This is a genomic window from Pseudomonas tumuqii (assembly GCF_013184545.1).
Lineage (GTDB): Bacteria > Pseudomonadota > Gammaproteobacteria > Pseudomonadales > Pseudomonadaceae > Aquipseudomonas > Aquipseudomonas tumuqii.
In genome coordinates, this window is sequence record NZ_JAAOJA010000007.1 from 109,102 (window position 1) to 224,444 (window position 115,343).

At 59.0% G+C, this 115,343-nt stretch carries 96 protein-coding genes and 4 pseudogenes (1 of these 100 running past the window's edge); 73 read left to right on the forward strand and 27 right to left on the reverse strand.

Going from position 1 to position 115,343, the window contains the following annotated elements; genetic code table 11:
- Positions 1-238: 238 nt before the first annotated feature.
- On the reverse strand, positions 239-2,329 hold the full coding sequence (locus G9C89_RS14530; RefSeq protein ID WP_172149176.1) for a S9 family peptidase: 2,091 nt from the start codon (positions 2,327-2,329) through the stop codon (positions 239-241).
- A 152-nt stretch (positions 2,330-2,481) separates the two neighbouring features.
- Here G9C89_RS14530 and G9C89_RS14535 point away from each other — a divergent pair, with 152 nt between their 5' ends.
- The 3 genes from G9C89_RS14535 (at position 2,482) to G9C89_RS14545 (ending at position 4,813) form a co-directional block, all read left to right on the forward strand.
- On the forward strand, positions 2,482-2,967 hold the full coding sequence (locus G9C89_RS14535) for an MFS transporter (RefSeq protein ID WP_172149178.1): 486 nt from the start codon (positions 2,482-2,484) through the stop codon (positions 2,965-2,967).
- A gap of 420 nt (positions 2,968-3,387) precedes the next feature.
- Complete coding sequence (locus tag G9C89_RS14540) at positions 3,388-4,164, forward strand: class II glutamine amidotransferase (RefSeq protein WP_172149180.1); 777 nt, start codon at positions 3,388-3,390, stop codon at positions 4,162-4,164.
- 124 nt (positions 4,165-4,288) lie between these two features.
- A complete protein-coding gene (locus G9C89_RS14545) occupies positions 4,289-4,813 on the forward strand; it encodes a DUF2937 family protein (protein ID WP_172149181.1) in 525 nt (174 codons plus the stop codon).
- 257 nt (positions 4,814-5,070) lie between these two features.
- Here G9C89_RS14545 and G9C89_RS14550 read toward each other — a convergent pair whose 3' ends face one another.
- Together G9C89_RS14550 and G9C89_RS14555 are read right to left on the reverse strand one after the other, a co-directional pair.
- On the reverse strand, positions 5,071-6,249 hold the full coding sequence (locus G9C89_RS14550; protein WP_172149183.1) for a vWA domain-containing protein: 1,179 nt from the start codon (positions 6,247-6,249) through the stop codon (positions 5,071-5,073).
- A gap of 119 nt (positions 6,250-6,368) precedes the next feature.
- A complete protein-coding gene (locus G9C89_RS14555; RefSeq protein WP_172149185.1) occupies positions 6,369-7,214 on the reverse strand; it encodes an AAA family ATPase in 846 nt (281 codons plus the stop codon).
- Between the two features lie 250 nt (positions 7,215-7,464).
- Between G9C89_RS14555 and cysK the strand changes: the two genes are divergently transcribed.
- The 33 genes from cysK to G9C89_RS14720 all read left to right on the forward strand — a co-directional run bounded on the left by cysK (position 7,465) and on the right by G9C89_RS14720 (position 44,901).
- On the forward strand, positions 7,465-8,439 hold the full coding sequence (gene cysK / locus G9C89_RS14560; protein WP_172149187.1) for a cysteine synthase A: 975 nt from the start codon (positions 7,465-7,467) through the stop codon (positions 8,437-8,439).
- 424 nt (positions 8,440-8,863) lie between these two features.
- On the forward strand, positions 8,864-9,046 hold the full coding sequence (locus tag G9C89_RS14565) for a type II toxin-antitoxin system HicA family toxin (RefSeq protein WP_172149189.1): 183 nt from the start codon (positions 8,864-8,866) through the stop codon (positions 9,044-9,046).
- A gap of 58 nt (positions 9,047-9,104) precedes the next feature.
- Complete coding sequence (locus G9C89_RS14570; RefSeq protein ID WP_172149191.1) at positions 9,105-9,506, forward strand: type II toxin-antitoxin system HicB family antitoxin; 402 nt, start codon at positions 9,105-9,107, stop codon at positions 9,504-9,506.
- 337 nt (positions 9,507-9,843) lie between these two features.
- Positions 9,844-10,128, forward strand: coding sequence for an integration host factor subunit beta (gene ihfB / locus G9C89_RS14575; RefSeq protein WP_172149193.1), 285 nt, complete (start codon positions 9,844-9,846; stop codon positions 10,126-10,128).
- A 562-nt stretch (positions 10,129-10,690) separates the two neighbouring features.
- A complete protein-coding gene (locus G9C89_RS14580) occupies positions 10,691-11,752 on the forward strand; it encodes an LPS O-antigen chain length determinant protein WzzB (protein ID WP_172149195.1) in 1,062 nt (353 codons plus the stop codon).
- A gap of 557 nt (positions 11,753-12,309) precedes the next feature.
- On the forward strand, positions 12,310-13,632 hold the full coding sequence (locus G9C89_RS14585; protein ID WP_315852819.1) for a Wzz/FepE/Etk N-terminal domain-containing protein: 1,323 nt from the start codon (positions 12,310-12,312) through the stop codon (positions 13,630-13,632).
- A 211-nt stretch (positions 13,633-13,843) separates the two neighbouring features.
- A complete protein-coding gene (locus G9C89_RS14590; RefSeq protein ID WP_172149197.1) occupies positions 13,844-15,436 on the forward strand; it encodes an MBL fold metallo-hydrolase in 1,593 nt (530 codons plus the stop codon).
- 313 nt (positions 15,437-15,749) lie between these two features.
- Positions 15,750-16,271 carry a transcription/translation regulatory transformer protein RfaH gene (gene rfaH, locus G9C89_RS14595; protein WP_172149199.1) on the forward strand — a complete coding sequence of 174 codons (522 nt, stop codon included), beginning with the start codon at positions 15,750-15,752 and terminating at the stop codon, positions 16,269-16,271.
- A gap of 371 nt (positions 16,272-16,642) precedes the next feature.
- Complete coding sequence (wecB, locus tag G9C89_RS14600; protein ID WP_172149201.1) at positions 16,643-17,770, forward strand: non-hydrolyzing UDP-N-acetylglucosamine 2-epimerase; 1,128 nt, start codon at positions 16,643-16,645, stop codon at positions 17,768-17,770.
- Between the two features lie 88 nt (positions 17,771-17,858).
- On the forward strand, positions 17,859-19,130 hold the full coding sequence (wecC, locus tag G9C89_RS14605) for a UDP-N-acetyl-D-mannosamine dehydrogenase (protein WP_172149203.1): 1,272 nt from the start codon (positions 17,859-17,861) through the stop codon (positions 19,128-19,130).
- An 84-nt stretch (positions 19,131-19,214) separates the two neighbouring features.
- Entirely contained in the window at positions 19,215-20,213 is a 999-nt protein-coding gene (gene pseB / locus G9C89_RS14610; protein ID WP_172149213.1) for a UDP-N-acetylglucosamine 4,6-dehydratase (inverting), read from the forward strand.
- Positions 20,214-20,216: 3 nt separating this feature from the next.
- Positions 20,217-21,377 (forward strand): UDP-4-amino-4,6-dideoxy-N-acetyl-beta-L-altrosamine transaminase, encoded by a 1,161-nt coding sequence (gene pseC, locus G9C89_RS14615; protein ID WP_172149223.1) that lies wholly within the window; start codon positions 20,217-20,219, stop codon positions 21,375-21,377.
- Positions 21,374-22,231, forward strand: a complete 858-nt coding sequence (locus tag G9C89_RS14620; protein WP_178115559.1) for an aldo/keto reductase — start codon at positions 21,374-21,376, stop codon at positions 22,229-22,231. Before pseC ends, G9C89_RS14620 begins: the two co-directional genes overlap by 4 nt.
- A gap of 4 nt (positions 22,232-22,235) precedes the next feature.
- On the forward strand, positions 22,236-23,141 hold the full coding sequence (locus tag G9C89_RS14625; RefSeq protein WP_172149225.1) for a Gfo/Idh/MocA family oxidoreductase: 906 nt from the start codon (positions 22,236-22,238) through the stop codon (positions 23,139-23,141).
- Positions 23,138-23,893, forward strand: coding sequence for an SDR family oxidoreductase (locus tag G9C89_RS14630; protein WP_172149227.1), 756 nt, complete (start codon positions 23,138-23,140; stop codon positions 23,891-23,893). The genes G9C89_RS14625 and G9C89_RS14630 overlap by 4 nt, the downstream gene beginning before the upstream one ends.
- Entirely contained in the window at positions 23,887-24,591 is a 705-nt protein-coding gene (locus tag G9C89_RS14635; protein WP_172149449.1) for an acylneuraminate cytidylyltransferase family protein, read from the forward strand. The genes G9C89_RS14630 and G9C89_RS14635 overlap by 7 nt, the downstream gene beginning before the upstream one ends.
- 3 nt (positions 24,592-24,594) lie before the next feature.
- Entirely contained in the window at positions 24,595-25,719 is a 1,125-nt protein-coding gene (gene pseG / locus G9C89_RS14640; RefSeq protein WP_172149229.1) for a UDP-2,4-diacetamido-2,4,6-trideoxy-beta-L-altropyranose hydrolase, read from the forward strand.
- Positions 25,720-25,724: 5 nt separating this feature from the next.
- Positions 25,725-26,237, forward strand: coding sequence for a UDP-4-amino-4,6-dideoxy-N-acetyl-beta-L-altrosamine N-acetyltransferase (gene pseH / locus G9C89_RS14645; protein ID WP_315852822.1), 513 nt, complete (start codon positions 25,725-25,727; stop codon positions 26,235-26,237).
- Between the two features lie 11 nt (positions 26,238-26,248).
- Positions 26,249-27,310, forward strand: a complete 1,062-nt coding sequence (gene pseI / locus G9C89_RS14650; RefSeq protein ID WP_172149231.1) for a pseudaminic acid synthase — start codon at positions 26,249-26,251, stop codon at positions 27,308-27,310.
- 50 nt (positions 27,311-27,360) lie between these two features.
- Positions 27,361-28,554 (forward strand): acyltransferase family protein, encoded by a 1,194-nt coding sequence (locus tag G9C89_RS14655; protein WP_172149233.1) that lies wholly within the window; start codon positions 27,361-27,363, stop codon positions 28,552-28,554.
- Between the two features lie 130 nt (positions 28,555-28,684).
- The gene (locus G9C89_RS14660; protein WP_172149235.1) at positions 28,685-30,034 is read left to right on the forward strand and encodes a capsular polysaccharide export protein, LipB/KpsS family; all 1,350 of its coding nucleotides are present in this window, start codon (positions 28,685-28,687) and stop codon (positions 30,032-30,034) included.
- On the forward strand, positions 30,031-31,290 hold the full coding sequence (locus G9C89_RS14665; protein WP_172149237.1) for a lipopolysaccharide biosynthesis protein: 1,260 nt from the start codon (positions 30,031-30,033) through the stop codon (positions 31,288-31,290). Before G9C89_RS14660 ends, G9C89_RS14665 begins: the two co-directional genes overlap by 4 nt.
- Before the next feature lie 38 nt (positions 31,291-31,328).
- Complete coding sequence (locus G9C89_RS14670; RefSeq protein WP_172149239.1) at positions 31,329-32,639, forward strand: O-antigen polymerase; 1,311 nt, start codon at positions 31,329-31,331, stop codon at positions 32,637-32,639.
- Between the two features lie 24 nt (positions 32,640-32,663).
- Positions 32,664-33,761 carry a Gfo/Idh/MocA family protein gene (locus tag G9C89_RS14675; protein ID WP_172149241.1) on the forward strand — a complete coding sequence of 366 codons (1,098 nt, stop codon included), beginning with the start codon at positions 32,664-32,666 and terminating at the stop codon, positions 33,759-33,761.
- Positions 33,758-35,902 (forward strand): bi-domain-containing oxidoreductase, encoded by a 2,145-nt coding sequence (locus G9C89_RS14680; protein ID WP_172149243.1) that lies wholly within the window; start codon positions 33,758-33,760, stop codon positions 35,900-35,902. The genes G9C89_RS14675 and G9C89_RS14680 overlap by 4 nt, the downstream gene beginning before the upstream one ends.
- 7 nt (positions 35,903-35,909) lie before the next feature.
- Complete coding sequence (locus tag G9C89_RS14685; protein ID WP_172149245.1) at positions 35,910-37,571, forward strand: heparinase II/III family protein; 1,662 nt, start codon at positions 35,910-35,912, stop codon at positions 37,569-37,571.
- On the forward strand, positions 37,568-38,746 hold the full coding sequence (locus G9C89_RS14690; RefSeq protein WP_172149247.1) for a glycosyltransferase family 4 protein: 1,179 nt from the start codon (positions 37,568-37,570) through the stop codon (positions 38,744-38,746). The genes G9C89_RS14685 and G9C89_RS14690 overlap by 4 nt, the downstream gene beginning before the upstream one ends.
- Positions 38,747-38,748: 2 nt before the next feature.
- Positions 38,749-39,708, forward strand: a complete 960-nt coding sequence (locus tag G9C89_RS14695; protein ID WP_172149249.1) for a UDP-glucose 4-epimerase family protein — start codon at positions 38,749-38,751, stop codon at positions 39,706-39,708.
- The gene (locus G9C89_RS14700; protein ID WP_172149251.1) at positions 39,705-40,739 is read left to right on the forward strand and encodes an MraY family glycosyltransferase; all 1,035 of its coding nucleotides are present in this window, start codon (positions 39,705-39,707) and stop codon (positions 40,737-40,739) included. Before G9C89_RS14695 ends, G9C89_RS14700 begins: the two co-directional genes overlap by 4 nt.
- Positions 40,736-41,332: a PglD-related sugar-binding protein gene (locus G9C89_RS25415; protein WP_172149253.1), complete on the forward strand. Its 597-nt coding sequence runs from the start codon at positions 40,736-40,738 to the stop codon at positions 41,330-41,332. The genes G9C89_RS14700 and G9C89_RS25415 overlap by 4 nt, the downstream gene beginning before the upstream one ends.
- A 463-nt stretch (positions 41,333-41,795) precedes the next feature.
- Positions 41,796-43,724, forward strand: coding sequence for a polysaccharide biosynthesis protein (locus tag G9C89_RS14710; protein ID WP_256674205.1), 1,929 nt, complete (start codon positions 41,796-41,798; stop codon positions 43,722-43,724).
- Between the two features lie 437 nt (positions 43,725-44,161).
- Positions 44,162-44,581, forward strand: a complete 420-nt coding sequence (locus G9C89_RS14715) for a nucleotidyltransferase substrate binding protein (RefSeq protein WP_172149257.1) — start codon at positions 44,162-44,164, stop codon at positions 44,579-44,581.
- Complete coding sequence (locus G9C89_RS14720; RefSeq protein WP_172149259.1) at positions 44,578-44,901, forward strand: nucleotidyltransferase domain-containing protein; 324 nt, start codon at positions 44,578-44,580, stop codon at positions 44,899-44,901. The genes G9C89_RS14715 and G9C89_RS14720 overlap by 4 nt, the downstream gene beginning before the upstream one ends.
- Before the next feature lie 443 nt (positions 44,902-45,344).
- Here the strand turns inward: G9C89_RS14720 and G9C89_RS14725 are convergent, their stop codons facing one another.
- From G9C89_RS14725 to G9C89_RS14765, 9 genes are all read right to left on the reverse strand, one after another.
- On the reverse strand, positions 45,345-46,988 hold the full coding sequence (locus tag G9C89_RS14725) for a BatD family protein (RefSeq protein ID WP_172149261.1): 1,644 nt from the start codon (positions 46,986-46,988) through the stop codon (positions 45,345-45,347).
- Entirely contained in the window at positions 46,985-48,733 is a 1,749-nt protein-coding gene (locus tag G9C89_RS14730) for a VWA domain-containing protein (protein WP_172149263.1), read from the reverse strand. Before G9C89_RS14730 ends, G9C89_RS14725 begins: the two co-directional genes overlap by 4 nt.
- The gene (locus G9C89_RS14735; RefSeq protein ID WP_172149265.1) at positions 48,730-49,761 is read right to left on the reverse strand and encodes a vWA domain-containing protein; all 1,032 of its coding nucleotides are present in this window, start codon (positions 49,759-49,761) and stop codon (positions 48,730-48,732) included. Before G9C89_RS14735 ends, G9C89_RS14730 begins: the two co-directional genes overlap by 4 nt.
- The gene (locus tag G9C89_RS14740) at positions 49,754-50,248 is read right to left on the reverse strand and encodes a DUF4381 domain-containing protein (protein WP_172149267.1); all 495 of its coding nucleotides are present in this window, start codon (positions 50,246-50,248) and stop codon (positions 49,754-49,756) included. Before G9C89_RS14740 ends, G9C89_RS14735 begins: the two co-directional genes overlap by 8 nt.
- On the reverse strand, positions 50,245-51,183 hold the full coding sequence (locus G9C89_RS14745) for a DUF58 domain-containing protein (protein WP_172149269.1): 939 nt from the start codon (positions 51,181-51,183) through the stop codon (positions 50,245-50,247). The genes G9C89_RS14740 and G9C89_RS14745 overlap by 4 nt, the downstream gene beginning before the upstream one ends.
- Before the next feature lie 86 nt (positions 51,184-51,269).
- Entirely contained in the window at positions 51,270-52,229 is a 960-nt protein-coding gene (locus tag G9C89_RS14750; RefSeq protein WP_172149271.1) for an AAA family ATPase, read from the reverse strand.
- Positions 52,230-52,368: 139 nt separating this feature from the next.
- Positions 52,369-53,310, reverse strand: a complete 942-nt coding sequence (locus G9C89_RS14755) for a 5-oxoprolinase subunit C family protein (protein ID WP_172149273.1) — start codon at positions 53,308-53,310, stop codon at positions 52,369-52,371.
- Positions 53,307-54,020, reverse strand: coding sequence for a 5-oxoprolinase subunit PxpB (gene pxpB / locus G9C89_RS14760; protein WP_172149282.1), 714 nt, complete (start codon positions 54,018-54,020; stop codon positions 53,307-53,309). Before pxpB ends, G9C89_RS14755 begins: the two co-directional genes overlap by 4 nt.
- Positions 54,017-54,769 (reverse strand): 5-oxoprolinase subunit PxpA, encoded by a 753-nt coding sequence (locus G9C89_RS14765; RefSeq protein WP_172149284.1) that lies wholly within the window; start codon positions 54,767-54,769, stop codon positions 54,017-54,019. The genes pxpB and G9C89_RS14765 overlap by 4 nt, the downstream gene beginning before the upstream one ends.
- A gap of 442 nt (positions 54,770-55,211) precedes the next feature.
- Here G9C89_RS14765 and G9C89_RS14770 point away from each other — a divergent pair, with 442 nt between their 5' ends.
- Positions 55,212-56,219 (forward strand): TRAP transporter substrate-binding protein, encoded by a 1,008-nt coding sequence (locus G9C89_RS14770; RefSeq protein WP_256674194.1) that lies wholly within the window; start codon positions 55,212-55,214, stop codon positions 56,217-56,219.
- A gap of 282 nt (positions 56,220-56,501) precedes the next feature.
- On the opposite strand, the gene G9C89_RS14775 is transcribed toward G9C89_RS14770, so the two are convergent.
- A complete protein-coding gene (locus G9C89_RS14775; RefSeq protein WP_172149286.1) occupies positions 56,502-58,385 on the reverse strand; it encodes a methyl-accepting chemotaxis protein in 1,884 nt (627 codons plus the stop codon).
- Between the two features lie 144 nt (positions 58,386-58,529).
- Positions 58,530-59,747, reverse strand: a complete 1,218-nt coding sequence (locus G9C89_RS14780; RefSeq protein WP_172149288.1) for an OprD family porin — start codon at positions 59,745-59,747, stop codon at positions 58,530-58,532.
- A 270-nt stretch (positions 59,748-60,017) separates the two neighbouring features.
- Here G9C89_RS14780 and G9C89_RS14785 point away from each other — a divergent pair, with 270 nt between their 5' ends.
- The 5 genes from G9C89_RS14785 (at position 60,018) to G9C89_RS14805 (ending at position 69,604) form a co-directional block, all read left to right on the forward strand.
- Positions 60,018-60,962, forward strand: coding sequence for a LysR family transcriptional regulator (locus G9C89_RS14785; protein ID WP_172149290.1), 945 nt, complete (start codon positions 60,018-60,020; stop codon positions 60,960-60,962).
- Between the two features lie 380 nt (positions 60,963-61,342).
- On the forward strand, positions 61,343-62,326 hold the full coding sequence (locus G9C89_RS14790; RefSeq protein ID WP_178115561.1) for a TRAP transporter substrate-binding protein: 984 nt from the start codon (positions 61,343-61,345) through the stop codon (positions 62,324-62,326).
- Positions 62,327-62,390: 64 nt separating this feature from the next.
- Complete coding sequence (locus tag G9C89_RS14795) at positions 62,391-62,897, forward strand: TRAP transporter small permease (protein ID WP_172149292.1); 507 nt, start codon at positions 62,391-62,393, stop codon at positions 62,895-62,897.
- Positions 62,898-62,954: 57 nt separating this feature from the next.
- Positions 62,955-64,259 (forward strand): TRAP transporter large permease, encoded by a 1,305-nt coding sequence (locus G9C89_RS14800; RefSeq protein ID WP_172149294.1) that lies wholly within the window; start codon positions 62,955-62,957, stop codon positions 64,257-64,259.
- 482 nt (positions 64,260-64,741) lie between these two features.
- On the forward strand, positions 64,742-69,604 hold the full coding sequence (locus G9C89_RS14805) for an NAD-glutamate dehydrogenase (RefSeq protein ID WP_172149296.1): 4,863 nt from the start codon (positions 64,742-64,744) through the stop codon (positions 69,602-69,604).
- 131 nt (positions 69,605-69,735) lie between these two features.
- On the opposite strand, the gene G9C89_RS14810 is transcribed toward G9C89_RS14805, so the two are convergent.
- The 3 genes and pseudogenes from G9C89_RS14810 to G9C89_RS14820 form a co-directional block, all read right to left on the reverse strand.
- Positions 69,736-71,325 (reverse strand): ABC-F family ATPase, encoded by a 1,590-nt coding sequence (locus G9C89_RS14810; protein ID WP_172149298.1) that lies wholly within the window; start codon positions 71,323-71,325, stop codon positions 69,736-69,738.
- A gap of 20 nt (positions 71,326-71,345) precedes the next feature.
- Positions 71,346-71,830 (reverse strand): annotated as a pseudogene (locus tag G9C89_RS14815) (site-specific integrase); the annotation flags it as partial.
- Positions 71,831-71,854: 24 nt separating this feature from the next.
- Positions 71,855-72,751 (reverse strand): LysR substrate-binding domain-containing protein, encoded by an 897-nt coding sequence (locus G9C89_RS14820; protein WP_172149300.1) that lies wholly within the window; start codon positions 72,749-72,751, stop codon positions 71,855-71,857.
- Positions 72,752-73,067: 316 nt separating this feature from the next.
- Between G9C89_RS14820 and G9C89_RS14825 the strand changes: the two genes are divergently transcribed.
- The 27 genes and pseudogenes from G9C89_RS14825 to G9C89_RS14955 all read left to right on the forward strand — a co-directional run bounded on the left by G9C89_RS14825 (position 73,068) and on the right by G9C89_RS14955 (position 103,198).
- Positions 73,068-74,723, forward strand: a complete 1,656-nt coding sequence (locus G9C89_RS14825; RefSeq protein ID WP_172149302.1) for a DUF1302 domain-containing protein — start codon at positions 73,068-73,070, stop codon at positions 74,721-74,723.
- A 31-nt stretch (positions 74,724-74,754) separates the two neighbouring features.
- Positions 74,755-76,110, forward strand: a complete 1,356-nt coding sequence (locus tag G9C89_RS14830) for a DUF1329 domain-containing protein (RefSeq protein WP_172149304.1) — start codon at positions 74,755-74,757, stop codon at positions 76,108-76,110.
- Positions 76,111-76,244: 134 nt separating this feature from the next.
- Positions 76,245-77,363: a WD40/YVTN/BNR-like repeat-containing protein gene (locus G9C89_RS14835; protein ID WP_172149306.1), complete on the forward strand. Its 1,119-nt coding sequence runs from the start codon at positions 76,245-76,247 to the stop codon at positions 77,361-77,363.
- Entirely contained in the window at positions 77,360-79,762 is a 2,403-nt protein-coding gene (locus tag G9C89_RS14840) for an efflux RND transporter permease subunit (protein WP_172149308.1), read from the forward strand. The genes G9C89_RS14835 and G9C89_RS14840 overlap by 4 nt, the downstream gene beginning before the upstream one ends.
- A gap of 692 nt (positions 79,763-80,454) precedes the next feature.
- Positions 80,455-81,330: pseudogene (locus G9C89_RS25535) on the forward strand (methyl-accepting chemotaxis protein); the annotation flags it as partial.
- A gap of 122 nt (positions 81,331-81,452) precedes the next feature.
- Complete coding sequence (locus G9C89_RS14850) at positions 81,453-83,150, forward strand: sigma-54-dependent Fis family transcriptional regulator (RefSeq protein WP_172149457.1); 1,698 nt, start codon at positions 81,453-81,455, stop codon at positions 83,148-83,150.
- A 435-nt stretch (positions 83,151-83,585) separates the two neighbouring features.
- Positions 83,586-84,515 (forward strand): catechol 2,3-dioxygenase, encoded by a 930-nt coding sequence (locus G9C89_RS14855; protein ID WP_172149312.1) that lies wholly within the window; start codon positions 83,586-83,588, stop codon positions 84,513-84,515.
- Between the two features lie 10 nt (positions 84,516-84,525).
- Positions 84,526-84,816 (forward strand): phenol hydroxylase subunit, encoded by a 291-nt coding sequence (locus G9C89_RS14860; protein ID WP_172149314.1) that lies wholly within the window; start codon positions 84,526-84,528, stop codon positions 84,814-84,816.
- Positions 84,817-84,863: 47 nt separating this feature from the next.
- A complete protein-coding gene (locus G9C89_RS14865; protein ID WP_172149316.1) occupies positions 84,864-85,856 on the forward strand; it encodes an aromatic/alkene monooxygenase hydroxylase subunit beta in 993 nt (330 codons plus the stop codon).
- A gap of 9 nt (positions 85,857-85,865) precedes the next feature.
- Positions 85,866-86,135, forward strand: coding sequence for an MmoB/DmpM family protein (locus tag G9C89_RS14870; RefSeq protein ID WP_172149318.1), 270 nt, complete (start codon positions 85,866-85,868; stop codon positions 86,133-86,135).
- 15 nt (positions 86,136-86,150) lie between these two features.
- Complete coding sequence (locus tag G9C89_RS14875) at positions 86,151-87,671, forward strand: YHS domain-containing protein (RefSeq protein ID WP_172149320.1); 1,521 nt, start codon at positions 86,151-86,153, stop codon at positions 87,669-87,671.
- Between the two features lie 64 nt (positions 87,672-87,735).
- Complete coding sequence (locus tag G9C89_RS14880) at positions 87,736-88,092, forward strand: phenol hydroxylase subunit P4 (RefSeq protein WP_172149322.1); 357 nt, start codon at positions 87,736-87,738, stop codon at positions 88,090-88,092.
- Between the two features lie 10 nt (positions 88,093-88,102).
- On the forward strand, positions 88,103-89,164 hold the full coding sequence (locus tag G9C89_RS14885; protein WP_172149324.1) for an NADH:ubiquinone reductase (Na(+)-transporting) subunit F: 1,062 nt from the start codon (positions 88,103-88,105) through the stop codon (positions 89,162-89,164).
- Positions 89,165-89,375: 211 nt separating this feature from the next.
- Positions 89,376-90,836, forward strand: coding sequence for a 2-hydroxymuconic semialdehyde dehydrogenase (locus G9C89_RS14890; RefSeq protein WP_172149326.1), 1,461 nt, complete (start codon positions 89,376-89,378; stop codon positions 90,834-90,836).
- A gap of 7 nt (positions 90,837-90,843) precedes the next feature.
- Positions 90,844-91,641, forward strand: coding sequence for a 2-oxopent-4-enoate hydratase (gene dmpE / locus G9C89_RS14895; protein ID WP_172149328.1), 798 nt, complete (start codon positions 90,844-90,846; stop codon positions 91,639-91,641).
- The gene (gene dmpH, locus G9C89_RS14900) at positions 91,638-92,441 is read left to right on the forward strand and encodes a 2-oxo-3-hexenedioate decarboxylase (protein WP_172149330.1); all 804 of its coding nucleotides are present in this window, start codon (positions 91,638-91,640) and stop codon (positions 92,439-92,441) included. Before dmpE ends, dmpH begins: the two co-directional genes overlap by 4 nt.
- 23 nt (positions 92,442-92,464) lie before the next feature.
- Complete coding sequence (locus tag G9C89_RS14905) at positions 92,465-92,677, forward strand: tautomerase family protein (RefSeq protein ID WP_172149331.1); 213 nt, start codon at positions 92,465-92,467, stop codon at positions 92,675-92,677.
- On the forward strand, positions 92,674-93,588 hold the full coding sequence (locus G9C89_RS14910; protein WP_172149332.1) for an acetaldehyde dehydrogenase (acetylating): 915 nt from the start codon (positions 92,674-92,676) through the stop codon (positions 93,586-93,588). The genes G9C89_RS14905 and G9C89_RS14910 overlap by 4 nt, the downstream gene beginning before the upstream one ends.
- Positions 93,588-94,643: a 4-hydroxy-2-oxovalerate aldolase gene (dmpG, locus tag G9C89_RS14915; RefSeq protein WP_172149333.1), complete on the forward strand. Its 1,056-nt coding sequence runs from the start codon at positions 93,588-93,590 to the stop codon at positions 94,641-94,643. Before G9C89_RS14910 ends, dmpG begins: the two co-directional genes overlap by 1 nt.
- A gap of 53 nt (positions 94,644-94,696) precedes the next feature.
- Positions 94,697-95,452, forward strand: coding sequence for an SDR family NAD(P)-dependent oxidoreductase (locus tag G9C89_RS14920; protein WP_172149334.1), 756 nt, complete (start codon positions 94,697-94,699; stop codon positions 95,450-95,452).
- A gap of 58 nt (positions 95,453-95,510) precedes the next feature.
- Positions 95,511-95,939, forward strand: coding sequence for a tautomerase family protein (locus tag G9C89_RS14925; protein WP_172149335.1), 429 nt, complete (start codon positions 95,511-95,513; stop codon positions 95,937-95,939).
- On the forward strand, positions 95,936-96,394 hold the full coding sequence (locus tag G9C89_RS14930; protein ID WP_172149336.1) for a GlcG/HbpS family heme-binding protein: 459 nt from the start codon (positions 95,936-95,938) through the stop codon (positions 96,392-96,394). Before G9C89_RS14925 ends, G9C89_RS14930 begins: the two co-directional genes overlap by 4 nt.
- Positions 96,395-96,403: 9 nt before the next feature.
- Complete coding sequence (locus G9C89_RS14935) at positions 96,404-96,760, forward strand: 2Fe-2S iron-sulfur cluster-binding protein (RefSeq protein ID WP_172149337.1); 357 nt, start codon at positions 96,404-96,406, stop codon at positions 96,758-96,760.
- 719 nt (positions 96,761-97,479) lie between these two features.
- Positions 97,480-98,109: a translesion DNA synthesis-associated protein ImuA gene (gene imuA / locus G9C89_RS14940; protein ID WP_172149338.1), complete on the forward strand. Its 630-nt coding sequence runs from the start codon at positions 97,480-97,482 to the stop codon at positions 98,107-98,109.
- Positions 98,084-98,701, forward strand: coding sequence for a translesion DNA synthesis-associated protein ImuA (imuA, locus tag G9C89_RS14945; protein ID WP_172149339.1), 618 nt, complete (start codon positions 98,084-98,086; stop codon positions 98,699-98,701). Before imuA (G9C89_RS14940) ends, imuA (G9C89_RS14945) begins: the two co-directional genes overlap by 26 nt.
- Before the next feature lie 7 nt (positions 98,702-98,708).
- A complete protein-coding gene (locus G9C89_RS14950; protein WP_172149340.1) occupies positions 98,709-100,124 on the forward strand; it encodes a Y-family DNA polymerase in 1,416 nt (471 codons plus the stop codon).
- Positions 100,121-103,198: an error-prone DNA polymerase gene (locus G9C89_RS14955; protein ID WP_172149342.1), complete on the forward strand. Its 3,078-nt coding sequence runs from the start codon at positions 100,121-100,123 to the stop codon at positions 103,196-103,198. Before G9C89_RS14950 ends, G9C89_RS14955 begins: the two co-directional genes overlap by 4 nt.
- Positions 103,199-103,323: 125 nt before the next feature.
- Here G9C89_RS14955 and G9C89_RS14960 read toward each other — a convergent pair.
- A pseudogene (locus G9C89_RS14960) lies at positions 103,324-103,506 on the reverse strand (toxin-antitoxin system HicB family antitoxin); the annotation flags it as partial.
- A gap of 172 nt (positions 103,507-103,678) precedes the next feature.
- Here G9C89_RS14960 and G9C89_RS14965 point away from each other — a divergent pair.
- Positions 103,679-104,083 carry a TraR/DksA family transcriptional regulator gene (locus G9C89_RS14965; RefSeq protein WP_172149344.1) on the forward strand — a complete coding sequence of 135 codons (405 nt, stop codon included), beginning with the start codon at positions 103,679-103,681 and terminating at the stop codon, positions 104,081-104,083.
- Between the two features lie 60 nt (positions 104,084-104,143).
- Here the strand turns inward: G9C89_RS14965 and G9C89_RS14970 are convergent, their stop codons facing one another.
- From G9C89_RS14970 to G9C89_RS15010, 9 genes and pseudogenes are all read right to left on the reverse strand, one after another.
- Positions 104,144-104,467: an HU family DNA-binding protein gene (locus tag G9C89_RS14970; protein WP_315852823.1), complete on the reverse strand. Its 324-nt coding sequence runs from the start codon at positions 104,465-104,467 to the stop codon at positions 104,144-104,146.
- On the reverse strand, positions 104,464-104,745 hold the full coding sequence (locus G9C89_RS14975; RefSeq protein ID WP_256674197.1) for a hypothetical protein: 282 nt from the start codon (positions 104,743-104,745) through the stop codon (positions 104,464-104,466). Before G9C89_RS14975 ends, G9C89_RS14970 begins: the two co-directional genes overlap by 4 nt.
- Positions 104,746-104,853: 108 nt before the next feature.
- Positions 104,854-105,201, reverse strand: a pseudogene (locus tag G9C89_RS14980) (conjugative transfer ATPase); the annotation flags it as partial.
- Between the two features lie 67 nt (positions 105,202-105,268).
- Positions 105,269-105,610, reverse strand: a complete 342-nt coding sequence (gene tatB, locus G9C89_RS14985; RefSeq protein ID WP_172149346.1) for a Sec-independent protein translocase protein TatB — start codon at positions 105,608-105,610, stop codon at positions 105,269-105,271.
- Positions 105,611-105,621: 11 nt separating this feature from the next.
- Positions 105,622-105,852: a twin-arginine translocase TatA/TatE family subunit gene (tatA, locus tag G9C89_RS14990; protein WP_172149348.1), complete on the reverse strand. Its 231-nt coding sequence runs from the start codon at positions 105,850-105,852 to the stop codon at positions 105,622-105,624.
- Between the two features lie 155 nt (positions 105,853-106,007).
- Entirely contained in the window at positions 106,008-106,712 is a 705-nt protein-coding gene (locus G9C89_RS14995; protein WP_172149350.1) for a cupin domain-containing protein, read from the reverse strand.
- Between the two features lie 60 nt (positions 106,713-106,772).
- The gene (locus G9C89_RS15000; RefSeq protein ID WP_172149352.1) at positions 106,773-107,630 is read right to left on the reverse strand and encodes a GNAT family N-acetyltransferase; all 858 of its coding nucleotides are present in this window, start codon (positions 107,628-107,630) and stop codon (positions 106,773-106,775) included.
- 466 nt (positions 107,631-108,096) lie between these two features.
- Entirely contained in the window at positions 108,097-109,437 is a 1,341-nt protein-coding gene (locus G9C89_RS15005) for an OprD family porin (RefSeq protein WP_172149354.1), read from the reverse strand.
- 925 nt (positions 109,438-110,362) lie between these two features.
- On the reverse strand, positions 110,363-111,688 hold the full coding sequence (locus G9C89_RS15010; protein ID WP_172149356.1) for an NAD(P)/FAD-dependent oxidoreductase: 1,326 nt from the start codon (positions 111,686-111,688) through the stop codon (positions 110,363-110,365).
- A gap of 776 nt (positions 111,689-112,464) precedes the next feature.
- Between G9C89_RS15010 and G9C89_RS15015 the strand changes: the two genes are divergently transcribed.
- The 3 genes from G9C89_RS15015 to G9C89_RS15025 all read left to right on the forward strand — a co-directional run.
- Positions 112,465-113,454 carry an ornithine cyclodeaminase family protein gene (locus G9C89_RS15015; protein ID WP_172149357.1) on the forward strand — a complete coding sequence of 330 codons (990 nt, stop codon included), beginning with the start codon at positions 112,465-112,467 and terminating at the stop codon, positions 113,452-113,454.
- 38 nt (positions 113,455-113,492) lie between these two features.
- Complete coding sequence (locus G9C89_RS15020; RefSeq protein WP_172149359.1) at positions 113,493-114,464, forward strand: threonine/serine dehydratase; 972 nt, start codon at positions 113,493-113,495, stop codon at positions 114,462-114,464.
- Between the two features lie 769 nt (positions 114,465-115,233).
- Positions 115,234-115,343, forward strand: the start of a protein-coding gene (locus G9C89_RS15025) for a haloacid dehalogenase type II (protein ID WP_172149361.1). The gene runs 595 nt beyond the window's last position; the window shows 110 of its 705 coding nt (coding positions 1-110); it begins with the start codon at positions 115,234-115,236; its stop codon lies off the right edge, out of view.

Here is a 115,343-nt window from a genome sequence, read left to right on the forward strand (position 1 = left end):
CGCCCAGGGGGCGGTCGTCCTCACGCTGGAGTGTGGAGACGATCATGAAATTCGCTGCCAGCACCAACGCCTTCCCGGATTGCGCTGACGCTTATGTGGGCTACTCCATTGAATGAGCGGCGATGCGTACGACTATCGATGGGTATCGCTGCGCTCAACGCCATCCTACGGGGCAGCGATATCGGGCTCTTGTAGGATGTGGTTGAGCGCAGCGATACCCATCAAGCCGCTGTGCCGGTTACCCCAGCTGGAACACCTTGAGCAGGAAGGCGTACTCCAGCGCCACATCCCTGAGCGCCTGGTAGCGTCCGCTCATGCCGCCGTGGCCGGCATCGAGGTCGGTCTTGAGCAGCAGCAGGTTGCTGTCGGTCTTGTGCGCGCGCAGCTTGGCCACCCATTTGGCCGCCTCCCAATATTGCACGCGGCTGTCGTTGTAGCCGGCCACGGCGAGGATCGCCGGGTAGGCCTGGGGTTTGACGTTCTCGTAGGGGGCGTAGCTTTTGATCCGCTCGAACACCTCGGGAGCGTGTGGGTCGCCCCATTCGTCGTACTCGGTGACGGTCAGCGGCAGGTCGGGGTTCTGCATGGTGTTGAGCACGTCGACGAAGGGCACCTCGGCGATGGCCGCGGCAAACAGCTCCGGGCGCTGGTTGAGCACCGCGCCGATCAGCAGGCCGCCGGCGCTACCGCCGCTGATGGCGAGCTGGGCCGGGCTGGTGTAGCCGCTGGCGATCAGGTGCTCGGCGCAGGCGATGAAGTCGCTGAAGCTGTTGTGCTTGTGTTCCAGCTTGCCGGCGCGGTACCAGGCCTCGCCCAGCTCGCCGCCGCCGCGCACATGGGCGATGGCGAAGACGAACCCGCGCTCGAGCAGGCTCAGGCGCGCATGGGAGAACCAGGGGTCGAGGCTTTCGCCGTAGGCGCCGTAGCCGTAGAGGTAGAGCGGGGCGGGTTTGTTGACCCTCACCCCCGGTCCCTCTCCCAGAGGGAGAGGGGAGGCAATGAGCATCTCACGCTTGGCCACCAGGCTGATGGGCACCTGGGTGCCGTCCGGCGCGGTGGCCCAGAGGCGCTGGCTGACATAATCGTCGGCGTCGAACGGGCCCAGCACCGGGGTTTCCTTGAGCACCTGCTGGGCGCCGTCGGCGAGGCTCAGTTGGCGGATCTGCGCCGGGCGGTTGAGCGCCTCGTAGCGCAGGCGAATCACCGGGCTGGCGAACTCCAGGGTATCCTGCACGTACAGGCTGTAGGCCGCATCCGGCAGCTTCACCCGATAGGCTTGCTGGCCCCGGGCGTGCACCTCGATGATCGGCAGGCCGCCCTCGCGCAAGCTGAGGGTCAGCGCGCTGTCGTTCAGGCTCACGCCTTCGAGCATCACCTGCGGGTCATGGCTGCGCAGTTCGCTCCAGCGCTCGCGGGTCGGCGTCTGCGCGGCGGCGCTGCCTTCCTTGACGCAGTAGAGGGCGAAGTTGATCCCGCTCTGGTTGCTGCGGATCAGCCAGGCCCAGTCGCCCTCGACCTTGCCGTGGTCGACGTAATACTCATGGCCTTCCTCGCGCGGCGCCAGGCAGCTGAACGCGGCCTCCGGCGTGTCGGCATCCAGCACCCAGGCTTCGCTGGTGGTCTTGCTGTTGAGCAGCAGCACCAGCTGGCGCTCGGAACTGGCGCGGTAGCAGTTGAGGAAGAAGCGCCCGTCGGTTTCATGGAACACCAGCTCGGCCGCATCGCTGCCGAGGCGATGGCGATACAGCTTGTGCGGGCGATGGCAGTCGTCCAGCTCGCCGAAAAACAGGGTCTGGCTGTCGTTGGCCCAGGTCATGCTGCCGTCGCAGTCGGCGAACGGCAGCTGGCTGATCGCGCCGGTGCTCAGCTCCTTGACGAACAGCTGGTAAACCTCGTCGCCGCTGGTGTCCAGGCTGTAGGCCAGGCGCTGGTGATCCTGGCTGACGCTGAAGGTGCCGAGCGAGAGAAAACCGCCGTCCGCCAGGGCGTTGGGGTCGAGCAGCAATTGCTCGGCGCCTTCATCGACATCGAGCGAAGCGTCGACCGGGCGCGGGCAGCGATAGTAACGCGGGTATTCGTCGCCGGCGGTGGTGCGCTGGTAATAGAGCCAGGGGCCCCAGGGCGAAGGCAGCGACAGGTCGGTCTCGCGGATGCGCCCCTTGATCTCCTGGAACAGCGCCTCGCGCAGCTCGCGTTGCTCTGCCAGCTCGGCCTCCAGGTAGGTATTTTCCGCCTTGAGATACTCGAGCACGTCCTCGGCGTCGCGCTTCTCCAGCCAGCGGTAAGGGTCGGCAGCGTTCTCGGTGCGGGCGATGGGGGCGAGGGGCATCTGGTAACTCCAATTCTGTACGGTCGGCAGTCGGACCACGGAAAAGCCGTTATCATAAGCCGCACTGCGTCAGCAGGCCGTTGAAAAATGCAGCCTTCATTCGCTGCGCTTATCAACGGCCCAGCCCCGTCATGTTCAGAGATCCGCGCTTTATGACCGAGAACGACTATTTATTTGCCTGGGGCGTCTATGCCGTCGCTGCCCTGGGTTGCCTGCTGGTGTGGTTCCGCATGACCCGCTGGATGTGGCGTTACCTGCGCGAACCCCTGCGCTTGCTGGCGGCGGTGCTGCTGTTCAGCCCGACCGCCGTCGACCCGGGCAAAGAAGAGGTGCTCGCCCCGGCGATTGCCATCACCGCGCTGGATCTGCTGTTGGATGTGGGCTCCAGCGTCTGGCGCGCAGTGGCCGATCTGGCCATGTACGGCCTGTTCGCATTTGCCCTGTATGTGCTGTTCGTGGCCATTCGTTGGCCCCTGGAGCGCTGGTGGAAGGGGCTGCGTGGCCCGCAACCGCAACCGGATGACGAGAACGCGCCGACCCTGCGCGAGATCATGCAACGCGAGAACGACGAACCTGCCGATGGCCGTTATGGGCAGGCGACTGGTGCTCGCCGCTTGCGCGTCGAACCGCGGCTTTGAGCAGATTCCTCGTAGCTGAATGACCAGACGTCCCCCCTATAGATTACGGATTTCGGGGATCAAGATCGTGGATGAGCGTAGCGATACCCCTCAAGCGAGTTATGCCTGTACTCGGTGGCATGGTCACTATCGCTGATGGGTTACGGCGCGTTTGCTCTTGTTGCAACAGGCCTATTTGCGTGCGCCTAACCCATCCTACGGACTATAGGGCTACGGGTTTCGGGGGGCACAGTAGGATGGTGTTGAGCGTAGCGATACCCATCGGGGCGCCAGCAGGTACAGCGCTATGATGGGTTCCGCCATGCAGAACATGCGGTCCTGCCGCACATCACCTGGGTGGCTAACCTGTCCTACGGGCCTGGAGTCGTTCTCGCGACGGCGCTCGATATTGTCACAACCCCTGAGTCGAGAGTTTTAACCATGTGTGAATTGCTCGGCATGAGCGCCAATGTGCCCACCGACATCGTCTTCAGCTTTACCGGGTTGATGCGTCGCGGCGGCGGCACCGGGCCGCATCGCGACGGTTGGGGTATCGGCTTCTATGAAGGGCGCGGCCTGCGCCTGTTCCAGGAACCGCGCGCCAGCAGCGAGTCGGAAGTGGCGCAACTGGTGCAGCGTTACCCGATCAAGAGCGAAGTGGTGATCGGCCATATCCGCCAGGCCAACGTTGGCAAGGTCTGCCTGGCCAATACTCATCCGTTCGTGCGCGAGTTGTGGGGGCGTAACTGGTGTTTCGCGCACAACGGCCAGTTGGCGGATTTTTCCCCGGCGCCGAGTTTCTATCGGCCGGTTGGCGACACCGACAGCGAGGCGGCTTTTTGCGCTCTGCTCAACGATCTGCGCCAGGCCTTCCCGGAGCCGGTGGCGGTCGAGCTGTTCTTGCCCAGCCTGGTGGCTGCCTGTGCGGCCTATCGCAAATACGGCGTGTTCAACTGCCTGCTCAGCGATGGCGACTGGTTATTCAGCTTCTGTTCGACCAAGCTGGCGCACATCACCCGGCGCGCGCCCTTTGGCCCGGCACAGTTGAAAGACGCCGATGTGCGGGTGGATTTCCAGGCAGAGACTACGCCCGACGATGTGGTGACGGTGCTGGCCACCGAGCCCTTGACCGATAACGAGCGCTGGAACCTGTATCGCCCGGGCGAATGGCGTCTGTGGCGGGGCGGCGAGTGCGTGGCTGAGGGCCTGACCGACTGAGCGGGCGGATAACTTGAAATCAGAGCTTGTGAAAATATCGAGCGCCGTCGCGAGACCGCCTCCGGGCGTTCGGAGGTGGCCGCAGTAGGTGAGAGTTTTTTCACAATCTTTCAGGGGAGGGGCGATGTTCAGAAGCTATCTACGCTTGGCGCTGTTTGCCTTGGGCCTGTTGGTCGGCGTGCAGGTGCCGGGGTTTATCGAGGATTACAGCAAACGTGTCGAAGCGCACCGGCTGGAGTCCGAGCAGGGCCTGGCGGGTTTCCGCGAGACTGCCGCGCGCTTTTTCAACGGTGACCTGCAGGCGTTGGTGACCCACTATCAGGCCAGTAACGACCCGGTGATGCGCAGCGATGCACAGAGCGTGGGCTATCTGGTCGATCGCGCGAGTTTCCTCGAGTTGGAATGGCAGGCCATGCAAGGGCCCTGGTACGGCCAGGTCTGGCATCTGGCGACGGCCGCCGATCGCGAACTGATCGACGAAACCTACAGCGCCTACCGTTACCAGGTGCTGCTGGCGCCGCAAGCCATCGCCTGGGGCCTGGTATGCGCCTTGCTGTTGGCCTGGCTGGTGGAAAGCCTGTTGCTGCTGATCGGCATGCTGCTCGGCGTTGGCCGCAGCCAGAAGGTGCAGCAGCGGCACTGGCGTTAGGCGCCAATGCCCCGGCGCAACTCGCAATCCATTCGCCGCAGGCAATGCACCGTGGGTTTGGCGGTGCGACGCAAAAGCTGGCGGCCGGGTGATCTGTGATGGGTATCGCTGCGCTCAACGCCATCCTACGGGATCACCGCTCAATCAGCGCGATCGGGGCTTTTGTAGGATGTGGTTGAGCGCAGCGATACCCATCGGCGGTCGGCCAATCAATGCCGTAACCCCATCCCGCGGGGCTGCATCTTGAACCGCCCGAGTTACTTGGACAGGAACTTCATGCCATCTTCCAACCCCTGCAGCGTCAGCGGGTACATCTTGTCTTCCAGCAGTTCGCGCATGAGGTTGGTCGAGGCGGTGTAGCCCCAGGCGTCCTTGGGGTAGGGGTTGATCCAGATGAGCTTCTTGTACTTCTCCATGAAGCGCTTGATCCACACATAGCCCGGCTCCTCGTTCCAGTGCTCGACGCTGCCGCCGGCCTGGGTGATCTCGTAGGGCGCCATGGCCGCGTCGCCGACGAACACCACCTTGTAGTCGGCGCCGTACTTGTTCAGCAGATCCTGGGTGGAGAAGCGCTCGGAGCTGCGCCGCAGGTTGTTCTTCCACACCGATTCGTACACGCAGTTATGGAAGTAGAAATACTCCATGTGCTTGAACTCGGTCTTGCAGGCGGAGAACAGCTCCTCGCAGACCTTGACGTGGGCGTCCATCGAGCCGCCGATGTCGAACAGGATCAGCAGCTTGACCGTGTTGCGCCGCTCCGGGCGCATCTGGATATTCAGCAGGCCGCCGTCCTTGGCGGTGTGGTCGATGGTGCCGTCCAGGTCCAGCTCGTCCTGGGCGCCCTGGCGGGCGAACTTGCGCAGGCGGCGCAGGGCGATCTTGATGTTGCGCGTGCCCAGCTCGACCTGATCGTCGAGGTTCTTGTACTCGCGCTGATCCCAGACCTTGACCGCCTTGCCCTGGCGCTGGCCGGCATCGCCGACACGAATGCCTTCCGGGTTGAAACCGCCGGAGCCGAATGGGCTGGTGCCGCCGGTGCCGATCCACTTGTTGCCGCCGGCGTGGCGTTCCTTCTGTTCTTCCAGGCGTTTCTTGAATTCCTCGATCAGCTTGTCGAGGCCGCCGAGGGACTCGATCTTGGCGCGCTCCTCGTCGGTCAGCGAACGCTCGAATTCCTTGCGCAGCCACTCATCGGGGATCAAGGCCTCGATATGCTGGTTGAGGTTTTCAAGGCCCTTGAAATAGGCGCCGAAGGCGCGGTCGAACTTGTCGAAATGCCGTTCGTCCTTGACCAGGATCGCCCGGGCGAGATAGTAGAACTCGTCCATGTCGGCGAACACCACGTTGTGCTTCAACGCGTTGATCAGGTCGAGCAACTCGCGTACCGACACCGGCACCTTGGCCGCACGCATTTCATTGAACAGGTTGAGCAGCATGGCGGATGCCTCCCGGTTACCCGTAGGGTGGATGACGCTCTTTTCATCCACCTGGCCTATACGGCGTAGGTGGTGGGCAAGGTGGAAAACGCTTCGCGGTTTTCCACCCTACGGAGCGGTCAGCGCGAAGCGCGACGGCTCATGAAAGCCAGACGCTCCAGCAACTGCACGTCCTGCTCGTTCTTCACCAGCGCACCTGCCAATGGCGGAATGGCCTTGGTTGGGTCGCGCTCGCGCAGCACCGCTTCGCCGATATTGTCGGCCATCAGCAGCTTGAGCCAGTCGACCAGTTCGCTGGTCGAGGGCTTCTTCTTCAGACCCGGCACCTTGCGCACGTCGAAGAACACGTCCAGCGCCTCGGCGACCAGATCCTTCTTGATGTCCGGGTAGTGCACGTCGACGATCTTCTGCAGGGTCACGCGATCCGGGAAGGCGATGTAGTGGAAGAAGCAGCGGCGCAGGAAGGCGTCCGGCAGTTCCTTCTCGTTGTTCGAGGTGATGATGATGATCGGGCGCTTTTTCGCCTTGATCGTCTCGTCGGTCTCATAAACGTAGAACTCCATCTTGTCGAGTTCTTGCAGCAGGTCGTTGGGGAATTCGATGTCGGCCTTGTCGATCTCGTCGATCAGCAGGATCACTCGCTCATCTGACTCGAAGGCTTCCCACAGCTTGCCCTTCTTGATGTAGTTGCGAACGTCATTGACCTTGTCGGAATCCAGCTGCGAATCACGCAGGCGGCTGACCGCGTCGTACTCGTACAGGCCCTGATGGGCCTTGGTGGTGGACTTGATGTGCCAGGTGATCAACTTGGCGCCGAAGGACTCGGCCAGTTGCTCGGCGAGCATGGTCTTGCCGGTGCCCGGTTCGCCCTTGACCAGCAGCGGACGCTCCAGGGTAATCGCGGCGTTGACCGCCAGCTTGAGGTCGTCGGTGGCGACGTACGACTGGGTGCCTTCGAACTTCATCGGTAAATCCTCGAACGGTAACGTACCGGGTAATACCCGCGGGTTCAGTATTTGAAAAGCCGACTATACCGCGCAGCCCCGGCGACTGTGAACGCAGACGCGCCATTCAGTCACTGAATGGCGGGTCACGTTTTGCACGTCACCGGAGTCGACTGGTGACGCAAACCGGTTTTCGCCGCGCTGGACGGCCGCGCCTGGGCATCTTAGGCTTCATGGCCTTCTTCCGGCCGCAAAGCACAAGGACACCGCCATGAGCCGCATCTTCGCAGACAACGCACAAACCATCGGCAACACCCCGCTGGTCAAGATCAACCGCCTCGGTCCGGCGGGCGTCACCATCCTGGCCAAGATCGAAGGGCGTAATCCGGCCTATTCGGTGAAGTGCCGGATCGGCGCCAGCATGGTCTGGGATGCGGAGGAGCGCGGCCTACTCAAGCCCGGCATGACCATCGTCGAACCGACCTCGGGCAATACCGGCATCGGCCTGGCCTTCGTCGCGGCGGCGCGCGGCTACCAATTGCTGCTGACCATGCCGGCGTCGATGAGCCTGGAGAGGCGCAAGGTGCTCAAGGCCCTGGGTGCCGAACTGGTGCTGACCGAACCGGCCAAGGGCATGAAAGGCGCCATCGAGCGCGCCACGGAGATTGCCGCCGCCAATCCCGCCAAGTACTTCATGCCGCAACAGTTCAACAACCCGGCCAACCCGGCGATCCACGAAACGACCACCGGCCCGGAAATCTGGAACGACACCGCTGGTGCAATCGATGTGCTGGTCTCCGGCGTTGGCACCGGCGGCACCATCACCGGCGTGTCGCGCTACATCAAACAAGCCCGGGGCAAGCAGATTCTCTCGGTGGCGGTCGAGCCGATCAGCTCGCCGGTGATCAGCCAGACCATCGCCGGCGAAGAGGTCAAACCCAGCCCGCACAAGATCCAGGGCATCGGCGCCGGCTTCGTGCCGAACAACCTCGACCTGGCCATGGTCGACCGCGTCGAACTGGTCAGCGACGAAGACTCCAAGGCCGTGGCGCTGCGTCTGATGCGTGAAGAAGGCATCCTCTGCGGCATCTCCTGCGGCGCCGCCATGGCCGCGGCCTTGCGCATCGCCGCCGAACCGGCCATGCAAGGCAAAACCATCGTGGTTATCCTGCCCGACTCCGGCGAACGCTACCTGAGCAGCATGCTGTTCAGCGACATGTTCAGCGAACAGGAGCTGGTGCAGTAAACCCCCGCCGGGCAAGCAGCCCAAATAAGCGCCAGCGCAATCCGGGAAGGCGTTGGTGCGGGCATCGGACTTGTCGGATTTGCCGTAGATCGCGGTGATGGGTATCGCTGCGCTCATCCTACGCGGCCCGCACCATCCTACGGGGGGGCGATGTCGGGCTCTTGTAGGATGTGGTTGAGCGTAGCGATACCCATCGATAGTCATGCGCATCGCCGGTCATTCAATGGAGCAGCCCAAATAGCGGTTGGGAGGAAGTGCATTCCTTCCCATTTTTTTGCCTGCGTGAAATTTCCGTTGACCGTACCGGTCTGTTGTGTATCGTGTGTATAGATTATTGGCTCACGGCTCACGGCTCACGGCTCACGGCTCACGGCTTACGCTCGCGTGCAGGGTATGCACCATGGACAGGCGGCAGGGAGGCGGGATGCGCAGTCGGGAGGTGATTGAGTTAATCGAGGCGGCAGGGTGGTATGAGGTGGCAGTGAAGGGAAGCCATCACCAGTTCAAGCACCCGACCAAGCCGGGGAGAGTGACGGTTCCGCATCCCAAGTCAGAAATACCAAAGGGAACGTTGCACAACATACTGAAGACCGCCGGCCTCAAGTGACGCCAGTACGAAACACCGAACCGACCGTGAGCGGTTCAACTTTTCGGAGAGAGCACCAATGAAATTTCCAGTCGTACTCCACAAAGATACCGATTCGGATTTCGGGGTGACCGTGCCCGATGTGCCGGGCTGCTTTTCGGCCGGCGCCACCGTTTCGCAAGCACTGGAAAACGCACAAGAAGCCCTGGCGCTGCATTTTGAAGGGTTGGTGGCGGACGGTGCGGAACTTCCCCAGGCACAAGAAATAGACGTTCATCTGGTTAATCCCGACTATGCCGGCGGTGTGTGGGCGGTGGTTGATTTCGACGTGACGCCATACCTGGGCAAGTCTGTGAGGTTCAATGCCTCCTTACCGGAAAACCTGCTGCATCGTATCGATGAGCGGGTGCAGAAGGATCGCCGCTACGCCTCGCGTTCGGGATTTCTGGCCACTGCTGCGTTGCGAGAGCTGGGCACCTGAAAAAGGGCGGCTCCATTGAGGCAACAGCAAAGCCTCGCGGCTAAAACGCAAAGCTATGTCCCAATTGGTTGTTGCAATGGCTAACGGGCCAAAACACAGCCCTTGTAGGAACCAGGGGGACGCCCAGTCCTTGCTGGCGATCCAGCTAACAGCGAAAAGCATCGCCAGCAAGCTGGCTCCTATGAAGAGCTTCGGCGCCATGCAACACAAAACTGGGACATAGCCAAACGGATCGTCCCCGCCCCTCTATATAGATTTTCGGGCTGTTCAAATGCTGGGCAGCGTGCTAAAACCATTCTATCGAGTGATCTAGCCGCTTGAAAAAGAAGGGAAAAACATGACCAAGTCGGAGTTGATCGAAAGGATCGTCACCCACCAGGGGCAGCTCTCAAACAAAGATGTCGAGCTGGCCATCAAAACCATGCTGGAACAGATGTCCCAGGCTTTGGCTACGGGTGACCGCATTGAAATCCGCGGCTTCGGCAGTTTTTCTCTGCACTACCGCGCGCCACGTGTTGGGCGCAATCCGAAAACAGGTGATTCGGTTCGCCTCGATGGCAAATTTGTACCGCATTTCAAGCCGGGCAAAGAGCTGCGCGATCGGGTCAATGAAGACGAGTGAGGCTGCGCCTGTTTTGCCATAGGGCATTTCTTCGTATTCAGAGGTTGTGAAAAAGCGCAGCAGCATTCTGCTAGAAGCGCAACGACAACCCGCCAGCTTTTGCGCCTCGCCGCCGAACCAGTGGTGCACTGCCTTCGGCGAATGACACCCTACGGATTACTAATTACCCCAGATTATGCATTCGACGCCGTTCTGTAGGCTTGCTCGCGCCCTGCGCGCAGCCCCTATTAGCAGAACCAGGCGAGGGCAGGGCTATACCAATGGACGGGAATCCCAAGTATTTAAAATGGGAATCGCCAAGTGAGGAATGGCAAAATGCCCACGCTATTCAGCTAGCGGGTTAATTAAGTTATTCGTATTGAGAGCTTTTCCGTTTAAAGCCTGTTGGTCAGCGAAGGCATTTCAGGGGAGCAGTCGCAACCCTCGATTGGGTCAAGCGACCGGTCGGTAGGGGCTTGTATTGCATGACGTTGCTGGCAGAATGCACCCCTTGCGAAGCCCTCTGCTATGCGAGTGGCATTACGTTTGAGCAATCGAATTTTTGACAAAAGATGGATCTACAGTGACCGAACAAACATACCCGCGCCAAGCCAATAGTGATGATGAAATTGATCTTGTTGAACTGTTCTACGGCCTGTGGACGCAAAAATGGCTGATAGTCCTGATTACCTTGGTGTTCGCGGTGGGTGCAGCTTCGTATGCCTTTTTCAGCAAGCCGGTTTATGAGGCGCGTGCCGCTGTGCTGCCGCCTTCTCTCAGCGACATTGCCGGCTTCAGCCTGGGCCGAACAGGTGGGGATGGCTTGAAGCCATTTTCGGTTAGCGATGTATATGCGGTATTTACCCGCAACCTGCAGTCCGAGAAGTCCCGCCGTCATTTTTTCAGGGAAGTCTACTTGCCGTCCCTGGGTGATGCGCAGCGCTCCGGCTCTCAGGATGGTCTTTATAAAGCGTTTAGTGAAAAATTCAGCGTCAAGGCGCCGGATAAAAACCAGCCCGACCGCTATTCCATCGTTGTCGAACACTACAGTCCCGAACTGGCGTCAACCTGGGCGAAGCAATATATCGATCAGGTGGCTGAGCGGTCACTGAATGAAATGCTGCAGAACTCGGAGCGCGAACTTGCGGTACAGGCTCGCAATATCGAGCAGCAAATCAAGTCCGAGCGTGCTAGTGCCAAAGCTCGCCGAGATGACCGCACCAGGCAATTGCAAGAGGCATTGACGGTTGCCGAGGCAATAGGCCTGGATAATCCTCCCGTCATAACGGGGCGAGTTTCAAATGACAGCGAGCTTTCCTCCTTTATGGATGGCAGCTTGATGTACATGCGTGGTGCCAAGGCTCTGCGCGCTGAAATGCAAGTGCTGCTGGCGCGTACATCCGATGATCCGTTCATCCCAGAGCTGCGTAACCTGGAAGCGCGATATCAGTTATTCGCGGGTGTGAGTGTTGATCCGGGCAACGTCGCGGTCTTCCGGCAAGACGGGGATATCGAAGTTCCGGATCAGCCCATAAAGCCGAAAAAAACCCTGATCGTGGCATTGGGTGTGGTGCTGGGCGGCATGCTCGGCGTATTTGTCGCGTTGATTCGCCTGATGCTGAGAAAGCGCGCCGCCAAGACTTGATGCATTGTGGTTGCCGGGAGATCGCAGGTGCTTGCGAACAAAGGTTAAGGCACATGGCAAAGTGCAAAACCAGTCATGTGGTTCGGATGCGCTCTGGGAATTAATTTGCCTGACCACCATATTCCCCGGACTGCATTGAGCTACGCAAAGGTGGTCGCGCATACGATTGCTGAATGAACGCTGCCCTCCCAGATTATGCCAAGGCTTATCCGGGATCTGTGGGGTTGCGGGCATTGCATATCCACAGACCCCGTAGCACGCAGTGGTGCCGTCAATTGTCAGGCCAACGGCGCCACCATGACCTTCAGTCAATACCTGCGTTTTACGTGGACAGCAACGCGCAGTGCTGAGCCCCAATCTGTCCGTCCGTGGCAGCAAAATCGTGGTCAAGACTTGTAATGTCGTTTAGTGGTGGCACAATGCCGCGCAATTACTGCTGGCAGGATTGGCGCAAACCCTGATGCCCCCAATCAATGGCTGAGACGGACAACAGCCCAAGGATCGTTGTCCGCCTGTTGGCGCATTAGTGATGCCCTTTTAGAAGATGGATCTTGATCGTGAATGCAATTACCTCCGCGATGCCGCAATTCTCCAGTGATGAAATCGACCTGGCTGCGCTATTTCGTGCGCTCTGGAAGCAAAAGCTACTGATTGTCTCTGTCACGCTGCTGGTCGGCCTGCTGGCGGCGGCATATGCCTTCCTCGCCACGCCTGAATACCAGGTGCAAAGCGTGCTGCGTCCGGCGTTGATCAAAGACCTCGATGCGCTTAACCGTAGCGGCGTTTACGAGCTCACGCCAAGCCAGGCCATGCAGCGTGTCGGCGCCACCTTGGAGTCTTACGAAAGTCGCCTTGAGTTCTTTCGCGCCAACCAGGGCTTGTTCGAAAGCCTGCGTCGGCCCAGTCGCAGCCTCGAGCAAACCTTCGAAAGCTTCAACCAGCAAGCCTTCAAGATGTTCCAACCCGACCCGAAGAAGACCGATAACCTGAGCGCCTACGTCGGCATTCAATTGACTTACCCTGAGGGTGTGGATGGCGTCGCCTTGGTCAATGGCCTGGTCGAGTACAGTCTTCAGCGTGAGCGTGAGCGCATCGCCGCTGACTTGGCCGTGGTCATTCAGAACCGCCTGAACCAGCTCGAATTGCAGACAGCTGCTGCGCGTGCCAGATATGAGGCGACTAAAGAATCGAGAATTGCCGCGTTGCTCGAGGCCGACAGCCTCAAGCGCGCACAGTTGCAAGATGAGCTCAAAGCCTTGCGCCAACAACTCAAGACCCATCGTGACAACCGTATTGTCCAGCTGGACGAAGCCGCACGGATTGCCATGGCCCTTGGCATTGCCAAACCGACCACGCCATCGGCTCTGGGCGAGGGTGATCGGGTTGTGCAGGGCAGCGTGATCCGCACCGAGGTGAACAGCCAGCAGATACCGCTCTATTTCATGGGCAGCGAAGCGCTCGAGGCCGAACGCAATGCCTTGCTGCAACGCCGTTCCGATGACTTCACCGAGCCGCGCGTCGCGCAGATCGCCAAGGAATTGCAGTTGTTGGCGAACAATCGTCAGATCGAAGTGCTCAATAAGCGGGAAAATGAAGACCTGTTTCTCAAGGACTTGGCCATCTGGCGTGAAGAGGCTGCACATTTGCGCAACCTCAACGTCGATGTTTCAACCCTGAAGCTGGTCACCGTCGATCAGTTGGCGATGCAGCCCCTCAAGCCGATCAAGCCGAAAAAGGCCCTGATACTGGCCTTGGGGTTGGTGCTCGGCGGAATGCTCGGTTTGTTCGTCGCCCTGATACGCAATATGCTGCGGCGTAAACCTGAGACTTTTGCCCTGGTGCACGCTGCTCGAGAGCGAGAGCCTGCATACAACTTGTAGGAGCCAGGGGGACGCCTAGTCGAGGGCGCCCAGATGGGGACACCTAGTCCTTGCAGTTGTCCGGCATTCCGGCGATCTGTGTGCAAGGGCTGATGACATCCTGACGGTAGGGTGCGCCGTGCGCACCAAGGTTTCAGACACAAGCAATGGACCGCAGCCGGCAACGCTCTAACCGCCGGCCATCGTTAACGGACTAACACGGATCGACCCCATGGACTACCCCGACATCCTCCACCACGGCGCCAAAGACGGCGTGACCGGCTCCTGCCATCAACTGCTGATGGACGCCAAGCACAGCCTGTTGATCGACTGCGGCCTGTTCCAGGGCGCGGAAACCTCGGCTGAAGGCAAGTCCGCTGCCGACCGCCTGGCCATCGAATTCCCTCTGGACACGATCAAGGCCCTGGTCGCCACCCATGTGCATATCGATCACGTCGGGCGCATTCCCTATCTACTGGCCGCCGGTTTCAAGGGGCCTATTCTCTGCAGCGAGCCTTCGGCCAAGCTGCTGCCCATCGTGCTCGAAGACGCTTTCAAGCTCGGCTTCAGTCGCGATCAGAAGCAGGTCGAGCGTTACATCAAGCTGATCGAGCAGCGCATCATCGCCTTGCCCTACAAAACCTGGTTCAGCCTGCACGAAAGCGCGAGCCTGATCTGCCGCATCCGCCTGCAGCGCGCCGGGCATATCCTCGGCTCGGCCTATGTAGAGATCGATCTGCATTACCCCGAGACCGGCGAGAAGAAACGTATCGTCTTCTCCGGCGACCTCGGCGCGCCGCATGCGCCGCTGTTGCCAGCCCCCAAGCCGCCGTATCGCGCCGACCTCCTGGTGATCGAGAGCACCTACGGCGACCGCCTGCACGAAGACCGTCGCACCCGCCGCCAGCGTCTGGAAAGCGTCATCGAACAAGCCCTGGCCAACAACGGCACCGTACTGATCCCAGCCTTCAGCATCGGCCGCACCCAGGAGCTGCTCTACGAGCTGGAAGACATCATCCACAGCAAAAAACTCGATGCCCTTAACAAGGGGCAAGGAAACAGAGCCGCTGTTAATCCCCCTCTCCCCTCAGGGGAGACGACTGCATGGATGCAGGAGGTAGGGCGAAGCAGGATGCCCGAGCCGAGGGCCGGGGTGAGGGGAGAGGCCAAGGGCAAAGCCAATATTAGCGACCAGGTAGAGATCGACTGGCCCAAATTACCCATCATTCTCGACTCCCCCCTGGCCAGCCGTTTCACCCAGGTCTACCGCGAACTGAAACCCTTCTGGGACAACGAGGCCCTGCAGCGTGTCAAGCAGGGGCGCAACCCGCTGGGCTTCGAGCAACTGCTAACCGTCGACAGCCACCAAACCCATCTGGCCATGGTGCGCCACCTGGCAGCAACCGCTCGTCCGGCCATCGTCATCGCCGGGAACGGAATGTGCAGCAGTGGTCGAATTGTCAATTATCTGAAAGCCATGCTCCACGATCCTCGACATGACGTACTCTTCATCGGTTACCAAGCACAAGGCACGCCCGGCCGAGCGATCCAGATGTATGGTGAGCGCGGTGGTTACGTCGATTTAGACGGAGAGCGCTACAAGATTGGCGCCAAAATCAATACCATAGGCGGCTATTCAGCCCATGCGGATCAGAAAGGCCTGCTGGGTTTCGTCACCCGCATGCGCGACTGGCCCAGCCAAGTGCGCATCGTCCATGGTGAAACCAGCGCCAAACACGAACTCGGCGAACGCCTCAAGGCGCTCTACAAGCAGGCCCAACGCAACCTGGAGCTATCAATCCCCAGCGGCACAAGCGATACCTAACTGTAGGAGCCAGCTTGCTGGCGATATTCGTTATCTCCACAGGGATGTGGAAAATGCAGTAAGCCGTGAAGAATACGGCTCTTTGTAGGAGCCAGCTCGCTGGCGATCCAGCATTCTGGTGATCCAGCAGGCCGCCACCTAACCGGCACCTGGCGACAAATATAAATGTGGCCTCAACAGCCAAAAAACCTTCCTATCCATCCTAACGGCTGGCCAGGTCGGAACAGATCCTGCACCCGGCCCAACCAAGCCAGGTGCAAACAGGAGTGAACTGTCGGTCTGTAGATGCTGCGCCGATTTGCTTGATACCCATATGAATGTAAGTGCCACAACTACCCCCTGCATCGCAGGTACGGCCCCGGCCTGGTACCTCGTGCATTGCAAGTCCCGCCAGGATGAGCGCGCAGAAGAAAACCTGCTGCGCCAGGGCTATGCCTGCTATCGGCCGCAGCACAGCTGCGAGCGGATAGTGCGTGGCCGTCGACAAATCATCGTCGAATCGCTGTTCCCAGGTTATCTATTCATTAAGCTGGCCGCAGATGCCAACTGGGCACCCCTGCGCTCGACTCGTGGGGTCATTCGCATCGTGGGTTTCGGCGGCATACCGCTGCGACTCGACGACAGCTTGGTCGAACACCTGCAACAACGCACGACAGCACCCGTTAAACCGGCCCTCGAAGCAGGGGATAGCGTGCGCATTACCGAAGGTGGCTTTGCCGAGCTGGACGCCATCTTCGTGGCCATGGATGGCGAGCAGCGGGTGATACTGCTGCTCAATATGCTCAACCGCCAGCACCAGATCAGCATGCCGCTGGTAAGCATCGTCAAGAACTGATTAAGTCTCGGCACTGGCCGAGATCAAGGCAACACCCTGGCGACGCCAGTAAAATTTGAAGATTGCGACGTTCTCAGGAAACCAACGGTAAATCCTGGGGCGGTAGCGTGTCTGAGATGCAAGCCGCATACAGGCATGTGCTGCACCGCTCTTGTAGGAGGGCCGCCCCGGCGCGATGCCTTTGGTTTTTGAGCGGACTGCGTGCGCCATTCGCTCTGATGTTTGTTCGGTCCACGCGGACTAGGAAATGCCGCAAGCCCTCTAATGCGTAAGATAAATCCATCGTTGTAGGCGACCAACCTCAGGGCAATGCTTGCGCTCCCCAGGGTTCCCTAAACGTCCCGATCAAAATTGGCTGTATTGGTAATTTAATGTCTTTAAAAACCCTTTGCGTGTTCGGCACGCGCCCCGAAGCCATCAAGATGGCTCCGCTCGCTCTGGCGCTTACCGCCGATGAGCGCTTCGAGGCTCAGGTGTGCGTTACCGGTCAGCACAGGCAGATGCTCGACCAGGTGCTCGATCTGTTTGAGTTGAAGCCCGACTATGACCTGAACATCATGAAGCCAGGGCAAGATCTCTCCGATGTAACTACTGCCATCCTGCAAGGGATGAAGGCGGTTTTCAGTGAGTTTCGGCCGGATATCGTCTTGGTACATGGAGATACGGCTACGACCTTCGCTACGACATTGGCGGCCTATTACCACCAGATCCCGGTTGCTCACGTTGAAGCAGGGCTGCGTACGGGTAATCTCTATTCCCCTTGGCCGGAGGAGGCTAACCGCAAGCTGACCGGCGCTTTGGCTGCTCTACATTTTGCCCCTACGAATACCTCTCGCCAGAACTTGTTGAATGAAGGCGTGGATATGGCTGCAATTCACGTTACCGGTAATACGGTGATCGACGCTCTATTGGAGATAGTTGCAAAGCTGGACACCACCGAAAGCCTGCAGCGCCAATTCAAAGAGCAGTTCGCCTTCTTGCCAGGCGACAAGCGGATAATCCTTGTTACGGGCCATCGTCGTGAGAGTTTTGGCGATGGCTTCGAGCGCATCTGCCAAGCCTTGGTTGATACGGCCAAAGCCTTTCCTGATGTAGAAATCGTTTACCCCGTGCACCTCAACCCCAATGTGCGCGAGCCGGTTAATCGGCTGCTGGCAGGTGTCGACAACATCCACCTGATCGAGCCGCTCGACTACCTGCCCTTTGTCTACCTGATGAATCGTGCCTATCTGATCCTTACCGATTCGGGCGGTATTCAGGAAGAGGCACCGTCTCTCGGTAAGCCCGTGCTGGTCATGCGTGACACCACCGAGCGGCCGGAAGCAGTCGAAGCAGGTACCGTCAAACTGGTAGGCACCGAAGTAGACGCAATCAGCAGCAATATACATACCTTGTTAACGGATACTCACGCTTACCAACGCATGAGCTTTGCCCATAATCCTTATGGTGATGGCAAGGCCTGCGCACGCATCATCGAGACGTTAATCAACATTCGTTAGCATTAGATTATTAAATTCCCAGTTTTTTAAAAGAATGGGCCGGGTAAGGGCGGGTTTCTTTACCCGCTATCAGATCATAGGAAGAAGCATGCCATTTGAAACCATTTCCGTCGTTGGCCTGGGCTATATCGGTTTGCCTACTGCGGCAGTATTTGCGTCTCGCAAGAAGAAAGTGATTGGCGTCGATGTCAATCAGCGGGCGGTGGATACCATCAACCGCGGTGAAATCCATATTGTCGAACCAGATCTGGACATGGTGGTGCATGCTGCCGTTACCGAAGGTTATTTGCGTGCGACAACCAAGGCAGAACCGGCAGATGCGTTTCTGATTGCAGTGCCGACCCCGTTCAAGGGCGATCACGAACCGGATCTCTCCTATATCGAGTCAGCGAGTAAGGCTATTGCGCCAGTCCTGAAGAAAGGCGACCTGGTCATCCTCGAATCTACCTCTCCGGTGGGGGCCACAGAGCAGATGGCTGTCTGGTTGGCTGAGGCGCGTCCGGATTTGACCTTTCCGCAGTCCCATGGAGAAGCTTCCGACATTCGCGTTGCTCACTGTCCGGAGCGAGTCCTTCCTGGCCACGTGCTACGCGAACTGGTACAGAACGACCGAGTGATAGGAGGCATGACAGCCAAATGCTCCGAGGCGGCGGTAAAGCTCTACAAAACCATCGTGGAAGGCGAGTGCGTAATTACCAATGCGCGGACTGCGGAAATGTGCAAACTCACTGAAAACAGCTTTCGTGATGTGAATATTGCTTTTGCCAATGAACTATCGATTATTTGTGACAAGCTGGATATCAATGCTTGGGAGTTGATTCGTCTGGCTAACCGGCACCCACGCGTCAATATATTGCAGCCCGGGCCTGGCGTTGGCGGGCACTGTATCGCTGTGGATCCTTGGTTTATTGTTAGCAGCACTCCAGAAGAAGCAAAGCTTATTCGCGTAGCGCGCGACGTTAACGACGGCAAACCGCTCTGGGTTAATGACAAGGTGAAGTTGGCAGTGGCTGAGTTCTTGCAGGAAAATCCAGAGAAGACAGCTTTGGATGTGACCATTGCTTGTTTTGGTTTGGCTTTTAAACCTGATATAGATGATCTGCGTGAAAGCCCTGCCTTAGCGATTGCCGAGAATATTGCCGCCACCCACCCCGGTTGTGTACTGGCGGTTGAGCCAAACATTGAAGAACTACCGGTTAAGCTAGCAGGTAAAAAACTGGTTCTGAAAAGTCTTGATCAAGCACTGGCCGAATCTGACGTGTTGGTGTTGTTGGTAGACCATAAGGTATTTAAGGATATTCCTGTGGCTGCGCTTCGAGGCCGTAAAATCGTTGATACTAGAGGGGTTTGGATAGCTTAATTAGCTACCCGCTCGTAGGTGCCGAGATTTAAACCTACCCTATAGAATTCATTTTTAAAGTTTAACTTAAGCGGAATTGACCAAATGCTCACTAACCAAACTATTCTCGTCACCGGTGGTACTGGCTCCTTCGGTAATACTTTCGTTCCGATGACTCTGGCCAAATACAATCCGAAAAAAATCATCATTTTCTCGCGTGACGAGATGAAACAGTGGGATATGGCCAAGAAATTCGAAGGCGACCCACGTGTGCGTTTCTTCATAGGCGATGTTCGCGATAAAGACCGCCTGTATCGTGCTCTGGATGGTGTCGACTATGTCGTGCATGCCGCCGCGACCAAGATTGTCCCAACTGCCGAGTACAACCCCTTCGAGTGTGTTAAGACCAACATCAACGGTGCCATGAACCTGATCGATGTCTGTATCGATAAAGGAGTCAAGCGTGTGGTGGCATTGTCTACCGACAAGGCCAGCAGCCCGATCAACCTGTACGGTGCAACCAAGCTGGCTTCCGACAAGTTGTTCGTCGCCGGCAATTCTTATGCCGGTGGGCATGACACTCGTTTTGCGGTGGTGCGTTACGGCAACGTCATGGGGTCGCGCGGTTCGGTAATCCCATTTTTCATGTCGATTAAAAATAAGGGCGTATTGCCTATCACCGATGATCGTATGACCCGTTTTATGATTTCCCTCGAAGAGGGTGTCGAACTAGTTTGGCACGCTTTCAAGGACATGGAAGGTGGTGAGATCTACGTGAAAAAGATCCCTTCCATGAAGGTGACCGACCTCGCTCGGGTGGTTGCTCCAGAAGCGAAGCAGGAAATAGTCGGCATCCGCCCCGGCGAGAAGCTGCATGAGCAGATGATCAGCATCGAAGACGCCTACTACACCTACGAATATCCTGAGCATTTCAAAATACTGCCGACCATCAATAATTGGGCAACCTGCGAAAAGCGGATCAAGAACGGTAAGAAGGTGCCAGAAGGTTTCATGTACTCCAGCGACAACAATGCGGAGTGGATGAGTGATCTGGATCTACAGGCCTGGATCGACAAGAATCGCGAAAAGATTGGGAGCATCTGATCCATGATCCCCTACGGTCGCCAGGACATTACCCAAGCGGATATCGATGCAGTTGTGGGGGTGTTGCAATCCGATTTCCTGACTCAAGGCCCGATGGTGCCGCGTTTCGAGCAAAGCGTGGCGCGACACGTCGGTGCCGAGCATGCGCTGGCGGTCAACAGTGCCACCTCTGCATTGCATATCGCCTGCCTGGCACTGGGCCTTGGTCCTGGTGATCTGCTCTGGACCAGCCCGATTACTTTCGTTGCTTCGGCCAACTGCGGCCTGTACTGCGGCGCGCAGATCGACTTCGTGGATATCGACCCGCGTACCTACAACCTTTGCCCTCAGGCGCTCGAACGCAAGCTTGAGCAGGCTGAGCGCGAAGGGCGCTTGCCCAAAGTGGTGGTGCCGGTACATCTATGCGGGCAACCCTGCGACATGCAGGCTGTCCATGCACTGGCGCAGCGCTTCGGCTTCAAGGTTATTGAGGATGCCTCCCACGCCATCGGCGGCAAATACCAAGGTGACTTCATCGGTAACTGCCGCTATAGCGATATCACCGTGTTCAGCTTCCACCCAGTAAAGATCATCACTACCGCCGAAGGCGGCATGGCGTTGACCAACAATGTCGAACTGGCTAACAAAATGGCCCTGCTACGCAGCCACGGAATTACCCGTGACCCAACACTGATGACTCACGAATCGGATGGTCCTTGGTATTACCAGCAGGTCGATCTCGGCTTTAACTACCGCATGACCGAATTGCAGGCAGCCTTGGGTGTAAGCCAAATGGAACGCCTGGATGAATACGTCGCTCGTCGCCATCAGCTTGCCCGACGTTACGATGAATTATTGGCTGAGTTGCCAATTACGCGTCCTTGGCAACACCCGGATAGCTATTCGGGATTGCACCTTTATGTGATTCGTCTGCAGCTCTCCAGGGTTCAGAAGACCCATCGCCAAGTGTTTGAAATGCTGCGCGAGCAAGGGGTCGGCGTAAATCTGCACTACATTCCGGTGCATACCCAGCCGTTCTACCAGCGTATGGGGTTTAAGGCGGGAGACTTTCCATATGCAGAAACTTACTACAGCGAAGCTATCAGTTTACCGATGTTCCAAAGAATGACTTATGAGCAGCAAGATCAGGTCGTTGCAGCTCTTTATAAGGTGTTATCGGCATGAAGCTAGCGCTTGGAACCGCGCAGTTTGGGCTCAACTATGGCATTTCTAACAGCAGCGGAAAAATAAGCACGGAAAAAGCAGTCGATCTGCTTTCATATGCCAAGTGTAATGGTATTGATACGTTAGATACTGCTATAGCCTATGGCGACAGCGAGCAGGCATTGGGCAGTATCGGGGTTGACGGTTGGCAAGTAATTACAAAGCTACCAGCGCTTCCGGAGAGTGAAACGGATGTTGAATCCTGGGTCGAACGGCAACTACAAGGCTCATTGAGTCGGCTGGGTGTCAGTAACGTGTATGGGCTGCTGTTACATCGTCCTCAGCAGCTTCTGGAGCGTTCCGGGCCTGCCTTGATACATGCTCTTGAACGATTGAAACAGCAGGGGTTAGTAAAAAAAGTTGGCGTCTCTATATACCAGCCAGATGAGCTTGGTAGTCTTTGCGATATTATGGAACTTGATTTGGTTCAGGCCCCGTTGAATGTTCTTGATCGTCGATTGATAGATTCGGGTTGGCTTGCGAAGCTGAAAGCCCAGAATATAGAAGTTCATGTGCGCTCGGTATTTATGCAGGGATTATTGCTAATGCCGGCGGCTCTGCGTCCAGAAAAATTCATGCGCTGGCAAAAACTTTGGGCTGAGTGGGATAGCTGGTTGGCATCGAATAAGCTCGATCCTGTTGCTGCGTGTCTAGGTTTTGTGCAGTCAGAACCATGTGTCGACAAGCTAATAGTCGGCGTTGAGAACGCCGCGCAACTCGAGAATATAATAAAGGCCTCAGCCATAAAATCACCAAGGGTGCCGGCAAGTATTAGTTCGCTGGATATAAATTTACTGAATCCTGCAAGGTGGTAGTTAGATGGCGCTAAGGCTTGGTGTTATAGGGATGTCAAAAGGCAATGGCCACCCCTATTCGTGGTCGGCGATATTCAATGGTTATGACAAAGAAAAGATGCAAGATTGTGGGTTTCCAGTAATTCCACAATATTTAGACCAGCAAGAATGGCCGCAGGCCAAGATCAAAGATGCTTGCGTCACTCATATATGGACGCAGGATTATGGGCTGTCGAGCCACATCGCAAGTGCCGCTTTGATCGAAAATATTGTGCAGCGACCGGAGGAGATGATCGGCGTCGTGGATGCTGTGCTTCTGGCCCGCGATGATGCCGAACAGCATCTGAAATTTGCAGCACCTTTTATTGAAGCGGGTATACCTATTTATATAGACAAACCTGTAGCTTTGTCGGTTGCTGCATTTGAAGAGTTATATCGACTTGAAAAATTTTCGGGGCAAATATTTACCTGCTCCGCACTCCGTTACAGTGATGAGTTAAAATTGACACTGTCAGACCAGCAAGACATCGGTGAGCTACGTGAAATCCACGCGGTTACACCCAAAAGCTGGAACAAGTATGCCGTGCATATTATCGAGCCTGTTCTAGCGATGCTATCTAGCGCAGATAAGATAATCCACTTAGAAAGAAGTGCTGCCAATGCGCAGGGTGGGGCGCTGACCGTACTCTGGGACAGTGGCGTGGTCACGCGATTTTTTGCTGTCGGCGAATCTGCGGTAGCTCCAATATCCATCCGGGTTATCGGCAGCAAGGGCTGGAAAGACCTTGTATTCACAAATTCATTTAGTGCATTTAAGGCCGCATTGCAGGATTTTGTTGATGGCGTGCGCGTTAAGTCAGTCAACTCGTTGCCAGAATTCAACAGAAAGGTTGTTGGCATAATAGAAGCAGGGCAGGGGGGCGCACAGTGAGTACAGTCCTGATTACGGGTGGCACAGGGAAGTTTGGTTCCGTATTGGTTGATTATTTTTGTCAGAAGGGAATGCAGGTTGTTTTTACATCCACCTCAGCAGAAAAAATCGCCAAACTGGTAGGCGCGTACTCCGGAAATAATCGGTCGATAACCGGTGTTCAGGTGGATTTCAGTGTCGAGAGTAGTGTGTCGTGCGTCATGCAACAGTTGGCCGAAAAAAATATTTCAGTCGATTTTTTGGTAAATAACGCCCGAAGTTTAACGTCACTTGTCATTGAGCCTGACGGCAGCGTGTCAAGAGAGAACTTCCTGGCTGAATACCTGCTGGATGTGGTTGTGCCCTATGAATTGACTATGGCTCTTGCCAAGCTCGAAGGTGGCGGCTTGAAAAGCGTCGTTAATATCGGCTCTCAATATGGAATGGTTGCTGCAAACCCTTCCCTGTATACCGATCATGCCCGGCAATCGCCCATACAGTATGGCGTCGCCAAAGCGGCTCTGGCACACCTGACCAAAGAGTTAGCTGTACGTCTGGCTGAGCAGAAAATCCGCGTCAACTGTGTGGCTTATGGTGGGGTTGAAGGGCGTGTAGATGAAGCCTTCAAGGCACGTTATGCCAGCTTGGTGCCTAGTCAACGAATGCTTCGTGAAGAGGAGATTCCCGGGCCTATCGAGTTTTTACTTAGTGATGCCAGCTCAGCAATGACCGGCCAAGTGATCTGCGCAGATGGCGGGTGGACGATATGGTAGGCAAATGCATAGCCATAATTCCAGCGCGTGGCGGTTCGAAGCGTATCCCACGCAAGAATATAGTCGACTTCTTTGGCAAGCCCATGATCGCTTGGACCATCGAGGCTGCCCAGAAAAGCGGCTATTTCGAGCGCATTCTGGTGTCGACTGATGATGAGGAAATCGCCCAGGTAGCCAGGGATCATGGAGCCTGCGTGCCGTTCTTAAGAACGGAATGTGCCGATGATCATAGCCCGGTTAGTCAGGCAACGTTAGCGTCGCTTAAACAGGCTGAGGAGTTTTGGGGAACCAATTTTGACACAGTTGTGCAATTGATGCCGAATTGCCCGATACGTACTGCAGCGGATATTAAGCAGGCCATCGGAGCATTTCACGGAAAACAGGCAACATTTCAAATCAGTTGCTTCAAGTTTGGCTGGATGAACCCCTGGTGGGCTTTGCGTCTCAATGAGCAAGGTCAGGGTGAGAAGCTTTTTTCAGAGGCAGTTTCTGCCAGATCTCAAGATCTACCAGAGCTTTATTGCCCTACTGGAGCTATCTGGTTAGCGCAGGCTGCTGCTTTGAAAAAGACAGGAACTTTTTATGGTGCTGGCCATGTATTTGATCCAATGCACTGGACTTCAGCTGTGGATATAGATGACTACGAGGATATGGAAATGGCAAAAGCAGTATGGATAATGCGCAATCAGAAAGCATGACTAATGACTAGCGTTGTTTTCCGTACCGACGCCTCGTTGCAAATAGGGACAGGCCATGTCATGCGCTGCTTGACCTTGGCCGATGCCCTTAAAGCCGAAGGCGTAGAATGCCATTTTATCTGCCGTGAACATCCGGGCAATCTGCTGGATTACATAAAAGGTAAGGGCTATAGCGCTTATGCCATTTCTGTCATGCATGCAGAGAGAGCTGAGTCGCGAGGCGCGAGTACCTTACCGTCAACCGAGCTAGCTCAATTGGCCCATGCCCACTGGCTAGGCGCTTCACAACAGCAGGATGCTGATGAGTGCGCACTGATTCTGAGTGAATTGCAGCCCGACTGGTTGATAGTCGACCACTATGCGTTGGATGCTTGTTGGGAAAGTGTGCTGCAGCCGCACTATCAAAAACTGATGGTTATTGACGACCTGGCTGATCGCCCCCACACATGCGATTTGTTAGTGGATCAGACCTTTGGCCGTAAGGCAGATGACTACCTACCGAAGGTACCAGCCGGATGCAGGGTACTCTGTGGTTCGCAATACGCTTTGTTGCGCCCTGAGTTTGCCGCACTACGCCAGTACAGCCTCAAGCGTCGAGAAACCCCGCAGATGTACAGTTTGCTCGTCAACATGGGAGGTGTTGATAGGAACAACGCGACAGGCAAAGTACTGCAGGCGCTTAGGCACTGTGACCTGCCAGTGAGCTGCAGTATCACCGTAGTCATGGGTACTAGCGCCCCATGGCTGAGTGAGGTGCGATTGCAGGCCGAGCAAATGCCGTGGCCTACCGATATTCGGGTTGGCGTTAGCAATATGGCTCAGTTAATGGCGGACAGTGACTTGGCGATTGGGGCCGCCGGTTCGACTTCTTGGGAGCGCTGTTGTCTAGGGCTGCCTACGGTAATGATCGTTCTCGCGGATAATCAGCGGCAAGTCGCCCAGGGCCTCGAACGGGTTGGCGCTGCACTGGCAATAGATCAGCAACAGATTGCTGAATATCTCCCCACTCTGTTGGCCCCGCTGGTGTCATTATCAATCCCCCGGTTAGCCATGGGGCAGGTCGCTGCTGGAATAACTGATGGGTGTGGCGTGACAGCGGTTATTCAACATTTGGAGCCTCTGAAGTGACTTTGATGGCATCGAATCAGCAACGGGTTCGCCCAATGACAAGTGATGATCTGGAACTGGTGCTGACGTGGCGCAACCACAAAGAGGTCCGTCGCTGCATGTATACCCAGCATGAAATCAGTCTCGCTGAGCACTCAGCCTGGTTTGAGCGGGTATCCCAAGATCCCAGTCGTCATCTACTAATTTTTGAAGGTAATGCAGTCCCACTTGGCTTTATCAATATTAATCAGATAGCTCTTGGTGGCATAGCCGACTGGGGTTTTTACACGGATCCGGCTGCCCCGAAAGGCACTGGGGGGAAGCTCGGCCAAGCGGCCTTGAAATACGCTTTCATCCATGCCGGGCTACATAAAATTTGCGGTCAGGCATTAATTTACAATGAGCGCTCAATAAAATTTCACCTGCGTTTAGGCTTTCAGCAGGAAGGAATTCAGCGCGACCAGCACTTCGATGGCCAGAAATATCACAATGTTGTGTGCTTTGGCCTGCTGGCCTCCGAATGGCAAACGAATATTTAAGAGATCTGACTATGTCCATTTTACCCGCTATTAATATTGCCGGCCGTCGTATTGCTACGGATGTACCGCCTTATATCATTGCCGAGCTTTCTGCCAATCATAATGGCAAGTTGGAAACAGCATTGAAAATCATCGAAGAAGCCAAAAAAGCTGGTGCCGATGCGATTAAGCTGCAGACTTATACCGCTGATACCATCACGCTTGATTGTGATTCCGAAGAGTTTCAAATACATGGTGGTTTGTGGGGGGGCAAAACGCTCTATCAGCTTTACCAAGAAGCTCATATGCCTTGGGATTGGCATAAACCACTGTTCGAACATGCGCGCAAGATGGAGATTACCATCTTCAGTTCGCCATTCGACAATAGTGCTGTCGATTTGTTGGAGGATTTAAATGCGCCTGCTTATAAAATCGCATCATTCGAAGCGGTTGATTTGCCTCTCATCAAATATGTGGCCAGCACAGGCAAGCCGATGATTATTTCTACCGGCATGGCAGATGCCGAAGAAATTCAAGAAGCCATTGACGCTGCACTCGTCGGCGGTTGTAAAGAATTAGCCATATTGCATTGTGTAAGTGGCTATCCTGCGCCTGCAGAAGATTACAATCTGCGCATCATATCCGACATGGCGCAGCGTTTTGGTTTAGTCACCGGTCTGTCCGACCATACGCTGGACAATACTACGGCCATTACCAGCGTGGCATTGGGGGCTTCTATTATTGAGAAGCACTTTACCCTTGATCGTAGTGGCGGAGGTCCTGACGATAGCTTCTCTCTGGAGCCTAAGGAGCTAGCGGAGCTATGCAAGAACAGTAGTGTTGCGTGGAGCGCATTAGGGAAAGTCGATTACGGAAGAAAGTCGAGCGAGCAAGGCAATGCTAAATTCAGAAGGTCACTATACTTTGTAAAAGCGTTGAAGAAAGGCGAGATAATTACTGCCGATTCAATAAGGAGTGTTCGGCCGGGATTCGGTTTAGCCCCGAAGTATCTAGGAAATTTAATTGGTTGTTCTGTTACGTCAGACGTTAAAGCCAATACCGCGGTGAGTGCTGAATTAGTAGCTATGCCATAATTGGGTGCGTGAATCTCAACGAATTACCATGGCAATGAGCCGGAATAAATATGTTAAAGCCAGATGAGTCGCTGTTGCTGGATTTTTTAAGAGGGGCTAGTGCTTTTCTTGTCTTGGTTGCACATGTCCAGCAAATTTTGATAAATCCTACCTGGATGCCGTTTTCGTTGAGTGAAAGAAATGATATTTTTCCATTCGTATATTCGCAAATTGGTGCCCTTAGTGTAATGATTTTCTTTGTGTTGAGTGGGTTTTTAATAACATATTCAATTGATGAGAATTTAAAGAAAAATAGATATAAGGAATTTAATGCTACTAAGTATTTTAAAAGTCGGCTGAGAAGGTTGTTTCCGCCATTGCTTTTTAGCCAAGGACTGGTTCTGGTGGCTTTTGGATTGCTTTATTTTTTTGATGCAAATAATTCTACATTTTTTGCAACGGGAAAAGAATTATATTTAGCGCGAAGTGAATTGGAATTTAATATTGTTGATTACCTCGGAAGTTTCTTTTTTTTAAATACTATTATTGATGATGTTAATAGCCCTATTGTAAATGGCCCATTGTGGTCCGTCGCACAGGAATTTTGGTTTTATGTGATTGCTGGATTGCTTGTATTATCTTTCTATAATAGGAATGTCTTAGTTGTTCTTGCGATTGTACTGGTGTTTCTTGTATCTCAAGGGAATGTGTTTTTTTTATATGGTTTTGGAGTGTGGCTGTTTGGTTGTTTGGCGGCTGTTCTTCATATGAATAAATTCCACGAGCGCAAGACTGTGGTCGTCATGGTCATGTGTTTCATTACATTTTTTATGTGGGGCGTATTAGTCTATTTGAATGAGAACTCATTTATTAGGGGGCGTCATAAATTCGTCTTTGGAGTCGCCTTTTCATTTATTTTGTTGTTGCTGCTAAATAATAGATATCTGATGAGAGGAGCGACACGTTCGTGGTTGGTCAAGAAGATCGCTGGGCAGGCGGGTTTTTCTTACACGCTCTATTTGATTCACTTCCCATTACTACTATTAATATGGGTGTTCACAAACAAGTACGTTCAAGGCGATGTTCTATTGGTGTCCTCTCTTGCTTCTGTAACTGTTGTTCTTGTGATGTGGGTTTCCGCAAAAGCTTCAGGCTTGATTGAGGGGTATGCGAAGAGGAAGGCTCAGCAACGATATTTACCTCCAATATTGCTCGACACCTTTTCAGCTTCGGAAAATTCTAATGGTGTAGATGCCAAGTTGTGAGGACGGCATGTGTTGTAAACATAATTTTTGGGTGACCTAGTAGGCGGGTGCCTATACTTGATATCTTTTGGTTTGGTGCGAAGCTTCTTGTACCGCTGTTATTTTTGTCCGAGAATTTTATTGGATATCTATGAAAATTTTATGCTATGTGCGTCCATGGAATTATAAGCAGTTTAAATGTTTGGCTGGAAATATTGCCCCTAATGCATCGTTAGCTTTTTGCAGCGAACACCCTGTGGTCGATTTTTCTGGGCTCTCTGCTATTTATTATTTTTATTTAAGTAATAATTCTTTAGTTTCTGATTTTTCAGGTACAGAGCAAGACGATTTCATTGCTCGTTGCCGACTGTTGCGAGCGTTAGATAAACCTGAGGCTATCAGGCATCTGGCGGCTATGGGGCAAGCGATACAAGAGTTATTAGCGAAAGAGCAACCAAGTGTTGTTTTGTCGCTAATGGTAGATTCTTATCTAATGGATTTACTGCGCTACTACTGTGATCGCCTAGGAGTAAAATTCATAGGCCTAGTACCTACATTTGTCAATGGGTATTTTCGTGTCACTGCTAGGGGGGAAGCTACTTTCAACCCTAGTGCTGATGCCTGTGATACTCACGGAGTAAAACAAGTACTCTTGGATCCGTTGTATGCGCCAGAATTTAACGCCAGCTCGCTTTCCAGTCCACTGCGAGGAATATTGCGGCGCTGGGCGGCAAATATTGCACGCGTGCCATACTTTTATATAAAACGCCACTTGCTGAAAGATCCGTACAATTATCATTATTGGGCTGCCCAAGTAGTTTCCCGGCAGTTGGTCAACTATTTTCCGCCATCCGATCCGGGGAATAATGCTTGGTTGGAGACTCTACAGAATATAGATAAACCGATTCTGTACATTCCATTGCAGATGGTGCCTGAGGCTACCGTTGATTACTGGTGTAATGATGTTGAGGTGATTGATTATTACACGCAACTGGAGCGCTTTATTACTAAGTACCATAGTGCTTTTCAGATCGTGATAAAAGAGCATCCTTCTGTTATGGCTTCTAGGCCTCTTGGCTTCTATCGGCGTCTAGCTGCAGATAAGCGAGTCACTGTGGTACCAACCTATACAGCATCTAATGAAGTTTTGGCTGTGGCGGACGCTGTCTTGGTTTGGACGGGTAGTGTTGGTTTTGAAGCTGCTCTAAGAGGGAAGTCCGTCATTTGCTTGGGCAATCCTTATTATCTTTATGGTTCTCGTTTCTTAAAAATTAATCCCGCTACTGACAGCAATGTGATTTATGCCCATATTCAGCAAGTAAAATCTCGGCCCGTAACGTCAGTGGAGCAGGACGAGTTAATAGAGCATCTAGCGGCCCAGTTATTTCCAGGACATTTCAAGAATAATGGTACATGGTCAGAGCATTCGGAAAAAGATCTGACTGATTGCAAAGCTATGGCGAAGTCGCTCAGTGTTCTATTTGAGTGTGGCTTGGTATGATTAGACGGTTAGATATAGGTGTCGTCGCAAAAGTATTATCAGATGTCCTGAGGGGGTATACGGGGCAGCGGTTATTAACTGCTTGTTTAGTGTTTGCTAGCGCGTTACTCGCTGCTTGGGTTCTGGGGCCTGCTCTTTATGGGCAGGTATTTCTCGTGATGTTTATAGCTAAGCTGCTATTGCTCGGGAATTTAGGCAGTATCAGCGGTTATATGCATAGCTTTTATGATGCGAAAAAGACTCCCCTTAGTAGTGACGCTTTTGTGCTGAGCTATGGTTTGCATTTACTATCGTTTTCCGCTGTAGCCATTGCACTCGGTTTTTTTATAGACAAGGTTTATTTTTTAGGGGCAATATGTTTTTCCTTGTTGCTGCCGTTTTTTTTGGTGGAGCCGGTATTACGTGTTAAGCGAATGTTCTATATTTCCTTGTTGCCAGATTGGGCGTTGAATCTATCTCTATTGATGGGGCTATTTTATTATTACCTTTATGGTTCGCCGGATAGTGATTTTGAAGGGTTTATTAGTCCTTTTTTGTTTGCATTAGGATTTTTTAGCTTTTCTTTTTTACTTTGGATAAATTGGCGCTGGGGCTTAGTGCGTCGCCTTGCTTTGGCTCGCCCGATGTTCAGCTATGTTGATTTGGTAAAAATTGGCCTTCCTCTGTTTGCAGGTACTGCAGCCTTTAGTTTATTTTTATTCGTTGATCGTTTCTTTCTTGAGCGTTACCACTCGGCTGAGTCGTTGGGTATTTATATGCTGGCCTTCCAACTGGCTACGGGCGCTACGCTAATTTTAACATCTCTGAATTTTACCGCAGGTGTTGACTATGGCGAGTTGATTAAGAAAAACAAACCTTTCGGGGTCTTTGTTGCACGGCGTTCGCGGCAGGCTTTATTCGTATCTGCAGTTAGTATGTTATTGCTATTGATAGGCGTTTTTGTTTTGCAGCAATACTTTTTCCAGGAGTATCATGGTTTAACCCTTTCGACCTTGTTTTTAGGAGTTGGCTTGTGTGGCTTTTATACAGCAGGTAGTATCACGCCTGTGGCATTTTACTTGAATAAGCAGAAAGTTCTGATGGTGGCTATGTTCGTTGTCGTGATTTTTGCCGTTTCGGGGAATCTTTATGTGGTGAGTAGTGGGTTGGATTATATTTGGATTTCTGCGCTCAGTGGGTTTTGGCTGTCATGTTATTCTTTTTTTGCCATACAGTATGTTTTTCGTTTAGATAATTCGCGTGTTATCTCATTATGATTGACGATTTTCTTAGTTGCTAAAAGTTGGTGGAAGTAATGATTCTAATAAGACAGTTTTATCCAATTTTCCTTTTGTTTCTTTCATGGCTATCAGTGGTGGCTGTGAGAAATACTTTTTTTTTGGAGTTTGAGCCAATAAGTGCTGATGCGAAGTTTTATCTATTTTTGTTTTTCGTTGTAGCGGTTTTTGGTTATCTTTTGGGTAGTGTCGGAGTGCTTTTCCCGGGAAAAAATGAGGGGGGTGCTTATGGTGCTCGTAGTGTTAATGTGAAAGCCAATTGGCTGATTTTTTTTACGTTAATATCAATTTTTTTTGCTCTTGTTAAGTTTTATTATTCAGTGGGGTTTTCAGGGTTTTCGCTGAATATGATTGCAGAGTACCGTATGCTGCGTGCGCGTGATGGAGATGATACTAAGGGTGGGAGTATATTCGGTGTTATTAGTACCATTACCTCCGCTTTTATTGTTGTAGTATATATTTATGGAATTTATTTTAAGCGATACTTGTCGAGGCGTAAGGCGGCTGCAATAAAGTTGGTGTTTTTCTTTGGGCTTGCTATTTCGTTTCTTGGTGGAGGAAGATTCTCCGCTGCGATATCTGTGCTTTTTGTTTTTTTATTTAGTTTATGTCATTACGTTTGCTTGCGAAAGGGTGGTATGGTTTCAGGGCAGCTCTCTCGAACAGCCCCAAAGTGGGGTAGGAAAATAGTTTACGTTATTCCTCTTCTAGTTTTATTTTCTTATATGTTTGTCGCGCGCTTTACTGTTGATGGTAGAGGCGATGAGTTAGTCTTGAGTTACCTCAATTCGGGGCTCCCTGGTGTTGCTGTTCCGGATGATGTTTGGCTGTATTTGAGTGATTCGTCTTTTCTTCTGTTTCCTTACTTTATTCTTGCGATGTTCTTTTATTATATTGGGCATTCTTTCTACCAGTTCGATATTTTGCTGCAATATGGCATTCCCGAGAGTGCACCCTACGCACTGGCATATCAGTTGTACCCGTTTGCGTTGTTTTTTAATAAGCTTGGGTCGGAAATTATTCCCATTGAATCTATTTTGAATGAGCTCCCCAATGCAGGCACTTATTTTTCTTTGGCGGGAGCGTTCTATCTCGATTTTGGTTATTGGGGGGCTTTTATTGCGGTTTTTCTTGTGTTTTTCGCCGGAGCTCTTTCGTGGGGGTGGATGCTGAGGCGCGGTGGTTTTCTATCGCTGTATTTTTCAAGTATGTTTATGGTGCTTTTGATTTTCTCGCCAATTGTCGGTGTCATTGGCACTGCTATATATCCGTCCTTGATTGCGGTTTCTTTGTTTTTGTGGGTTTTCGTTCCGGCTAGATCTCGGTAGTTTTTATATTTATATGGTGAACGCATGGATCTTTTTAGAAAGCTTTTCCGATTCTGTTTGATATATGGCCCTGGTCGGGCTTTTGTTAAGGCTGTCGGGCGCACGAGGTGGACGCTGCGGCTTAAGCTAGTGCTGTCCCCTTTTAAGCGCTCTGATAAATTTATCGCCGTTGTGGGCTGTGGTCAGTTTGCATTTTCTACGATTGCTTTTTTTCTAACAAAAAGGCACGGCGAGTGTATCAAGGTTGCTCTTGATATCGATGAGAAGGCAGTTAATACATTTTCGGCCTGCTATGGCGCTGATGTTGTACTGACGAATCCAGCTAGTAAATTTTTATTGCCCGACGTGAAACTGGTTTATGTTGCCTCTAATCACGCCAGCCATACTGATTATGCGCTGCGTTGCTTGGATGCGGGGATTGATGTTTATATAGAGAAGCCGATCTGCGTATCTAGGGAACAGTACGAGGCGCTAAGAGTCGCTATTTTGAAAGCGCAGTCAAAAGTCTATTTTGGTTATAATCGTCCGTTTTCCGCTGCTGTCAAGGAGTTAAAGAAGCACATTAAGCCCACTGCTTTTACGCTTAATTGTGTGGTTATGGGGCATTTGATCCCGGAGGATCATTGGTATAGAGAGCCCGCCGAAGGTACGCGTGTGTGCGGTAACTTAGGCCATTGGATAGACCTCTCATGGCACTTGCTGAATTGCGCTGGCGGGGTGAGGTTTCTTGATATTCTGATTGCCTATTCTAATATTGAAACGCCTGACGATAACATATCGGTAGTTTTGACCTCGGATCGAGGCGATTTGATTACGCTAACCCTCACTGCAAGAGAAGAACCCTTTGAGGGGATCAGCGAAACTATTATTTTCCAGCAGGATGGTTTGTTTGTAAAGGTTGATGATTTTAGGCGGGCCAGCTTCCAACTAGGCCATAAGAAATTTAACCGCCGCTATTGGCCTAAAGATGTTGGTCATCAAAAGGCTGTTAGTCAACCTTTTGATGGTGACACGCGTAATGTGAGCGAAGTACTTTGCTCTACGGAGCTTATGCTGGAAATAATGGAAATGGTGAGGGCCAATAAGGCAAGCTCGCGCTTCGATATAGATGGAAAATTATGAAGCAGATTCTACAAGATTTGGCTAAAGGCGAAACGCTATTAAAAGGCGCTCCTGCGCCCTTTGTAACGCGTGATGCGCTGGTTATCTCCAGCACAGTGACGTTGGTATCTGCCGGTACCGAGCGAATGCTGGTCGACTTCGGTCGTGCGTCATATCTGGAGAAAGCACGCCAGCAGCCTGAAAAGGTCAAAATGGTTCTGGAGAAGATCCAGACCGATGGGTTGCTGACGACCGTTGATGCGGTGCAATCCAAACTGTCGCAACCGCTGCCTCTGGGTTATTGCAATGTCGGTGTGGTTGCAGAAGTTGGAAAGGGCGCTGAAGGGTTCAAACCTGGTGACCGGGTTGTATCCAATGGCGCCCATGCCGATGTGGTTCGCGTCCCTAAAAATCTTTGCGCCAAGGTACCGGCCTCGGTCGCGGATGAAGAAGCGGCCTTTGTCGTGGTTGCCAGTATCGGTTTGCAGGGCATCCGTTTAGCAGAACCGACCTTGGGTGAAGCCTTTGTCGTGACTGGCGTTGGCTTAATCGGGTTGCTGACCGTGCAGCTTTTGCGTGCCCAGGGCTGTCGTGTCTTAGCCATCGATTTCGATGAGTCCAAGTTGGAATTGGCTCGCCAGTTCGGTGCGCAAACCTGCAATCCCGGAAAAGGAGAAGATCCGGTCGCCGCGGGAATGGCTTTCAGTCGTGGCCATGGCGTGGATGGGGTCATTATTACGGCTTCGACCAAGGCCAGCGATCCGGTGATCCAGGCGGCGCGGATGAGCCGCAAGCGCGGGCGCATCGTTCTGGTTGGCGTTACGGGCCTCGAACTGAATCGCGCCGACTTCTACGAGAAGGAGCTGACGTTCCAGGTCTCATGTTCTTACGGACCCGGTCGTTATGACCCTGTCTACGAGCAGCAGGGGCATGACTACCCTTATGGCTTTGTGCGTTGGACTGAACAGCGTAATTTCGAGGCGGTGCTGGACATGATGGCCAGCGGTAGCTTGGACGTTAAGCCGCTGATCACCCACTGCTTTGCTTTTGAAGATGCGGTCAATGCCTACGATATGCTGACTACGGACAAATCAGCCCTGGGTATTTTGTTGAAGTACAGCAGCGAGGCAAGCACTCGCTATCAGCGCACGGTGCCGTTAACGGCTGGTGGCACCTTTGCCCCCGAGCGACCAGTTACCGGGTTTATTGGCGCAGGTAATTATGCCTCACGGGTTCTGATTCCAGCCTTCAAGGCCGCGGGTGCGCAGTTCCATACCATCGCTACCTCGGGTGGAATCAATGGGGTGATTCACGGCGAGAAAGCCGGGTTTGCTCATGCGACTACTGACACTCAGGGAATGCTGGAAAATCCTGAGGTCAACACTGTCGTTATCGTCACTCAACACAATACTCATGCTCGTTTTGTTCAGGCTGCGTTAGCGGCCGGCAAGCATGTTTTCGTTGAGAAACCCCTGGCCATCACGCCGGAGGAATTGGCGAGCGTCGAGTCCGCCTATGCGGTCGCGCAGAGCAGTGGAAAGCCTGCTCGATTAATGGTCGGCTTCAATCGCCGTTTTGCGCCTCAAGTACAGAAAATGAAGGCATTGCTGGCGACGGTCAAAGAGCCGAAGACCTTTATGATGACGATGAATGCCGGAGCCATACCTGCTGACCACTGGACACAGGATAATCAGGTCGGTGGTGGACGCATCATCGGTGAAGCCTGCCATTACATCGACCTGATGCGCTTCCTGGCTGGTAGCGAAATCGTTTCCGTGCAATGTCGCCGTATGGGCGATCATCCCGGGGTTTCGATTACGGAGGATAAAGCGGCCATTACGCTTGGTTTTGCCGATGGCTCTTTCGGCACTATCCACTATTTGGCCAATGGTGCGGCGAGCTTCCCCAAGGAGCGGGTCGAGGTGTTTGCGGCCGGACGTGTATTGCAGTTGGATAACTTCCGCAAGCTCAAGGCTTTTGGCTGGCCGGGCTTCAAGCGAATGAACCTGTGGCGGCAAGACAAAGGCCAGCAGGAATGCTGCAAGCGTTTTCTGCAGTCTATCCAGTCGGGAGGCGACAACCCTATTCCCGTGGAAGAAATTTTCGAAGTGGCCAGGGTTTCGATTGAAGTGGCCGATTTGCTACGCAGCCAAAAGGATTGACTGGGGCATGGGCCTTAAACACATCGATCGTCTAGCTAGTACGCTGAGGTATTTGACTGCGGAGCAAGTCATCTACCGGCTGTATTATCGCGCTCGTTCATTGCGGGTCGAACCTGTGAAGGACGTGGCCCTGCGATCATCGATGAGATGGGCATCGCCTGGGTTTATTCAACAATCTACCTCTGATGGCCTCGAGTTTTCGTTTCTTGGAGCGAAGGGGCGTATCGACGATTTGGGTTGGAATGCCGCGCAGCACAGCAAGCTGTGGCTGTATAACCTGCATTATCTGGACGACCTGAATGCCGTCGGGATCGATGAGCAGAATACCCTGGCTCGCGCTCTGGTGAACCGATGGATAGAGGCTAATCCGCCGCCGTCCGGCAATGGCTGGGAACCCTATCCGCTTTCGCTGCGGATCGTAAATCTGGTCAAGTGGTTTGCTCGCCAGGAGGCTTTGGAGCCGCATTGGCTCGCAAGCCTGGCTATGCAAATGCAGGCGCTTACCAAGCAGATTGAATATCACATCCTGGGTAACCATCTGTTTGCCAATGGCAAGGCACTGGTATTCGGTGGCAGCTATCTGGCCGGGCCAGATGCCGAGCGATGGCTGGCAAAGGGGCTCCAGATTCTCGATCGGGAGGTTAAGGAGCAGTTTCTTGAAGATGGCGCGCATTTCGAGCTATCGCCCATGTACCACGCTACTTTGTTGTGGGATATGTGTGACCTGGTGAATTTGGCTGAGCGGGTCGATTTGCCTGAGCTAAAGGCGCGTCTGCCCGAGTGGCGCGCAGTGGTTACGCGCGGATTGCTCTGGCTGCGCAGTATGCAGCACCCGGATGGCGGGATTTCATTCTTCAATGATGCCGCCTTCGATATTGCGCCTCTTCTGTCCGACTTGGAGGTTTATGCCTCCAGATTAAGCGGCTGCTTGCCCGTCGCCGAGAATAGTCCGGCAGCGGCTTTTGCCGTTATCCACCACGCGCAAAGCGGTTATGCCGCGATCAATCTAGGGGACGGCCACAAAGCCTTGTTAGACCTGGCGAAAGTTGGCCCCGACTATCAGCCAGGGCATGCTCATGCCGATACGCTCAGCTTTGAGCTAAGTCTTTTCGGGCAACGGATTTTCGTCAATTCGGGCACATCCCGATACGGGGAAGATGCGGAGCGTCATCGTCAACGCAGTACCGCTGCGCATAATACGGTTGAAGTGGCGGGGGAGAACTCCTCGGAGGTGTGGGCAGGCTTTCGTGTAGCAAGGCGAGCCTTTCCGGTGCTGGAAGCCTTGGCTGCGGATGCTGAGCAGATTCGTGTTCGCGCCTACCACACGGGCTATCGCCGCCTGAAGGGTAAAAACCTGCATCGGCGAGAGTGGCTTTTTAGCGCTAATGGCTGTCAGGTCATTGATGAGATCACAGGGGCTTATGGCAATGCTGTGGCCAGGTTGCACGTGCATCCTGACGTGATTTTTGCGTGGAGTGGCGAGGCGCTGGTTGCTGTGCTGGGTGAAGGGCAGCAGATTCGCGTGGTGATCGAGGGTGCTTCCTCGGTAAAGCTTCAGCCATCAAGCTGGCATCCTACGTTCGGTTCGACGATTCCCTGTCAATGCATCGTTGCCGAGTGTTCCTCAGGCAAGTTGATGACGCATATTAGTTGGAGTGGTTCTGTTTGAAGCTTTTGATTCTGAGTTTTTATTATCATCCGGATCTTTCGGCTGGCTCTTTTCGTACGAGCGCCCTGGTTAAAGCGTTGCTTGAGCAGTTACCTGCAGATGCACAGATAGAGCTTATTACCACCCTGCCTAACCGCTATAGCTCCTTTACTAACGATGCGCCTGAGTATGAGGTTCATCCGCGGCTTACCGTTCACCGTGTTGCCTTGCCTGCTCACCAGAGTGGCATGATCGATCAGTCTAAGGCCTTCCTCTCCTATGCGCGGGGCGTGTTAAAGCTGGTTAAGGGTAAGCAATACGATCTCGTCTATGCCACTTCTTCGCGCCTGATGACCGCCGCGCTGGGTGCGTTTGCGGCAAGCCGGTTGCGTGCGCCTCTTTACTTGGATATCCGCGATATTTTTGTGGATACGATCAAGGATGTGTTGCCCAGGAAGGTGACGTTGTTCTTGAAGCCGGTATTCTCCTTGCTGGAATCCTGGACTATCCGTCGTGCTGATAAGGTAAACTTGGTTTCGGCTGGGTTTCTTCCTTATTTCGAAAGCCGTTATCCCAAGCAGCAGTTTTCACTTTTCACCAATGGTATTGATGATGAGTTTATTCGAGCGCAACCCGGGGCTGACGTTGAGTCTGGCCAAGGTGTGCTTGATGTGGTTTATGCAGGGAACATGGGCGAAGGGCAGGGGTTGCACGCGATTATCCCCGCCTTGGCTAAGCGCTTCGAGGGGCGTCTGCGGTTCCGCTTGATTGGCGATGGTGGCAGGCGTAAGCAATTGGCCGACTCTCTGGTTGCGGTCGGTTGCAGCAATGTGGAGCTGTTGGCTCCGGTTAACCGGGATGCCTTGATCGATGAATATAAAGCAGCCGATGTGCTGTTCCTTCACCTTAACGATCACGACGCATTCAGAAAGGTTCTGCCTTCTAAACTGTTCGAGTATGCCGCACTGGGCAAGCCGATATGGGCCGGGGTGGCCGGTTATGCCTCGGAGTTTGTGACCGCCAATATTAGTAATGCGGTGACGTTTTCGCCCTGTTGCGCCGAGGAAGCGGTCAAATCTTTTGAGCAACTACAGTTGCGTACCGTGGCACGTGCCGACTTTGTCGAGAATTTTTCGCGGATCAATATCATGAAAGACATGGCCAGCGACGTCATGGCTTCGGCAAGGAGAACTTGACGGTGCGTATTGTATTGACTGGCGCGAGCGGCTTTGTTGGGCGGTGTCTGCTTAATGAGCTGTTAGAGGCTGAACACCAGGTTACGGCAGTATTGCGCAGACAGGCCGATGGCGTCGATCCACGGACCAGTGTGCAGGTGATCGATGACTTTGCTCGTTCTTTGAACTGGGGGGCGCTGCTTAATGGACAGGAAATAGTTGTTCACTGCGCAGCCCGCGTTCATGTTATGAACGATACGTCATCTGACCCACTTACCGAGTTTCGCAAGGTCAATGTCGAGGGTACTTTGAACCTCGCCCGGCAGGCTGCGGCAGCGGGTGTACGCCGCTTTATCTTTATCAGCTCGATCAAGGTCAATGGTGAAGGCACCGCTTTAGCTGCGCCTTACCGCGGCGATGCTCAGCCGGCGCCGGCAGACCCGTACGGCATTTCCAAGATGGAGGCCGAGCAGGGGCTGCGTGCACTTGCAGTCGAAACCGGGATGGCGGTTGTGATTATCCGTCCGGTGCTGGTGTATGGGCCGGGGGTGAAAGCCAACTTCCTGAGCATGATGAGCTGGCTGCACAAGGGTGTGCCTTTGCCATTTGGGGCTATCCACAACCGGCGCAGCCTGGTTGCCCTGGACAATCTGGTCGATCTGATCGTGACCTGCATCGACCATCCCGCCGCCGCCAATCAAACCTTCCTGGTCAGCGATGGCGAGGATCTTTCGACTAGCGAGTTATTGCGCAGGATGGGCGTTGCCTTGGGGAAGCCGGCGCGCTTGTTGCCGGTGCCTAGCTGGATGCTCGAAGCGGGCGCAGCGATGCTTGGGAAAAAAGCGCTTTCCCAACGACTGTGCGGCTCGCTGCAGGTCGATATCAGCAAGACACGTGAGTTACTCAATTGGACACCGCCGGTCAGCGTCGACGAAGCGCTGCGCAAGACGGCCAAGCATTTTCTGGAACAGCACGCGAAATGAGTATCTGGTGGTTGTTGCCGGCGGTTGTCGGCGTTTCGCTTTTCATGACTGGCGCGTTGCGCCGTTACGCCCTGGCCCGCAGCCTGATGGACATTCCCAACGCCCGCAGTTCGCACTCGGTGCCGACGCCGCGTGGGGGCGGTGTGGCGATCGTGGTGAGCTTTCTGCTGGCCTTACCGTTGATGGCAGGTATGAGCTTGATCGCTTGGCCGTTGGCCTGGGCGTTGTTGGGCGCTGGGGCGGGTATCGCCGTACTGGGCTTTCTCGATGATCACGGGCATATCGCCGCGCGCTGGCGTTTGCTTGGGCATTTCGCTGCGGCTATCTGGGCGCTGTTCTGGCTTGGTGGCTTGCCGCCGGTAGCTATGTTCGGCTTCACCTTTGATCTGGGCTGGTTCGGCCATGCGCTGGCGGCGGTGTATCTGGTGTGGCTGCTGAATTTGTATAACTTCATGGATGGCATCGATGGCATCGCCAGTGTCGAGGCGATTTGTGTCTGTCTGGGCGGGGCCTTGTTGTATGTGTCGTTGGGCATCGCAGGCTCAGCTCCATTTGCGGCTTGGGTTATGCCGATGTTGCTGGCAGCTGCGGTTACGGGCTTTTTGTTCTGGAATTTTCCGCCGGCACGGATCTTTATGGGCGACGCCGGCAGCGGTTTTTTGGGTATTACCCTGGGCGTGCTGTCATTGCAGGCGGCCTGGGTGGCGCCGCAGTTGCTGTGGAGCTGGTTGATTTTGCTCGGGGTGTTTATCGTCGATGCCACCTTTACCTTGCTGCGCCGCCTGTTGCGAGGAGACAAGGTGTATGAAGCTCACCGCAGCCACGCCTATCAGTACGCTTCGCGCCGGGTCGGTCGGCATTTGCCGGTGACTCTTATCGTGGGTGGCATCAATCTTCTCTGGCTGTTGCCCATTGCGCTTTGGGTGGGGCTTGGCGGGGTAGACGGTTTGCTGGGGCTGTTGATTGCTTATGTGCCGTTGCTGGGGCTGGCGGTGAAATACCATGCCGGTGAGCTGGAGGTGCGGACGTGAGCGAGCGCACGTTACTCGTCGTCGGCGCAGGCGGGCACGGCAAGGCGGTTGCGGAAGCGGCGCTGCTGAGTGGCGAATGGCAGCGAATCGCTTTTGCCGATGACCGTTGGCCAGAGTTGCGCGAAACCTTTGGCTGGCCGGTTGTGTCCGATGTGGCAGGGTTGGCGGCGCTGGAAATCCAGGTGGCGGGTGCTATTGCTGCGGTTGGCAATAATGCCGTGCGCGAACAATGGGTCAGGGCCATTCGTGCCGCCGGGCTGCCCTTGGTAACGGTGATGCATCCCCGGGCCTGCGTCAGTGCTGCCGCCACCATCGGTGCGGGCACGGCGATCATGGCGCTGGCGATGGTGGGCGTCGATGCGACGATTGGCGAGGCAGCTATCGTCAATGCCAATGCCACAGTCGATCACGATGCCAGCCTTGGTGATTTCGCCCATCTTGGAGTTGGTGTTCAGTTGGCCGGTGGCGTGAAGATTGGCGCCCGGGCCTGGTTGCAGGCGGGGTGTAGCGCGGGGTACCGGGTTGTGGTGGGCGACGGGGTGGTGTGTGCGCCAGGGACGGTATTGCAGGCTGATGGGTTGGTTGCTGTCTAGATTGTGTGCAGGTAATGGATCAAGTGGTTGCGTGGATAAGGACGGTTGCCCGATCTCCGGTCGATGTTTTTGATTGTTGAGCGGACTATGTCCGCTATCGCCGCGGGGCGCGCCTCCTACAGGGTTTGGCGGTGTTTGTGGCTTTTGTGGGAGGGTCAGGGCGGCGTTCCGTGACCTCGGGGTGATGTTTTGATTTTGGGCGGACGTTGTCCGCCATCGCGGCGGGGTCGGAACGCCGCCCGGCCCCTCCTACAGGGAGATGTGGTGCCTGTGCTTTTGTGGGTGGCGTGCATTCGCTGTTGGGTTTGCCATCAATAGTCAGTTTTTTTACCCGGCGGAGGGTTTACTTCGCTGGTTTTCAAGTTCTCAGGATTGAGGTGTTGTCGTGTTAAGACTTGCCGAAAAGTTGCGCTGCCGTCTGGTCAAGCTGCCACGCCGTCACAAGCGACTGCTCCAGGTCAGCATGGATGTGCTGCTGGTCTGGGCGGCGCTTTGGCTGGCCTTTGTCGTGCGCTTGGGCGATATGAAAAGCATTGAGCCGTTTGCCGGGCATGCCTGGCTGTTTGTTGTGGCGCCGCTGATCGCGGTTCCCATGTTCGTGCGCTTCGGTATGTACCGGGCGGTGATGCGCTATTTCGGTAACGATGCGCTGCTGGCCATCGGCAAGGCGGTCACCCTGTCGGCGTTGCTCCTGGCCTTGGCGGTGTACTGGCATCAGGGTGCCCCCAAGCTGATTCCGCGCTCGATGGTGTTCAACTATTGGTGGTTGAGCCTGGTGATGATTGGCGGGCTGCGCCTGGTCATGCGTCAGTACTTTATGGGTGACTGGTACTCGTCGGCTCATCCTGGCCGGCTCAATGGGCGTGATGCCGGTTTGCCGAAGGTGGCGATCTACGGCGCTGGCGCGGCCGGCAACCAGTTGATCGCTGCATTGCGCTTGGGCCGGGGTATGCGGCCGGTGGCTTTCATCGACGATGATGCCAATATTGCCAATCGGGTGATTGCGGGCCTGCGGGTCTATACCTCCAAGCATATCCAGCAGTTGATCGATGAAACGGGTGCCGACGAGATTCTGCTGGCGATTCCTTCGGCTAGCCGAGTTCGCCGTCGCGAGATTTTGGAGCTGTTGGAGCACTATCCGCTGCATGTGCGCAGTATCCCCGGGTTTATGGATCTGGCCAGCGGTCGGGTCAAGGTCGACGATGTTCAGGAAGTGGACATCGCCGACCTGCTCGGGCGCGATGCGGTGCCGCCGCAGCAGGCGTTGTTCGAACGTTGCATCCGTGGTCAGGTGGTGATGGTGACCGGCGCAGGTGGTTCTATCGGCTCGGAACTGTGTCGGCAGATCGTAGCCACCGGGCCAAAGATTTTGCTGTTGTTCGAGCACAGCGAATTCAATCTCTACAGCATTCACTGCGAACTGGAGCAGCGCATTCGTCGTGAATCGTTGCCTGTGCGCCTGGTGCCGATCCTGGGCTCGATTCGCAATGCCGGGCGCTTGTTCGATGTGATGCGCACCTGGGCGGTGAATACGGTGTATCACGCCGCGGCGTACAAGCATGTGCCGATGGTCGAGCACAATATCGCCGAGGGCGTGCTGAACAATGTGCTGGGCTCCACCTTTACCGCACAGGCGGCGATCAAGGCCGGGGTTGAGCACTTCGTGCTGATTTCGACCGATAAAGCGGTGCGCCCGACCAATGTGATGGGCAGCACCAAGCGCCTGGCCGAGATGGTCTTGCAGGCCTTGAGCGCGGAACCTGCGCCGGTGCTGTTCAGAAGTGATGATGGCGTGCATCGGGTCAACAAGACTCGTTTCACCATGGTGCGTTTTGGCAATGTGCTGGGCTCTTCGGGCTCGGTGATTCCGCGCTTTTACGATCAGATTCGCCGGGGTGGCCCGGTGACGGTGACCCACCCAAAGATCACTCGTTATTTCATGACCATCCCCGAGGCCGCGCAGTTGGTGATCCAGGCCGGCGCCATGGGGCAGGGCGGCGATGTGTTCGTGCTGGACATGGGCCAGCCGGTGAAGATCGTCGATCTGGCAGAAAAGATGATCCACCTCAGCGGTCTCAGCGTGCGCTCGGAAAAGAACCCGCATGGGGATATCTCCATCGAGTTCACCGGCTTGCGCCCTGGCGAGAAGCTGTATGAGGAATTGTTGATCGGCGATAACGTCAGCCCGACCGATCACCCGATGATCATGCGCGCCAACGAAGAGTGCCTGTCCTGGGAAGTCTTCAAGAAGGTTCTGACCGATCTGCTCAATGCGGTTGAGCGTGATGATTACGATCGTGTGCGCCAACTGCTGCGCGAGACCGTGAGTGGTTATGCACCGGAAGGCGAGATTGTCGATTGGATCCACCTGCAACGGCGGATAGAGCCTTAGGCAGCGGATTTTCGCTGCAGGTTGTTTGGGGGCCGACCTCGGCGCGATGCTTTTGATTTGCGGGCGGACGTTGTCCGCCATCGCAGCTGAAGCAGCTCTCATCAAACAATAATTATGTTATTGATTTTATGGGTTATTACGTTTTCTGTAGGAGCGGGCCATGCCCGCGAAACGCATCGCGGGCATGGCCCGCTCCTACAGGTACCCACAAGCCGATAGACGCAATTGCCCCCCAGTTTGCTGCGCAACAGCGCGGCGTCTGGACGACGGGGGATCTCCTACAGGGAATGCGGTGCTGGTTGCTTTTGAAGGAGGGCCGACCCGGCACGCTGCTTGGAGGCCAGTCCTTCTTCTTTTCATAAGTACGTGTCCATTTTCTAGAGCGTTATGATGTTTGGGCGAAAACGCCATCTCCATCCTGACCAGAGATTTTCTTCATGACTGATCAAGACATTCGCTGGCAACAGCGCCTGGTCAACTACAGCCGGGCACTCGCTCAATTAACTCGAGCAGTCGAGTTGGCTCGTTCGCGGCAACTGAGTGAGCTGGAAAAGCAGGGCCTGATTCAGGCATTCGAATTTGTTTTTGAGCTGGCTTGGAATCTGATGAAGGACTATTTCCTCTACCAGGGAAATCCCGGCATTACTGGCTCGCGCGATGCCATTCGCACTGCTTTCAAACAAGGATTGATCAGTGACGGAGAGGGCTGGATGGAAATGATCAAGAGTCGTAACCAGACAGCGCACACCTACAACGAATCCGTCGCCAACGAGATCACTGAGAAGATCATGGTGCTGTACTACGACCTGTTTCAGCAGTACGAGAAACACATGCAAGATCTGGCCGACCAGATATGACTGACGAACTCAGCTTTGGATTGCCAGCGCATGCTGTCGAAAAACTCCGGGGAGTTTTCCAAGGCTGGCCACAGATCCAGCGCGTGTTGCTCTATGGTTCGCGGGCCAAAGGCAACTATCGACCCGGTTCCGATATTGATCTTGCAATCGAAGGCGATGAGCTTTCGCTCTCACAAATGTTAGCCATCGAGAATCAGATTGATGATCTGCTGTTGCCCTGGATGGTGGATATCTCCCTTAAGCATCGAATTGAAAATCCTGCGTTACTCGATCACATTGAGCGTGTAGGCATATCTTTCTATACGCGACAGGGACACTGACTGTTTTCGTAGGGCGGCCCGGGCGGCGATCTGTTCGGAGCGAAGCGACAGCCCGCCAGCTTTGTGCCGTGTCGATAGGCCATGGTGCACTGCCTTCGGCGAGTGACACCCTACCCATCGCAACGATTGGCGGCCATTCAATACAACCCGGCGGCTGGGCAAGCGGTTGATGGGTATCGCTTTGCTCAACCGCATCCTACAAAACCGCTGCGGTTGCCAACCCGTAGGATGGCGTTGAGCGTAGCGATACCCATCGCAGCGATCGGCGGCAAGTCAATAAAGCCCGGCAGCTAGCTGGGCAACCGGTTGATGGGTATCGCTTTGCTCAAGCCTACGCGGCCCGCCACATCCTACAAAACGCTGCGGTTGCCAGCCCATAGGATGGTGCGGGCGGCGATCCGTCGGGCCGCGTAGGTTGAGCGTAACGATACCCATCGCAGCGATTAGCGCGGGTACAACGGTGGCAGCGGGCTGGTTTCCTGGGGGGTGTTGCTGGTGCCGGCTTCGTTGCGGGGCAGGGTGCCGATGGCGCGCCAGAGGTCTTCACCTTGCCAGTGCTGGCCGGTTTCGCTGTAGAGCGCGCCATTCAGGCCGTCCAGGGCGTCGGACAGGGGGACGAAGCGGGCGGCCATTTCGGCGAGGGTTTCCGGTTGTTGGCGGGCCCAGGCGTCGAGGGCGTGGCGGGTGGCTAGCGAGTCGTTGGCCAGGCAGGCGCGTTTCAGGTCGTCGAGCAGGGTACGCGGGCTGGGGCCGGTCTGGTTGGCGCGGGCGATGGCCGGCTGGCGGCGGGCATGCCACCAGAGGCCGAAGCCGAGCAGGGTGCTGAGGCTGAGGAGGGCACTGCTCAGTTGCCAGGGCCACAACGGCGGGCCCTGGACCCAGGCCTGGGCCGGCGTTTCGCTGGGCAGCGGCTCTGTTTCCAGACCTGGAGCGGGCGCAACCTCGAGGCTGCGTGTCGGCAGGCTGGTGCGTTCCAGGCGGTCTTCGTGGGTATTCCACCAGACGATTTCTACCGCCGGCAGTTCGAATTGTCCGCTGCGATTGGGCACCAGGGCTTCGCGTTCCTCGCGGCTGCCGATCACGCCGCGGTCGCTGATCTGGTTGGCCAGTTGCGGTTGGTCCGGGTAGCGCCGCAGGCCCTTGACCTCGGTGGCGGGCAAGGGGTTGAGTTGTGCACTGGACAGGCCGTCGGCCTTGAGCAGCAGGCTGCGCGTCAGCGAGTCACCGACCTTGGCGCTGTCCGGTTGCGGGCTCCAGGTTTCTGCCAGGCTCAGCGCGCGGGCCGGTAGCCAGGGCGCATCGCTCGGGTAGTCGGCGGGCTTGGCTTTGACCGTCAGCGGGATTTCCGGTGATTTGACCTGCGCGACCTTGCCGGGACGCGGGCCGAATGGCTGGAAGTCGTTGCGGCTGGCGCGGTCGACCAGGGTGGCGCTGAACGCCTGGGCGGGAATGGTCAGTTCGCCGCTGCGCTGGGGGAAGATCGCGTAGCGCAGTTCGATCACGCCATGGCGGATGCCATTGATGTCCTTTTCGTAGGTGCGCGGCTCGCCGAGTTGCTCGACCCGTGCGTCGGGCATTTCCAGCGGGCTCAGGCTGCTGTCGTCATACAGCGAGACGGAGTGGTAGATGCGCAGGGTCAGCACGCTTTGTGCCTGGACGTAGACGCTGGGCTGATCGAGGCTGGCGTCGATGAATACCGGTGCCAGTTTGCTCGTCGCGCTGTCGCCGTTGGCTTCCTGCACGTGCAGGGTGATCGGCTGGGTCTGCAGGTCGCCCAGGGTCAGCGGCGGGACCACCACGTAGCCGCTCTGTTTCGGTTGCAGGGTGACGATCCAGCGGGTGATGGCGCGGGACTCGCCGTTGAGCGTGGTCAGGCGGTTGACCTGGCGGCTGCCGAGCACCTCGAACAGGGTGTCCAGAGGGCTGAGGTCGGGCTTGCCGAATTGGGTGGCGTCGTCGGATTCGAGGGTCAGTTCGAAGGTCTCGCTGATACTCAGGCGGGCGCGATCGATGCTCGCGGTGAAGCTTTGCGCGCTGGCCTGGAGTGCCAGCAGGCTGAGGAGAAGGGTGCAGAGCAGGCGGGTCATCGAGTCTGTTCCTGACGCTGTTGCTGTTCGTACCAGAATTTACGTCGCAGCAACTCACCCGGTTCATCGGGGATTTGCCGCAGCCATTGTTCCAGGGCCTGGCGCCGCTCGCCATCGAGCGGTTGCTTGGCGCTGGCGATCTGTTCTTCGCCCTGCAGGTTATCGTCCGGTTCGCTGGGCGTCGGTGCGTCGCTGTCGCCGGGCGTGGGTTGGCTGGGCGCCTGCTCCTCGTCGCCAGGGCTGGATTGGTCGGAGGCGGGCGGCGGCTGGTCGGCATCGGGCGGCGCTGGGCCGGTCTGCGGTTGCGCTGGCGGGGTGGGCGGGCTGTCCGTTTGTGGCTGCTGGTTTTGCTGCTGGTCCTGTTGTTGGCTTTGCTGCAGCAGTTGTTCGATCAGGGCCTTGTTTTTCTGCGCCGGGAGCAGGTCCGGTTGCAATTCCAGGGCTTGGCTGTAGGCCTCCAGGGCGGCTTCCAGTTCATTGCTGCGGGCCAGGGCGTTGCCGCGGTTGTAGTGAGCGACGGCGTTGTCGCCGCGGGCGAAGCGTTCGGCCGCGGCCGGGTAATCGCCCGCCTGGTAGAGCGCCAGGCCCTGCCACTGTGGATCCTCGAAACGGGCGGCCGCTTCAGCTGGGCGTTGCGCCTCGAGCAGGCGCTGGCCTTGTTGATCGGCGCGCCACCAGAGGTCGTCAAAGCTGAAGGCGTAGCTGCTCTGCGGCACGCCGAGCAGCAGCAGTGGCAGGCAGAACAGCCAGCCTCGGCGGCCGGCGCAGGCGGCCAGCAGCAACAGCGGCAGGAGCAGCCAGTGGCCTTGATCGGCCCAGGCCTGCAGGCGCATCTGTTCGCCGTCGCTGCGCAGTTGCTGGGGCGTGGCGAGCAGGCCGAGGTCGTGCAGGTCGCGGTCATCCAGGCTGGCCTGGCGATAACGCCCACCGATCTGCCGGGCGAAGCGGGCGAGGTCGGCGCTGTCGAGGCGCGGGATGAGGATCGCGCCCCGGGCGTCTTTGAGCAACGTGCCGTTTTCCTGGACGATAGGCGCACCCTCGGCGCTGCCGATGCCGAGCATATGCAGGCGCGCGCCGCTGTCGCCGAGCGCCTGGCTGATGCCGAGACGCTCCTGCTGATCCAGGCCACTGCCGATCAGGAGGATGCGGCCCTGGCCTTGGCCGCCCTGTTCCAGCAGTTGCAGGGCCTTGTCCAGTGCCAGGTCGGCACGCCGGCCCGGCTCGGGCATGATCGAGGGGGTGAGCGATTCGAGCAGGTTGCGGCTGGTGGCCAGGTCGTCGGATAGCGGCACCAGGGTGTGGGCGCTGCCGGCGAACACGACGATGGCGGTCTGCGCATCGCGGCGGGCCTGGAGCAGGTCGAGCAGCTTGCGTTTGGCCTGCTCCAGGCGGTTGGGCGGGGTGTCGCTGGCGAGCATCTGCGGGGTCAGTTCGAGCAGGATCACCAGCGGGTCGGCGGGTTTCAGGTTGTTCTGCTCCAGGCGTTGCCAGCTGGGGCCGAGCAGCGCCAGCAGGGCCAGCAGCCAGGCCAGCCCGAGGGCGATCCAGGGCAGGCGACTGGCGCGACCGCGACCGCCGCTGAGCAGTGCCGCATGAAACGCCGGCGGCAGCAGCAGCTGCCAGCGGCCGGCGCGCTTCTCCCGGTGCCAGAGTTGCCAGAGCAAGCCCGCCAGCAGTGGCACCGCCAGCAGCCAGTACAGGCGCAGCCAGTGGGGCCATAAACCCTGTAGCCAATCTTCGATCATGGCTGTCTCCGCCAGGGACGTTGTGCCAATAGGCGTAGCCGTTGTTGCAGTTGCGGCCAGTGCTCGCGGCCCACCAGCAGCATGCTCAGCAGCAGCGCGGCGCTCAGTGGCCAGGCATACAGCGCCTGGGCCGGGCGCGCCAGGGTCGGCTGCTGCGCCACCGGCTCTAGGCGGTCGAGCTGCTGCTCGATGGCGCGCAGTTCCTGGCTGTCGCGGGCGCGGAAGTATTCGCCGCCGGTCGCCTCGGCTATCGCGCGTAGGCTCGGTTCGTCCAGGTCCAGCCCCGGATTGAGGCCGAACAGGCCGGCGATCCCGCCTTGTTGCGGATCCGCGCCAATGCCGATCGGATAGATTTTAATCCCTTCCTCGGCGGCCAGACGCGCCGCGATCAGCGGCTCGATCTCACCACCAGTATTGGCGCCATCGGTCACCAGCACCAGCACGCGGCTATCTGCCGGGCGTTGGCGCAGGCGCTTGACCGACAGGCCGATGGCATCGCCGATGGCGGTGTTCTTGCCGGCGATGCCGATGACCGCTTCGTCCAGCCAGGTGCGCACGGTGCGCCGGTCGAAGGTCAGCGGTGCCTGCAGATAGGCCTTGCTGCCGAACAGGATCAGGCCGACGCGGTCGCCCTGACGGCCTTCGATGAAGTCGCCGAGCAGGTGTTTGACCAGGGTCAGGCGGTCGACTTCCTCGTCTTCCCAGCGCATGTCGGCGTAGGCCATGGAACCGGACACATCCACCGCGAGCAGCAGGTCGCGGCCGCTGGCGGGAATCGGCAGCGGTTCGCCGACCCATTCCGGGCGGGCGGCGGCCGTAAGCAGCAGTAACCAGAGCAGGGCGAAAGGCGCCTGCTGGCGCCAGGCCGGCAGATTGGCCCGGGCGCGGCGTCCAGCCAGACCCTCCAGCTCGCCGAGGAAGCTGACCTTCAGGGCCGCTTCGCCGCTGTCCGCCGCGGGCAGCAGCAGGCGCAGCAACCAGGGCAGCGGCGCGAGCAGGATGATCCAGGGCCAGGCGAACTCAAACATGCTTGCGAATCCAGATGGCGACCGCCTGGTTGAGTCCGTCGATGGCCTTGTCGTCGAGGGTGCAGTGCGGTTTGTAGGCGCCTTCGACCAGAATCATCCAGCGGGTCAGGCCGGCCGCCGGGCAGCGGCTGTCGAGAAACGCCAGCCAGCCGCGACTGCTCAAGGTGTGGCTGTGGCTCTGCGGGTAGTGCTGGCGGCACAGGCGCTTGAGCAGTCCATTGAGCTGCTGCAACCAGGGACCGGCGGGCGCGCCGCCGTAGGGTTTGCCGAGTTGTTCGAGTTCCGCCAGGGCGGCCAGCCGCAGGGGATCGAGGGCGTTGTCGCTGACGCTTGCCGTGCGCCGGCGCTTGAGACGTTGCAGCAGGCGCGTCAGGCCCCAGGCCATGAGCGGCACGAGCACGGCCAGCAGCCACCAGCCGGGCGCGGGCGGCCACCAGTCGATCGGCGCCGGGGCGATCAGGGGCTCGAGTTGATCCAGCGGGTTCATAGCCGTTTTCCGGGGCGTTGCGCGTTGAGGTGGTCGCGCAGTTGTTCGATCATCTCACGCTGGGTGCTCAGCGCCAGCAGGGGCACGCCGAGCTTCTGCGCCAGGCGTTGCCAGCGCGCCTGACGCGCCTCGCCCTGGGCGCGGTAGGCCTGGCGCAGGCTGGCGTCATGGGTGTCGAGCTCCAGTTGCGCGCCGCGTTCGGCAAAGCGCAGCAAGCCGGCGGCCGGCAGGGCATGGTCGAGCGGGTCGGAGATCGGCAGCAACAGCAGGTCGGTATGCCGCGCCAGCAGGTTCAGTTGTTGTTCGCTGCTGTCGCCGAGGGTGCGTTCGTCGCAGATGATCACCGCCAGGCTGCCGGGGCGCAGCACTTCGCGGGCGCGGCGCAGGGCCAGGCCGAAACTGTCACGGCTGGCCTGACTGTCGCCGGACAGCGCCTGGTTGGCGCGGGCCAGGCGGTTGAGCAGTTGCAGCAGGCTCTGCTTGCTGCGCCGCGGTTTGATTTCGTGCTGCTCCTCGCCGAATACCAGGCCGCCGATGCGGTCGTTGTGACCGAGGGCGGCCCAGCCGATCAGGCTGGCGGCCTGGGCGGCGAGCACCGATTTGAACATCAACCCGGAGCCGAAGAACAGCCGCTGGCTCTGCTCCACGAGGAGGTAGATCGGCCGCTCGCGTTCCTCATGGAACAGCTTGGTGTGCGGCTCCTGGGTGCGCGCGGTGACCCGCCAGTCGATGGTGCGCACGTCGTCGCCCGCCTGGTACACCCGCACCTGGTCGAAATCCACGCCGCGCCCGCGCAGCTTGGAGTGGTGCAAGCCGATCAGCGGGCTGCGCTGCGCCGGCGTGGAAAACAGCTGCACCTCGCGCACGCGGTGACGCATCTCGATCAGTTCGGCGAGATTGACCCGTACGCCGGGTTGGGTGGGCTGGCTGTGCATGGCGGTTCAGCAGCTAGCCCGGATGCAATCCGGGCGCGTTGTTCGCTGCTCCCCGGATGGCATCCGGGCTACGTGGGCGCTGGACATCAGGCGACCGCCACCACATCGAGAATGCGTTGCACCACGCGGTCCTGGTCGATCCCGGCCGCTTCGGCCTCGAACGACAGGATGATGCGGTGGCGCAGCACGTCGAACAGCACGGCCTGGATGTCTTCCGGGCTGACGAATTCGCGCCCGGCCAGCCAGGCGTGGGCGCGCGCGCAGCGATCCAGGGCAATCGAGCCGCGCGGGCTGGCGCCATAGGCGATCCACTCGGCCAGTTCCGGGTCGAACTTGCCCGGCGTGCGCGAGGCCATCACCAGTTGCACCAGGTATTCCTCCACCGCATCGGCCATGTACAGGCCGAGGATTTCCTTGCGCGCGGCGAAGATCGCCTGCTGGCTGACCCGGTGCTCGGGCTTGGTTTCGCCATGCAGCGCTTCGCCGCGGGCCTGGGCGAGGATCTTGCGCTCGACGTTGGCATCCGGGAAGCCGATCTTCACGTGCATCAGGAAGCGGTCGAGCTGGGCTTCGGGCAGCGGGTAGGTGCCTTCCTGCTCGATCGGGTTCTGCGTGGCCATCACCAGGAACAGCGGCGACAGCTCGTAGGTGCTGCGGCCCACGCTGACCTGGCGCTCGGCCATGGCTTCGAGCAGCGCCGACTGCACCTTGGCCGGCGCGCGGTTGATCTCGTCGGCGAGCACCAGGTTGTGAAAGATCGGCCCCTGCTGGAACACGAAACTGCCGGTTTCCGGCCGGTAGATCTCGGTGCCGGTGATGTCGGCGGGCAACAGGTCCGGGGTGAACTGAATGCGATGGAACTCGGCCTCGATGCCTTCGGCCAGTTCCTTGATCGCCTTGGTCTTGGCCAGCCCGGGCGCGCCCTCGACCAGCATGTGACCGTCTGCGAGCAGGGCGATCAGCAGCCGATCGATGAGTTTTTCCTGGCCGAGGATCTGGGTGGAAAGAAAGGTTCGCAGGGCGAGCAGCGCTTCACGGTGTTCCATCGTTGAGCTCTTTGCAAAAGGGTCAAGCCGTACCGGACGCACGACGGCCTAGACTTTAAAGCATTTGCCGAGGCGCAGGCTATGCGCGGCTCGGCATCCTGCGATGCAATTAAGCCGTTGTTATAGAAAGAGCGGGCAGCTAGTCGCGGCTATGCCGCCACTGCCCGAGCAAGCGCAGATGGCTGTTCTGCGCGGTCTCCTGCAGTACCGGCGCCAGTTGCAGCTCTTCACCGGGCAGGCATTGCGCCAGACGGGCCACGGCCTGTGGGGTGAGCGCGCCGAGGCGCGGGTAGCCGCCGATGGTTTGTCGGTCGTTGAGCAGGATGATCGGCTGGCCATCCGGTGGCACCTGTACGGCGCCCAGGGGAATGCCCTCGGAAATGGTCGTCGAACGCCGCGCCTGCAGGCGCGGGCCGAGTATGCGTATGCCCATGCGGTCGGCGCGCGTATCGATTTTCCAGGCGCTGTTGAACACATCGAACAGGCTCTGGCCGCTGAAATCGCCGATCTGCGCGCCCATCACCAATTCCAGGCGCGGCGAGGGGGGGAACTGCGGAATCAGGCGTGTGTCCATGGGCCGTGGTGTCGGCAGGGATTTCGACCATTGCAAGCGGTCGCCCACCGCCAGCGGTTTGCCGTCGCCATGCAGGCCGCCCAACTGCTCGCGGGCCATGCTCGAACAACTGCCGAGCACCGTGGTCGCGCTGAAGCCGCCTGGCGCGGCCAGGTAGGCGCGGGCGCCCAGACGTGGTTGGGCGAAACGCAACTGCTGGCCGCGGCGCACGCCGAAGCTGCGCCAGGGCAGCAGGGGTTCGCCATCCAGGGTGGCGCCGAGATCGGCGCCGGCCAGGGCCAGGCAGCCGTCCTGTTCGCAGCGCAGGTCGAAGTTGCCCAGGGTGATTTCCACCACCACGGCATCTAGGGCGTTGCCCAGCAGCCAGTTGGCCCAGTACATGGAAATCCAGTCCAGGGCGCCGCTTTGGCTGACGCCGAGGTGGCGCACGCCGAAACGCCCGGCATCCTGCAGTTGGATAAAGGGGCTGCTGCGCTCGACACGCAGCCCGCTTGCGTCATGCGTCATAAGGGCGCCTCCAGGGGGCTGTCGTCGCCGTCGAGGCGGATGAATTCGGCGTGATCTATGGGCACGAAGCGCACCCGGTCGCCCGGTTGCATCAGGCTGTAACCGTCGATGGTGCGGTCGAAGAGTTTCACCGGGCTGCGCCCGAGCAGATTCCAACCGCCCGGTGATACCACCGGGTAGATCGCGGTCTGGCGTTCGGCGATGCCCACGCTACCGGCCGCGACCCGTTTCCGTGGGGTGCTCAGGCGCGGCGCCGCCAGGGCTTCCTCGACCAGGCCCATAAAGGCGAATCCGGGGGCGAAACCGATGGCGAACACCTGATACTCATGGTGGCTGTGGCGCTCGATCACCTGGGTTTCGCTGAGCCCGCTGCGTCGCGCCAGCAGCGGCAGTTCGGGGCCGACGCTGCGGTCGTACCAGGTCGGCAGCTCATGGCAGCGACCGCTTTCGGCGCTGGTCGGTTGCAGATCGACGAAGGCTTCGGCGATCAGCTCGCGCACGCGCATCCCGGCCATGCGTTTCAGATCGTAATGCAGCAACAGGGTGGTGTAGGACGGCACCAGATCGATCAGCGCGTCGCCGAAGCTGGCGCGCAGGCGTTGGCTGGCGGCCAGCATCCAGGGCATGTTGCTTTCGTCGATGTGGTCGAACAGGCGCAGGGTCAGGCTGTCGATGCCGGCGACTTCGAGTTTCGGGACGGGGGCGCTCATGCCAACCTCAGGGCGTCGAAGGCGTCGCGGATGCGCCGCACCGCGGCGATGGATTCGGCGTTGTCGCCATGCACGCAGAGCGTGTGGGCCTGCAGGGATAACGAACTGCCATCGCTGGCGAACAGCGCGTGGCCCTTGGCCAGGCTGACGGCTTGATTGACGATCAGCTCGCTGTCGTGGTGCACCGCGCCGGGTTGGCTGCGCGCGACCAGGAAGCCCGCCGGGTCGTAGGCGCGGTCGGCGAAGGCCTCGAACCACAGGGTCAGGCCGAACTCGGCGCCCATGGCTTGGCTCTGGCGATTGTCGCGGGTGGTCATCAGCATCAGCGGCAGGCTGCGGTCGTAGCTGGCCAGGGCGCGCATCACCGCACGGAGGATCGGCGGCTTGCGCATCATGTCCTGGTACAGCGCGCCGTGGGGTTTGACGTAGCTGACGCGGCTGCCCTGGCTGCGGCAGATGGCCTCCAGGGCGCCGACCTGATAGAGCAGCAGGTCCTCGACTTCCCGGGGCGAGCAGTCCAGCGAGCGGCGGCCGAAACCCACCAGGTCCGGGTAGCCCGGATGGGCGCCGACGCGCACGCCATGTTCGACCGCCAGGGCCACGGTCTTGCGCATGGTGCTGGGGTCGGATGCATGGAAACCGCAGGCGATATTGGCGCAGTCGATATAGGGCATGACCTCGGCATCCAGACCCATTTGCCAGGCGCCGAAGCTCTCGCCGATATCACAGTTCAGAAGCAGGCTGTTCAAGGGATGTTCCTCTGTGCGGGGCGCCGCGTCGGTATGCGCGAACACGGCGCTGGCGAACGGACGGCCGCCTGTTATGGAATGACCTGTGCGGCATTCTTGAGTGACGCGGGGCGGGCGTCCAACTAATAAAAATGAGCGGAGGGGATAGGAAAAGTCGATGGCGCTGATTCCAGCACAGCCTTGAGCGCTCGCTGCGGCAGAGGTGCGGGGCATAAGCTTTTTCGATCATAAGCCTGTGTTTTTTCTCGTTGGACACTGGCCTCGGCAACTCCGACAGTCGTGCTGTGGTTTGCTCCACTATTCGCGCAGCAAACACCTCGCGCGCACCCCTGGCCGGTCCACCATCTCGGCCAGGGGTGTCCTTTCCATCGGCCGGGCGCCGTGGTTGTTCCGGATAGATCGTTGGCCTGGCTCCCTGATTCCACGACTCATGGACACGCCAATGAGACCCTCGCTTTATTTGCAGTTCCCCGCGGTACTCGCCGCCCTGGTCAGCGCCGTGACGACCGCTCAGGCGGCCGAGCTCTGGAACATGTCGGCCGAGCAACCGACCAGCAACTTCATTACCCGCATCGCCCGCGACTTCGCCCGTCAGGTCACGCGCGAGAGCAAGGGCGAGCTGGACATCCGCGTCTCGCCCAACTCGACGCTATTCAAGCGCGCCCAGGTGAAAGCCGCGGTGGCGCGCGAGGACATCCAACTCGGCGATCTGTTCATGTCCGTACTGAGCGAGGAAGACCCGCTGTATGCGCTCGATAGCCTGCCGTTTCTGGTCACCGACTACGACCAGGCGAAACGACTCTGGCCGGCCAGCCGGCCGGCCATCGAACAGCGCCTGCTGAAAGACGGCGTGCGTCTGCTGTATGCCGTGCCATGGCCGCCGCAGAGTTTGTACAGCAACAAGCCGGTGACCCGTATGGCGGATTTCCAGGGCCTGAAATTCCGTTCCTACAACCCGACCATCGCGCGCATGGCCGAGCTGGTCGGCGCCGTGCCGACCACCATCGCCACCGAGGACGTGCCCCAGGCGTTCGGCAGCGGCGAGGTGCAGGCGATGCTGACCTCCTCGGCCACCGGGGTCGACCTGCAGGCGTGGAAATTCGCCAGTCATTTCTACGACATCAAGGCGTTCATCCCGAAGAACATCACCGTGGTCAACGAGGCGGCATTCCAGCGTTTGTCGGTCACTGCGCAGCAGGCGCTGCTGACGGCGGCGAAGCGCGCCGAGATGCAAGGCTGGGAGTTGTCCTGGGCGCTGAACGCCTATCAGATCAGAACCCTTGAGCGCCGCGGCCTGACAGTGGTGGCGCAAGCCCCGCCGGAAGTGCGTGCCGGCCTGGATGCCATAGGCCGGACGCTGGCCTGGGAGTGGCTGGGCCAGGCGGGCGAGCAAGGCCGGGACATCGTCGACGAGTACCGCGAGGGTGCTGTCATGGAGCAGGCCGAATAGTCCTGCTGCTCAGTCATAATCGCAGTCGCAATGCCGCTCACTCAAGCCGGGTGGGCGGCATTGTTTTGTCTATGTACCCATTGCCTGTTGTATCGAACGCCTGGGTAAGCGTGACGGTTGCTTGCAGCGGCCGCAAAGGTAGGGGGTGTGGGGCCGCCTATGCCGTGCGCACCAAAAAAATGCGCCGAGGCTGGTGCGCACGGCGCACCCTACGACGTCAGCCCCCCATCCCGGATTGCGCCAAGGCCTGCTCTATAAATTTAGGCGGGCTACCAGGCCTCGCTAACCGATCTGAAATTGCCGGGCGCTCTGGCTCAGCGCCTGGATCTGCTCGGACAGGCCCTGGGTCTGTTGTTCCAGGGTCAAGCGCAGGCCCTTGGTCTGGCCGGTGTGCAGATTGATTTCCTCCATCTTCCCGGCGATATCGCCGGTGGTGCTGGAGACCTCTTCGATGGCCACCACCACCTGGTTCATTTCCCCGCTGAGCTGCTCCATCGACTGGGTGATCGTCTCGATGGCCGTGGCCACTTGCCCGGCATGCGCCTCACTTTGCGCCGCCAGCGACAGGCCGTTGTTCATCAGGCCGTCGATGCTCTGGGTCTGCTGGTTGAAGTCGCCGATGATGCGCGCGATGTCGGTGGTGGCGGATACGGTTTTCTGCGCCAGCGAACGCACTTCATCGGCCACCACCGAGAAGCCGCGCCCGGCATCGCCGGCGCGCGCCGCTTCGATGGCGGCATTCAAGGCCAGCAGGTTGGTCTGGTCCGCCAGGCTGTTGATCACGTCGATGATGCCGCGCACCTTGCCGCTGGATTGGCTGAGCAGGGCGACCTGGGCGTGGGTCTGTTGGATCAGTTGCGACAGCCGGCGCATGTTGTCGACGCTGGCGTCGATCACCGTGCTGCCCAAGCGCGCCGACTCGTAGGCGCTGTGGGTGGCATTGCCGACGTCCGAGGTGCGCTGGGCCATTTCGTTGATGGTCGCGCAGATCTGCTGGGAGGCCGAAGCGGCCTGTGCGGTCTGGATTTCCACCTGGCGGCTGTTAGCGCCGAGGTCGCGCATCGAGACGCCGAGGTAGGCGTGCAGTTCGGTCAGGGCGCGATTGGCCTCGACCACCTGGCAGAGAATCCGGCTGATGCCCTGGATCATGCGGTTGCAGGCCTCGCCCAATTGGTTGAACTCGTCCTTGGGGTTGCCGCCGATGGCCAGGCGGCCGGTGAGGTCGCCGGACGCGACCTGGGTGAGCAGGCGGGTGACCTTGTGCAACTGGGCCATCAATGTGCGCGATGCCTGGCTCAGGGTGACCAACAGGAATAGCGCGACGCAGGGCGAGGTCAGGCCCATCAGCCAGTTCGCCGAGAGCCTGGCCTGTTGTGCCTGCTGTGCGGTGCTGGCGAGGATGCCGTCCTGCAGCATGAGGTTCTGCTGAACGATGCGCTGCTCGGTTTGCTGGCGTTGCTCGGCGAGCTGCGCCTCGAGGGTGCGCAGTTGCTGGATCGACTCATCCGCTTGGGCGAAGGCCGCGCTGAAGGCGGCGACCGTCTGGCCGATCTGGTTATCGCCCCAATCCAGCTCTTGCAGCTTGGCCTGCAATTCGCCGATGGCGCTATGGGCCTGCGCGGCGTAGTCGCTGTCGAAGGTCGACAGGTAGTTGCGCTGGTTGCTCAGGGCCGCGGCGATCAGCGGTTGGATCAGGCTGATGGTGATGGCTTCCAACTGTTCGGCGCTAGCGGCAAGCGTTTGGCGTTGACCTTGGAACGGCGTCAGTCCCAGTTGCTGGGACAGCGCCAGCCAGCTTCTTTGCAGGTCGGTTTCGCTCAGGATCAAGGCTTCTATCTGTTGCGCGCCTTGGCCGATGGCGCTATCGCCCAGGACTTTCGCCTGCCTGACGAATTGCTCGGCGAGTTGTTCCAGCGCGCCGATGCGTGCGAGAAATGCCGCGCTGTCAGCGGGCCTGAGTTCCTTGCGCAGGATGCCGAGTTTGAGCCAGCCGTTAACCAAGGCGAAGGAGGCGCCGGCGAATGCCGTGGCGTTTTCCCGGGCTTGCAGCGCCGTGTCGACTTGGCGGCTGGCCCAGAACGAGGTCGCGGTGATCAGCCCCAGGCCGAGCAGGGTGATGACGATCAGCAGGCGGAATTTTTGTTGCCAGGACAGGAATATCTGCATGGGCGGCTCCTCGCCCCCCTCCCCAGTAGTAGCCACGAAGGTGGGCCAGTCGTAGGACAGCATGGGTATTGCCAGGATGAGTTCCGTTCGTGCGAGGCGAAAGATATGGCCGGCGATCGCAACCGCCGGCCATGGACTTGCCGATTACCAGAGCGGCAGGCTGTAGCTGAGGATCAGGCGGTTCTCGTCGAGGTCGTTGCCGAAGTTCGAACGCACGGTGGCGTTACGCCATTTCAGGCCGAGGTTCTTCAACGGGCCGCTCTGCACCACATAGCCCAGGTCCATGTCGCGTTCCCATTCCTTGCCGCCGTTGCTGGCGCCGACCTGAACGTGATCGCCGGACATGTAGCGGGTCATGAAGGTCAGGCCGGGGACGCCGATGCTCGCGAAGTTGTAGTCGTAGCGGGCCTGCCAGGAGCGTTCGTCGGTGTTGGCGAAATCGTTGATCTGCACGAAGTTGATCAGGTACGGATCGCTATTGGCGATGTACGGAAACGGATCGTCGCCGCTCATGCGCTGGTAGCCGGCGCCGAATCCATGGCCGCCCAGGGTGTAGGTGAACATGGCGCCGAAGGCGGTGTTGTCGATATCGCGGAAGTTGCCGTCTTCGCGGCTTTTGGCGAAGCGCAGGTCGGTCTTGAACGACTGACCTTCGCCCAGCGGCTTGAGGTAGACCAGGGTGCCGTAGTGCTGCTGGTAGATGTCTTGCAGCTCGCCGTAGTGCAGGCCCAGGCTCAGCTCGGGGGTCAGCTTGTAATCGCCGCCGGCGAAGGTGAACGAGTCGCTGTTGCCACCGATGCGGTTGGCGCTCATCTCGGTGTAGTCGGTGGAGGCGTTGGCCTTGATTCGGTCGATCTGGCCGCCTTGCAGGGTCAGCTTGTCGATCTCCTGCACATTGAGCAGGGCGCCGCGAAACGAGGCTGGCAGCAGGCGCGAATCGTTGGAGGAGACGATGGGGCTGCGAAACGCCAGGGAGCCGATGCGCAAGGTGCTCTTGGAGGCCTTGACCTTGGCGGTGACATCGAGCTTGGCGTACTCGTTCTGCGAACCGCCGGAGCGGTCTGCCGGCAGCAAGCCGCTGCCCGCGGTGCCCTCGCCGGAGTCGAGTTGGAAGCCGACCATGCCCAGCGCATCGATGCCGACGCCGACCGCGCCTTCGGTGTAGCCGGACTCCATGCGCAGCAAAAAGCCCTGCGCCCACTCTTCAGCCTTGTCACGGGCGCGTTCCTGGCGGAAATCGCGATTGAAGTAGAAGTTGCGCAGCTCGAGGACGCCTTTGCTGTCGTTGATGAAGTCGGCACTGGCCACGCCGGGCACACTGCTGATGGCGAGCAAAGCTGCCATGCGGTGGATCTGGTTCATGAGAAATCTCTCCTGTGAGGTAAGGCGCACAGCGGTGGATACCGTCTGCTTGGCAGGGCGCGATTTGCGGTCTGTTGTTATCGGGCTTGATTTGCCGCGGGGGTATTCTTGGTAGCCGCGCGAGGCAGCGTCCAACGAGAAAAAGCAGGGGCCGCCGATCAGAAAATCCGATGCGCCCGGCTGGGCGTTTTTCCAAGCGCTGGCATGTAACCTGCTTCGTATACCGCTGGCAAAACGCCGTTATCCGTATCGCACGAGGGCCGAACAGCCATGAATCTGAGATTTCTCGAGACCTTCGTCTGGGTCGCACGGCTGAAGAGTTTTCGCCTCACGGCGGAAAAGCTGTTCAGCACCCAGGCCTCGATTTCCAGCCGCATTGCCGCCTTGGAGGACGAGTTGGGCGTTCGTCTTTTCCTGCGCGATTCGAAGGGGGTTTCGCTGACCCCGGAAGGGCGCAAGGTGCTCGAGTATGCCGAGCGCATGCTCGACACCATGCAGGCGTTGAAACAGTCGATCAGCGAGACCGGCAATATCCAGGGGCGCATCCGTTTAGGCGTGATGGACACGGTGATCCACACGCTGCTGAGTCCTTTCGTAACAAAGATCATGGAGGTCTATCCGGCGGTGGAGATCGAGCTCACCGCCGACACCGCGCGCAACCTGTGCGAGCAATTGCAGAAAGGTTACCTGGACATCATTTTCCAGACCGATGTGGTGCGCGGCGATGGCGTGCGCAACCTGGAAATGGCGCGCTACCCGGTGCAGTGGATCGTCCTGACCGGCTCGATCTATCACCGTGGCTACGCCTCGCTGGATGAATTGGTCAAGGAGCGGATCATCACCTTTTCCAAGAACTCGCGCCCGCACCAGGACATTCTCAACCTGCTGCACGCCGGCAACGTCGCCGCACCGCGGATCAGTTGCGTGAACTCGGTGGCGGCCATGACGCGCTTGATCCGCGATGGTTTCGGCATAGGTGCGTTGCCCGCGGCCTTGGTTCACGAGGAGCTCAAGCAGGGCCTGGTCACCATCCTCGCCGATGTGTCGCAGCCGCCGGCCCTGGATATGGTGGTGACCTGGCGCACCGGCGTCGGCCTCGAACTGAGCGAGGACATAGTCGCGCTGGCCGGCGGGGTATTGCAGGAGTACGCCAAGCAAATGGGCGAAAGCATGATCACCCTGTTGCCATTCGCCAACGATCAGGAAACGACCTGATCGCCTACGTGCCGGCTTAGGTGCTCAACCCGGCCCGGCTCCCCCCTTTGCGGTTCATGGTCCGGTTATGGGATGCGCGCGATTAGTCCACTCGCCCTTCAGGGAGAGGGCTAGGGGCGCCTGGTTAGGGTGAGGGGGCGATTGGCTCCTTTGCCCACGTTTGAAGCCCGCGCTGCAGCCCTGGCAATACGACGCCTGGCGCGAACATGACTATCTTTATCCCCACAGTGCCCCGTTATTGCTCATAACGATTTCCGATCATGCACCTTTGGTTTTTCTAGTTGGACAGCCTTGCGGCCTCGCCCGAGACTCGAAATCAGGCCTTCCGGCAACTGTGGGTTCAGGCCATTCGCCTTCATCTCAATCTGGAGAAAATAATAATGAACAACCTCTCTCGTCTCGCCATGGCCGCCATGGCCTGCACCCTGGGTCTGCATGTGGCCGGCGCACAGGCCGCGGAACGCTGGAACATGACTACGGAGAATCCCGAGGGCAACTACATCACCGCAGTGGCCAAGGAGTTCTCGGCGGATGTCGAGAAAGCCACCGCCGGCGAACTGAGCATCCGCGTGCATGCCAACTCGGTGCTGTTCAAGCGCCCCGAGGTCAAGCGCGCGGTACAGACCGGCCAGGTTCAGCTCGGTGACGTGCTGATGTCGGTGCTGGGCAACGAAGACCCCATCTATGAAGTCGACAGCGTACCCTTCCTGGCGCGCAACTACAGCGATGCGCAGAAACTCTGGAAGGCCAGCCGTCCGGCGGTGGAAGCACGCCTGGCCAAGCAGGGCATCAAGCTGCTGTACGCCACCCCGTGGCCGCCGCAAAGCATCTACAGCAAGACTCCGATCAGCGTCATGGAGGATTTCAAGGGCATGAAGTTCCGCGCCTACAACCCGGCCACCTCGCGTATGGCCGAGCTGATGGGCGCGGTGCCCACCGTGATCAATGCCGGCGAAGTACCGCAGGCGTTCAGCACCGGGATCATCACCGGCATGATCACTTCGCCGATGACCGGCGTGGATACCCAGGCCTGGGATTTCGCCAAGTACTACTACGACGTCAAGGCGTTCATTCCGAAAAACTTCGTCATCGTCAACGAGCGCACCTTCAAGCGCTTGCCCGAGGCCTCGCAGCAGGCTGTGCTGGAAGCGGCCGCACGTGCCGAGCAGCGCGGCTGGGAAATTGCCGAGGCGCAAACCAGCAAGCTGGTCGCCACCCTCGCCGAGAACGGCATGCAGGTCGATCCGGCCGCACCGGCACCGGTCGAGGCGGGCTTTCAGGCCATCGGCCAGACCATGTCCGCGGAGTGGTTGAGCAAGGCCGGTGCGGACGGCCAGGCGATCATCGACGCCTACAAGAACTGATTGGCTGAATGAGCCGAGGCCAGGCGACCGGCCTCGGCATCTCTAGTATCGGGAGCCTCAGACAATGAAACTCTTGCACAAGCTCTACACCCTCTGCGGGCTGCTCTCGGGCCTGTTCCTGGTGCTTATCTGCCTGCTGGTGATTGCCCAGGTCGTGGCGCGTCAGCTTGGCGGCATGGTGCCGTCGGCCGACGAATTCGCCGCCTATGCCATGGCCGCGTCGGGCTTTCTCGCCTTGCCATACGCCTTGCAGCGCGGCGCGCATATCCGCGTCGAGCTGATGTACCGCCTGCTCTCGACCCGCGGCCGCTTTGTCGCCGAGGTGCTGAGCAATCTGGTTGGCCTGGGCATCAGCGTTTACCTGGCCTGGTATTGCGCGCTGTTCGTAATTGAATCCTATGAATTCAAGGAAGTGTCGACTGGGCTGCTGCCCATTCCGATGTGGATTCCGCAGCTACCGATGCTGCTGGGCACTTCGGTGCTGGCAGTGGCGATGGCTGAGCGGCTGATCGTGGTGTGCCTGGGACAGCGCTTCGAGAGCCCGGACGCCTGCAGTGCGCTGAGCGAATAAGCTCGCCAGTTTTATCCATTCTTGCGGCCTCGGCCGCACCGGATCAGTGAGTTAACCGTGGACTACACAATAATTACTATCACGCTGCTGGTGGCTTTGTTTGCCTTGCTCGGCGGCGGTGTCTGGGTCGCCCTGTCGCTACTGGGTGTCGGCATCATCGCTATGGAGCTGTTCGGCGGAGCGCCGGCCGGCTCGATCCTGGCCACCACCAGTTGGGCTTCGAGCGCCAGCTGGACGCTGACCGCGCTGCCGCTATTCATCTGGATGGGCGAGATTCTCTACCGCACGCGCCTGTCCGAGGACATGTTCAACGGCCTGTCGCCCTGGCTGCGTGGCCTGCCGGGGCGTCTGCTGCACGTCAACGTGGTGGGCTGCGGGATCTTCGCCGCGGTCAGCGGTTCGTCCGCGGCGACGGCGGCGACCATCGGCCGTATTTCCCTGCCCGAGTTGAAGGCGCGCGGCTATCCGGAAAGCATCGCCATCGGCTCCTTGGCCGGTGCCGGCACTCTGGGCCTGATGATCCCGCCGTCGATCATGATGATCGTCTATGGCGTGGCGGCGCAGGTGTCGATCTCGCGGTTGTTCATCGCCGGGATCTTGCCTGGCTTGATGCTGCTGCTGATTTTCAGCGGTTTTCTGATGGTATGGTCGCTGCTCAACCGCGAGCAGATGCCCGATGACCACGAGACGCTGCCGTTCATGGAAAAACTGCGCCGCGGAAAACTGCTGATTCCGGTGGTCACGCTGATCGTCGCGGTGATCGGCTCGATCTATGCGGGCTTCGCCACGGCGACCGAGGCCGCCGCGGTCGGCGTGGTTGGCGCGCTGCTGATCGCCTGGTATTCCGGCTCGCTGGACCGCGAAACCTTCATGGGCAGCCTGATGGGCGCAGTCTGCACCTCGTGCATGATTTTCTTCATCCTGCTCGGCGCGCACTACCTGACCTCGGCCATGAGTTTCACCGGGCTGCCATCGGCCCTGGCCGATTGGATCATCGCCAAACAGCTTTCGCCTTATGTGCTGTTGTTGGCGCTGACCCTGCTGTTCATCATCCTCGGCTGCTTCCTCGACGGCATCTCGATCATCCTGCTGACCACCGCGGTGGTGCTGCCGGCGGTACAGGCGGCGGGCATCGACCTGCTGTGGTTCGGCATCTTCGTCATCCTGGTGGTGGAGATGGCGCAGATCACCCCGCCGGTGGGTTTCAACCTGTTCGTGGTGCAGAACCTGACGGGCTACGACATGTGGAAGGTGGCCAAGGCCAGCTTCCCGTTCTTCCTGCTGCTAGTGCTGGCGGCGATCCTGATCACGCTGTTCCCGCAGATTGTGCTGGGGCTGCCACAGGCGATGCGCGGGGCTTAATCCATAGCGTCGTGCCCCGCCCTTAACAGGCTGTTGAAAAACTACCTGCGTTGCCGATGCGTCGTTAAAAACAGGCTCAAAATGCTCATTTACAACACGTAAACTGCGCTTTTTCGCCTGTTTTTGCCTAGCCTCGGCTGCCTCGCCTACGTTTTTCAACGGCCTGTTAATTGGTGGGGCAGGGAAAATATGTCGATTAGCGCTGAACCAAGGCCGCTGCCAGGCGGGCAGTCGGCGAGTTTTTTCCGGCGAAGTATCTGTGGTGAAAGAAAATGTCGCAGCGTGGCAAGCGTTGCAAGGTGTTCCGTCGTTAAGCTCATGCGGCAAATGTGACCAGCGAGTCGCCGATGTCGCCATAACCATGGAGCAAGCATTTTGAACGCAGCAATTGCCACATGGACTAACGTTGTGGCGTAAGCGCAAGACTCGCGACTGCCCTAAGCCTGCTAATCGAATCTCAAGCCAACCGGAGCATAATAAACATGGCGTTCTTTACGGCGGCCAGCAAAGCCGACTTCCAGCACCAACTGCAAGCGGCCCTGGCGCAGCACGTCAGTGAACAAGCATTGCCACAAGTCGCGCTGTTCGCCGAGCAATTCTTCGGCATCATCGCGCTTGACGAACTTACCCAGCGCCGGCTTTCCGACCTGGTCGGTTGCACCCTGTCATCCTGGCGCATGTTGCAGCGCTTCGATCACAGCAAGACTGAAATTCGCGCCTTCAACCCCGATTATGAAAAGCACGGCTGGCAGTCGACTCATACCGCCGTGGAAATCCTGCGCAGCGATATCCCGTTCCTGGTCGACTCGGCGCGCATGGAGCTGAACCGCCGCGGTTACAGCATCCACACCCTGCAGAACAGCGTGTTCAGCGTGCGCCGCAACAAGCAGGGCGAGCTGCTGGAAATCCTGCCCAAGGGCACTCAGGGTGAGGGCGTGCTGCAGGAAGCGCTGATGTTCCTGGAGATCGATCGTTGCGCCAGCGCCGGCGAGCTGCGAACCCTGGAAAAAGCCCTGCATGAAGTGTTTGCCGAAGTGCTCCTGAGCGTCGCCGATTTTCAGCCGATGAAGGCCAAGGCCCAGGAACTACTGGCCTGGCTGGGCAGCGCAAAACTCAATGTCGAGGCCGCCGAACTCGAGGAAATCAAGGTTTTCCTGAGCTGGTTGCTGGATAACCACTTCACCTTCCTCGGCTATGAAGAGTTCACCGTGGTCGATGCGCCGGGTGGCGGCACCATCGTCTACGACGAGCAGTCCCTGCTGGGCCTGTCCAAGCGTTTGCGCAGCGGCCTCAAGAGCGAGGACCTGAGCATCGAGCCGGAAGCGCTCAGCTACCTGCGCGAGCCATTGCTGTTGTCTTTTGCCAAGGCTGCGGTGCCGAGCCGTGTGCACCGTCCGGCCTATCCTGATCTGGTGTCGGTGCGTGCGCTGGACAGCAAGGGGCGGGTGATCAAGGAATGTCGCTTCATGGGCCTGTACACCTCGGCGGTGTATGCCGAGAGCGTGTGGAACATCCCCTATATCCGCCGTAAGGTCGCGGTGATCGAGCAGCGCGCCGGCTTCGACAGCAAGGCGCACCTGGGCAAGGAACTGGCCCAGGTGCTGGAAGTGCTGCCGCGTGACGACCTGTTCCAGACCCCGGTCGATGACCTGTGCGATACCGCCATGGCCATCGTGCAGATTCAGGAGCGCAACAAGATCCGCGTGTTCCTGCGCCGCGACCCCTATGGGCGGTTCTGCTACTGCCTGGTCTATGTGCCGCGCGATGTCTATTCCACCGAGACCCGCCTGAAGATCCAGCAGGTGCTGATGGAGCGCCTGCAAGCCACCGATTGCGAATTCTGGACCTTCTTCTCCGAGTCGGTACTGGCGCGGGTGCAGTTCATCCTGCGTGTCGATCCGAAGAACAAGCTGCAGATCGACCCGCTACGCCTGGAGAGGGAAGTCATTCAGGCCTGTCGTTCGTGGAAGGACGATTACGCCAGCCTGATGGTGGAAAACTTCGGCGAAGCCCAGGGCACCAATGTGCTGGCGGACTTCCCCAGTGGTTTCCCGGCCGGTTACCGCGAACGTTTCGCCCCGCATTCGGCGGTGGTCGATATGCAGCACCTGCTCAGCCTGAGCAGCGAGCGGCCGCTGGTGATGAGTTTCTACCAGCCGTTGGCCCAGGCCGGTCAGCAGCTGCATTGCAAGCTGTACCACGCCGACACGCCGTTGCCGCTGTCGGACGTGCTGCCGATTCTGGAGAACCTCGGCCTGCGCGTGCTCGGTGAGTTTCCGTACCGGCTGCACCAGCAGAACGGCCGCGAGTTCTGGATCCACGATTTCGCCTTCACCTACGCCGAAGGCCTGGATGTCGATATCCAGCAGCTCAACGACACCCTGCAGGATGCCTTCGTCCACATCGTCGGTGGCGACGCCGAGAACGACGCCTTCAACCGCCTGGTGCTGACGGCGGCCATGCCGTGGCGGGACGTGGCGCTGCTGCGCGCCTATGCACGTTATTTGAAGCAGATTCGCCTGGGCTTCGACCTCGGTTATATCGCCAGTACCCTGGTCAACCACGCCAACATCGCCAAGGAATTGGTGCGGCTGTTCAAGACCCGCTTCTACCTGGCGCGCAAACTCGGCGCCGAAGACCTGGAGAGCAAGCAGCAGAAGCTGGAGCAGGCCATCCTGGCTGCACTGGACAACGTGGCGGTGCTCAACGAAGACCGCATCCTGCGACGCTACCTGGACCTGATCAAGGCCACCCTGCGCACCAACTTCTACCAGCCCGATGCCGCGGGGCAGAACAAGTCCTACTTCAGCTTCAAGCTCAACCCGCGGGCGATTCCGGACATTCCCAAGCCGACGCCCAAGTTCGAGATATTCGTCTATTCGCCGCGCGTCGAAGGCGTGCACCTGCGCTTCGGCGATGTCGCCCGCGGTGGTTTGCGCTGGTCGGATCGTGAAGAAGACTTCCGCACCGAAGTGCTGGGCCTGGTCAAGGCGCAGCAGGTGAAGAACGCCGTCATCGTGCCGATGGGCGCCAAGGGCGGCTTCCTGCCGCGGCGCATGCCGCTAGGCGGCTCGCGTGACGAGATCATGGCCGAGGGTATCGCCTGCTACCGGATCTTCATCAGCGGCCTGCTCGACATCACCGACAACCTCAAGGAAGGCGCGGTGGTGCCGCCGGTCAACGTGGTGCGCCACGATAAGGACGATCCCTACCTGGTGGTCGCCGCCGACAAGGGCACCGCGACCTTCTCCGATATCGCCAACGGTATCGCCGCCGAGTACGGCTTCTGGCTGGGCGACGCCTTCGCTTCCGGCGGTTCGGCCGGTTACGACCACAAGGGCATGGGCATTACCGCCAAGGGCGCCTGGGTTTCGGTGCAGCGCCACTTCCGCGAGCGCGGCATCGACGTGCAGAAGGATCCCATCACGGTGATCGGCATCGGCGACATGGCCGGTGACGTGTTCGGCAACGGCCTGCTGCTGTCGGACAAGCTGCAACTGGTCGCGGCCTTCAACCACCTGCACATCTTCATCGATCCCAACCCGGATGCGGCCAGCAGTTTCGTCGAGCGCCAGCGGCTGTTCGATTTGCCCCGTTCGAGCTGGGCCGATTACGACACTTCGCTGATTTCGGCGGGTGGCGGACTCTTCCTGCGCAGCGCCAAGAGCATCGCCATCAGCACGGAAATGAAAGAGCGTTTCGATATCAGCGCCGACAAGCTGGCGCCCAACGAACTGCTCAATGCGCTGCTCAAGGCGCCGGTGGACCTGATCTGGAACGGCGGCATCGGCACTTACGTCAAGTCGAGCCAGGAAAACCATGCCGATGTGGGCGACAAGGCCAACGATGCGTTGCGCGTCGACGGTCGCGAGCTGCGGGCGAAAGTCATGGGCGAGGGCGGTAACCTCGGCATGACCCAGCTGGGGCGCGTCGAGTATGGCCTCAACGGCGGGGCGAGCTTTACCGACTTCATCGATAACGCCGCCGGGGTGGACTGCTCCGACCATGAAGTGAACATCAAGATCCTGCTCAACGAGATCGTTACGGCCGGCGACATGACCGGCAAGCAGCGCAACAAGCTGCTGGTCGAGATGACCGATGCGGTGGGCGGCCTGGTGTTGGCCAACAACTACAAGCAGACCCAGGCGCTGTCACTGGCCGAACGGCGTGCTCGTGAGCGGCTGGGCGAGTACAAGCGGGTCATGGCGGGACTGGAAGCGGCCGGTAAGCTGGATCGCGGCCTGGAGTTCCTGCCGTCCGACGACGAACTCAACGAGCGCGCCGCCAAAGGCCAGGGCCTGACCCGTCCGGAGCTGGCGGTGCTGATCTCCTACAGCAAGATCGACCTGAAGGAGTCGCTGCTCAAATCCCTGGTGCCGGACGACGAGTACCTGGCCCGCGAGATGGAGACCGCCTTCCCGCCGTTGCTGGCGAAGAAGTTCGGCGAGCCGATGCGTCGCCATCGTCTCAAGCGCGAGATCGTCAGCACGCAGATCGCCAACGACCTGATCAACCACATGGGCATCACCTTCGTGCAGCGCCTGAAGGAATCTACCGGCATGAGCTCGGCCAACGTCGCCAGGGCCTATGTGGTCGTGCGCGATGTGTTCCGCCTGCCGCATTGGTGGAAGCAGATCGAGGCGCTGGATTATCAGGTGCCGGCCGAGCTGCAACTGCAGATGATGGACGAGCTGATGCGCCTGGGCCGCCGGGCCACCCGCTGGTTCCTGCGTAGCCGGCGCAATGAGCTGGATGCGGCGCACGACGTGGCGCATTTCGCGCCGCGCATCGAAGCGTTGACCATGAGCCTGGACGGGCTGCTCGAAGGTCCGGCGCGCGAGCAGTGGCAGGCGCGCTTCCAGGCCTATGTCGAGGCCGGTGTGCCTGAGGTGCTGGCGCGTATGGTGGCTGGGACCAGTCACCTGTACACCCTGCTGCCGATCATCGAAGCCTCGGATGTCACCGCCCAGGATCCGGCGCGGGTTGCCGCGTCCTACTTCGCGGTTGGCGGGGCGCTGGAACTGTCCTGGTACCTGCAGCAGATCACCAGTCTGACGGTGGAAAGCAACTGGCAGGCCCTGGCACGGGAAGCCTTCCGTGACGATCTGGACTGGCAGCAGCGGGCGATCACCGTGTCGGTGCTGCAGATGCTCGAGGCCCCGGCTGAGATCGAACAGCGGGTGGTGGTCTGGCTGGAACAGCATCGGCGGCTGGTCGATCGCTGGAAAACCATGCTTGGCGAGTTGCGTGCGGCGACAGGTACCGATTACGCCATGTACGCGGTCGCCAACCGTGAACTGATGGACCTGGCACAAAGCACCCAGCCTGGGGTCTGCATGCTCTGAGACGTGCCTGAGCTGAACCCGAGCCCCGCCTAGTGCGGGGCTTTTTGTTGGGTGCTGATCTGGGGTAATCCGCGATCCGTAGGGTCTCACCCGCCGCAGGCCGTGTGCGGCTAAAGCTCAGCCAACCTGGATCAGGCGATCAGGCCCTGGCTGCGCAGGTAGTCGTCGTAGGTGCCGCTGAAGTCGATTACGCCGCTGGCGGAGAGTTCGATGATGCGCGTGGCCAGGGAGCCGACGAACTCGCGGTCGTGGCTGACGAAGATCAGCGTGCCCGGGTAGTTCTCCAGCGCCAGGTTGAGCGCCTCGATGGATTCCATGTCGAGGTGGTTGGTCGGTTCGTCCATCACCAGCACGTTGGGCTTTTGCAGGATCAGCTTGCCGAACAGCATGCGCCCTTGCTCACCACCGGAAATCACCTTCACCGACTTGAGGATCTCGTCGTTGGAGAACAGCATGCGGCCGAGGGTGCCGCGTACCAGTTGCTCGCCGCCCTGGGTCCAGCGGCCCATCCAGTCGAACAGGTTGCTCTCGTCTTCGAAGTCGGAGGCGTGGTCCTGGGCGTAGTAGCCCAGTTCGGCGCTTTCGGTCCATTTGACGGTGCCGGCGTCCGGGTACAGCTCGCCGACCAGGGTGCGCAGCAGGGTGGTCTTGCCGATGCCGTTGGGGCCGATGATGGCCACGCGCTCGCCGGCCTCGACGGTAAAGCTGAAGTTCTTGAACAGCGGCTTGCCGTCGAAACCCTTGGCCATGCTGTCGACGATCACGGCCTGGCGGTGCAGCTTCTTGTTCTGCTCGAAGCGGATGAACGGGCTGATCCGGCTCGACGGCTTGACCTCGGCCAGCTGGATCTTGTCGATCTGCTTGGCGCGTGAAGTGGCCTGCTTGGCTTTCGAGGCGTTGGCCGAGAAGCGGCTGACGAAGGACTGCAGCTCGTTGATCTGGGCCTTCTTCTTGGCGTTGTCCGACAGCAGTTGCTCGCGCGACTGGGTGGCCGCGGTCATGTACTCGTCGTAGTTGCCCGGGAACAGGCGCAGTTCGCAGTAATCCAGATCCGCCATGTGAGTGCACACACTGTTGAGGAAGTGGCGGTCGTGGGAAATGATGATCATGGTGCTGTTGCGCTGGGTCAGGATGTTTTCCAGCCAGCGGATGGTGTTGATGTCCAGGTGGTTGGTCGGCTCGTCGAGCAGCAGCACTTCCGGATCGGAGAACAGCGCCTGGGCCAGCAGCACGCGCAGTTTCCAACCCGGGGCGACTTCGCTCATCGGGCCGAAATGCTGGGCCAGCGGAATACCGAGGCCCATCAGCAGCTCGCCGGCGCGGGATTCGGCGGTGTAACCGTCCATTTCGGCGAAATCGGTTTCCAGCTCGGCCACGGCCATGCCGTCGTCTTCGCTCATTTCCGGCAAGGAATAGATGCGGTCGCGTTCGGCTTTGACCTTCCACAATTCCTCGTGGCCCATGATCACGGTGTCGATCACGCTGAACTCTTCGTAGGCGAACTGATCCTGGCGCAGTTTGCCCAGGCGCACGTTCGGCTCCAGCATCACCTGACCACCGCTCGGCTCCAGATCGTCGCCGAGAATTTTCATGAAGGTCGACTTGCCGCAGCCGTTCGCCCCGATCAGGCCGTAGCGGTTGCCGCCGCCAAACTTGACGGAAACGTTCTCGAACAGGGGTTTGGCCCCGAATTGCATGGTGATGTTAGCGGTGGAGATCAAGGGTCTTTCCTATCAATAACTTAGAGCGGGCTGGATTCTGCTGATACCGATTTGATACCAATTTGCAGTTTTTCCAGCTCGCCCCAATCGGAGCTTGAGTTGAGCCAGCGGGCATAGGTCGAGAGCAGCATTTGCACGCTATGACCCAGTTGCTGGGCAATAAATGCGGGATTGAGGCCGGACATTAAGCATATTGTCGCATAGGTGTGGCGGCAGTTGTATGGTGGCCGACACCTGACCCGAGGGCCGCTAGGGTCGGGCGCTATTGGTGGTGCACGTTGGACGTTTCCTTGACGTGCTCCTGGCTCTTGGACGGAGGGAATACATAGGGCGTCGTCTTCACTGCGCCAACACCGTTTTTGCGCCGCTCGGCGTATTCCTGGGCAAACCTCAAAGCGTGCAAAGCTCGCTCGTTAAGCAGAACGAAACGCCCGCTGCCGGTTTTCGTACGCTCTTCAATTTTAGCTACGGCCATAGTCCGACAAATATGAGCCTCCTTTTTTTCGGCCAATCGATGCGCTGACCGCCGCTAGTTGGATTTATCCCGAAAATCTCGAACTGTGTCCAAGAAGGACTTGAGTATCGGTGATTGGTCATCAGCTCGATAAATGCAATTCAAGTCAACGCCAGAGTTCTCTGGAAGATCACTTATAGGGCGATAAACTACGCCGGGGAGAGCAAGCACGGTGGCAGACTCCGGGACCAGGCATACGCCGAAATTACTTGCTACCAGGGCCACGCCGGTCACCGTATCGCCAACCTCTTGGGCAATTTGTGGAGTGAAACCCTTCTGGTGGCACATGTTCATTACCTTGTCGACAAAGCTAGGGCGTGGCCCGGAGGGAAATACGATAAGAGGATGATCAGCCAGCACTCGAAATGGAATTGTTGTCTCACGTGCTAGGGCATGATCCTCATTGACCGCAAGCAGAAGTTTCTCTGTGGTCACGATCTCATTGGCAATGTCGTTTAAAGGTGCGATGAACCTGTTGAAGCCAGCATCGATTCGTCGCTGCCGCAAGGCTTCGATTTGGGCCTCCTTGTTCATGTTGTGAAGGACAACTTTCACATCTGGAAAGGCGCTGCGAAAAATCAGTAGAAGTTTGGGAATCGTGTCGAGAATCCCTGAGCCGAAGATTGCAATATCTAGCCTGCCAAGTTTGCCTTGGCCTGCCCTTTGAGTGCGCTCTGTTGCTTGTTCAACCACTGAGCGAATGTTACGCGCTTCCTCAAGTAGCAGTTCGCCCGCCGGCGTCAGTTCCATCCCGCGGGGCGTGCGGGTAAACAGTTGCACGCCCAGGTCCTCTTCCAGTTGCTGAATCTGCCGTGTCAGGGGCGGTTGGGAAATATGCAGGCGGACAGCGGCGCGGCCGATATTTTTCTCTTCGGCGACGGCGATGAAATAGCGCAAATGACGTAGTTCCATGGTGCCGCCTTGTTCTGAGTGAAGTTTGGGGGGGGGGGGGGCGCTTTAAGCGCTCAGGTGGTTGCGCTACAGGATAAATTTCCTTGTTCCCCTGTGATCCGCCATTACCTTTTGCGATCCGGCAGGGGTCTTAAAGGCGTGCTAATCATAACGGATTATCATACCCACAAGGTATTGAGTCGTTGATTTTATGGTATTGGACGGTAATCCTCGACGGTAATAGCCTTGATTTTGACGGCACTACCCCATGGAGCGAGCTGCGCGTTTCTGATGGTTTGTGACCCCAACACAAAAATAACAAGCTGAGGATCTCGACATGGTGCCTAGAGCCAGTCTGCCAAAATTTCGCCTAAAGATGATGTTTCTCGCCATTGCAGGTGCCTGTGCTGGAGTAAGCGCCACCAGTCCAGCTCTTGCCTTCCAAATTGATTCCGGCAACCCTGACCTGCGCATGTCATGGGACAACACCGTCAAGTACAGCGCGGCCTGGCGTGTGGGCGATATCAAAAGTCGTGTGGCGGATAACTCTATAGGGGTGCAGGCCAATACCAACGACGGTGATCAGAACTTCGACAAGGGGCTGATCTCCAATCGCCTTGACCTGCTTTCCGAGTTCGATCTGCGCTACAAGCGCAAGTATGGTCTACGCCTGAGCGGCGCGGCTTGGTACGACGATGTCTATAACAAATCGAACGACAATCCGGGTGCTTTCGGTGGCGCCTTGGTCAACTCGCGTTCGGTGGATTATGACGAATTTACCGATGACACCGAGAAGCTGCACGGGCGCAAGGCCGAGCTGCTGGATGCGTTCGTGTATGGCAGTTTTGCCCCTGGCGACATGGGCCTAAACCTCAAGGCCGGGCGCTTTACCCAGCTGTATGGTGAAAGCCTGTTCTTCGGTAACAATGGTATTGCGGGCGCACAAACTTCGCTCGATCTGATCAAGGCACTGTCGGTGCCGAACTCCCAGTTCAAGGAAATCTTGCGCCCCATTGGCCAGGTTTCTGGGCAGTTGCAGATCAACTCGAATGTATCGGTCGGGGCTTATTACCAGCTTGAATGGCGCAAGAGCCGTTTGCCGGGTGCCGGCAGCTACTTCAGCTTTGCCGACTTTGTTGATGAGGGTGGTGAGGGGTTGATCACTCCGTTTGGCCTTGCCACGCGTGGCGATGATATCGATGCCAAAGACTCGGGGCAGGGCGGCGTGCAGATGAGGATCACTTCCGGCGACTACGAATTCGGTGTTTATGCCGCGCAGTTCCACGACAAGATGCCGCAGTTCTATCTGTACCCGGATATCGGCGTCTACGAGCAGGTGTATGCCGAAGATATCCGTACTGTAGGTTTCAGTGTCAGTACCCTGGTGGGTGAAACCAACGTGGCTGCCGAGATGTCGTTCCGCGACAACATGCCCCTCGTGGCCTCTGGCAACACCGTGATTCTGCCCGCAAGCCTGGGCGCGGATGGCGATAACAACGCCGCCTTCCCCGTTGGCCGTACCCTGCACCTGAACTTGTCGGCCATTTCCGTATTCAGTGAAAATTCGATTTGGGACGCGGCATCGTTTATCGGTGAGTTTGCCTTCAACCGTCGCCTAAGTGTCACCGATAACCGCGATCAACTGGATCCGCTGGCAACCCGCGATGCCGGCGCGCTGCAATTCATCTTTACCCCCGAGTACTTTCAGGTCATGCCGGGCGTCGATCTTCAGGTTCCGATTGGGCTGGGTTACGGACTATTCGGACGGTCATCAGTTAACGGTGTGCTGTTCCCCTCCGAGAACGGCGGCAACGTCAGTATCGGTATCAAGGCTGAATACCAGAAGACCGTACAAACCAGTCTGAATTTCACCCACTATTACGGTTCTGATGGCTCGGTGATCAACTACGACACTGCTGCTCCAGAACTTTCCTACAAGAACTTCCACGGTGACCGCGATTTCATTTCGCTGTCGATCCAACGCACGTTCTGATTGGTATCTACCAGGTTTGAGGATAAAAACAATGCACAAGAAAACAGCGATTTATATAGCCCTAACGGCGATTCTGGTGGGTACCAATGGCGCGCAGGCAGCAGTCACTGCCGAGCAGGCTGAAGCCCTGAAAAGCACCTTGACCCCGCTGGGTGGTGAGCGAGCAGGCAATGCTGACGGCAGTATCCCGGAGTGGAAGACGAACCTTACAGTTAATGCCTCAAGTGAGATGGTGGGCGATATTCCTGCCACGGTATTTGCCGGTGAAAAGCCGGTGTTGCAAATTACCGCAGCAAACATGGCTGAGCATGCTGAGCGACTGTCTGAGGGCACCCTGGCACTACTCAACAAGTTCCCCAGCTTCCGTGTAGATGTGTACCCGACGCACCGTACCGGGATGGCGTTGCAAAAGGTATATGACAACACCCTGCGCAATGCGACCGAGTGTAAAACAACAGAAGGTGGCTTTTCGCTGTCCGGTTGTTACGGCGGCATACCTTTCCCGATGCCGCAGAACGGTACGGAAGCTATCTGGAACCACCTGCTACGGGTGGAAAATCCGGGAATGGAAGTAGACCGCTTCAAGAACGTCATTCTTACCGCTGATGGTAGCCGGGTGATTGCCACTGAAAATGAAATGGCCATGCAGTATCCCTACTACTACGCGGATGGTTCGGCCGACACCTGGAGTGGTGAATACTTCCTGATGCGCTTCGCCACTATCGCTCCGCCATTCAAGGCGGGTGAGTCGCTGGTGTTCCGCGATAGCATCGATGTCAGCCAGTCACGTCAAGCTTGGCAGTATCTGGTTGGCCAGCGCCGTGTGCGCCGCGCACCGACCGTGGCTTATGACACGCCGGACTTTGTAGCCTCGGGTGCCAACTACTTCGACGAAGTAATGGGTCTGATGGGGCATATCGACCGCTTTGACTGGAAACTGGTCGGCAAGCGTGAAATGTACGTGCCTTATAACGATAACGAGATAGTCACCGCGTCGGTGGATGAGGCCTACGGCGAGCATCACTTGAACCCGGATAAAATGCGTTGGGAGCTGCATCGCGTTTGGGAAGTGGAAGCGACCGTGGCAAGTGGAAAACGCCATGCAGTGCCAAAACGTACTTACTACCTGGATGAAGATTCCTGGGTGATCCTGCTGATGGACGGCTACGACAGTGAAGGTAAGCTGTGGCGGACTACCCAAACTACGCCGTTTGTTCTGCCGCAGGTACCTATGCTGTCGGTGAAGCCGGCTCACATCTTCAACCTGCAGGCCAATACCATGAGTACTACCGTGTCGCTCAACGATGCCAAGTACCGAATAATGGTCAAGCCGCACCCCGAGACTTACTTCACAGGTGATGCTGTAGCGGCCGAAGGCGTGCGCTAAGTACCTCTGTTCGCCTGCAGTTCCGGCACCTGACTGCTGTCAGGTTGCCGGCTCCCTTTCCATGACTCGCCCGCACCGCAGGCGCCGCGCATGACGGCGAAGTCGCGGGGGCGTGTTGGAGTTGAGTACGTACCATGTCCGCGCACAATTCGCTGCTCCGCCATCCGTTGTTAGCTGCTGCAATTATTGCCGTTGTCTGCTGGTCGGGTGTCGCCCTGGCCGAAAACAAGCAGTCCGTTCCCGATCTTCTTGATCTCCCTGCGCTGGAAAGCAGGCGAGCACAGCAGAGTTTGCAACTGGCAGTCGGCCGTGCCGGCGAACGCCTGGTGGCGGTGGGGGAGCGAGGTATCGTGCAGCTTTCCGATGATGGTGGCCATACCTGGCGGCAGGCAAAACATGTGCCCGTGAGCGTGGCGCTGACTGATGTGCATTTTGTTTCGGCCAGTCATGGCTGGGCCGTTGGTCACAGTGGCGTGGTGCTGCACAGCGCTGATGGCGGCGAGACCTGGTTGCGCCAGCTCGATGGCAACCAGGCTGCCCAGATCATTCTAAAGGATGCCCGCCAGCGGGTCGCTTCGGGTGGGGCAGGGGCTGATAACGCCGTGCGCAGTGCGGAGTACTTGGTCAAGGATGGCCCGGACAAACCCTTCCTTGATGTGACGTTTCAGAGCGAGAACCACGGTTATGTCGTGGGTGCCTATGGGCTGGCCCTGGAAACCCGCGATGGAGGTAAAAGCTGGCAGTCGCTGGTGAGCAATATACCTAATCCGCGTGGTAAGCACCTGTATCAGGTGCAGATAAAGGATCAGCAACTGCTGATCTGTGGCGAGCAGGGCGCCTTGTTTCGCTCCATGGATGGCGGCAGCAGTTTTGTTGAAATGACGACGCCTTACAGCGGCACTTTTTTCGGCGCGCTCAACCTCGACGGGCAAGGCTTACTGGCCTTCGGGCTGCGGGGCAACGCCTGGCGCAGTCTGGACGACGGCGCAAGTTGGCAGAAGGCTGAAGTCGGCCAGCCCGTCACCCTGAGCGCCGGGTTGCGCCTGCACGACGGCTCGGTGCTACTGGCGGACGAAAGCGGCCGATTGCTGCGCAGTACGGACAACGCCCAGAGCTTTACCACGCTGCCAGTGCAGCCGGGAACCGGTATCACCGGCATCGTTGAGTCGGCAGACGGTGCGCTGATTCTATCCAGCGCGCACGGGATGGCCCGCATCGAGCCGGACGCAATTGATTTGGGAGTCAAGCCATGAGCTATATGCCGTCCATGCCTGCCGATGCAGTTATCGCCGATCTCAACAAGTTCGACCAACGCTCCGGCACCATCGCCGAGCGGCTGCTGTTCAATAACCGCCTGGTGATTGTGGCGATCTGCCTGCTGACGACCCTGCTGCTTGGTTATCAGGCTCTGGGCCTGTCGCTGAACGCCGCCTACGAAAAGATGATTCCCACCGGGCATCCGTACATCGTCAACTTCCTGGAGAACCGCAAGCAACTGGCCGGGATGGGCAACACCCTGCGTATCGCCGTGGAAGCCAAGGATGGCAACATCTTTGACACCGAGTACCTGGACACTGTGCGCAAACTCAGCGACGAAGTGTTCCTGATTCCGGGAGTCGACCGGCCGTACATGAAATCGTTGTGGGCGCCGGCAGTGCGCTGGACTGGCGTAACCGAGGACGGTCTGGATGGAGGTCCGGTGATTCCGGACGACTACGATGGCTCGCCGCAGAGCATTGAACAGGTGCGTATCAACGTCGAGCGCTCCGGCGAAATCGGCCAGCTAGTGGCGGCCAACTACAAGTCGAGCATCATCCTTGTACCACTGCAGGAGAAGATCGCCGAAACCGGGCAGCGTATTGACTACCACGCCTTATCACAGCGTATCGAGCAGCTGCGAGCCAAGTATGAGTCCGACAAGGTTGCTATCCATGTCACCGGCTTTGCCAAGGTGGTGGGGGACCTGATCGATGGGCTGATGCAGGTGCTGGTGTTCTTCGCAGCTGCCATTGCCATCTGCACCGCAGTGCTGTTCTGGTACACCCGTTGCCTGCGCAGCACTCTGCTGGTAGTGCTGTGTTCGATGATCGCGGTCGTATGGCTGTTGGGCCTGCTGCCGACCCTGGGTTATGAGCTGGATCCTTACTCGATACTGGTGCCCTTCCTGGTGTTCGCCATCGGCATGAGCCATGGTGCGCAGAAGATGAACGGCATCATGCAGGACATGGGGCGTGGCACCCATCGGCTGGTGGCGGCGCGCTACACCTTCCGCCGTCTGTTCCTCGCCGGAATGACCGCGTTGCTGGCTGATGCTGTGGGTTTTGCCGTGCTGATGGTGATCGACATTCAGGTGATTCAGGATCTGGCCGTCACCGCCAGTATCGGTGTGGCTGTGCTGATCTTCACCAATCTGGTGTTGCTGCCGATTCTACTGTCTTACACCGGCGTCAGCCCTGTTGCGGCTCAGCGCAGTCTCAAGGCCGAGCTGCAGGAGGCCAACGATGTGGCGCACAAGAAGCATCCATTCTGGGCCTTCCTCGACCTGTTTACCCGCCGCCGCTGGGCCACCATCGCCGTGGTGCTGGGTTTGGTGCTGGGGGTGTTCGGCCTGACCGTCAGCTTCCAGCTCAAGATCGGTGATACCGATCCGGGGGCGCCAGAGCTGCGCGCAGACTCGCGTTACAACCGTGACAACGCTTTCATGGTTTCCAACTATGCCGCCAGTAGCGATGTTTTTATCGTCATGGTCAAGACTCCGCAATACGCCTGCGCCCACTACAGCACCCTGCGTGCGGTGGATGCCCTCGACCGTGAGCTGCAGCAACTGCCCGGAGTGGAAACCACCAGTTCGCTGGCGGGGCTGGCCAAGATTGCCAATTCCGGGATGAATGAAGGCAGCCTCAAGTGGTTCGAGATGCCGCGTTCTCAGGAAATGCTCAACGCGATCATTACCCGCGCGCCGCGGGAGATGTTCAACCAGAACTGCGATCTGTTGACCGTGTATGCCTACCTGAAAGACCACAAGGCCGACACCCTGACCAGCGTGGTCAATACGGTAGAAGCGTTTGCGGCCAAATATGGTACCGACAACATCCGCATCCTCAATGCCGCCGGCAACGCCGGGGTCGAGGCGGCAACCAACATCGTGGTGAAAAAAGCCAATACGCAGATGTTGTTTCTAGTCTACGCAGCAGTGATCGCTTTGGCCTTCATTACCTTCCGTTCGTGGCGTGCGGTGGTCTGCGCCGTGGTGCCGCTGATGATTACCTCGGTGCTCTGTGAGGCACTGATGGTCTGGTTGAATATCGGCGTCAAGGTGGCGACCCTGCCAGTGATAGCCCTTGGCGTGGGCATCGGTGTCGACTATGCGTTGTATGTGATGACCGTAACCATGGCGCACTTGAAAGTTGGCATGACGTTGTCGGAAGCCTATTACAGGGCCCTGATCTTCACTGGCAAGGTAGTGGTTCTCACCGGTATTACCCTGGGCATCGCCGTGGCCACCTGGGCCTGGTCGCCGATCAAGTTTCAAGCCGATATGGGCATTTTGTTAGCCTTCATGTTTGTCTGGAACATGCTCGGTGCGCTGATCCTGTTGCCGGCGCTCGCGCACTTTCTGTTTCGCCAGCAACCGGTGGTTGCGCGGGGCTGAGCTAAGCCATCGATGAAGCCAGGCTGATCGCAACTGGGCAGCCTGGTGGGCGCAAAGCGGGTGAAAAGGACGGAATGACGATGCTCAGTGAATTGAAGCTGCATCCGCGGGATTTGCTCGCGCTGCTGTTACTAGCGGCTGCTGGTATCTTCTGCGGTCTGGATGCCCTCGGTCTGCGTTGGCTCTGGCTGGCCTCAATGGTCGTGCTGGCGCTGTGGCTACTATGCGGAATCAGCCAGCGTGAGCGAGCGGTCGTGGCTGCCGTGGAGAAAACCCGAGCCCTGCTCGATGATCTGGTGCCCGTGGCCGGCGGCGCCATTGGCTCAATCGAGCGCCTGCAGGCGGTGTTGCACGACAAGGTGGTAGCGGTCAAACGCATGAGTTCCCTGGCCTGTAACCTGACAGTGGCTACAGGAACGCTGGTGTCAGGGTTTACCGACGCGGTGGCCACTGCGGATCGCCAGTCGGCGATGGCTCGCAACTCCATGGCTGAAGTCGAGGCCATGGCCGAGCGTGCACGGATTACCTCAAGTGAAGCCCTGGCGCTGGCAGATGCCAGTATCAGCGCGCGCGATCAGGTCAGCGCCGGTGGTGAGCAGGTGCAGCAGGTCGCCAGTGATATGGTGGATCTCTCGGTGGTAGTGGCCTCGGTGGCCGAAGAGTTCGACAGCGTGCGACAGCAAGTGGCACGTATCGGTGAGATCGTTGCGATCATCCGGGGCATTGCCGGGCAGACCAATCTGCTGGCTCTGAATGCTGCCATTGAGGCTGCGCGCGCTGGCGACCAAGGGCGCGGTTTCAGCGTGGTCGCCGATGAGGTGCGCAAGCTGGCCGAAAGCACCGGCAGCGCCACCCTCAGTGTTGGAGACATTATTTCCCTGATCGGTCAGGGCATTGATCGCCTTGATCAGCGCTTGGCACGCACCCGCCAAGGTGCTGCGGATGGCGTGGCGCGCGCGACCCAGGCCTCGGCAGTGTTGAGCGGCATTGCCACTACGTCGCACAGCACGCTGCATTCAGTGCAGGAGATAGCCGCGCGGGCCAGTAACGAGACGCAAAATGCCAGCAAGGTGCTGGAGGATTCCAGCGTGGTCGCCCATCTTGCCGGAGAGCTGGACAGCAAGGTCAACGATTGCAATGCCGGTTTGCGCGCCTTGATGCTGGGGCTGGTAGACCTGAAGAGTCTGGCCAGCCAGATCGATGTCAGTCGCGATGGGGTGGCCTCCATGCTGGAAGTTATTGAAGAAACCCGCGCCCACAACATCATGGTGTTAAACGCCCGTGCCACGGAGCAGATGCTGCCGCATATTCAGCGCATCCACGCCCTTGACCGTGAGATCGATCAGCTGCTGGGGCATGCCCAGAGCGATGCCGGTGCGCTGGACGAGGTGCGTAAAACCCATTTGTCCCGTCTGCGTCATGCGCTGGACGCATATCGGAACATTCGTGACGATTTGCTCAGTGCAGCCCAGGGCGGTAGGCTTGAGCAGGTGCGTGAGCGCGCGGCGCCGCTGGTTCGCGAGGCCTACCATCATGTCAAGGAAGCATGTGTCGCGCTGACTGCATAGACTAAAGCCCATGTAGCAAAGGCTTCAAATTGCTCATACAACAATAAATGCTAGCGACTCGGCTGGGCCCGATGAGCCCGCCGTTCGACGGGCTCATATTTAGCCAGGCTTTAGGAATCTCAATGGCAGAGCAACCCTTGGTCGAACGCTTCAATTTGCGTTCACGACTGCGCTTCAATATCGAGAGCGGGCAAATCTGGCTCGACGAGAACCGCATGCTGCTGATGCACGCCAAGGCTTTCGGCGCTTTGCGCCAAGAACTGTTTGAGTCTCTTGGGCCCAAGCGTGCCAAGGGGCTGCTGTTTCGCATGGGTTTTGCGGCCGGCCAGCATGATGCTGATCTCGCGCAGAAACTCTACGGCGAGGGTGACATCTACGACGTGTTCAAGATCGGACCAGAGCTGCACGCATTCGAGGGCTTGGTGCGTTCTACTATTATCGAAGCAAAAATAGACTGGGAAAAAGGCAGTTTTTTTGGCACCGTAAACTGCGACAATTCTTGGGAAGCGGAGTCCCATCTGCAGTTGTTCGGCGTCAGCGATGAGACGGCCTGTTGGAACTTGGCAGGTTATGCCTCGGGTTATGTCACCCGCTTCTTCAAGCGCGTCATCATCTTTCGTGAAACCCAGTGCGTGTGTTGTGGTGCGTCCAGTTGCATGCTGGAAGGGCGGCCACTCGAGGCCTGGGACGATAAAGCCTTCCTTGAGTATTGTCTGCCGCCCGAAGATAAGGAAACCTCTTTCGAGCAGTTGCAAGATGAGCTGTGGCAGCTGCGCGGGCGCCAGCGAGAACAGCGTCCGGCGGGCAAACTGGTGGGCAGCTCGCCGGCTTTCAGCGCCTCCTTCAGTCTGCTCAGTAAGGCCGCCAACAGCCCTATAACCGTGTTGCTGCTCGGCGAAACCGGTGTCGGCAAGGAAGTGTTTGCCCAGTGGCTGCACGAAAATAGCGATCGTGCCGACAAGCCTTTCGTGGCGGTCAACTGCGCTGCGATTCCCAACGATCTGATCGAGTCAGAACTGTTCGGCGTGCAAAAGGGTGCCTACACCGGGGCGCAGACTTCACGCCCCGGCAGGTTCGAGCGTGCCGATGGGGGCACGCTGTTTCTGGATGAGCTGGGCGAGCTGTCATCTGCGGCCCAGGTCAAGCTGTTGCGCGTCTTGCAAACTGGCGAAGTCGAGCGTCTGGGCGATGACAAGTTGCGTAAGGTCAATGTGCGCCTGGTGGCGGCGACTAACGTCAATTTGCAGCAGGCGATTGCCGATGGCCGTTTTCGCGCCGACCTCTACTACCGCCTGGCCACCTACCCATTGGAAATTCCGCCGCTGCGCAAGCGCAAGTCGGATATTCCGGTGCTGGCCTCGGTATTGACCGAAAAATACGCACCGCTGTACCACAAGACTATCCAAGGCATCAGCGATCTGGCCATGCAGGGCCTGATGGCCTATGACTGGCCGGGTAACGTCCGCGAACTGGAAAACCTGGTGGAACGCGCAGTGTTGCTGGTGCCGTCCGGCGGGCAAATTGAAGTGGAACACCTGTTCCCCGGGGTGGCCCCGGTAACTGCTCTCGGGGCAGTGATCGACCGCGAGGGTAGAGTGGGCAATGCCGATGAGGCGAAGAAAGACCGGCTTTACGAGACCTTGCTGGAAGACGGTTTCGACCTGCAGGTCCACGAGGCGCGCCTGTTGCAGCTCGCCGTGGCGCGGGCGCATGGCAACCTTACCCATGCCGCACGCCTGCTCGGCATCACTCGCCGGCAGTTGGCGTACCGCGTCAAGCAGACCCTGGGGGCGGACCAAGCGCCGCCGCACGACGCCTGACAAAAACGTACAGCGCTGATCCTTCAGGCCCGCAGCAGCAACGCCATTCTGCTTCGATCCGCCCATAGGCGTGAGGAATGGTTGATTGCTGCACTGCTTAATCCCAAGTGCACCGCTCGACGCATTTTTTCTATCCATTTAACCCGTACTCCTCGCCATTCGTTTGCGCGCGAGCACACTGTGCTGCTCGTTATGGCGTGTTGCCGATGGCTCGCCTTACGTTTTTGTAAGGCTGGTAGGGTCAATGGACAAAAACGTCAAGCGTATGGGCCGCATTGGAAGACGTATATTTAAAAAATATCAATGAAATCATCGTGTTGTATTTGTTGGCACCATCTCTGCAATGTTGGGTTGAGGCTGTAAATCTGGTTTTTCGCCAGCCCGCCTAGGGCACGCGTAGAGCCAACCTCATCTAGCCAATAATGGAGACAACAAATGGCGATGACAGGTGTATTGCGTCCAGGGCATGCCCAGGTACGCGTGTTGAACCTTGAAGAAGGCATCCATTTTTACCGCAATGTTCTGGGGCTGGTGGAAACCGGGCGTGATGACCAGGGTCGGGTGTATTTCAAATGCTGGGATGAGCGTGATCACAATTGCTATGTAATCCGTGAGGCGGATAGCGCCGGCATCGACTTCTTTGGCTTCAAGGTGCTGGACAAGGCCACGCTGGAAAAACTGGATGCCGATCTGCAGGCCTACGGTCTGGTCACTACCCGCATTCCTGCCGGCGAGATGCTGGAAACCGGCGAGCGCGTGCGCTTCGAGTTGCCGTCCGGCCATCTGATCGAACTGTATGCGGAGAAAACCCGCATCGGCAACGGTATTCCCGAGGTCAATCCGGCACCGTGGAATGCCCAGCGCGAGCATGGCATTGCCCCTGTACAGCTGGATCACTGCCTGCTGTACGGCCCGAATATCGCCGAAGTACAGAAAATCTTTACCGAAGTCCTGGGCTTCTATCTGGTCGAGCGCGTACTCAGTCCGGATGGTGACAGTGACGTCGGTATCTGGTTGTCGTGCTCGCACAAGGTTCACGACATCGCCTTCGTCGAGTACCCGGAGAAGGGCAAGCTGCATCACTGCTCGTTTCTGCTCGAGACGTGGGAGCAGGTGTTGCGTGCCGGCGACATCATGTCGATGAACGAAGTGAACGTGGACATCGGCCCTACCCGTCACGGCGTGACCCGGGGCTGCACCATCTATGCGTGGGATCCCTCCGGCAACCGTTTTGAAACCTTCATGGGCGGCTACCACCCCTATCCGGACTACGAACCGCTGACTTGGACTTATGACAACTTTGCCCAGGGCCTCGACTACCCGCAGCGCAAGCTGCACGAAACCTTCCTGACTGTAGTGACCTGAGGGGACTCCCATGAGTTTGCCTGATGAGTCACTGGACATGCAGCCGGCCGATCTGGATACGGATAAGCGTTTTGTGCGGGTCACCGGCAGCCGTGGCAGCAACTTTGTCGAGTTCGACTTCGCCATCGGCGAACCCGAGTTGTTTGTCGAAATGATCCTGACACACGAAGCCTTCTCCGAGTTTTGTAGCGCCAACCAGGCCGAACTGATGCCCGCACTGCCTGAGGCCGGCGACGAGGATGAGGCGGCGCAATGGAGCTGGCGCCTGGCGGATGCCACACAGGTTCGTTTCAAAAACTAATCGAATTGGGCGCTTCACCCTGGGTGAGGCGTCGATGGGAGATAAACATGCACATCGATCTTCGCACGGTCAGCATCCAGCCCTTGCGGCAGACGTTTGACCATTTGGCTCGTCGTTTTGGTGACAAACCGTCCTCGCGCTACCAGGAAGGCAGCTATGACATCCAGCCGGTGGAAAACTTGCACTACCGGCCGACCTGGGATCCGGATCAGGTTCTCTATGACGCCAGTATCACCAAGATCGTGATGAATGACTGGTATGCCCTGAAAGATCCGCGCCAGTTCTACTACAGCACCTACACCCTGGCCCGTGCCCGTCAGCAGGAAAACACTGAGGCCAACTTCAGCTTCGTCGAAACCCGTGGCTTGGCCGACATGCTGCCGGATGACCTGCGCCGCCGCGCGCTCGATCTGCTGGTGCCGCTGCGCCATGCCGCCTGGGGCGCCAACCTGAACAATACCTTTATCTGTAGCTATGGCTACGGCACGGTGTTTACCCAGCCGTGCATGTACCACGCAATGGATAACCTGGGCACCGCTCAATACCTGTCGCGCATCGGTCTGCTGCTCGGTGGCACCGAAGCACTGGAGGACGGCAAGGCCGCCTGGATGGACGGTGATGCCTGGCAGGGGCTGCGTCGCTACACCGAGGATTGCCTGGTGGTACGCGATCCGTTCGAGCTGTTTGTAGCGCAGAACGTGGCCTTGGACGGCCTGCTGTATCCACTGGTGTATGAGCGCATTGTCGATGACCAGTTCGCGGCCAATGGCGGCTCGGTGGTGGCCATGCTGTCGCAGTTCATGAGCGACTGGTTCGATGAAACCCGCAAGTGGGTCGATGCCGTGATGAAGGTCGCTGCTGCCGAGTCCGAGCAAAACCGCGAGCAATTGCAGGTCTGGACCAGTGCTTGGCGTGACCGCGCCGCAGCCGCTTTGCTGCCGGTGATCGAACAGGTGTTTGCCGGGCAGGCGGATGAAGTGATGGGCGAACAATTGGCAGCCTTCAAGGCCCGCCTCGATAAAACCGGCGTCGTGGTCTGAGAGGTTTCTATGTCAACTGTATTTATTGCGCTGCAAACCAATGAAGAAACTCGCCCGATTATTGAGGCGATTGAAATGGATAACCCCGAGGCGGTAGTCAATCGTGAACCGGCAATGGTCAAGATCAATGCGCCTGGCCGTCTGGTCATCCGCCGAGAAACCATTGAAGAACAACTGGGCCGCAGTTTCGACATGCAAGAGCTGAATATCAATCTGATTACGCTCTCCGGCAATGTCGTTGAAGACGAAGACTCCTTGACCCTGACCTGGGGCAACTAAGCGAGGATATTTTGCATGGACATGAAAACTGCTAACAAAAAGATGAGTGCGAAAGACAAGTACCGCCTGCTGACGCGTGACCTGTCTTGGGAACCGTCGTATCGCACCGAAGAAGAAATCTTTCCCTACCTCGCCTACGAAGGGCTGAAGATCCATGACTGGAACAAGTGGGAAGATCCTTTCCGCTTGACCATGGATGCCTACTGGAAATATCAGGCAGAAAAGGAGCGCAAGTTCTACGCCATCATCGATGCCCACGCGCAGAACAACGGCCACCTGAATATCACCGATGCGCGCTATCTGTCGGCGCTGAAGATATTCCTGCAGGCCATCAGCCCCGGTGAGTATGCCGCGCACAAAGGTTTTGCCCGTGCTGGTCGCGAGTTTCGTGGTGTGGGTACGCAAGTGGCCTGCCAGATGCAGGCGATTGATGAGATTCGCCATGCGCAGACGCAGATCCACGCGCTGTCCAACTACAACAAGTTCTACAACGGTTTTCATGCCTTTGCCGATCAGCGCGACCGCATCTGGTACACCTCGGTAGCCCGTTCGTTCTTTGACGATGCGATGTCTGCCGGCCCGTTCGAATTCATGATTGCCATCGGCTTCTCGTTCGAGTACGTGCTGACCAACCTGCTGTTTGTACCGTTCATGTCCGGCGCGGCTTACAACGGCGACATGGCCACCGTTACCTTCGGCTTCTCGGCGCAGTCGGATGAAGCACGGCACATGACCCTCGGTCTGGAATGCATCAAGTTCATGCTTGAACAGGACCCGGACAACCTGCCGATCGTTCAGGGCTGGATCGACAAGTGGTTCTGGCGTGGCTTCCGGGTGCTGGGTCTGGTCAGCACCATGATGGATTACATGCTGCCCAAGCGCGTCATGTCCTGGCGCGAGGCGTGGGAGATCTATGGTGCCGAGAACGGCGGCGCACTGTTCAAGGATCTGGCGCGCTACGGCATTCGTCCGCCGAAGGGCTGGGATGACGCCGAAGCAGGCATCGACCATATGTCGCATCAGTTCATGCTGGGTCTTTACCAGTGGAGCTTTGGTACCTCGTTCCATGCATGGATTCCCTCGGATGAGGACTTGCAATGGCTGTCGGCCAAGTACCCAACGACGTTCGACAAGTACTACCGCCCGCGCTGGGAGCACATCAAGAAGCTTGAGGCGGCGGGTACGCCGTTCAAGAACTACGGCCTGGCCAAGTTGTGCCAGTGCTGTCAGTTGCCGACGGTATTTACCGAGCCGGCCGACCCGACCCTGATTTGCCATCGTGAAGTGGAATACAAAGGCGACAAGTATCACTTCTGCTCCGATCACTGCATGAGCATCTTCGATAACGAGCCCGAGAAATATATCCAGGCTTGGCTGCCAATGCCGGCGCTGTTCCAGGAGCCGACCAATGGCGACCTGGGAGCCTGGATGGATTGGGTGTCGCTGAAAGATGGCCAAGACAACGGGGACTTTGCCGACTCCCAGGACCGCCGCAACTTCGAGATGTGGCGCGGCATGGCAACTTCCAACCAGTAAAGTTCTGACGGGCGAGGTCGTTGGTTGCAGCGGCCAAGCCCCGACACAATAAAAGGAGAGCACCATGCCTGTAGTCGCCCTTAAAGAGTATGTGGGCGTTGCCCGTGATCGCGTTGAGAACTTCAACGGTAAGCAGTTGGTTTACGCCAGCTGGGATCACCACCTGCTGTTTGCTGCGCCGTTCCTGCTGTGTCTGGCGCCGCAGACCACCTTTGCCGAGTTGCTTGAAACGGCCCTCAAACCGCTGCTGCAAGCCGATCCGGATGCTGCCGCGATCGACTGGCACGCAGTTCAGTGGCTCAAGGGCAACCAGCCCTGGGTGCCGAACTTCGACGCCAGTCTGGTAGCCAATGGCATCAGCCATAAAGACCAGTTGCGCTTCAAAACGCCTGGCCTCAACACCATCTGTGCGGTTAGCTGAGGGGCGGGCCATGAGTTACGAACTGACGATTGAACCGCTGGGTCAGACCATCGAGATTGAAGAAGGCCAGACCATTCTCGACGCCGCCCTGCGGGCCGGCATCTATTTGCCCCACGCCTGCTGCCACGGCCTGTGCGCGACCTGCAAGATTCAGGTTGTGGATGGCGAGATCGAACAGGGCGAGGCCTCCAGCTTTGCCCTGATGGATTTTGAGCGGGAAGAAAAGAAGTGCCTGGCCTGCTGCGCCACCGCCGAGAGCGATCTGGTGATCGAGGCGGAAATCGACGAGGACCCGGATGCCGAGAATCTGCCGGTACGTGATTTCGCCGGTACGGTCAGCCGCATCGAGACGCTGACGCCGACGATCAAGGGCGTCTGGATCAAACTCGACGATGCAGCAGGTATGCGCTTCCAGGCCGGCCAATACATCAACCTGCAGTTGCCTGACGGCATTGGCAGTCGCGCCTTTTCGATTGCCAGTGCCCCTGCGTCGAGCGGCGAAATCGAGTTGAACATTCGCATCGTGCCCGGCGGACGCGGTACCGGTTATGTCCATGAACAGTTACGGGTCGGTGAGCGCCTCGACATTACCGGGCCCTATGGTCGCTTCTTCGTGAAGAAATCGGCGCATGTGCCGGTGATTTTCATGGGAGGTGGCTCGGGGCTGTCCAGTCCACGCTCGATGATTCTGGATCTGCTGGCGGAGGGCTTTGAACTGCCGATCACGCTGATCTATGGCCAGCGCAACCGTGATGAGCTGTATTACCACGACGATTTCCTCGCCATGGCCCGGCAGCATCCGAATTTCACTTACGTACCTGCGCTCTCCCATGAGCCGGAAGGCTCGGACTGGCAAGGTTTTCGCGGCTTCGTGCATGACGCGGCCAAGGCGCACTTCGACAATGACTTCAGGGGTCATAAAGCCTACCTGTGCGGACCGCCGCTGATGATCGATTCCTGCATCAGCACCCTGATGCAGGGGCGCCTGTTTGAACGCGACATTTATACCGAGAAGTTCATCTCGGCAGCCGATGCCCAGCAGGTTCGCAGTCCATTGTTCAAAGCCATCTGATCGCGCGCCGCCAGCGCCCCTGTGAGTAAGCGGGGCGCCGGTTTCGCCCGGATTCTTCGCGGCATTATTAATACCTTAAAGGTATCTTTAACGGCTAAATAAAGTATTAGCCGGTATTGATTGGCTTTTCTAGACTCGTTGTCAGGGGCTAATGCCGGCTGGCCTGGGCAAGCGCAGCGGGTAGTCACATCGAACAACAACCGGAGTTCCCATGCGCCAGATTGAAAATTTCATCGCCGGTGAGTTTGTCGCCGCTGCCAGTGGCAAGCGTTTCGACAAGCGTTCGCCGGTGGATAACAGCATCATCTGCTCGGTGAGCGAAGCCGGTCGCAGCGAGGTCGATGCCGCCGTCAGTGCCGCGCGCAATGCCCTGCAGGGCGAGTGGGGCGGCCTCAGCACCGATCAGCGCATCGAGCTGCTCTACGGCGTGGCCAACGAAATCACCCGTCGCTTCGACGACTTTGTCGAGGCCGAAATGTCCGACACCGGCCAGCCTGAGCATGTGATGAAGCATGTGTTCATCCCGCGCGGCGCGGCCAACTTCAAAGTGTTTGCCGACGTGATCAAGAACGTCGCCAGCGAATCCTTTCAGATGGACACCCCTGATGGCCGCGGTGCCCTCAATTACTCGATTCGTCGCCCCAAGGGGGTGGTCGGCGTGATCTGCCCGTGGAATGCGCCTTTCATGCTGATGACGTGGAAGGTCGGCCCGGCCCTGGCCTGCGGCAATACCGTGGTGGTCAAGCCGTCCGAAGAGTCGCCGCAAACGGCGGCCCTGCTGGGCGAAGTGATGAACGCGGTGGGCATCCCCAAGGGCGTGTACAACGTGGTGCACGGCTTTGGCCCCAACTCCGCTGGCGAGTTCGTCACCCAGCATCCGCGGGTCGATGCGATCACCTTTACCGGTGAGACCCGCACCGGCGCAGCCATCATGAAAGCCGCGTCCGAAGGCATGCGTGACGTGTCGTTCGAGCTGGGCGGCAAGAACGCCGGAATCGTGTTTGCCGATGCCGACTTCGATGCCGCAGTGGAGAGTTTCTCGCGCTCGGTCTTCCTCAACTCCGGCCAGGTGTGCCTGGGCACTGAGCGAGTGTATGTCGAACGACCGATTTTCGAACGTTTCGTCCAGGCGCTGAAGGTCAAGGCGGAGGCGGTCAAATACGGTCGTCCCGATGATCATCACGCCAACTACGGCCCGCTGATCAGCCAGGAGCACAAGCAGAAAGTGCTGTCCTACTACCGCAAGGCAGTGGAAGAAGGCGCCACCCTGGTGACCGGTGGCGGTGTGCCGGACATGCCCGCGGATCTGGCCGAGGGCGCCTGGGTACAGCCGACCATCTGGACCGGCCTGCCGGAAACGGCCGCCGTGGTGCAAGAAGAAATCTTCGGTCCGTGCTGCCACATCTCGCCATTCGATAGCGAAGACGAAGTGGTGCACAAGGCCAACGCCACCGATTACGGCCTGTCGACCACCATCTGGACGACTGATCTGGCCCGCGCCCATCGCATGGCGGCGCGCATCGACGTCGGCATCACCTGGATCAACAGCTGGTTCCTGCGTGATCTGCGCACCCCGTTTGGCGGCTCCAAGCAGTCCGGCATCGGTCGCGAAGGCGGCGTGCATTCGCTGGAGTTCTACACCGAAACCCGAAATATCTGCGTGAAACTCTGAGGCCATTATGGACAAGCAAAAAATTGAGCAGTACGGCGACGAGCTTTACCAGGCTTTCGTTTCGTGCCGCGCCGTGGCCCCACTGCTCACCCGTGAGCCGGATATCACCATCGAGGATGCCTACCGCATCCAGGAATGCTTTGTCGCGCGTCGCTTGGCGGCTGGAGAAACCATCGTCGGCAAGAAGATCGGTGCCACCAGCAAGCCGGTGCAGGACTTTCTCGGCGTCTATCAGCCGGACTTCGGCATGCTCACCTCGGCCATGGTGTTTCAGGAGGGCGACACCATCGACCTTGGCCAGTTGATTCAGCCGAAAGCCGAAGCCGAGCTGGCCTTTGTCTTGAAGCACGACCTCAAGGGCCCCGGCATTACTGCCATGGACGTGATCCGGGCAACCGATTACGTGGTGCCGTGCTTCGAGATTGTCGACTCACGCATTACCGACTGGCAGATCAAGATCCAGGACACCGTGGCGGACAACGCCTCCTGCGGTGTGTTCGTGCTGGGCAAGACCAAGGGCGACCCACGCAAGCTGGATATCACCCTGGCGGGCATGGTGCTGGAGAAGAACGGCGAGCTGTTCTCCACCGGGGTGGGCGCCGCCGTGCAGGGTTCCCCGGCGAATGCCGTGGCCTGGCTGGCCAATACGTTGGGTGTCCTGGGCATTCCGTTCAAGGCTGGAGAAGTGATTCTCTCCGGTTCGCAGTCTTCGCTGGTTCCGGTGCAGGGCGGCGATGAGTTGGTCTGTACCGTCGGCGGTCTTGGTAGCTGCCGCGTCAAGTTTTCCGGGAGGAGCGCAGCATGAGCAGCAACCTGACACTGTCACGCGAGGACATCGTGCGCTTGTGCGAGCGCGTTGAAGGGGCGCAGACCCGCGCCTGCGCCATCCCCAAACTGACCAATGAATATCCGCAGATGACCATCGCCGATGGCTACGCGGTGCAGAACGAACTGCGCCGGCGCTTCGTCGCCCAGGGCCACAAACAGGTCGGCTGGAAAGCCGGACTGACCTCCAAGGCCAAGATGCAGCAGATGGGCGTCAGCGTACCCTCGATTGGTTTTCTCACCGATCGCATGGCCCGTCCGGAAAACTCGGCCATATCCACCTCCGACCTGGTGCACCCGCGGGTTGAGTGCGAAGTGGCTTTCGTCATGAAGAGTGATCTGCAGGGGACGGGCTGCACCGCCGCTGACGTCCTGGCGGCGACCGACTACGTGCTGCCGGCGGTGGAAATCATCGACTCGCGGTTTTCCGGCTTCAAATTCGATCTGGCCAGCGTGATTGCCGACAACGGCTCTTCCGCGAGGTTCGTCGGCGGTGGCCGGGCCCGTTATGCCGAGGATCTGGATCTCAAAACCCTCGGTGTGGTGATGGAGAAAAATGGCGAGATCGTCGCCATGGGGGCCTCGGCGGCCGTCATGGGCCATCCGGCCGAAGCCATTGCCATGTTGGTGAATATCCTGGCCGAGATGGGCGAGATATTGCCGGCCGGCAGCTTCGTGATGAGCGGCGGTATCACCGAGGCCATTGCGGTGAAACCAGGTGACAGCATTGTGGCGCGCTTCCAGGAACTGGGCAGCGTATCGATGCGCTTCGTTGAATAACAACAAGAACCGAGGAGGCAGTAATGCCAATCATTGAAATGCACATGGCCGAAGGCCGTACTTCCGAGCAGAAGAGCCGCGTGGCGGCAGCGGTCACCGAGGCTGTTTGTAACAGTCTGGAATGCCCTGCAGAAACAGTACGCATCCTCATCACCGAACACGGTCACGATGAGTTTTACGTCGCCGGCATAAACATGGCACAGCGCGCCGCGAAGCAGAAGGCACAAGTCCAATGAAAAAGATCAGATGCGCACTCATCGGCTCAGGCAACATCGGCACTGACCTGATCTACAAAGTCATGCGCAGCCCAGTGCTTGAACCGGTCTGGATGGTCGGTATCGACCCGGAGTCAGAAGGTCTACTGCGCGCCCGCGAGATGGGATTGAAAACCACCCATGAAGGTGTGGATGGCCTGCTGCCGCACGTGCTGGACGATGGCATTCAGATCGCTTTCGATGCAACCAGCGCCTATGTACATGCCGAGAACAGCCGCAAGCTCAACGCTCTCGGTGTGTTGATGATCGACCTGACCCCGGCGGCCATCGGCCCGTTGTGCGTGCCTCCGGTGAACCTGCGTGAACACGCAGAGAAGCTGGAGATGAACGTCAACATGATCTCCTGCGCCGGCCAGGCCACTATCCCGATCGTCAATGCCGTCTCACGCATTCAAACTGTCGAGTACGCCGAGATTGTCGCCAGCCTGGCGTCCAAGTCGATCGGCCCCGGCACCCGTGCCAACCTGGATGAATTCACCAATACCACCTCGCGCGCCATCGAGAAAATCGGCGGTGCGCGCAAGGGCAAGGCGTTGGCCATTATCAACCCGGCCGAACCACCGATGATGATGCGCAACACCATCTACTGCCTGACGGATGACGAGCCGGATAGAACCCGGATCACCGAGTCGATCCTGCAGATGATCGGCGAGGTACAGAAGTACGTGCCGGGCTATCGCTTGGTCAATGGACCTATTTTCGACCGCAAGAAAGTCTCGGTGTTCATGGAGGTGGCTGGCCTGGGTGACTACCTGCCGACCTATGCCGGCAACCTGGACATCATGACCGCGGCCGCCACCCGCACGGCCGAAATGTTTGCCGAGGAAATCCTCGCCGGCACGATTCAGCTTAAAGCCCCGGAGGTCGCGTAATGAGCCAGTCCAACAGTTCGAGCCTCAAGGGCCGCCAAGTAATCCTGCATGACATGTGCCTGCGTGACGGCATGCACGCCAAGCGTGAGCAGATCAGTGTCGAGCAGATGGTCAAGGTCGCCACCGCCCTGGATGACGCCGGTGTGCCTTACATTCAGGTTACCCATGGCGGTGGTCTGGGTGGCAACTCGTTGCAGCACGGTTTTGCCCCGCACAGCAACGAGGAATACATCAGCGCCGTAGCCGCGAAGATGAAGCAGGCCAAGGTTTCTGTGCTGCTGATTCCGGGGCTCGGCACCATGCGGGAGCTGCACTCGGCATTCGACTGCGGTGCCCGCAGCGTGCACGTAGCCACCCACTGTACCGAGGCGGATACCTCACCCCAGCACATCGCCTATGCCCGCAAGCTGGGTATGGACACCTCCGGTTTCCTGATGATGGCGCACCTCAACGATGCAGCCGGTATCGCCCGGCAGGGCAAGCTGATGGAGTCCTACGGGGCGCAGACGGTGTATGTCACCGACTCGGCCGGCTACATGCTGCCTGAGGATGTAAAAGCCCGCATTGGTGCCTTGCGTGAGGTGCTCAATCCCGAGACCGAGATCGGCTTTCACGGCCATCACAACCTGGGCATGGGCGTGGCCAACTCGATTGCCGCGATCGAGGCGGGCGCGAGCCGCATCGACGGCTCGGTGGCCGGGCTGGGCGCTGGTGCCGGCAATACCCCACTGGAAGTCTTCGCTGCCGTGTGTGAACGCATGGGCATCGAAACCGGCACCGACCTGTTCAAGCTGATGGACGTGGCCGAAGACATCATCGTGCCGATGATGGAGCACATCGTGCGGGTTGACCGCGAGTCGCTGACCCTTGGATATGCCGGCGTGTACTCCACTTTCCTGCTGCATGCCAAGCGCGCGAGCCTGCAATTTGGGGTTCCCGCTCGCGACATCCTGGTCGAGCTGGGCCGCAAGAAAATGATCGGTGGCCAGGAAGACATGATTCAGGACACCGCCATGACCATGGCCAAGGAACGCGGGATCTCGCTGCCCGGCTGAAGACCCCTTGGGGCATGTGCTGCATGCCCCTCAAGCGAAGCGGAGGGTAGTTGATGAGCACGCGCAATGAGTTGGCCGTGGTGGTTGGTGCCACCGGCGCCTTTGGCCGACAGATTGTTGCCCGTCTGTGTGCCAGTGGCGTGGATGTCGTAGCCGTCGCGCGCAGCATGACGGCACTCAGTGAGCTGGCCAGCCTGCATCCCGGTCTGATTTCCTGCGTGGCCGACATCGCCAGTGATGACTCGGTTGCGCAGATTCGTCAGGCACTGGATCGGCCGGTCCGGATGATTGTCCATGGCCCCGGCGTGGCGGTGGTTGGCGGCATTCTCGATGCACCCACCTCGGCGCTGGTGGATGCGGTGAATATCAAGGTCGGCGGCTTGTTGCGCCTGACCCGGGCGGTGGATGAGTACTTGGTGCAAGGCTCGCGGCTGGTCGCGATTGGCGGCCACTACGGCTTTGAGCCAACGGCCTATGCGGCGTCTGCGGGTATTGCCAATGCGGCGCTGGTCAATGCCGTGCGCCAGCTCAGCTTGGTCTATGGCGCGCGCGGGGTGACCGCGCACCTGATCGCTCCGGGGCCGGCAGACACCGAACGCTTGCACCGCGTGGCGGCCGACCGTGGTCGGCAACGTGGCGTCAGTGCTGAGACGGTGTTGCAGGAGATGTGCCTGGAGTCCTCGATTGGTTCCTTTACCACGCCTGCGCAAGTGGCCTGGGCGGTGAGCCTGCTGCTGGCGCCAGAGGCCGATGCAATGACGGGCTCCACCTTGATGCTGGACTCCGGTCGGCGTCGTGGTTTGCCGTGAGTTTATCCAAGTCGGGCTGTCAGGTAATAAATCCAAGAATTCCTGCGAGATCGTCAATATGCCAGTCGTGAATTTCCACCTTGTGGAAGGCCATTGCTCTGCCGAGCAAAAAGTTCGCTTGCTCAAGGCCGCTTCACAGCTTTACAGCAAGGTATTGCTTTCCCCTATGGAGCGAGTACGGGCGCTTATCACGTTGCATGCGGCGGATGAGTTCGCCGTGGCCGGCGACACTGCCAGCGCCAACGGCCTGCATGCGCCGTACTTTGACTTCATCGTGCTGGAAGGGCGTCCGCTGGACGAACGTCAGCAGCTGATGGCCGGGTTCACCACGTTGCTGGTCGACATCCTGGCGGTTGATCGCAGTTTCGTGCGCGGCCGATGCATCCGCGTAGAACCGCAGGACTGGTCCATCGGGGGGCTTGCTGCCGATGTACTACGCGAGCAGGAAATCAGTGCTCGTGCCGCCAGGCTTGGAGCCGCCGGATGAAAACCCAGGAACTGTATTGCGATGAAATAGCCACCCTGAACTGGGTGGGTGCTTCGCTTGCTGTTGAGTCGGCGCTAAGCCGCGCCGAGCGACTGGGGATCAAGGTCAATGCGGCGGTCGTCGATCGCCACGGTAATACCCTGGCCTATTTGCGCATGAGCGGAGCCTTTCTACATTCCGAGGGGCTGGCAATCGACAAGGCCTATACCGCCGCCAGTTTTGGCTTTGCAACCAAGGAGTGGATGGACAAGATCGGTGACGATGAGCGATTGCGCATTGGTCTCACCAGCCGTCCGCGCCTAGTGGTACTTGGTGGAGGTGTTCCCATCATGGTTGACGGCATCTGTATCGGCGGTATTGGGATCTCGGGTGGTACCGAAGCACAAGATGAGATTTGTGCCAATGCCGCTTTAGAAGCCTTAGGACTTTCGCCAACAGTCACTTCCATTAGGTGAGAGCGGGCCATGAAACATCAGGTCTTAATTGAAGATACCGGAGAGTACTACTCCTGCGATGAGCGGGAGTCTGTACTGGATGGCATGGCTCGTCTTGGCCGTCGTGGCATTCCAGTAGGCTGCCGTGGAGGCGGATGTGGAGTTTGTAAGGTGCAGGTTATTGAGGGCCTTTTTGAGGCAAAGGCTATGAGCCGGACGCATATCAGCGTGGAAGAGCTGGCCGCCGGGACGGTATTAGCTTGTCGCGTAATGCCGCACAGCGACTTATGCGTACACGTTATCGGCAAGATGAAAAAGGCAGTTTGTAAGAGTCATGAAGGGCTGCTGGGGACTCACGATTCTTCAAATAAAAACGGTGACGGTTGAGCTTTTTTGGCGCGGCCGCCAGAGCGGGGGCGGCACTTAAGAGTTTGCTTATGAGCCGCTTAGAAAATTCTGAAGAAGACTTCCTGATTTTGGCAAAAGACCCGGGGTGACTCAGTACTCTTGTCAGTTCGCCGATCAGCTCCCATTGCTGGTCTAGTTCGTTGCCTACAGCCTCCATCCTGGCGATCATCTGCGAGCCTGCGCCGCGGACAGCTGGGTCAGCGCTGCATAGCAAGTCGAACGACAACGAGGTGGTCGCGATAGTCAGGCGGGTGATGCTGCAATGACCAGCACAGCGGCGTTGCAGGTCTGCCCGCTCGACAGAGCGACAAGCCGGTGCATGAAGCGCAGGCGTTCGAACATGATCCAAGCTCCAGAACGGTCGAAGGTGACCCGGGGGCAGGATCTAACCGGGCGCTAGTGGCTGTCCTCGAGAAAAAGTGGATGTGGAGGTGTCGGTTTAGGAGGAGGCGAAGACGGCCTTGCTTCCTGCGGGTGATCCTCCTCTGGTCTGCCGGTCTCGTGCCGGCATTGAAGGGGCTGAGGTCTGCGTGTACTGTATGTGCATACAGTTATTTTGAGTTCGCTGATATGCCTGATCCCTGGCAACCCCCTGCATCTTCAGTCCGTACCCGGCATGGACGTCATCCGTTGCCGGGCCGGTCCTGGCGCATCGCGCTGGTCCCAGGTTTTTCCCGGGCAATGGCGAGGCGAGGGTAATGGGCGCTGTCGTGGCGCTGGATGATCTGCTGCAGCAGCGGCGGATCTGGAAAGCTCAGCCGACGCCATTGCCGCCGAGTGCCCAGCCCACCGGGCATGCCGCGTTGGATGCACTGCTGCCGACGGGTGGCTGGCCCGAATCGGCGTTGAGCGAGATCCTCATGCCCAGTGAAGGGGTTGGCGAGTTGCAGCTGTTGTGGCCGACCCTGGCGCGGTTGACCCGCAATGCCGAACGGGTGGTGCTGGTGGCGCCGCCCCATGTGCCGTACCCACAGGCCTGGCAGGTCGCCGGGGTGGATCTGCGCTGGCTGGCGATCATCCAGGCCTGCGGCCGTGATGCCCTATGGGCGACTGAGCAATGCCTGCGCTCGGGCAGTTGCGGCGCGGTGCTGTGCTGGCCGCAGCGGGCCGACGACCGCGCCCTGCGCCGGCTGCAGGTGGCGGCGGAAACCGGACAGACGCTGGCCTTCGCCTATCGTTCGTTGCAGGAGGCGATCAACCCCTTTCAGTCCGTACCCGGCATGGACGTCATCCGTTGCCGGGCCGGTCCTGGCGCATCGCGCTGGTCCCAGGTTTTTCCCGGGCAATGGCGAGGCGAGGGTAATGGGCGCTGTCGTGGCGCTGGATGATCTGCTGCAGCAGCGGCGGATCTGGAAAGCTCAGCCGACGCCATTGCCGCCGAGTGCCCAGCCCACCGGGCATGCCGCGTTGGATGCACTGCTGCCGACGGGTGGCTGGCCCGAATCGGCGTTGAGCGAGATCCTCATGCCCAGTGAAGGGGTTGGCGAGTTGCAGCTGTTGTGGCCGACCCTGGCGCGGTTGACCCGCAATGCCGAACGGGTGGTGCTGGTGGCGCCGCCCCATGTGCCGTACCCACAGGCCTGGCAGGTCGCCGGGGTGGATCTGCGCTGGCTGGCGATCATCCAGGCCTGCGGCCGTGATGCCCTATGGGCGACTGAGCAATGCCTGCGCTCGGGCAGTTGCGGCGCGGTGCTGTGCTGGCCGCAGCGGGCCGACGACCGCGCCCTGCGCCGGCTGCAGGTGGCGGCGGAAACCGGACAGACGCTGGCCTTCGCCTATCGTCCGTTGCAGGAGGCGATCAACCCCTCGCCGGCGGCGTTACGTATTGCCGTCGATGCGCGTCCGGCGCAGGTGCGTGTGCTCAAGTGCCGCGGTGGCTTGCCTTCTTCCGCCGCCATCCCGCTTGCGGCGGGGCAGTGAGGTAAGCATGCGCTGGGCTTGTGTATTGCTGCCGCAACTGGCACTGGATGGCGTGCTGCGCCGTTGCAGCGATCCCGACGCGCCGCTGGCCCTGGTCACCGGCACGGCGCAGCGCCGCGTGCTGCAAACGGTCAACCCGGCGGCCCGTGCGCTCGGCCTGCGCGCCGGGCAATCGCTGACCGCGGCCCATGCGTTGACCCACGACTTCACCTTGGTCGAGTACGCTCCCGATGAGATCGAACGCTGGCAGCGGTTCCTCGCGGCCTGGGGCTATCGCTTCAGTTCCCACGTCAGCCTGTGCTACCCGCGCACCCTGCTGCTGGAAATCGAATCCAGCCTGGCGCTGTTCGGCCCCTGGCCCCGTTTCGAGGCGCGCTTGCGCGAGGAACTGACGGCCCTGGGGTTTCGCCACCGCATCGTCGCCGCGCCGAATCCGCTGGCCGCACGCATCCTGGCCAACGCCCATGACGGTCTGGCCATCGCCAATGACGAGGCCATGCGCGAAACGCTGGGCAGGATGCCCGTCGAGCGCATTGGCCTCGCCCGCGAGGTGGCCACGGCCTTTGCCCGTATGGGCCTGCGCACCCTGAGTCAGGTGCTGGCGCTACCGCGCGACACCTTGGCGCGGCGCTTCCCGGCACAGGTGCAGCTGCATCTGGATACCTTGCTCGGCGAGCGTGCGCTGGCCCTGGACTGTTACGTGCCGCCGGACCGGTTCGATGGACGCATCGAGCTGAACTTCGAGGTCGAGTCGCATCAGGCCCTGCTGTTCCCGTTGCGCCGGCTGACCGCCGACCTGGCCGCCTTCCTTGCCGGACGCGATAGCGGCGTGCAGCGCTTCGCCCTGCACCTGCAGCATGCGGATGCCGCGGACAGCGTCATCCAGGTTGGCCTGCTGAGTGCCGAGCGCGACCCGGCCATGCTCTTCGAGCTGGCGCGTGGCCGCCTGGAACAGGTGCAGGTGGTCACGCCGGTACGTGGGGTGCGCCTACTGGCGCGCGAGCTGCCGGCCTTCGTCCCGGAACACCGCGAACTGTTCGACGAGCGTCCCCAGCAATCGCTGCCCTGGGAGCAACTGCGCGAGCGGCTGCGCGCGCGCTTGGGCGACGAGGCGGTGCAGGGCCTGCGCGCCCAGGCCGACCATCGCCCCGAGCATGCCTGGCAGGCGGCCGGCGATGGCAAGCCGGGGCCCATCCTGCAAGGCCCGTCACGCCCGGGCTGGTTGTTGCGCCAACCCATGCCGCTGCGCGAATCTGCTCCGCGCATCCTGGCTGGCCCCGAACGCATCGAATCCGGCTGGTGGGACGGTGGCGATGTGCGCCGCGACTACTACCTGATCGAAACCCGCTCCGGGCAGCGCGCCTGGGCCTATCGTCCGCTCGGCGAAAGTGGGCCGTTCATGTTGCAGGGCTGGTTCGCATGAACGGCAAGTACGCCGAGCTGCATTGCCTGTCCAACTTCAGCTTCCAGCGTGGTGCCTCCAGCGCCCGCGAGCTGTTCGAGCGGGCCAAGCGCCACGGTTACCAGGCCTTGGCGATCACCGACGAGTGCACCCTGGCCGGTATTGTGCGTGCCTGGCAGGCCGCCAAGGCATGCGAGTTGCCGCTGATCGTTGGCAGCGAGATGCGGATCGAGGGCGGCCCCAAGCTGGTGCTGCTGGTCGAGAACCTCGCCGGCTACCAGCGCTTGTGCCGGCTCATCACCCTGGCGCGGCGGCGCGCGGCGAAGGGTGAATACCGCCTGCTGCGAGAGGATTTCAGCGCGCCGCTGGAGGGGTTGTTGGCGTTATGGATCGTCGACGAGGCGCCCGATCCGGCGCCAGGGCCGTGGCTGCGCAGCCTCTTTGGCGAGCGCCTGTGGCTGGCGGTGGAACTGCACCATGGCGCGGACGATGCGCAGCGCCTGACACGCCTGCAGGCACTGGCCGCCACGCTGGGCATACCGATGGTGGCCAGTGGCGATGTGCACATGCATGCCCGTGGTCGCCGCGCCCTGCAGGACTGCATGACCGCCATCCGCCACCACTGCACGGTGGCCGACGCCGGTCAGCGGCTGTTCGCCAATGGCGAACGGCATTTGCGTTCGCGCCAGGCGCTGGCCGAGCTTTACCCACCGGAGCTGCTGGCCGAGACGCTGCGCATCGCCGCGCGCTGCACCTTCGACCTCGGCCAGTTGCGTTACCAGTACCCCCGCGAGCTGGTGCCTGAAGGCCATACGCCGACCACCTGGCTGCGCGAGCTGACCGAGCAGGGCATGCGTTGGCGTTGGCCCAAGGGCATCCCGGCGAAGTGCCGAGAACAGGCTGAGATGGAGTTGGGGCTGATCGCCGAGCTGGGGTATGAGAGCTATTTCCTCACTGTGCACGATATCGTCCAGTTCGCCCGCACTCAGAGCATCCTCTGCCAGGGCCGCGGCTCGGCGGCCAACTCGACGGTGTGCTACGTCCTGGGCATCACCGAAATCGACCCGGGGCGCATGAACATGCTGTTCGAGCGCTTCCTCTCCAGGGAGCGCAACGAGCCGCCGGATATCGATGTGGACTTCGAACACGAGCGGCGCGAGGAAGTGTTGCAGTACGTGTTCCGGCGCTATGGTCGGGGCAGGGCGGCGCTTACCGCCGTCGCCAGCACCTATCACGGCGCCGGCGCGGTGCGCGATATCGCCAAGGCCCTCGGCCTGCCGCCGGACCAGGTCAACGCCCTGGCTGATTGTTGTGGCCGCTGGAGTGATAAGGAGCCGCCGCTCGAGCGGCTACGTGAAGCTGGCTTCGATCCGGACAGCCCGGTGTTGCGTCGGGTACTGGCGCTGACCGGCGAGTTGATCGGCTTTCCCCGTCACCTCTCGCAGCATCCGGGCGGCTTCGTCATCTCCGAGCAACCGCTGGATACCCTGGTGCCGGTGGAGAACGCGGCCATGGCCGAGCGCACCATCATCCAGTGGGACAAGGACGACCTCGACCTGGTCGGCCTGCTCAAGGTCGACATCCTCGCCCTCGGCATGCTCAGTGCAATGCGGCGCAGCTTCGACCTGATCGAGCGTCACCGGGGTCAGCGCTGGACCCTGGCGACCCTGCCTGCGGAAGACCCCGCCACCTACGCAATGATCAGCCGCGCCGACACCATCGGCGTGTTCCAGATCGAATCGCGCGCGCAGATGGCGATGCTGCCGCGCCTGCGGCCGAAGACTTTCTACGACCTGGTGATCCAGGTCGCCATCGTCCGCCCCGGGCCGATCCAGGGGGACATGGTTCATCCCTACCTGCGCCGACGTAATGGCGAGGAGGCGGTCGTCTATCCTTCCGCGGAACTCGAGGTCGTCTTCAAACGCACCCTGGGGGTTCCGCTGTTCCAGGAACAGGTCATGCAGCTGGCGATAGTCGCCGCCGACTACACGCCGGGCGAGGCCGATGAGTTGCGGCGTTCCATGGCTGCCTGGAAACGCCATGGCGGCCTGGAACCGCATCGTCAGCGCCTGACCGAACGCATGCTCGCAAAGGGTTACACGGCGGACTTCACCGCGCGCATCTTCGAGCAGATCAAGGGTTTCGGCAGCTATGGTTTTCCGGAGTCTCACGCGGCCAGCTTCGCCTTGCTCACCTACGCCAGTTGCTGGCTGAAATGCCACGAGCCGGCCATCTACGCCTGCGCGCTGATCAACAGTTGGCCGATGGGCTTCTACAGCCCCGACCAGGTGCTACAGGACGCGCGCCGTCACGACATCGAAGTGCGCCCGCTGGACGTGCGCCACAGCGAGTGGGATTGCTCCCTGGAGCCAGGCAAGGAGGGGGCCTTGGCCATTCGTCTGGGCCTGCGCATGGTGCGCGGGTTCCGCGAGGAGGATGCTCGGCGCATCGAAGACTCCCGGCGCGATCGGCCCTTCGCAGATGTCGCCGACCTCTGCTACCGCGCCGGGCTCGATGCCCGTGCGCGTGAACTGTTGGCCGATTGCGGCGCCTTGCGCGGCCTGGCCGGGCATCGCCACAGCGCCCGCTGGGCGGTGGCCGGTGTCGAGGTGCAGCCGCCGTTGTTCGCCAACCTGCCGGCGCGGGAGGAGGCCCAGGTGGCGTTGCCATTGCCGACGGTGGGCGAGGATCTGCATACCGATTACGCCACCGTCGGTACCACCCTCGGCCCGCATCCACTGGCCATGCTGCGTTGCCAGCTCAGAGCCCAGCGCTGCCGCAGCTCGCGCGATCTGCTCACCGTCGAGCATGGGCGCAACGTCAGCGTGGCCGGTCTGGTGACCGGCCGGCAGCGGCCACAGACCGCCAGCGGGGTGATCTTCGTCACCCTGGAGGACGAGTACGGCATGGTCAATGTGGTGGTTTGGCACGACCTCGCCGAGCGTCAGCGGCGGGTATTGGTCAACTCGCAGTTGCTACGAGTGGATGGCCATCTGGAGTCCAAGGACGGCGTGCGTCATCTGATCGCGGGGCGTTTGAGCGACCTGACGCCGCTGTTGGTTGGACTGGATGTGCGGAGTCGGGATTTTCAGTGAAGCCGGGGGGATGGCTTGGCAGGCGGAATATGGCTGCCACTAAGGGCCGTCAGAAAGCGAAGTCGTCCTGTCCGAGGTAGTTTTAACCACCTTTTGACTCAGCAAGGTCAGTGGGGGCAATGGCATCAGCTATGTGCTGCACGCTCGAACACCTCGTCCGCCCATTGGTTCAGGCTCTTGCCGGCCGCCTGGGCGGCGATGGTGGCGGCAGCGTGCACTTCAGGGCGAATACGCAGCATCACCTTGCCTGACGCCGGCTTATTCGGGCTGACTCCGCGCTCGGCACAATCGGCCAGGTAGTCATCCAATCAGGTTTGGAGGCGGATAGAGGACGGCAGCCGTGGCTGGTGAAGGGCTATCCTGGCTGGCTCCGATGACGATCAGTGTTGGATAATTGGCCCATGAGGCGCTGGAGCGGCGAGATGAGCATGGGCTCAGCTATCCAGAAAGCGGAGCAGGTGGGTGAAGAGGATGCATGGCATGACACGAGACGAACTACTTTCAGCCGCTGAGTCCGACTACATGAACGAGGCTCAGCTGGCTTTTTTCAAGGCGCTGCTGCTCGCCCAGTTGGACGAGTGCAAAGAACGTGTCGAAAGCGGCAAGGCGCGTCTGGCCGAGCTGGAACGGCCGATCGATGTGGCGGATGTCGCCTCTATCGAAGAGGAGCGCATGACGCTGCTGCACCTGATCGATCGCGACCGCAGGGTGCTTCCCGCATTCCAGCAAGCCTTGGCGCGGATCGACGATGGCAGTTATGGCTGGTGTGACGACACCGGTGAACCGATTGGCCTGCAGCGGCTGTTGTTGAGCCCCACCACGGCCTTGTCCGTCGAGGCCAAGCAACGCCGAGAATTGTTGGAGCGGCACATGAGTCACGCCTGAGTGGCGTGCGTACATGCAAAAAGGGCCTGAATCAGGCCCTTTTGTCGTTCTGAGACGCGCTCAGTTCACCGCGTCTTTCAGCGTCTTGCCGGCTTTGAAACCGGGCAGTTTGGCCGCTGCGATCTTGATCGTGGCGCCGGTTTGCGGGTTGCGTCCATCGCGTGCAGCGCGTGCCTTCACCGCGAAGGTGCCGAAACCCACGAGGCTGACGCTTTCGCCATTTTGCAGGGCAGAAGAGATGGCGCCGGTGATGGCATCCAGGGCGCGGCCAGCAGTGGCCTTGGGCAGGTCAGTCGAGGCGGCGATGGCTTCAATCAGTTCAGCTTTGTTCATGGGCGGTTCCTTCTGGCGTTCTGAGAGGAGCGGATTATAGCCAAGCTTTATTCAGTGGTCTGGTGAATATCCAACACGGCCCAGACTTCCAGCCCTTGCTGCCGCACGGCTTTCTCGGCTTCAAGCCGAGCGGTGAGGGTGCTGATCGAGCGGGAACGGTATTCGAACCTGAAGGCAGGCCCCCCTGTTTTCTGTCTGACGCTCAACTCGACCAGGGTGTAAACCGTAGATCGCTTGGCTTTTTCTTGCGGGGTTGATTCTTTCGGGGATGAAGGGCTAAGGCCTAATGCCTCGCGCATTTCAGCTTCCGATATCTGCTTGGCGTTCAAGTGGGGGCGTTTCCTTCAGGGGGTACAGTGGCTAGCCGTTCGTGGAGGCATGGGGTGGTCTGCGCTCGTTGTACCGTTTCGTATGTTTGCGGTGAAAAACCTTCAGTCTTACGGCCCGATGCCTCGGGTCTCATCGATGCGCTCTGCCATGCGGAAAGCCGTTTCCAGCTCTGAGCAATGGTGCGCCTGCATCAGCCTCCAGCGCTCGGCTTTTTCCTCCGGCTCGGTCATGGCCAGAGCGAGGTAGAGGCTGGGCGGTACGATGCGGAACAGCGTTTCGATGTTCTTCGACAGCACCACCCCTTCGGTGTATTTCCCCGGCTCTTTGCTGGCAGAGAGCAATAGAGCTTTCTGGGCGGGGGTAAGTTTCTTGAAGCGGGCGATTTCCTCGATTTCGGCAAGTGGCATGTTCAGGCAGACCCACCACTCGATCATGTTGAGCATGGTATGCGCGGCATTGGTACACCGAATGAACTGCTTGCGGTGCTCTGACCCATTTCCTGGGCGCTGTCCGGGAGTCGGTTCATGGTTGCGCGGTCTTGTCCTGACTGGTTGTTTCCGCTGCAGTGGGCGTGGCTTCGGCCCTGTTTCCGGTATCCGAGGTCGGCCTGGGCTCGAGGATTTCCTGCTTCATCGCCTTCATCTCGCGCTCAAGGTCGAGGATCTGCTCGTTATGCAGCTGGCGGCGGATTTCATCCGCACCGATCTCGCGTTCGACCTCGGCCTTGATCGCGCTGAAGCTGCGCTTGATCCGGCCGATCCACAACCCGGCGGTGCGCACAGCACCGGGCAGGCGCTCGGGGCCTAGCACCAGCAGGGCAACGATGCCGACCAGCAGCAGTTCGGCAAAGCCAATATCGAACATGGCGTCGGGCCTTAGTATTTGTTGCTCGGTTCTTCGACCTTGCGCGCCTGAGCATCGATGGTCTGGACCTTGTGCTCCTCCACCGCAGGCTTGTCATCATCGTTGCCCATGGATTTCTTGAAGCCCTTGATCGCACCTCCGAGGTCGGAGCCCAAGCTCTTGAGGCGCTTGGTGCCGAACAGCATGACCACGATCAGCAGGATGATCACGAGTTGCCAGATACTGATGCCGCCTATGCCCATGATGTGTACTCCGTGGTGAGGGGTCGATCGGTTGGGTAGAAGGGTGGATATTCCCTGGGCCAGCAGCGGTACGTACCGTGCTGGCCTGGGCCGCAGGCCGGGTGCGCTGGCGCCTGCGGATCGCTAGCGTCCGCGGGTGCCAAACCTGCCCAAGTTTATTTACAGACGTAGAACTTGCGTACGTAAACGTGGCTTTCCCAGGCGCATTCCGCGCCGAGCGGCACGAATACGCTATCGCCGGCGTTGACCTGCAGGCTTTCGCCTTCTGGCGAATGGAGGGTGACGCTGCCTTCGATCAGGTGCATCAACTCGTGGACTTTGTGTGGCCGCCCATGGCGCGTATAGGGTGTCGAGTCCCAGACACCGATGAGCACGTTGGCGCTGTCCTTGTAGCTATTCTTCGAGCGGCATTGGGGCCCGGCGCTGATCAGGATATGCGCATCGGGCGGTGTCGAGGGTGAGAGGTGGGCGAGCGGGTCGAGCGGGGTAAGCCCCGGGTTCTGTTCGTCTGTGACTTGAGCGCAAAAAGCCCAGAGCGTATCCGCCTGCGCCTGGATCTGCAGAGCGGTACCACGGCCGATCACCGCGCTGGCTCCACGGCCCAGTTCGAGTGTGCAGTCTTCGGCTTGCAGGGTCAGGTGCCCGCGGTGAACCACGACCATTTCGAGCTGGGGGTAGTCAGCGATGGCGAATGATCCGCTCGCCTGCACAACGCCCGCAGCCACGCCGTCTGGCCCGAGGTAAGCGATTTCCCGCGCTGTGCCGAACGGGTCGGCAGGGCTCAAAGAAGCCGAGGTCATGGGCGTAGGCGCACGGCTGCCATCGGCGCGTACCAGCAGCAGGGTGGTGGGTTGTGACATCAGGGGTATCTCCAGGAAATGTTATTGGTAAGGGGTGTAAATGCCCGTAGCAAGGGCGGGTCAGCCAATGGCCTGAGTCACCAGGGCGAATTGGCTGACGCCGCCGACAGCGCGCGGCGGCGTTCCCCGAGCCATTTGCGCGACTCTGTCGACCTGTTTCAGGCCAGCGGCTTCGAGCCAATCGGACAGGCCGCTGTCGGCCGGAATATCGATGCGTACGAAAGCCTCCGGCACTTGTGCCAACAACACGCCTATCAGGTGCTTGGCCTGTTCGGGATTTTCCGCGATGACCGGGCCGATACAGCGGCCACGGCCGAACGGGCGCAGTAACGCGAAGCCGCGTAGCTGGCCGTCGCGCTCGATACCGACTGCCTGTTCGACGACATCGAACAGCTCGCTGAGTACGCTTTCGCGGTCCAGGCCGCTGCCGGCATTGGCCAGTTCGAGCTGGCGAACCCGATCGGCTGCGGTCAAGGGCCGGCACTGTTCACCGGCGGGTAGGGCAGGGGTATCGGCGGCTTGTGCCTGGCCCTGATGCTGGTGGATCTGACCGAACTCGACGAAGCCTTGGCTGGCGTACAGCGGGACACCCGCCAGGGTGGCGTTGAGGATGGCGGTGCGCGGCGTGCAGGCTTCGAGTGCCAGCTCCATCAGCTTGCGGCCAATGCCTTGGCCCTGGTACTCGTCGCTGACGATCACCAGGCCGATGGTGGCGTAAGCGCCCTGCGGGCAAGCGAATGCGGTACCGATCATGCGGCCGTTGTCTTCTACGACGAAGCCTTCGGCGACGCGTTGCAGCATGGCCCAATCCTCCAGGCGATGGGGCCACTTCAACAGCACGGACAAGGCATGGGCCGCCGCCACGTCCTCGGCGGTCATGGGGCGATAAAGGTGGGAAGGGCGTTGAGCGACGGACATGGCAGGACTCCGTTGTTGGCTGCGTGCGGCGGGAAATTTTCATCGACTATAAGGCTGTATCCCACCTGCGGCGCGGCCTGGCAAGGGGCTTAAGGCAATTCGGTAGATTCCCCAAGCGGCGGTTCCATAGGCCATATTTGTTGCTTAAACGAGAGTCACTATCAGCAGTAAATGCTTGGCTGTTTTTTCTGAGGGGGGCTGAGTCAAAGGCTTTGCGCCGATCGATTCTTGCTCCACGGGAGGCTTGGTACGAGGCTTTGAATTGAATTGCAGCAGAGCTCTTCGGCGGATGCAGTTCTGTCCGGCTGCTACGTCCGGACAGAACTGCAGACGTCCGATCCGCGCTAAGGCCAGTCGGTATAAGAAAAAAAAGACGCCCGGTTGGGCGTCTCAAGGCAAAGGAGCGTGGGGGGATGCCTTTAAGAAAAATCGGTTGGCCCGCGGCAAACCGAACCGGTAACTGCGCTTACAGAATGCTCAGCGGGTATTCGATGATCAGGCGCACCTCATCGGTGCCTTTGTCGAACGAGCTGGAGCGGTAGGTAGCCTGGCGCAGGCGCAAGGACAGATCCTTGGCCGAGCCCGACTGGACCACATACTTGGCTTCCACGTCGCGCTCCCAGCGCTTCTCGTCGTCGAACCCAGCACGGAAGTAGGCACCAGTCGGGTCGGCCTTGGTGAAATCGATCTGGTCGCCTTTGATGTAGCGGGTCATGAGGGTCAAGCCCGGCACACCGAAGCCGGCCATGTTCAAGTCATAACGGACCTGCATGGAGCGCTCGTTAGGACGGTTGAATTCGGCGTACTGCACCGAGTTGGCCAGCCAGATCGAGTCGACACCGATGAAGTCGAAGGTCTCGTCGCCATCGATCTTCACGTAGGCCAGGGTCAGCTTGTGCGGGCCGAAGGCGTAGGCACCTTTGGCCGACCAACTGGTGGTGTCCAGCTCGCCGGCACGAGCCTCACCCTCGTCGCTGGTCTTGTAGGCAGCCAGGGTGAAGTTCAGTGATTGCTGGTCGGCCAGCGGGATGGTGTAGGAGGCATAGCCGAAGTACTGGCGCCAGATCTCTTCGGCCTCGCTGGCGTAGGCCATCAGACTAAGGTTGTCGTTGACCTTGTAGGAGCCGCCGATGAAATCGACGCTGTCAGCCTCGATGCCCGCGTAGGTGGTGAACAGGCCGTCATCGGAATTGGTCGAGTTTCTACCGTTGTACGCGGTGTAGTGACCGGCCTCGAGGAACAGCTTGTCGAACTCTCTGCTCGACAGCTGGAAGCCGGTGGCCACTTCCGGCAGCAAGCGGTTGTCACCCATGGCGAACACCGGAGCAGCCGGGCGCTGTTCGCCGTACTTCAGCTCGGTGGAGGAGACGCGCATCTTCACCGCGCCGCCGATCTCGCCGAAGGAGTCCGGCACTTCTGCGTCGGCAGTCTTGTTGTTGCTGATCGGCAGCAGGCCGGCGCCGACCCGGCCGCGGCCAGTGTCCAGCTTGACCCCGCCATAGGCGAAGGCATCGGCGCCGAAGCCGACGCTGCCCTGGGTAAAACCAGATGCGAAATTGAGCATGGCGCCATGGGCCCATTCCTCGCGATAACCGTTGCGTTCGCTGGCGGGCTTAGATCCATTGATGCCCTCGCCGTTACTGCCGCCATCATGGAAGTCGCGGTTCATGTAGAAGTTGCGGTTGAGCAGATTCAGGCTGCTGTCCTCGATAAAGCCATTGGCTTCCTGCCGCTGACCGGCCACGGCCAATTGCGAGGCGGCGGCGGTGACCGCCAGGGCGAGAAGGCTGGGTTTCACGACGTTCATGGTCTACTCCATAGGTTTTATTATTCGCGTAGCCGTTCAGAAGAACCGCTGCAGAACTGGCGCGGCCGGGCAGGGCTCGCCCAAGGCGCGGCGTCTGTATCCCACTGGCGCCGGGGCCTGGCAAGAGGCTGAAGACAATTCGGTAGATTCCCCAAGTAGCGGTTCTATAGGCCGTATTTTTTACTTGGACGGGGCTCGCTATCAGCAGTAACTGCTTGGCTGCTTTTTGGTGCAGAGGCATTAATCATGAGCCGGAAAAGCCATGGCGGCGTTCGGAAAGCGCTAAGCCCGAATCGATATCAAGCCGAGTTTTTCCACGGTACCGGCCCAGCTGAGGTGGGCACGACCCGCATCTGAATCGATCTTGCTGCCGTCGCTATCGTTCTCCTTGATAGAACGGGCATGGGGACGATGACGCGCCGAAGCTGGCCAGGTAGAGGCCGTAGCGGATCGGCGCTGCAGCGCTCGCTGAGGCGTTGAAATCGGCTGTATTGACGCGAGTGCGCCAGTCGGCGAGGGTGCGGGCATGCCCCTTAACTGGGCTTCTCCGCTCGCCAGGGCGGTGGCGTCAGCGCTTCCTTGAGCATCGCCAGGGAAAGCGTTTATTCATGCGCTTCGCCCGTGGCCGGGCCAGCCGCTCGTCGAATGGGCAGCGTGGTTGGATAGGGCACGTCAGTTCGACCTCAATACGCGGCTACTGAGCCTCGCGCAGGCGAGTTTGGCGATCCCGTCAGCGGGTGGCAATGGTTGGGGCAGTGTCCACTGCGTCGGAACTCGCGCTTGAGAGATGCGCCTATGAAGGCCTTATAGGCCGTCGCTCGTTCGAGCTGTCGACTTTTCTGCGAGTGGTGCGCTGTTCAATAACTGAACTGAATAGGGAGAAAGACGGGAGCAAGGCTCCCGCCAGAACAGCGAGGGAAGACTGTCAGAAATCCGAGACCTTGCCCCAAGCCCCTTTGTTCAGCCGGGCAAGGCTGTACTGGGTGTGGTCCACGAACGGCGTCTTGCCCGTCGCCAGTTCGGCAATCAGGCGTCCGGCACCGGGGCCGATGCCGAAGCCGTGGCCCGAAAAACCGGCGGCCAGAATGAAACCGGGCAGGTTCTGCGCTTGGTCGATCACCGGCACACCGTCCGGGGTGCTGTCGATATAGCCGGCCCAACCTGCCTGAACGGGCACGCTGCCGAGGGCGGGCAACAGGCGGCGCGCCCGCGCAAGGGTATCCCTGAGGATCGCCTCCGACGGGCGCGGATCGAGGATACGCACGCGTTCCATCGGTGTAGGTCGGTCGAGTGCCCATTTGCGGCGCGTTTCGTGTCCGTACTGCCAACCCTGCAGGTCACCCGGTGAGAGCATTTGCCAGCGTTTGGCGAACATCGGCAGAAAGTAAGAGGAGAAGCGAAGTTGCTGCGGCGTCGGATCCACGCAGGCCCTTCCGGAAATGGCCAGGGTATAGCCGCCATCCCCGCGCCGCGTGACGGTTACCTCACTGGTATGAAGTGCATCGGGAAGCCCCTGGGCCCCCGGCATGACTGACAGGATGCTGGAGCGTATCGACGCCTGCGGAAAGCGAATGCCGAGCTGTGCACAGAAGGAGGAGGCCCAGGCGCCGCCGGCCATCACCACTTGTTGGGTCTTGATTACGCCCTTTTCGGTAATCACCCCCGATACCCGGCCAGCCTCGGTCTCGATACCGCGGGCGGCGCAGAACTGGTGCAGCGAGCCGCCATGCTTGAGCACGCCCTTGGCGATCAGCGGCGCGGCCCGCGACGGATCGGCGATGCCGTCGGACGGCGAAAGCACCCCTCCCAACCAGGGCTTGCCGGTCGCCGCGCCGCGTTGCGTGGCTTCGGCGCCGCTCAGCATATGGGTCGTGACGCCCTGGGTGATCGCGAAGTCGCGCCATTTCGCCCAGCCGTCCAACTCGGCCTGATTATCCGACAGATAGAGCAATCCGCAGCGGCGGAAACCGAGGTCCTCGTCGAGGTCGGCGGTGATCTCCTCCCAGAGGGCGAGACTCTTGGTCGACAAGGGCAGTTCGCGCGCGTCGCGGTTCTGCTGGCGGCACCAGCCCCAGTTACGGCTGGATTGTTCGGCGCCTATACGGCCCTTCTCGAGCACAGCAACGCTCATACCCTGACGGGCCATGTAATAGGCGGCGCATGCGCCGATGATACCGCCGCCGATGACGACGGCATCGGCTCTTTCTGGCAGCTCCGGGGTGGACTCAATGGTGATCAAGGGAGCCGGCATTCTATTCTCCTGGCCTGAAATCTATTGTTTTACGCCTTTGCAGCGAGCAATGCAGACAGTGCTGCAAAGCGGCCTCAATGCTGTGCCAGTGCGCGCTGATAAGGTGATCGGCGCGCACAAGATCGGAACGATCGAAACTGAGATCCGGGGTCTGCTGCCCTGTTGGTCGATTCGGAGCGGCAGACCAGGCTACGGCAGGCATCACGCCAATCGCCCATGCCGTTGCGCTGATCCTATATTAGGCATCACGACCCGCAGAGGGCTGTCGTATTGGTAGTGCGCAATCGCAGAATCGGGCGTTTTCGAGGGTGCGCTCGGAAGTTTATGCTGCGGCGGGCGGAGTGATCGTCGCGCCAGGTCCTGTAGCTTGAGCGCTGACTGTTCCTCCCATCACTTGCTGCTCGCCTTCCGTATGTCCTTCCCTCTTGGAGGAAGGTGGCGCGAAGCGACGCGTGCGGGCAACGAGCATGCCCGTTGCCACCATCATTGGGCTCTTCAGGCCCTTCACCCCGACCGATGAGTACTCAGCTCGAGCGTGGTTGCAGGGCCGGAACGTTTGCTTTCGCCGATGGCGATGAAAATAGTCGGAAGTTGCGTATTCCCAGGGTATCCGGAATTTTCTGCTGAGCGCTCGGCGGCATACTAATCGCAGCAAGTTGGCAATGCATTCCCGTGGGACTCGCGCCGAACATGGCGAGCAATCCCGGCTTGATGATGCTTGGGTAAATCATGGCTAACCACAGATGCCCTAATCAGAGAACAGTGAGGTCGTGTAGATGAAAACACTGCTGCTTACTAAAGAAGAAGTCGGCAGATTGATATCTATGAAGGAAGTCATAGGTACGGTGGAAGAGGCATACAAGGCTTTCAGCAGTGGGCAGGTGGTTCAGCCTGACTATATTGGGATACACCTTCCCGCGCCGCGCGGAGAAATCGACTTCAAGGTCGGTTACTGCAAGAGCAATGAAATCATCTCGATGAAAGCCTCTTCCGGAGGCTTCCTCGATAACCCGACGGCGCATGGCGTGCCCAACGGCATGGGCAGCGTTCTGCTGTTCGATGCCAACAGCTGTGCGCTGATCTGCGTCATGGATGGCAGTCTGCTCACCGGTCTCAGAACGGGAGCCTCGGGCGCCGTCTCGGTCAAGGCGCTGGCGAGAAAGAACGCGAAGAAGGTCACCTGCATAGGTACCGGCAACCAGGCGCGGATGCAGATTCGCGCCATTAGCCTGGTGATGCAGATCGAAGAGATCCATGCCTGGAGCAGAAACCCGGAGACGCTCGCCCGCTTCAAGGCGGATATCGAAGGCGAGTTCGCTATTCCTGTGACCCTGGCGGATTCGAAGAAGGAGGCGGTCGAACAGGCGGATATCCTGATCACCACCACCCGTGGCAAAGGCCCGCTGGTGGAAGCGAGCTGGGTGAAACCCGGCACCCATATCGTCGCCATCGGCACGGATATGAAAGGCAAGCAGGAGCTCGATCCGGAAATATTCAGGCACGCCAAGATCGTCAACGACTCGATCTCGCAGTGCATCGATAAAGGGGAAACCTGGCATCCGCTGAACGAGAAGATCATCAGCCTGGACGATATCCACGGTGAGCTTGGCGAGATTCTACTGGGCTCCAAGCCGGGCCGGGAGAGCGATGAAGAAATCACCATCTTCGACTCCACCGGCATGGCCATACAGGACAACACCACTGCCGAAAAAATCTATCGCAATGCGCTGGAAAACAACGTTGGAACCTTCTTCGCGTTCCTTTGACGCGTGATTTTTTCGGCAGTACGGAGAGAGGAAACTACATGCGCGACCATCCGACCATTCAGGATATTCGAGAAGCCCAGGAACGGCTGAAACCCCATATCAAACATACGCCGCTACTGCGCGCGGAGAAGATGGAGAAGGCCGCCGGTTGTCAGCTCTATCTGAAGCCCGAAACCCTGCAGATCACCGGGGCCTTCAAAATTCGCGGTGCTTTGAACAAGACGCTCTCGCTACCCAGGGAGGAGATCGCCAACGGGATCATCGCCACCTCTTCCGGCAATCACGCCCAGGGGCTCGCCTACGCTGCCCGCATGCTGGGCGTGAAAGCGATCCTCGTGCTTCCGGTGACCACCCCGAAGATCAAGATCGCCAATACCGAAGCCCTTGGTGCGGAGGTGATCCTCTTCGATGGCGACACCGCCGCCCGCTGGAAAAGGGTGTATGAAATCGCCGAGGAAAACGGCTATGTGCCCGTCCATGCCTTCGAGGACCCGCTGGTGATGGCCGGTCAGGGCACTATCGGTTGCGAGATCCTCGAAGACCTGCAGGATGTGGATACGGTCATCATCCCCATGGGCGGCGGCGGCCTGATTTCCGGCATCGCCACCGCCATCAAGGAGTCACGGCCATCGGTGCGGGTCGTCGGCGCGGAACCGGCGTTGACGCCCAAGTACTACCACAGTCGGTTGAACAAGCAGCGCACCACGCTTCCCTTGAAGAACACCATTGCCGACGGCTTGCGAATAAGCGTGCCGGGGCAGAACCCCTATCCGATCATCGAGCGCTATGTCGACGAGATCGTCCTGGTCGAGGACGAGCACATCATCGAAGGCATGCGCGCCCTGGCCAAGGACGCGAAACTGATCGCCGAGCCCGCCGCCGCGATCGGCATCGGCGCCTTGCTGGCGGGCGTGGTCAAGGTCAGGCCGGATGAAAAGGTCTGCGTGGTACTGACCGGCGGCAACTGGGACCTGGGCGATCTGGCCGAGGTATACGGCGCTGCCGACTAAGCGTGCGGCGCGCCGGCGGAGCGGGCAGAGTAAGTGATGTCGCCTCGGCCCCCCCGATGAAGAACGCCCCTCCTTATGGAGGGGCGTTTTGTTTGGTGCTGTCCCAATGATGCGTTGCATGAGGGATTCAGGGCTGAACCCTTTTTGCAGGGCAGCAGCGGGTAGGGTGCGCCGTGCGCACCAGCTCGGGTGACGAATCACCGGTGCGCACGGCGCACCCTACGGCTCCAGTCCAATTTGGGTTCAGTGGCGATAAATGAACGCAACATGCGCTTTATGGATGGGCGTTTTGTTTGGTGCTGCCTCAATGATGCGTTGCATGGGCTGAACCCTTTTGTAGGGCGGCAGCGGGTAGGGTGCGCCGTGCGCACCAGCTCGGGCGATGAATCACTGGTGCGCACCCTACGGCTCCAGTCCATCTTACGTTTAGTGGCGATAGCTGAACGCAACATGCGATTGGGACATGGCTTTTTGTTTTGCCGAATACGAAAAGAGTGAGTCGCGCTGCCCGGGAACAGAACTCGCTCGGCAGCGCAGAACCTGCTGTTTCGCTGTGCAGGCAACACCTACACCTCCCGTGAGACGGCCGTCCTGGCCACAAGAAATCGGGCGATCACGGGCCTTTCGAGGCCGGCCGCAGATCCTGCCAGCATGCTCCGGATCGAAAAGGAATCTGCCTGAGTCACCCGGCAATAGAGCATTTCCGTAGGGCTGAGATTCATAGACTTGTAGTCACCAACCCGTCATCCACATCCAGGAGATCGACCAAGTGACCTACAAACCGAAATTCATCAGCTTCGATTGCTACGGCACGCTCATCAACTTCGAAATGGGCCCGACCGCGAAAAGACTCTTCGAGGATCGTGTGCCGAGCGAACG

Excerpts from the sequence above, each read along its gene's own strand:
- G9C89_RS14790 (WP_178115561.1), top strand. The coding sequence starts at position 61,343 with ATGAACAACCTCTCTCGTCTCGCCATGGCCGCCATGGCCTGCACCCTG.
- G9C89_RS14550 (WP_172149183.1), bottom strand. The coding sequence starts at position 6,249 with ATGCTGCTCAACCTGTTCAATGAAATGCGTGCGGCCAAGGTGCCGGTG.
- G9C89_RS14865 (WP_172149316.1), top strand. The coding sequence starts at position 84,864 with ATGCACATCGATCTTCGCACGGTCAGCATCCAGCCCTTGCGGCAGACG.
- tatA (WP_172149348.1), bottom strand. The coding sequence starts at position 105,852 with ATGGGCATAGGCGGCATCAGTATCTGGCAACTCGTGATCATCCTGCTG.
- dmpG (WP_172149333.1), top strand. The coding sequence starts at position 93,588 with ATGAGCCAGTCCAACAGTTCGAGCCTCAAGGGCCGCCAAGTAATCCTG.
- G9C89_RS14775 (WP_172149286.1), bottom strand. The coding sequence starts at position 58,385 with ATGCAGATATTCCTGTCCTGGCAACAAAAATTCCGCCTGCTGATCGTC.
- G9C89_RS14885 (WP_172149324.1), top strand. The coding sequence starts at position 88,103 with ATGAGTTACGAACTGACGATTGAACCGCTGGGTCAGACCATCGAGATT.
- G9C89_RS14745 (WP_172149269.1), bottom strand. The coding sequence starts at position 51,183 with ATGCACAGCCAGCCCACCCAACCCGGCGTACGGGTCAATCTCGCCGAA.
- G9C89_RS14920 (WP_172149334.1), top strand. The coding sequence starts at position 94,697 with ATGAGCACGCGCAATGAGTTGGCCGTGGTGGTTGGTGCCACCGGCGCC.
- G9C89_RS14565 (WP_172149189.1), top strand. The coding sequence starts at position 8,864 with ATGCGCAGTCGGGAGGTGATTGAGTTAATCGAGGCGGCAGGGTGGTAT.
- pseI (WP_172149231.1), top strand. The coding sequence starts at position 26,249 with ATGTCCATTTTACCCGCTATTAATATTGCCGGCCGTCGTATTGCTACG.
- G9C89_RS15020 (WP_172149359.1), top strand. The coding sequence starts at position 113,493 with ATGCGCGACCATCCGACCATTCAGGATATTCGAGAAGCCCAGGAACGG.
- cysK (WP_172149187.1), top strand. The coding sequence starts at position 7,465 with ATGAGCCGCATCTTCGCAGACAACGCACAAACCATCGGCAACACCCCG.
- G9C89_RS14795 (WP_172149292.1), top strand. The coding sequence starts at position 62,391 with ATGAAACTCTTGCACAAGCTCTACACCCTCTGCGGGCTGCTCTCGGGC.
- G9C89_RS14725 (WP_172149261.1), bottom strand. The coding sequence starts at position 46,988 with ATGACCCGCCTGCTCTGCACCCTTCTCCTCAGCCTGCTGGCACTCCAG.
- G9C89_RS14965 (WP_172149344.1), top strand. The coding sequence starts at position 103,679 with ATGACACGAGACGAACTACTTTCAGCCGCTGAGTCCGACTACATGAAC.
- G9C89_RS14875 (WP_172149320.1), top strand. The coding sequence starts at position 86,151 with ATGGACATGAAAACTGCTAACAAAAAGATGAGTGCGAAAGACAAGTAC.
- G9C89_RS14700 (WP_172149251.1), top strand. The coding sequence starts at position 39,705 with ATGAGTATCTGGTGGTTGTTGCCGGCGGTTGTCGGCGTTTCGCTTTTC.
- G9C89_RS14840 (WP_172149308.1), top strand. The coding sequence starts at position 77,360 with ATGAGCTATATGCCGTCCATGCCTGCCGATGCAGTTATCGCCGATCTC.
- pseG (WP_172149229.1), top strand. The coding sequence starts at position 24,595 with ATGACTAGCGTTGTTTTCCGTACCGACGCCTCGTTGCAAATAGGGACA.
- G9C89_RS14850 (WP_172149457.1), top strand. The coding sequence starts at position 81,453 with ATGGCAGAGCAACCCTTGGTCGAACGCTTCAATTTGCGTTCACGACTG.
- G9C89_RS14590 (WP_172149197.1), top strand. The coding sequence starts at position 13,844 with ATGGACTACCCCGACATCCTCCACCACGGCGCCAAAGACGGCGTGACC.
- wecC (WP_172149203.1), top strand. The coding sequence starts at position 17,859 with ATGCCATTTGAAACCATTTCCGTCGTTGGCCTGGGCTATATCGGTTTG.
- G9C89_RS14820 (WP_172149300.1), bottom strand. The coding sequence starts at position 72,751 with ATGGAACTACGTCATTTGCGCTATTTCATCGCCGTCGCCGAAGAGAAA.
- imuA (WP_172149339.1), top strand. The coding sequence starts at position 98,084 with ATGGGCGCTGTCGTGGCGCTGGATGATCTGCTGCAGCAGCGGCGGATC.
- G9C89_RS14995 (WP_172149350.1), bottom strand. The coding sequence starts at position 106,712 with ATGTCACAACCCACCACCCTGCTGCTGGTACGCGCCGATGGCAGCCGT.
- G9C89_RS14785 (WP_172149290.1), top strand. The coding sequence starts at position 60,018 with ATGAATCTGAGATTTCTCGAGACCTTCGTCTGGGTCGCACGGCTGAAG.
- dmpH (WP_172149330.1), top strand. The coding sequence starts at position 91,638 with ATGAGCAGCAACCTGACACTGTCACGCGAGGACATCGTGCGCTTGTGC.
- G9C89_RS15000 (WP_172149352.1), bottom strand. The coding sequence starts at position 107,630 with ATGTCCGTCGCTCAACGCCCTTCCCACCTTTATCGCCCCATGACCGCC.
- imuA (WP_172149338.1), top strand. The coding sequence starts at position 97,480 with ATGGGCGCTGTCGTGGCGCTGGATGATCTGCTGCAGCAGCGGCGGATC.
- G9C89_RS14685 (WP_172149245.1), top strand. The coding sequence starts at position 35,910 with ATGGGCCTTAAACACATCGATCGTCTAGCTAGTACGCTGAGGTATTTG.
- G9C89_RS14710 (WP_256674205.1), top strand. The coding sequence starts at position 41,796 with ATGGATGTGCTGCTGGTCTGGGCGGCGCTTTGGCTGGCCTTTGTCGTG.
- G9C89_RS14555 (WP_172149185.1), bottom strand. The coding sequence starts at position 7,214 with ATGAAGTTCGAAGGCACCCAGTCGTACGTCGCCACCGACGACCTCAAG.
- wecB (WP_172149201.1), top strand. The coding sequence starts at position 16,643 with ATGTCTTTAAAAACCCTTTGCGTGTTCGGCACGCGCCCCGAAGCCATC.
- G9C89_RS14530 (WP_172149176.1), bottom strand. The coding sequence starts at position 2,329 with ATGCCCCTCGCCCCCATCGCCCGCACCGAGAACGCTGCCGACCCTTAC.
- G9C89_RS14910 (WP_172149332.1), top strand. The coding sequence starts at position 92,674 with ATGAAAAAGATCAGATGCGCACTCATCGGCTCAGGCAACATCGGCACT.
- G9C89_RS14935 (WP_172149337.1), top strand. The coding sequence starts at position 96,404 with ATGAAACATCAGGTCTTAATTGAAGATACCGGAGAGTACTACTCCTGC.
- G9C89_RS14870 (WP_172149318.1), top strand. The coding sequence starts at position 85,866 with ATGTCAACTGTATTTATTGCGCTGCAAACCAATGAAGAAACTCGCCCG.
- G9C89_RS14780 (WP_172149288.1), bottom strand. The coding sequence starts at position 59,747 with ATGAACCAGATCCACCGCATGGCAGCTTTGCTCGCCATCAGCAGTGTG.
- G9C89_RS14735 (WP_172149265.1), bottom strand. The coding sequence starts at position 49,761 with ATGTTTGAGTTCGCCTGGCCCTGGATCATCCTGCTCGCGCCGCTGCCC.
- dmpE (WP_172149328.1), top strand. The coding sequence starts at position 90,844 with ATGGACAAGCAAAAAATTGAGCAGTACGGCGACGAGCTTTACCAGGCT.
- G9C89_RS14715 (WP_172149257.1), top strand. The coding sequence starts at position 44,162 with ATGACTGATCAAGACATTCGCTGGCAACAGCGCCTGGTCAACTACAGC.
- G9C89_RS14730 (WP_172149263.1), bottom strand. The coding sequence starts at position 48,733 with ATGATCGAAGATTGGCTACAGGGTTTATGGCCCCACTGGCTGCGCCTG.
- tatB (WP_172149346.1), bottom strand. The coding sequence starts at position 105,610 with ATGTTCGATATTGGCTTTGCCGAACTGCTGCTGGTCGGCATCGTTGCC.
- G9C89_RS14925 (WP_172149335.1), top strand. The coding sequence starts at position 95,511 with ATGCCAGTCGTGAATTTCCACCTTGTGGAAGGCCATTGCTCTGCCGAG.
- G9C89_RS14750 (WP_172149271.1), bottom strand. The coding sequence starts at position 52,229 with ATGGAACACCGTGAAGCGCTGCTCGCCCTGCGAACCTTTCTTTCCACC.
- G9C89_RS14825 (WP_172149302.1), top strand. The coding sequence starts at position 73,068 with ATGGTGCCTAGAGCCAGTCTGCCAAAATTTCGCCTAAAGATGATGTTT.
- pseB (WP_172149213.1), top strand. The coding sequence starts at position 19,215 with ATGCTCACTAACCAAACTATTCTCGTCACCGGTGGTACTGGCTCCTTC.
- pseC (WP_172149223.1), top strand. The coding sequence starts at position 20,217 with ATGATCCCCTACGGTCGCCAGGACATTACCCAAGCGGATATCGATGCA.
- G9C89_RS14675 (WP_172149241.1), top strand. The coding sequence starts at position 32,664 with ATGGATCTTTTTAGAAAGCTTTTCCGATTCTGTTTGATATATGGCCCT.
- G9C89_RS14830 (WP_172149304.1), top strand. The coding sequence starts at position 74,755 with ATGCACAAGAAAACAGCGATTTATATAGCCCTAACGGCGATTCTGGTG.
- G9C89_RS14620 (WP_178115559.1), top strand. The coding sequence starts at position 21,374 with ATGAAGCTAGCGCTTGGAACCGCGCAGTTTGGGCTCAACTATGGCATT.
- G9C89_RS14680 (WP_172149243.1), top strand. The coding sequence starts at position 33,758 with ATGAAGCAGATTCTACAAGATTTGGCTAAAGGCGAAACGCTATTAAAA.
- G9C89_RS14835 (WP_172149306.1), top strand. The coding sequence starts at position 76,245 with ATGTCCGCGCACAATTCGCTGCTCCGCCATCCGTTGTTAGCTGCTGCA.
- G9C89_RS14855 (WP_172149312.1), top strand. The coding sequence starts at position 83,586 with ATGGCGATGACAGGTGTATTGCGTCCAGGGCATGCCCAGGTACGCGTG.
- G9C89_RS14670 (WP_172149239.1), top strand. The coding sequence starts at position 31,329 with ATGATTCTAATAAGACAGTTTTATCCAATTTTCCTTTTGTTTCTTTCA.
- G9C89_RS14540 (WP_172149180.1), top strand. The coding sequence starts at position 3,388 with ATGTGTGAATTGCTCGGCATGAGCGCCAATGTGCCCACCGACATCGTC.
- G9C89_RS15015 (WP_172149357.1), top strand. The coding sequence starts at position 112,465 with ATGAAAACACTGCTGCTTACTAAAGAAGAAGTCGGCAGATTGATATCT.
- G9C89_RS14655 (WP_172149233.1), top strand. The coding sequence starts at position 27,361 with ATGTTAAAGCCAGATGAGTCGCTGTTGCTGGATTTTTTAAGAGGGGCT.
- ihfB (WP_172149193.1), top strand. The coding sequence starts at position 9,844 with ATGACCAAGTCGGAGTTGATCGAAAGGATCGTCACCCACCAGGGGCAG.
- G9C89_RS14625 (WP_172149225.1), top strand. The coding sequence starts at position 22,236 with ATGGCGCTAAGGCTTGGTGTTATAGGGATGTCAAAAGGCAATGGCCAC.
- G9C89_RS14955 (WP_172149342.1), top strand. The coding sequence starts at position 100,121 with ATGAACGGCAAGTACGCCGAGCTGCATTGCCTGTCCAACTTCAGCTTC.
- G9C89_RS14950 (WP_172149340.1), top strand. The coding sequence starts at position 98,709 with ATGCGCTGGGCTTGTGTATTGCTGCCGCAACTGGCACTGGATGGCGTG.
- G9C89_RS14890 (WP_172149326.1), top strand. The coding sequence starts at position 89,376 with ATGCGCCAGATTGAAAATTTCATCGCCGGTGAGTTTGTCGCCGCTGCC.
- G9C89_RS14665 (WP_172149237.1), top strand. The coding sequence starts at position 30,031 with ATGATTAGACGGTTAGATATAGGTGTCGTCGCAAAAGTATTATCAGAT.
- G9C89_RS14930 (WP_172149336.1), top strand. The coding sequence starts at position 95,936 with ATGAAAACCCAGGAACTGTATTGCGATGAAATAGCCACCCTGAACTGG.
- G9C89_RS15005 (WP_172149354.1), bottom strand. The coding sequence starts at position 109,437 with ATGAACGTCGTGAAACCCAGCCTTCTCGCCCTGGCGGTCACCGCCGCC.
- G9C89_RS14905 (WP_172149331.1), top strand. The coding sequence starts at position 92,465 with ATGCCAATCATTGAAATGCACATGGCCGAAGGCCGTACTTCCGAGCAG.
- G9C89_RS14535 (WP_172149178.1), top strand. The coding sequence starts at position 2,482 with ATGACCGAGAACGACTATTTATTTGCCTGGGGCGTCTATGCCGTCGCT.
- G9C89_RS14755 (WP_172149273.1), bottom strand. The coding sequence starts at position 53,310 with ATGACGCATGACGCAAGCGGGCTGCGTGTCGAGCGCAGCAGCCCCTTT.
- G9C89_RS14720 (WP_172149259.1), top strand. The coding sequence starts at position 44,578 with ATGACTGACGAACTCAGCTTTGGATTGCCAGCGCATGCTGTCGAAAAA.
- G9C89_RS15010 (WP_172149356.1), bottom strand. The coding sequence starts at position 111,688 with ATGCCGGCTCCCTTGATCACCATTGAGTCCACCCCGGAGCTGCCAGAA.
- G9C89_RS14545 (WP_172149181.1), top strand. The coding sequence starts at position 4,289 with ATGTTCAGAAGCTATCTACGCTTGGCGCTGTTTGCCTTGGGCCTGTTG.
- G9C89_RS14660 (WP_172149235.1), top strand. The coding sequence starts at position 28,685 with ATGAAAATTTTATGCTATGTGCGTCCATGGAATTATAAGCAGTTTAAA.
- G9C89_RS14860 (WP_172149314.1), top strand. The coding sequence starts at position 84,526 with ATGAGTTTGCCTGATGAGTCACTGGACATGCAGCCGGCCGATCTGGAT.
- G9C89_RS14635 (WP_172149449.1), top strand. The coding sequence starts at position 23,887 with ATGGTAGGCAAATGCATAGCCATAATTCCAGCGCGTGGCGGTTCGAAG.
- rfaH (WP_172149199.1), top strand. The coding sequence starts at position 15,750 with ATGAATGTAAGTGCCACAACTACCCCCTGCATCGCAGGTACGGCCCCG.
- pxpB (WP_172149282.1), bottom strand. The coding sequence starts at position 54,020 with ATGAGCGCCCCCGTCCCGAAACTCGAAGTCGCCGGCATCGACAGCCTG.
- G9C89_RS14770 (WP_256674194.1), top strand. The coding sequence starts at position 55,212 with ATGAGACCCTCGCTTTATTTGCAGTTCCCCGCGGTACTCGCCGCCCTG.
- G9C89_RS14740 (WP_172149267.1), bottom strand. The coding sequence starts at position 50,248 with ATGAACCCGCTGGATCAACTCGAGCCCCTGATCGCCCCGGCGCCGATC.
- G9C89_RS14880 (WP_172149322.1), top strand. The coding sequence starts at position 87,736 with ATGCCTGTAGTCGCCCTTAAAGAGTATGTGGGCGTTGCCCGTGATCGC.
- G9C89_RS14805 (WP_172149296.1), top strand. The coding sequence starts at position 64,742 with ATGGCGTTCTTTACGGCGGCCAGCAAAGCCGACTTCCAGCACCAACTG.
- G9C89_RS14570 (WP_172149191.1), top strand. The coding sequence starts at position 9,105 with ATGAAATTTCCAGTCGTACTCCACAAAGATACCGATTCGGATTTCGGG.
- pseH (WP_315852822.1), top strand. The coding sequence starts at position 25,725 with ATGGCATCGAATCAGCAACGGGTTCGCCCAATGACAAGTGATGATCTG.